Here is a 115,343-nt window from a genome sequence, read left to right as displayed (position 1 = left end):
GCAACAACGAAATCGGTGTTGTTCAGCCCATCAAAGAAATTGCAGCAATTGCACACAAACATGGTGCACTGTTTATGACTGATGCAACCCAGGCTGTTGGAAAAATACCTGTAGATGTAAATGCAGATGGCATTGACCTGATGGCATTTTCTGCACATAAAATGTATGGCCCTAAGGGAGTTGGTGTATTGTATGTACGCCGTAAAAACCCAAGGGTAAAAGTTACTGCACAAATGGACGGTGGTGGCCATGAACGCGGAATGCGTTCGGGAACCCTTAATGTACCGGGCATTGTTGGTTTAGGAAAAGCATGTGAGCTTTGCCGTTTGGAAATGGATGAAGAAGCAAAACGCCTTTCCCGCCTGCGGGATAAACTGGAGTCTGCACTGACAAAAATGGAAGAGAGCTATGTAAACGGTAACACCCAGCACCGTCTGCCACATGTGGCCAACATCTCCTTTAAATATGTAGAAGGTGAAGGCCTGATGATGGCGATGAAAGATCTTGCGGTATCTTCAGGATCTGCCTGTACATCTGCTTCACTGGAGCCTTCTTATGTATTAAAAAACTTAGGTCTTTCTGATGACCTGGCACATTCATCTATCCGTTTTGGATTGGGCCGTTTTACCACTGAAGAAGAAATTGATTACGCCATTGAAAACACCAAAAAGGCAGTTAATCACTTAAGAGACCTTTCTCCATTGTGGGAAATGTTCAAAGAAGGAATTGATTTAAGTAAAATTGAATGGGCAGAACACTAGCCCTTTGTATAAAAATATAACTAGAGGCCTTTTGGCCCGGAGGAAATAAAAATGGCATACTCAGAAAAAGTAATGGAACACTATACCAACCCGCGCAATGTTGGTACTTTAAATAAAGACAGCAAATCTGTAGGTACAGGTCTTGTTGGCGCACCTGAATGTGGTGATGTAATGCGTCTTCAGATTGAAGTAGACGAAAACAACATCATTACTGATGCTAAATTTAAAACATTTGGCTGTGGATCGGCAATTGCTTCTTCTTCATTGGCAACAGAATGGCTAAAGGGAAAAACAGTTGATGAGGCATTAACCATTGACAACATGGATATTGTGGAAGAACTGGCTTTACCGCCTGTAAAAATCCACTGCTCTGTGCTGGCCGAAGATGCCATTAAATCTGCCATCAACGACTACAGGGTAAAAAATGGTATGGAGCCAATCGAACTGGCTAAATCGCACCACTAAGCGCCCCGATATTCAATACATTAATACTTAAAACGATGATCACGATAACCGATAAAGCAAAAAGCAAAATTGAGCACCTGATGCAGGATTCGCAGCTGGGTTCAGATTATTTTCTGCGGGTTTCTGTAAAAGGAGGAGGCTGCTCTGGTTTGTCTTACAATTTAGATTTTGACAACGAAGAGAAGACGGGGGATCAGTTTTTTGAAGACAGGGGAATCAGAATTGCCCTGGACATGAAATCATTCCTTTATCTTGCCGGTACAGAGCTTGATTTTTCAGATGGTTTAAACGGAAAAGGGTTTAATTTCAATAACCCAAATGCAAGCCGTTCTTGTGGCTGTGGCGAGAGTTTTTCTGTTTAAAAGACATTCACTATATTTGTAAAGGGCACCTAGGTGCCCTTTTTGCATTTTTAAATGTAAAAGTTTATCATTGCCCCCGCAAGCAAAACAATATACTATGGTATCATTTAATGAGTTCTCTACGATCCCCAGCCTACTTAGAAATGTAGTAGAGAACATTCACAAACCCGAAGAAACCTTTCTTATCCATAAAGAAAACACAGAATGGGAAGAAATTTCATTCGGAACAACCCTACAGCGTGCAGATGCCGTGGCTGCCTTTTTTCTGGGCAAAGGCATTGTTAAGGGAGACAGAATGGGGCTCATGATAGAGAATTCACCAGAGTATGTGTACTATGACCAGGGCATCCAGCAAATCGGGGCCATTAATGTTTCCATCTATCCGACACTCTCAGAACAGGAAGTAGAATACATTATCAATGATTCAGGCATCAAGGCCATATTGGTGGGCAATCCATTTTTGTTTAAAAAGATTTTAAAAATTGCAGACAACTGCAAACATTTACACTATATCATTCCTGCATTTGCGGAATACACCAAAACGCCTGTTCCGCCAGATCTTCGTGCAGAAATCATCAGCTTTGAACACATTTTAACTTCAAAAAAAGACATCAGTCCGGAAGAAAGAATACAGATCACCACCATCCGTTTATCATTGAGGCCATCGGACCTTTCCTCTCTGATTTATACTTCGGGAACAACAGGAACCCCCAAAGGGGTCATGTTATCGCATGGAAATTTTGTTGAAAATGTAAAAGTATGTCTGCAGCAGATCCCTGTCATTGATGAAACAGAGACTTTTCTTTCTTTTTTACCCTTGTCGCACGTTTTTGAACGAACCGCAACTTACCATGTCTGCTGCGCACAGGGCTGCAAAATAGCCTATGCCCAAAGTCTGGAACTGTTGGCAAAAAACATGGCCGAAATTAGGCCAACCGTAATGAGCTGTGTACCCCGCCTACTGGAAAGGATACATGATAAAGCGATAAAAAGCGGAACAGCTGAAGGCGGTCTGAAAGCTAAAATATTTTTATGGGCCCTGAAAACAGGACAGGATTACAGAAGAAAAAAAGAAGCTGGAAAAACACCAGGTATATTACTTTCTGCTGAAAAAGCCATTGCCGAAAAACTGGTCTTCAGTAAAATCAAGGAGAAAACCGGAGGAAGGCTAAAGTTTATGATTTCCGGTGGAGCCGCTTTGCCAAAAAACGTCGGGGAATTTTTCGGGAACCTGGGTATTAAAATACTGGAAGGTTTTGGCCTTACCGAAACCTCACCCGTTATGGCTGTAACAGAGTACGACAGACAAGTTTATGGAACCGTTGGCCGCATCATTCCGGGCATAGAGGTTGGAATACAGGATGTGGAAACCAAAGAGATGATCAGCATTCAGACACATGATACTTTTGATCCGGATTTTGAATGTGCAGAAGGAGAAATCATTGTGCGCGGACATTGTGTGATGCAGGGTTATTTTAACAAACCTGCTGAAACTGCAGAAGCTATAGATAAAAACAATTGGTTCCATACCGGAGATATAGGTCGTTTCTATAAAGGCAATTTACAGATCACAGACCGCCTTAAAAACATGATTGTAAATGCTTTTGGAAAAAATGTTTATCCAAGTCCTGTTGAAAACATTTACCTGAAAAGCCTTAAAATTGAACAATTGTTTTTAATTGGTGACAAACGGGAATACCTGACAGCCATTGTTATTCCAAACCGTGAAAATTTACAAGAAGCTTTTAAACTGCCCGATTCTTTTTTTGCAGCGCCAGACCTGTTTATTGAAAACCAGGAGATTAAAGACTGGATCGGACAGGACATCCGCAAATACTCCGGGGAACTGGCCAAGTTTGAGCGGATCAAAAACTTTAAGGTGAAACGAAATCCCTTTAGTATGGACGAAGGCGAAATCACCCCGACCATGAAACCCAAAAGGAAGGTAATAGAGAAAAAATATGCAGCCGACATCGATGAGATGTACAAAGAATCCGTTGAAAGTGAATAATTTGAATTTTCGCTTCTATAATTCAAATTAGCTCCATAAATGAGACTTCAAATTCTTAAATTTACCTAATTTTAAAATACAATTCAAAAAAGCTATACGGCAACCAGCCGCATATAAAAGAGATATGAGTACAGGACTATCAGAACTAGAGCTGCTGCGGAGAAATTCCTTAAGTCAGCTCCGTGAATTGGGTATCGAACCCTACCCTGCTGAAGCATTTGAAATCAATGCCAATGCAGCAGATATTTTAGCAAACTACGAAAGAGATAAAACAGCCTATAAGAACATCAGCATTGCCGGAAGGATCATGTCCAGAAGGATTATGGGAAGTGCTTCTTTTGTGGAATTACAGGATTCTACCGGTAGGCTGCAAATCTATTTAAAAAGAGATGATCTTTGTCCGGGAGAAGACAAAACCTTATACAATACGGTGTTCAAAAAACTGCTGGACCTTGGCGACTTTATCGGTGTTAAAGGTTATATGTTTACCACACAGACCGGTGAAATTTCCCTGCACGTTACCGAACTTAAATTACTGTCTAAATCTTTAAAACCGCTACCGGTAGTCAGACGTGATGAAGAAGGAAATACCTTTGATGCTTTCACAGATCCGGAATTGCGTTACAGACAACGTTATGTAGATTTAACGGTCAATCCGGATTTCAAACAGATTTTCATCAACCGTTCCAAAGTGATCAACACCATGCGGAACTACTTTGATGAGCAGGGCTGGATGGAAGTGGAAACCCCTATTTTACAGCCAATTCATGGTGGTGCTGCTGCACGTCCTTTTGCCACGCACCACAATACGCTCGATATGCCTTTATACCTGCGTATTGCCAATGAGCTTTATTTGAAAAGACTTATTGTAGCTGGTTTTGACGGGGTGTATGAGTTCGGAAAAATGTTCAGAAATGAAGGCATGGACCGTACCCATAATCCGGAGTTTACCTCTATGGAAATCTATGTTGCCTATAAAGACTACATCTGGATGATGGGCATGGTGGAAGAATGTCTGGAAAAAATTGCCACGGCCATTCATGGTTCGGCCATTGTAAAGGTAGGTGAACATAACATCAACTTTGAAGGGCCTTATGAAAAACTGACCATGTACGAGTCGATTGAAAAATATACAGGTATTGATGTTTCCCAAATGACCGAAGAACAGTTGAAGGAAACCTGTAAAAAACTGGGCATTGAAATCGATTCTTCTATGGGACGCGGTAAACTGGTGGATGAACTGTTCAGCGAAAAAGTAGAAGCCAATTTGATCCAGCCGACCTATATTACAGATTACCCTTTGGAAATGACCCCGCTTGCCAAAAAACACAGAAGCAAGGCTGGTTTGGTTGAACGTTTTGAGCTTTTTGTGATGGGTAAAGAGATAGGAAATGCTTATTCAGAGCTGAACGATCCGATTGACCAGAAAGAACGTTTCGAAGATCAGCTTAAACTGGCTGCCAGAGGTGATGATGAAGCCATGGTCATGGATGATGACTTTATCCGTGCCCTGGAATATGGTATGCCTCCAACCTCTGGTTTGGGTATCGGAATAGACCGTTTGGTGATGCTGATGACCAATCAAAGCACCATCCAGGAAGTATTGTTTTTCCCTCAGATGCGTCCGGAGAAAAAAGAGAAAGTAACCAGTGATGAAGATTTTGTCAATGCAGGCATTCCTGCAGACTGGGTACAAGCCATCCGTAAAATGGGATTCAATACCGTTGAAGATTTTAAAAGCGCTAATCCCAACAAGGTTTTTAACGACCTTGGCGGCATGCGTAAAAAACTAAAACTGGAGCTTGCTATGCCTTCTAAAGAAGAGGTAACTGCCTGGTTCTCTTAACAAAGAGATAACATAAATTTAAAGGCTTACGATAAGAAATTATAGTAAGCCTTTTTTAATTTTAGGCAAATAAATTTGTTGACTTATGAACAACTCAAGTCTTGAAATAACAGAAAACGAATATTGCATTAAATTAAAGAAAGAGGCTTTTGACTTGTCGTTGATCCGTCAATTGATTAAGCGCATTCAGTCCGAGCAACTCTTTTTTAACCGGTCTAAGGATGATTACGAGGACGACATCATCAGCAGGACTACCGCTTCTATGGAAGAAGAAAATTTTGACCGCTTAAGCGATAAATAAAAAAAGCCACATGATCTGTGGCTTTTTTTTTATCTGTATCTAACCTGCTGCTGCTTATCGAGCATACCCAGCTGATCTTTCATTTGTTTAATCTGATCGGCCAGTAATTTATTTTTATCGGCCTTTTTCGCTTCCGTTAAATACATCTGCGCTTCTCTTTTGTTTCTTTTTCCCATTGCAATACCAGCCAGGCTTAATTTAGCCAAAGCCACATTGTGATCCATATGTAAACCCAAAGAAAGTGCTTTCTTAAAATATTTCTCTGATTGCATTGGTGCTTTTCTGGACTCGATTAAACCAATCAACAGGTTATAATACCCTTGCTGAACACGGATCAGTTGTTTCTCATAATTGGTAATTCTTTTCAGATAACTTTCTGCCTTGGCCATATTGTCCTTACGCAGGAACCATTGGGCAAGCAGCATATTTTCATTAAAAAAGTAAGTAACGATCACTAAAATACTGATAAACACGGCTAAAATACCCCAGCCCCAAAAGCCAAATACCATCAGGGTAACGGCGGCGCCAAGTATTGCAAAACCTAAAATTAAACGAACTATGTTTGGCATATTATTATTGTAATTTTTTCTGCAAATATCGTGTTTAAATACCAGAAATTAGATTTAAAGTTATAATTTCAGCAAAAAAATAATTGTATCCCAAAACCAGGCTGGATCTGCGGCATGTTATGCTAAATACCGCTCATAGCAGCAATAAATTATATTCCAATGAAAAGAATGCTCAGCTTATTTTTGTGCCTGCTTGCCGCATCTGCATTAAAAGCGCAGGACCTGAACAAACAAGTAAAAGACAACTCCAGAAACAAAGAAATTATGATCAATACCTGTGACAGAAAACACCTGGTGTCCTTTCCTGAATTTAAGGAAAGGTATGACCTGGAATATCCTAATTATACGGTGAATGATACTGTGATACACAGTTTAAAGCCTTTATTGTCGGGTAAAAAAATTACCATTGTACTGGGTACCTGGTGCGGGGACAGTAAATTACAGGTCCCTCATTTTTACAAGGTACTGGACGCTGCAGGTTTTGCTGAAAAGAACATTACACTGATTTGTGTTGATGGCAACAAAAAAGCAGAGAACGGTCTTATCGACAATTTAAATATAGAGCGGGTGCCTACTTTTATCGTTTTTAAAGATGGTAAAGAAAGCGGGCGTATCGTTGAAAGCCCAAGACAAAGTCTTGAAAAAGATTTACTGGCCATCGTCTCAAAATAATTTTATGTCGGCAGCATTAGAACCCAGCTGGCTGGCCAGGCTGGAAAAAGAATTTGATCAGGACTACATGAAGTCTCTTAAAGCTTTTTTACTGGAAGAGAAACAAAAAGGCCATACCGTTTACCCAAGGGGTGCCGATATTTTTAACGCTTTTAACCATACCCCCTTTGACAAGGTTAAAGTGGTCATTCTGGGCCAGGATCCTTATCACGGACCAGGACAGGCGCATGGCTTATCCTTCTCTGTACAAAAAGGCATTACGGTTCCGCCTTCCCTAAAAAACATGTACAAGGAACTGGAAAGCGATGTAGAAAATTTTAAAACGCCGGCTCACGGACAACTGACCGAGTGGGCCGATCAGGGTGTACTTTTACTCAATGCCACCTTAACAGTAAGGGCGCATGAACCTGGTTCGCATCAGGGAAAAGGCTGGGAGATTTTTACAGATAAAGTCATTACAGAACTTTCTGCCCACAAAGAAGGACTTGTATTTTTATTATGGGGAAAGTATGCCCAGAACAAATCAGTTTTAATTGACCCTTCCAGGCATACCTTATTTAAAGCAGCACACCCCTCTCCTTTTTCGGCCTATAATGGCTTTTTTGGCTGCAAACATTTTTCAAAGACCAATTCAAAATTAATTGAACAAGGTGCTGCTCCAATAGACTGGAGAATTAGCTCTTAATATTCCAAGGGAACAATCGGTTCCTTTTTGGTTGTGGACATGATCATCATGGTTTGAAAAGTTTTAACCACTGAGATCTTGCTGATTTTGTCCATAATCAAACGTTCATAAGCCTTAATGTCATTGACATATACCTTTAGTAAAAAGTCTGCCTGACCGGTAACGTGATGACATTCTGTAATTTCCTTAATTTGGTTTACCTCGTCGAGAAAAATCTGGATGGTATTGTTTTTATGGAAATCCAGCTGGACCTGAATAAAGGTTTTTATACCCAAACCCAGTTTTTCTTCGTCTACCAGTGCATGGTAGCTTTTAATAAAGCCCGAAGTTTCCAGTTTTCTAACCCTTTCCAATGTTGGTGCAGGAGACAGGCCGATCTCCTGGGATAAAAGTAAATTTGTAATCCTCCCGTTTTCCTGTAAAAGTTTTAAAATTTTAAAATCTATTTTATCGATTTCTGCTGCCATAGTTTCTTTATTTAAGTCAAAGATATAATAAAGACCTACACATCGCCAAATTTTATTTTATGAAAACTGTTAAATAATACAATTAATTCTTTTGTATTTATTTAGATTTGCCTAACTTTATATTTAGATAATTATAAAACATCAGAATAATTATAAATGGAATCTTTCACAGAAGAAAATTATTTAAAAGCCATTTACCATTTATCGCTTTTAAGCAATGGAACGGTACAAACCAACGCCATTGCCGAAAAAATTAAAACAAAACCTGCCTCGGTGACCGATATGATGAAAAAGCTGGCAGATAAAAATTTGGTAGACTATATAAAATACCAGGGGGTTAGCCTCACAGAAAAAGGAAAACTAACGGCCATTGGTATTGTAAGAAAACACCGGCTCTGGGAACTTTTTCTGGTGCAAAGCCTGGGCTTCAAATGGGATGAAGTCCATGAAATTGCAGAAGAACTGGAACATGTAAATTCTGATTTACTGATCCGGCGCCTTGACGAATTTCTGGGTTACCCCAAGCGGGACCCTCACGGGGACCCGATCCCCGACCAGCAGGGCAATTTTGAAGAATCGGCCGTCACCAAGCTTAGCAAACTACAGCCTGGGGAGCAGGGCACCATTATCGGTGTGACAGAACATTCCGCAGAATTTTTAAAGTATCTTGAAAAAACCGGTCTCACCCTGGGCACCCAGATTAGCGTAGAAGACATCAACCCATTTGATGGTTCCATAGAACTTCTGCTTGAACAAAAAAAAATTAGCATTAGCAAAGAAGTCGCCAAAAACCTATTGATGAAATTATAATATGAAGAATTCCGAATCTTTAAGTGAAGTACATCAAAGTATAGATACAGGTAAACGCACCGGCTGGAAAAGAATTCTCTCTTTTATAGGACCCGCCTATCTGGTGAGTGTGGGTTACATGGATCCGGGAAACTGGGCCACAGACCTTGCCGGTGGAAGTAAATTTGGCTATCAGCTGATCTGGATTTTACTGATGTCCAACCTGATTGCCCTTCTTTTACAATCCCTTAGTGCCCGCCTGGGCATTGTCCGTGGATTGGATCTGGCACAGGCTTCCAGGAACACCTATCCCAAATGGGCCAATATTCCTTTGTTTATCCTTGCCCAAACCGCCATTGTGGCCTGTGACCTGGCCGAAATTATTGGAATGGCCATAGGCTTACAACTGCTGTTTAAATTGCCGCTCATCTGGGGCATCAGTTTAACTATTTTTGATACCGTGCTGCTGCTTTTTCTGATGAATAAGGGCATGCGCAAAATGGAGGCTTTTATTGTTTCTATGGTTTTTATTGTGGGCATTTCTTTTCTGGTCGAAATGTTTATCGTAGAACCTTCCTTAAAAGAAATTGCGGCGGGTTTTAAACCCAGCATGCTTTCAGGTGAAGCCTTATACATTGCCATAGGGATTATCGGGGCCACCGTAATGCCGCACAACCTTTACCTGCACTCTTCACTGGTACAGACCCGAAAGTTCAAAAGAGACTTTAAGGGCATTAAGGAAGCGATAAAATTTAATTTTATTGATACCGCTGTAGCGCTCAACCTGGCTTTTTTTGTCAATGCTGCCATTCTGATCCTGGCCGCTGCCGCCTTTTATAAAAACGGTCATCATGAAGTCGCCGAAATACAGGACGCCCATAAACTGCTGGAGCATATATTCGGAGGCATAGCCCCTGCCCTTTTTGCCATTGCTTTGATTGCCGCAGGACAAAGTTCTACAGTAACTGGTACACTGGCCGGACAGATCATTATGGAAGGACATTTAAACCTGAGGATACAACCCTGGTTAAGAAGACTGATCACCCGGCTTCTGGCCATTATACCGGCATTTTTCACAATTCTTTATTTTGGAGGCGATGCTTTGAGCGGCCTGCTGATCCTAAGCCAGGTGGTATTGAGCCTGCAACTGGGTTTTGCTGTTATTCCGCTGATCCATTTTACCTCTGATAAAAAAGAAATGAAAGAATTTGCCATTGGAAAATGGACTAAAATTCTGGCCTGGACCAGTGCGCTGGTCATTGTCGTGTTAAACGTAAAACTGGTCGCGGAGGAAATTTCAGGGTGGAACAAGCCTGGTTTATGGTATGTTTCCTATCTGATTGTCCCACTGGCCATGCTGATTGGTTTACTGCTCATTTATGTATTTATTCACCCCATTCTGTCCCGGAAATTGCAGGCCACCAGTGTGCCACACGGTACGGCCCTGGACATTGGCACCGTCGAAAAAATTGAATATACCCGGATAGGCATTCCGGTAGATTTTTCAAAAAACGACCGCAACACCATTCGTCATGCACTCATTCAGGGTGGTAAAAAAGCAGAATACCACCTGATCCATGTGGTCGAAACCGCTGTTGCCCGTTACCACGGACAGTCGGCTTTAGACCACGAAACACAAAGTGATGCCGATAACCTGGAAAAATACTGCAGCAATCTTGCCGAGCTGGGTTATCATGCCCGGCCCCATATTGGTTTTGGCAGAACAGCCACCGAAATTGCGGCCGTCAGTCATGCGCAAAACCTCGAACTTTTGGTGATGGGTGCGCATGGGCATAAAGGCCTTAAAGATTTGATTTTTGGCACCACCGTCGATGCAGTCAGACATAAAGTAAACATTCCGGTATTGATTGTCAGATAAACCCTGCTTTTTTCACCAATAACACTTTCCCGAAAGATAAATTTCACGATTAATTAATGTTAATCGGCAATTCTTTCGGATATTAGCGGATTCTTATGAAGAACGATATACAAATAAAGAATAAAAGGGCCTATTTCGACTACCATATTGTTGAAAAATTTAATGCCGGACTGGCCTTGCTGGGTACGGAGATCAAAGCGATACGCCAGGGAAAAGCCAACCTATCAGATGCTTTCTGCATGTTTATAGGTAATATTCTTTATGTCAGAAACCTCCATATTTCCGAATACAGCCACAGTTCCTTTTATCACCATGACATAAAAAGGGACAGGGCACTGCTTTTGCAAAAAAGGGAACTTAAAAAACTTAAAATAAAAAGCGAAGAAAAGGGTTATACGATTGTGCCTTTACGAATTTTCACCAACGAACGTGGCTTTGCAAAAATTGAAATTGCACTGGCGCAGGGTAAAAAAGAATTTGACAAAAGGGACAGCATCAAAGAAAGGGAATCCAAAAGAGAGCTGGACCGGGCCATGAAATTTTAATTACCAGGCCTGATCCCCTACCAAAGGCACAAAACGGAAAGTATCCAGTTCTATTTTTTCGAAATCTGTTTCGCTTACCCGGATCACAGTAACCATTTTCTGTGCATGTTCATCCCCGACCGGGATAACCAGAATGCCCCCAATTTTAAGTTGTTTTAACAAAATTTCCGGAACAAAAGGCGCTCCTGCCGTAACAATAATTTTGTTGTAGGGCGCGTGTTCTGCAATGCCCATAGAGCCATCTCCAAAAAAGAAATTGGCATGATAGCCCATTCCCGGCAAAACTTTTATGGTATGTCTGTAAATGCTTTCCTGACGTTCAATGGTAAATACATTTGCACCCAGCTCCATTAAAATGCAGGTCTGGTAACCTGATCCGGTACCTATTTCCAAAACCTTATCTCCTTTTTTAATATGAAGGAGTTCTGTCTGGTAAGCGACCGTATAAGGTTGTGAAATGGTTTGTCCATCGCCAATAGGAAAGGCAATATCTTTATAAGCCTGGTTCCAGAAAGTCTCATCGAAGAAAAAATGCCGCGGAACTTTGGCAATCGCATCCAATACCTTGTTGTCTGCAATCCCTCGTGATCTTAAATGTTCAACCAGCTTTTTTCTTGCGCCTCTTTCCCTGTAATTATCTACAAACTTATATGCCATTGTATCCCAAAAATAGGAGTTTGAAATCTAATCGGGGCCATGAAAATCATTTAATCCTCCACATTAGGGGTAACCTGCACACAATCAACCTTAATAAATTAGGCCTAGTAAGGATCTACATCCAGCTGTATGATCACACCTTTAAAAGTTTTCTCGGCATTAAAAGTAGTGATCTCTGTTTTGAGCAGGGCTTTTACTTTTGGAATGGCCGTGTGCCTGTCGGATTTGATAATGATCTGACGAATGTAATAACTTCTGACCCTGGACACCAGGGGTTGTTCGGGCCCCAGCACCCTTGGTCCAAGCCTGGAACGGAGCACATGGGCAAAATGATGTGAAGCTGCATTTAAAACATTGGCATCCTTATGTTTCAGGGTGATAAAAATTAGTCTTGAAAAAGGCGGGTAATTAAACTGCCTGCGTTCTTCGATTTCATCATTGTACATACCAATGTAATCGTTCTCCACCACCTGTTTAATGATCCTGTGGTCATCGTCATAAGCCTGTATACAAACTTTTCCCTGCTTCTCTCTGCGTCCGGCCCTTCCGGATACCTGGGTGAGCAATTGGAAGCTTCTTTCAAAAGCCCTGAAATCCGGAAAATTCAGCAGGGTATCGGCGTTGATGACCCCAATTAGTGTTACATGATCAAAATCCAATCCTTTGGCCACCATTTGGGTCCCAATGAGAATATCGGTTTTCTTTTCCTGAAAATCGGCTATAATTTTCTGCAAACTGTTTTTGGTCCGGGTGCTGTCTACATCCAGACGGGCAATACGGGCCTCTGGAAAAATGAGGCTCAATTCCTCTTCTACCCGCTCGGTACCAAATCCTTTTTGTTCAATATGTACCGAACCACAGGCCGGACAGATTTTTAAGCTGTTTTCATGATAACCACAATAATGGCAGTGCAGTTTTCCACTGCTTTTGTGATAGGTCAGGCTCACATCACAGTTAACGCATTTTGGGGTATAACCACAGGTGGCGCAAATCATAATGGTCGCGTAACCCCTGCGGTTCTGAAAAAGAATGACCTGCTCTTTTTGCTCCAGGGAAGTGGCAATATCATCGATGAGTACACTTGAAAAATAAGAAATCATTTTCTTTTTCTTTGTCTGTTCAGAAATGCTGACCACTTCGTGCAGGGGCAGCTGCACACCTCCAAAACGCCCCGTTAAAGACACCAGCCCGTACTTTCCGTTCTGTGCGTTGTAATAGCTTTCTATGGATGGCGTTGCCGAGCCCAGCACTATTTTTGACTTATGTTGATGGGCAAGATAAACCGCCGCATCCCTGGCCTGGTACCTTGGTGCGGGGTCTTGCTGTTTATAAGAAGATTCATGCTCTTCATCGACAATGATAAACTTAAGGTCATTAAATGGCAGAAAAATAGCAGACCTTGCTCCAAGAATGATTTTATAGGTTCCGTTTAATACTTTATTCCAGATTTCCACCCGTTCAAAATCATTAAACTTAGAATGGTAAACCCCAATTGCATCTCCAAAATATTGTTTTATCCTTTCCACAATCTGCGTGGTCAGGGCAATTTCAGGCAATAAAAAAAGGGCCTGGCCACCATTGGCCAATGCTTCTTCGATTAAACGGATATAAATTTGTGTTTTCCCCGCAGCGGTAACCCCGTGCAGCAAGACCACTTCTTTTTGTTCCAGTTCTTTTTTAACCTGTTGCAAAGCATTTTCCTGAGTTTCACTCAGCTTAAAATTCAGAATGTCTTCATCGTTCTGATCATTAAGCCTGCTGACCGGTCTTTTTTTCTGCACAAAAATCTCTTTATCAATCATGGCTTTGATCGCCGCAGGTCCGCAATTGCTGTATTCCATCAGTTCCTGTTTGGACAACTGGGCAGTTTGCTTGGATAAAGTCAGGTAAGCCAGTAAAGCATCCATTTGTTTGGGTGCCCTTTCCAGTACAGAAAACAACTCTTTCAGGTTGTCCTGTTCGTTGTAAAAAGGATTTAAAGAAATAAAAGATTTTAGAAGCGGTTTATATTTTTCAACGACCTCTTCGGCAATATAAACCAGTTCCCGGTTAATGAGCAGTTTAATGATGGGAAAAACTGTTTTTTGCCCCAGCAGTTTCGCAATATCGTCAATGGACAAACGCTTTTTCTGCGCCAAGGCGTCCATAAGCACCATTTCTTTTTCTCCAAGATCCGACAGGTCCTGCTGATCGTCTTCCCTTAAAATAATAATGGTTTCGCTGGTGAGTTTAAGTCCTGCGGGTAAAGCGGCAGACATCACATCCCCCTCATTACAAATGTAATATTCGGTCATCCAGTTCCAAAACTCCAGCTGCATTCCATTTACCACCGGAACCTGGTCCACTACATCAATAATGTATTTGGCTTCGTAAAGTTCGGGAGCTTTGGTGCTAATGCTTTTGATCAGTGCGGTGTAAATTTTGTTTTTTCCAAACTGTACGATGACCCTTTTTCCAACCGCAATCTGATCGTTTAAGTCGAAGGGAATTCTATATATATAATTTTTTGCAAGAGAAAGCGGTAAAATCACTTCAATAAAAAGTGTTTCTCTTTCTACAAAATCAGAATCATTGAAATTATGCATTAACGGTGTCTTAGCGCGGCAAACAACAGCAATATCCAGCCCAGAATTAAAAATAAACCTCCTAAAGGTGTGACCGGTCCAATATAATTTACAAATGAGATCTGTGACAATTCTTTAGTTGCAAGCAAATAAAGGGATCCTGAAAACAGGACGATGCCGGCCGTAAAAGAGAAGTAAGCCAGGTCAATCAGTTTATTTCTGAACCTGCCAAAGGTAGAAAGAAACAATAAGGCAAAGACATGATAAAACTGATACTCAACCCCTTTTGACCAAATACTTAAAGATTCGCTGCTTATAGCGCTTTTCAGGCCATGGGCACCAAAAGCACCCAGTATCACTGCAAGAGCACCAAAAAAAGAAGCAGTTAAAATTATTCTTTTGTTCATTTCAAATCAGCTTTTTTATTGAGCGATAAAAATAGCAAAATAAGGGGCATTTTCTTAGTCCTGGCCGGATATAAATTTAATTTAGATTAAGGTGACTTAATTTTATGTTATCTATTATTTATAGCTTATTTTTGAATTGGCCAAACAAATTCTGTGGAGCCGGACATCCCCCTTGTTCAAAAAAAGCGATTGGTCGCCAGTAAAAACCATAACAGGGCCCTGCACAAATTTAAACCGGCTTTTAACATCAAATGAAAAAGATCTATTTTACTATCGTTGTTTTACTGGCAGGGATGATCTGTCTTGCCTATCTTTATTTCTCCAAGCTGAATAAGGATACACAAAGCAATGACAGCAGCCTGTTTGCCGCCACTGCCCAGTCTGGTTTTGTATTTAGTGTAGAAAACAATAAAAGTGTCCTTGACCTTTTACAAAGCCAGGACCTTTTACAGGGGCTGCTTTCTGAGGAAAACCTCAGGGCATTGCAATCCCTGAAAAAAAACATACTAGAAAAGACAGAACTCAACAGGTTCATTCATAAAGAAACGATTTACATCAGTCTGATCCCGGACCAGCACAAGGGCATTACCTATACAATCAGTACCCAGCTAAATGAAAGTGCTAGCCCGGCAGCCCTTTTAAACACCCTGAAAATGAGCGGTTTTTCTGTAGAACAAATGCAAAAAATCGCTAAAATATCTTTCCAAAAGGATTCTTCTTTTTACCTGAGCCAAAAAGGAAACCTGCTGCAGCTTTCCCCTGATCCTAAATTGCTTTCCCAAACGGATGTTGCACAGGAACAAAAAACAAACCGGGACTTTGCAGAATACATTAAAACAACAGAAAAAATTAACAAAAATAGCCTGGCCAGTCTGTATGTTGATTTTAACCGTTTAGAAGATTTGTTCAAAAAACTGAGCCCAACTGCATCCAGTTCCTTGTTTCAGCTGCTTCACCGGCAAAATGCTTTCGCCAGTTTGAATTACAATTACAGTAAAGAAAAGATCCTGTTTACCGGAAGTACGGTGATCAAAGAGGAACAGAATTACCTTAATCTTTTTACCAGTTTAAAGGCCGGCAAAACAACTATTGATGCGATTCTTCCTGAACAAACTGCAAACTATACCATTTACAGCATTTCAGACTACAACCAGTGGAGCAAAGGCCTGGGCAAATGGCTGCAACAGAAAAACATGCCTAAAGAGCAGACCATTGCCGCGCTGAACAGCAAATACCACCTCAACCTGGAGGAGACCTTCCCTAAATATTTTAAAGATCAGCTGCTGAACTTTCAGTTGAAAAATACCGAAAAAATGGGTGCTATTAACCTAAAAAACGGAGATAAGCTTGCGCAACTGCTACTGGACATTAGCGAAAATGTTTCGGAAGATATAAAAGTCCTGAAAGAACCCATGCTGTTGTACTGGTACTTCGGGGCCCCTTTTGAAAAGTTTAAAACACCCTATTATACCATTATCGATAACTATATGGTTTTTTCAAATCGTGCAGAAAATATACAGACCTTTTTAAACAGTTACCGCAGCAATTCACAACTCCTTACAAAAAAGGAATATGCAGACGCCTGTGCGCAGCTTCCTGCGAGTTCAAATATTGTTTTTTACCTGGACCAGAAAAATTCCGAGGATATTGCTTTACACGACCTGTTCAGACCTGCTTTTGAATTCTTTAATTCCAGACAACATATAGGCCAGTTTAGCTCTATGATTTATCAGCTTCAAAGTGAAAATAAAAAGTTCCAGTCTAACCTGCTGATCAGTAAAAAAACAGAAGCTCAAAAAGCCCTCCTTCCTTAAGTGTAAAACCTCTTTCCAAAGCGGATAAATGATCGTCTTTTTTTAGTTGGTTCACAGTTTATTTTTGCTTTGACAATGGCGAATGTGCTGTTTAAAAATAACTATGTGGTAACAGGGTGCTAACAGGGTCTTAACAGGGTGATAACAGGGTCATTTATATAGTTATCATCTAATGATCACCTATTTATTTTCCAATTGCCACCTGGTTTTTTTAGAACAAATTCGCAACTTTAATTAAAGGTTCCAACCGCGGATATTAGCCGAATTATTATATCAGAAAACAAATAAAAAATACCTAGATTTAAAACGATCTATTCCCCTTAAAATGAAGCGCTTTTTTATTTGCTTTTTATTACTGTCTGCAACGAAATCCTACGCACAGCAATATGCACTGTACAACAGCAGAACATTGTTTGATGCCTTTGAAAACCCGGCCCAAAAGGCATTTACACTAGATTCTTCCAGAAAATTTGCCTCCAATTTCCTATTGCCAAACCTTGGGATCAATGGCACCAATAAAGGAGATGCAAATTATACCCTCAGAAGACTGGTTGCCGATCAGGTTTTTAACGCTTCGGGCATTCCTATCGGGGAGGGAAAAAGAAATGAACTTTACCAGAACACCAATATTTACCTGCTTACCTTCCGGATTTTCCAGTCTTATAAATACCATAAAGAACTTGGGTTTTCCTGGCAGGTGCGGACCGATGCCCGGCTCAATTACACCAATGAGAGCCTTGCCCTGGTGGACAGCTACAAAAGATTCACCAACAGCAGCTATAACGACATTTTCAACAACTATGGCAGCGGGCAATCTTATCACCAGTTTAGCGTCAATTACAGGGAAGACTTTAACAAAAAACTGTCTTTTGGGATAAAATTCAGTTTACTCAGCGGGGTTACCTATAATTCCCTGGACATAGACCGTTCCTCTTTTGCAGTGTACAAAGACGGCACGGGCAATGACATCCTTGATGTTCGCCTCAGGGGGCTTTACAAAGCCAATTTCCTGTACTTCAAAGACCTGAACACAAGTTCCTATTTACCAAATTTCAAAAACCCTGGTGCTTCAATTAGCTTTGGGACCAGTTATAAAGCCAAAAGCGGGGTCTTTTTAATGGCAAATGTAAAGGACCTGGGTTTTATTAAATGGAACAACGACTCTCATTACATTAACTTCAACAGCGGAAGCCTTATTGTCAATCCGGGTACAATGACTTCTAAAGAAATCAACCAGCAAATTACAGATATGGTGACTGGTAAGGATAAACGGGATGGTTTTTACAGTGCCACCAATGCCAGTGCCGATGTAACGGTTTCCAAAGGCTATGGAAATTATACGCCCATGGTGGTGGTTTCAAAAAACCTGTTTTATAAAGGCGGTGATTTTGCCTTTGTCAACAGCATGAAATTTAATAACTTTTATGCCAGTGTGACCCCCGCCTATAACTTTAACGGCTTTTTCATGGCCGGAATACAAGGCATGTACCGGACGCCCAATTTCGAAGTTTATCTGGGCACAGACAACCTGCTGAAAACCATTGCCGCCAGACAAGACCAGAATTCCGGAAGTGGTTATTATGGGGCCTCCTTTTACATGGGAATGGCTATTAAATTTGGGGGCACGGTCGAACACCCGCTAAACAGCAGCCATATGCCAGGCGTTGGAGAAGAAGAAGAGAAAAGCTTTTTCCAAAGCATTTTTGGCATCTTCAAGAAAAAGAAAAAATAAGTTAAACCTTTTTCTTTGGCTGGGTCAGCATAAAATCTTTCAGATAATAAGGCTCAAAATAAGCCACATCTTCGAATTTTTGCTGTGCATAAGCTTCCATAGCCAGTGTGCTTAAATAAGCTGCAGAATTAAAATTCGCCTCAGAGAAGAATGCATTTTCATTTTTGAGTACTTCGGCACATTTTAATGCACCATCGCCCATAAAAGTAACCTGCTGGTTTTTCAGTTCGTCAGCGAAAGACTGTGCGTCAATGATTTTCGCCTCTGTATCAGATAAAGGCTCCAGGCGCGCATTAAATATGCGGGTATACACTTCCATTCTCCGGGCATCGATCATGGGGCAGATCAAGCCATTATAGCCTTTATTGTTTGCGACAAATCCGGCAGCCATCATTTTCAAAGTATCAATGGCCAAAAGCGGTTTATCGAGCGCAAAACAAAGGCCTTTGGCTGTAGAGACACCTATACGCAAACCCGTATAGGAACCCGGACCTTTACTGATGGCAATGGCATCCAGCTGAGGATAAGTAAACCCCGCTGTTTTCATCAGTTCATCTATAAATAAAGTCAAACTCCCGGCATGAATATTCTGAGCAGTTTCTTCTTTGACAAGCAGGGTTTCACCATTACGGGATAAAGCAACAGAACACGTTTGTGTAGCCGTTTCAATTTGAAGTATTATAGCCATTGCTGCAAATATAAATGATTTTTAATTATGGAACAGGATCATGTCCATGTTTGCCCCAGGGATGGCAGCGCCCGATTCTTTTCAGGGTAAGCCAGCCCCCTTTAAAAGGACCGTGCTTTTTAATGGCTTCAATTCCATATTGTGAGCATGTGGGTGTAAATCTGCAACTTGCCCCCAATAAAGGCGACAGGAACCATTGATACAATTTGATCAGTCCCAGAAACAACCAGCCAATACCTAATTTAAGAAATTTCATGAAGTTCCAGATTAGCACATAATTTCTTTAGCGCAGCAGCCAGTTTCTTTTCCATGAATGAGAATTCATGCTTTTCTTTACCAATAAATTGTATAGACAGCAGCAATAATTTTCCAGAATCTTTTAAATGATTGTAAAGGTGTTCCTGTTTATGAAAACGGTAAGCTTCCCGGGTGCGGCGTTTGAGCAAGTTTCGGTCAACCGCCCTTTTATAACGTTTTTTTGCCACATTAATCACCACCTCAACGGCAGCTGCATCTGCGGCAGGCACAAATAAAGAGGAAATCCGAAAGGGGTATAATAAAAAAGAAGAACCGTTCTTAAACAACAGGTCTAGTGACTTTCTGCTGCATAACCGTTCTTCTTTAGAGAATGTTTTTTTCATGTTTTGATTGCAATCCTGCAGACATTCTGATCTGCCAGCACTTAAAGTGCTGCAATCAAAATTATGCTTTGTGACGACGTTCGTCAGAAACTGATAATTTTTTTCTTCCTTTTGCGCGGCGGGAAGCTAATACTCTTCTACCGTTTGCTGTAGCCATTCTTTCGCGGAAGCCGTGTTTGTTTCTTCTCTTTCTTTGCGAAGGTTGGAATGTTCTTTTCATAACTGTATTATATCTTAACTATATATTTTTTAAATAAGAGGTGCAAATATAGTGGGATTTTTGTTTAAAAGCAAATGCAATCAGAAACTGTTTAAATTTAATTTCATAAAGTGCCTTTCAAACCCTAAAACCGACTGTGGAAGGCTATAAACCCAATGCGGCCTTTAGCTTCAGGTAACCTGTTTTACTCACCGGAAGCCAAATATCCGATTTTAAAAGCACCACATAACTGTCCTTTTCTTTCAGCTCCATCCTGGTGATCTGGGAAAGGTTTATGATATAAGAACGGTGGATCCGGATAAACTGACTGGGTTCCAGGGTCTGTTCAAAAAAGCCCATGGTTTTGTTTTTATAATATATGCCTTCTGCGGTACTGAGTTTAACCTGGTCATCATCGGCCTCAAAATAATGGATGTCCATCACGTTTAAGATTTTAATAACCCCATTCTTTTTAACCACCACCCTATTGTTGTGCGCGGGGCTTAAAGAAACCGAATCCAGTAATTCTTTTGTAGAGGCTTCTTCCTGACCAAGTTTGGAAGGCAGTTTTTTCATGGCCAGGTCAAAACGTTCTTTTTCGATTGGCTTAAGTAAATAGTCTACAGCATTCACCTCAAAAGCTTTTATGGCGTATTCATCAAATGCCGTAGTAAAAATTACCCCGGGCGCATCATCCACCAGTTCAAGCATTTCAAAACCACTAATTTTTGGCATCTGGACATCTAAAAAAATAAAATCCGGATTAAACTGAGTAATGGCTTTCAGGCCCTCAAAACCGTCATTGCATTCTGCAACCACCTCTATTTCGGGGTAACTTTCCAGGTAAAACTTAATAATGTCCCTGGCCAGCGGCTCATCATCAATTAGTATAGTTCTTATCATTATTTTGTGGTATTTTAAGCTCAGTAACAAATATATTTGGTTCCTCTTTTGAGGTTTTAAGAAGTCCCTGATCGGCAAAGAGCAGGTACAATCTTCTCTTAATGGCATTCAATCCAAATCCGGTCCCTCCGGTTGCCTTCATTTCGGGATCAAAAGGATTTTTCACACTAATATAAAGCATATTATTTTCAAGACTGACATTTATGGAAATTGTAATGGCTTCTGAGGTGTTGTACAATCCGAATTTAATGGCATTTTCAACAATGGGCTGTAACAAAGTTCCCGGAAGCCGCAGTTCCATTGTATTTTCGGCAACGGAAATTTCAATATTCAGGCGGTGACTGAACCTTACCTTTTCGATGTCCAGGTACAGTTGAATATACTCCATTTCTTCAGCAACACTCACCCAAACCTCATCATCCCGCTTCAGGGTCCCCCTTAAAAAAGCAGCCAGTTTTGTGATCATAGGCCCTGCTTCTTTTGGGTTCACTATGGTCAGGGCATACACAGAGTTGAGGCTGTTGAACAGAAAATGGGGCTGCAGCTGGTGGCGGAGTTTATTAAGCTCTGCTTCTTTGGCCAGGTTTTGCACGGCAAACAAACGTCCCTGGGCTTCAGATTGCTCTTCGAGCCTGTACCATAAAATATTGGCCAGTGCCCACCAGGCCAGAAACAAAAAAACAATAACAAACCTGAAAGGCAAGGTATAACCTAAAAACGACTGGTACTTGGTTTCCAGTAAAACCAGTCCCAATGCAAACTTAGCGGAATACGTAACAAACAGGGCCAGTAAAAGCGTCAATACAAAAACAAAAATTAAAGGTTCACTTTTGGGCTGGTAATAGCCCAGTAAGGTACTGAAAATGATGCAGCACATCGCCAGCAGCAAAACCGTTATGGCGCTGTCCCCTATTGATATCAGCCAGTTAAAATCCAGTACATAATTGAACAGCAAAGCAAATATTGCAATGCAGGACAGAAAAACGCCAATGGCAATTTTTTGTATTCTGGGTACTGACAGGGGTCTTGTGGTCACGCTTTAATGAATTGGAACGTTTTCTACTACATCGGCAAGAAAGGTCTTGTGCCGGTTTACATCATCCATAAAAGCCTTATAATCTGCAGGCTCATGGATCACTGAATTGACTTCACAGCCATCTTCCAGCAGATCGATTTCCTTTACATCCGAAATGCAAAGGAAATCCCATCTTACTTCTTCACCTTTTATGTTTTTAAAGGACTGGTGAAATTTTTTTGCCAGTGCCTGCGCCTTACTCCAGGCGTCGGAAATATTTTGTGATATCAGTAACCTGATCTGTTCGTCAATTTGCGGGGCATGGCTGCCCTCCCCGCTTACAATCTGATAAACATATTTCACAGCGAACCATTTCATAATCAAAATCTTAAAAATTTCTAATGTCAACGCCCCCGCACAATGCCACACCCTCAATGATTAATATTTTTCTGGCACCTTCTCCATTAAAAGGAGGCACTGCCCTTTTATCATCCACACCGCCAAAAATTGCGGTTACTTCGGACCTGACCTCCCAGCTTGGCGGAACAATGATTTTAACCCCACCAAAAATAGCCACGATGTCAATGGTCACTGTACCTTCAAAGTCTGCCTGGCTCAGGTTGATCTCACATCCCCCGAAAACCGCCACGGCCTCTCCACCCTTAAAGTTTTTTGAATACACCATATGATTGGCGCCACCGAATATATTTACAGAATTCAGGATGTCTTTTGTATCAGCGCCACCCCGGGAGGAATCTGTAGCGGTCGCTGCATCTGCAGGTCCGGTTTCAGTGGTAACTTCGGGCTGTGGATAAACATAAGGCGTCTCACCGAACCTGGATTTCCAGCGGTCGCCCCTTCTTCTCCAGCGTTCTTCTTTTCTTCTCCATCTTTCTTCCAGGTTCCTTTTGGGACGTAAAATAAGGTACAGTCCAAGGACAATGAAAATTATGGCAAAATAGTATTTACTAAAATCCACATCTGCAATATCCTCTACGGTAAAATACCCGCCAATCAGGACCATAATCAGCCAGCCCCCACCCTGGAAATTTCTTTTGAAACCGACCACAAGACCAATGACAATCAATAAGGTATGCCAGCTCAGCACCCAGTGAGGGATATAAATACCATAACTTCTTAAGAAGAAGACAACACCTACAGTGAGGATAATCAGACCACTCCAGATGCTGTTGGAGTGGTTTTTGTCTTTTATATTATAATTTTCCATTTCTTTTGTTGTTTACCGGATGCGCTACACTTTCATTTCCTGCAATCCGGTGTTTAAATCTGAATCAAATATATTAATGATCCCCCAGCCGCAAAAGGCCTCTAACCTGTAAACCGGTAAAAACCCGGTGAACGGTATTTTTTCATCGGTAAAATATCATCAATAATTATATTGAGTTATATCCACCGATTAACCGGCCCTGATCTTTCCCACAAGATACAATAAAACCGGCTGCTGCCAATACCTCAATTGAATTCCCCGCTGCAGGGGTAGTTTACAAATAGTTCTGATGCTTTCATGACAGAATACTTCACCGGCTCTAAAAAATTATCCTTTAATTTGGGCATGAAAAAAATTCTTCTCTTTGCCCTGGTGCTCCTTGCACCTGCTGCACTTTTTGCACAGGATACCCAAACCGCAAATTACAAGATATATGATTCTAAAAAAGCAAAGCTGGTCACTCTAGACGAACTCGTTGCGAGTTTAAAAAATACGGATGTACTTTTTTTTGGAGAAGAACATAACGATTCTACCGGTCATGCACTGGAAGCAGAAATTTATAAAAAAATGTTTGCTGCCTTCCCTAAAACGGCATTGACCCTGGAAATGTTCCATACGGATGTACAACCGGTTATTGATGAATACCTGTCGGGCTGCATTTCGGAAAAGAATTTCATTAAAGAGGCCAGGGCCTGGAACAATTACAACGATTACAAACCCCTAATTGAATTTGCAAAAGCCAACAAATTACCTGTAATCGGGGGCAATGCCGCGGCCAGGTACAGCAATATGGTCAGCAGATCGGGTCTTACTGCCCTTAAGGCGCTGCCTGAAGCTTCCAGGGCTTTTCTTCCGCCTTTATCTATTGATACCGCCACGGGCAGGTATTATGACAAGTTTAACGAAACCCTTGGCGGGCACAGCATGGGCAGTATGAAAATTTACCAGACCCAGAATTTCTGGGATGCCACCATGGCCTGGTCTATTGCCACTTACCTGAAAAAAAATAAAAATGCAAAAGTCCTGCAGCTCAACGGGCGCTTCCACAGCGATGAACAGCTGGGCACGCTCGCGCAGTTAAAGAAACTTCTTCCCAAGCTGAGTATCTCGAATATTTCCTGTTTTTCGGCCGAAGATTTTAAACAACCGGACTGGGAAAAATACAAATACCTGGGTGACTACATTATTGTAACCGACCCAGGTATCAAAAGAACTTTTTAATCTATTTTGCTTTAAGAACGTCCCTGATCTCTGTAAGCAGGATTTCCTCCTTAGTAGGGGCTGCAGGAGCAGCAGGGGCTGCTTCTTGTTTACGTTTCATTGCATTAATGGCTTTTACCAGCATAAAAACTGCCAGTGCCAACAGGAAGAAGTTCAAGGCTACGGTAATGAAATTACCATAAGCAAAAACAACTGCTCCGGGTACCTTTTTAGCATCTGCAAGCGCCAGTCCCTGGGTGACGGTGCCCTTGAGCACAACATACATATTGCTGAAATCTACAGATCCGATGACTGCAGAAATGAGCGGCATGATCAAATCGTTGACAATACTATCGATGATCTTACCAAATGCCCCTCCGATAATTACCCCGATAGCGAGGTCCATTACGCTGCCCTTAACGGCAAACTCTTTAAATTCTTTTACAAATCCCATAATATTTTGTTATGATTTACTTAAAAATATAAAGATTATTTCAATAATCAAAGCATTCATTGAGAACGATTACACATTTACAAGGGTAAAAATCATCCTTCTGCCTGCTGCTGATTTCGTATAATATTTACATTTGCGAAGTCCCAAGCCAATTTTGTGCCAGTCTTTCAATGAATTCGCATAATATAATTTGTGTTATTATTTTTATCTAAACCAAATGCTTATTTTTGAACGGGTAAAATGACATTCCTAGAACATGCTAAAACAACATCTACAACAAAAATTACTTCAGAAACTATCACCGCAGCAAATACAGTTCATTAAACTGCTGCAGGTCCCTACTGTCTCTTTGGATACCCGAATAAAAGAAGAATTAGAAGAAAATCCGGCTTTGGAAGATCCAAGTCTGATGATTGCAGAAGAACCCAAAGGAGAATACGACGACCTTAATGACGGGCCTGATGATTTTGATCCTTCTTCCAAAGAGGAAAATACAGATGAATTTAATGTAGATGATTATTTACAGGATGACAGTGTAAACGATTACAGTACTTCTTACAATAACGGTGATGACGATGAGGATAAAAAAGAAACGCCCATTGCCATTGAAAGTACCTTTTTTGAAAGCCTTCAGGAACAACTTGACCTGGTGCCCCTTTCTGATCAGGATTTTATTATAGGAAAGCAAATTATAGGTAGCCTGGATGATGATGGTTATTTAAGAAGGCCCATTACCTCTATGATCGACGACCTTGCCTTTTCACAAAATGTAATGGTGGAAGAAGAGGACGTACTGGAAATGCTCAAAGTGATCCAAAGTTTTGACCCTCCGGGAATTGCAGCAAGGGATTTACAGGAATGCCTGACTTTGCAACTCAAACGCAAGGACCTTTCCAATCCGATTATCCAGAAAGCCATTCAGGTTGTGGAGCATCATTTAGATGAATTTACGCGCAAACACTATGACAAGCTGGAAAAATCCTTAAACCTGCAAAGTGAAGAGCTTAAAGAAATCATCAATGAAATTTTAAGGTTAAACCCTAAGCCAGGTGACTCCAATCAGGTGACCACCAAACAGCTTCAGATTATTCCTGATTTTCATATTTCCAATAATGACGGAGTACTGATCCTGACACTCAATTCAAAAAATGCACCGGAGCTCAGGGTAAGCCGCTCCTATCTGGATATGTTTGACCATTACGACAAAGCTTCCCAGAAAGACAAAAAATTAAAGGAAGCGGTACAATTTGTCAAACAAAAACTGGATTCGGCAAAGTGGTTTATAGATGCCATAAAACAAAGACAGCAAACCCTGTTAAAAACCATGAACGCCATTATGCAATACCAGTATGAATATTTACTGACCGGCGATGAGCGTAAAATGCGTCCGATGATCCTTAAAGACATTGCAGATAAAATAGACATGGACATTTCTACGGTATCCAGGGTGGCCAACTCCAAATACGTACAAACTGAATTTGGTACTTTTCTGTTGAAATCCTTTTTCTCGGAAGCCATTCAAACCGAAAGCGGAGAGGAAGTGTCCAATAAAGAGGTTAAAAAGATCCTGGAAGACTGCATCAGTACCGAGGATAAAAGAAAACCGCTTGCAGATGAGAAACTGACCGAAATTTTAAAAGAACAAGGTTACAATATCGCCCGCAGAACGGTGGCCAAATACAGGGAGCAAATGAATATTCCTGTTGCCCGTTTAAGAAAGGAGCTTTAATCTATTACCACATTCTTTGGGTACTCAGCACTTCGTATACGTTGTTCAGCTGGATACCCAAAACAATTTCATGGCTTCCGTTACTGACCTTGTTTAAACCAGAAGTTACAAAATCGTAAGAATAGGTCAGGTTAAAGAGTTTGTTGATGTTAATGCCTGCCATTGCAGAAAAGGAGTCATTTTTTCTGTAGCTACCGCCTAGCCAGAACCGGTCTTTAAATGCAAATTTCAGGTTTGCATCTACAGATAAGGGAACCGGGCTCACCTGTTTTACCATCACTGAAGGTGTCATGGCAATTTCTTCATCTATAAAGATCTTATAACCTGCGGTAACAAAAAAATGAGGTACATCTTTCCCGGTATTGTATACCGGGTCACCTGAAAACCTCAGTTTTTGAGGAATGACCTGCTGTACAGAAGCTCCGGCAAAAAAACGGGCCCCGTAAAGCCATACACCCAGACCAAGATCCGGTTTCACCTGGCTCACAATGGCATTACGTAATGCCGGATCGTCCTGATATTCAAACTGAAGTGCATTCGCATCCAGGCCTATTCTGGATACACCGGCCGCCACACCCACCGATAAATTCAACTGATCGTTCAACTGCAGGTGGTAGGCATAAGTCAGGTTCACGTCCAGTCTTGATATAGGACCGGTTTTATCCAGGACTGCTGTAACCCCTACCCCATGGTGCGAAGGAGATGAGGTATAATTCTGCATATAATTTCTGCTCATCGGATCGTCACCACGATCGGGCAATGAAAGGCTGTTGCGCCATAAATAATCATCCCCCAATTTCCAGTTTGCCGAAAGAAAAGAGGTGACCGGTGCATTTTCAATCCCTGTCCATTGTCTTCTGTAACCAAGCTTAATATCGGTATAATTTTCAATTCCGCTCAACGCCGGGTTCAGCAGGTAATTGTTAAATATATATTGAGTGTACTGTGGCCTTTGCTGGGCAAAACAAGTGGTACTGAATATGAAAAATAAGAAAATGTAAAAAAGTACTCTCAATTCTATCTGATTAGCGTTAATGATCCTGTTATTGTTTTTCTACCGTTTTTTGGGTCAATGATATAATAATAAGTTCCAACTGGTAATGGCTGGTTCTTATAATTTCCATCAAAAGGAACCCCATATCCCCTGCTGAAAAACACCCGCTCTCCATAGCGGTTAAAAATTTCTACTGTTGCACCCGGGTAAGTTTCCAGGTGTTTGATTTCCCATACATCATTAACACCATCTGCATTGGGACTAAATGCATTTGGTGCCTTGAATTCCTGAAGTACTTTGATCAGCACTTCTGTACTGGTCTGACACCCCTGGTAGGTGGTTACAGTTAAGGTATATTTTGTATCTGTCTGGGGCGAGGCAAGCGGATTCAGAACATCGTCATGGTCCAATCCCACAGATGGTGTCCATTTGTAACTGACCTGCAGTTCCTTACTAATGGCTGGCATTAAGCGGATGCTTCCTCCGGCAAGGATATATTGTAAAGGTTCTATGTTTAAATCGGAGGCCCTGAACACGGTAATGGTTTTACTGATGCTTTCTTTACATCCCTTGTCCGAAGTAAAAGTATAAGTCAGTGTAAAATCACCGGCACCGGCACTTTTAGGGTCAAAAACACCATCTTCACTGATGTAAGTACCGCTATATTTTCCGGTTCCCTGCACCCCTCTTTTTTCTGAAGCCTGGGTAATGGACACCGTTCCCCCGTTTTCACAAACGGCCGGAACATCCTCAAACACCAATTCTGGTGAAGGGTTCATGCTAATGGATTTAGAGATCTCCTGGTAACAGGTTTCACCTGAAAAGGCAAGCAATCTGATCCGATAGGTTTTGGCCACCGCCCCGCTAAAATCAGGGTAATCTAAATGGATATCTTCGGCCTTTGGATAAGGAATGGAAATAAACCTTCCCGGATCATTGTCAAAATCGGGATAAACCTGAATTTTGGTAATGTTACCAAAATAAGCACTCGATGTATTGTTAATGACCACACCGGTATTGCTGCAAAGGTCCCCTGAATTCTGAATATTGAACCCAGCTTCTTTGACTGCCCCATTCACTGTAAAGGGTTTGGACACCTGAACCTCACAGCCATTGGTATTTTTTATTTTTAAAGTCACGTTATAAACACCGGTACTCTTGTAGGCATGGCTGCCATTCTTTGAGGTGGAAATGTTGTTGACTGCTGCCGGATCTGTGTCTCCAAAATTCCATTCATAACTCAGGTTATTTTCTGTCCCATCAGTGTTTAAAGACTTATTTGTAAAGGCTGCAGCCCCGTCGTTCAAACAAAAATCAGGAAGGCTAAAGTCAGCCACCGGCAATTCGGCCACAGTGACCTGCTGGGTAAAAGCCTCACTGACACAGCCATTTTTTGAAGTGGTAAGCAGCGTTACGGTGTACTTGCCGGTCGTTGCATAAGCATTTTTAACGTCACTGGCATCTGTTTTGTCTATTTTATGGCCGTCTCCAAAATCCCAGCTCCATTTTACAATCTGCTGGCCCGCATCTATAGTAGATTTATCTTTGAAAACCACATCGGTATTGATACAGGTATTTAAACCGGTAGTAAAACCCGAAACCGGTAGCGGATAAATTTCAATCTCCTTTTCTACCACATTTGAATAACAGCCAGCCCCTGACTTTGCAGTTAGTTTTACGGTATACTTTTTCCCGGCTGCAAAACTATGTTTCGGGTTCTGTTCCCTGGATATGGGCGTATTGTCGCCAAAGTCCCATTGCCATTCTGAAACTGAAAAATCGGTGGTATTGGAAATGCTTTTATCGGTAAAACTGACATCCGTTTTTGCACAGGCCGTTAGTGCCATATCAAAGTCGGCTGTAGGCAAATCGTAAATATTGAAGGTATAATTGGTTATGATGTCACCGGTAAGACAATTGCTGTTGCTGGCCGTAACCCTTGCCTTCAATTCCATCTGGTGCGTTCCGGGTGCCAGGTATTGTTTATTGGCAATTAACCGGTATACATATATGGTTACCCCATTTACATTTTTAACTTCCGGCACCGGTGCATTCTCTACATTCACTTCTCCGTCAAGGGTCCAGGTCAACTTGTCTGCCTGGTAAGGTAAATTGACTTTAAAATCGATAGGGTCTCCCACACATCCGTTTGGATACTCTTCATGATTGGAATTGCTCACCACGGTTAAATAATTATTGGAAGACAAATTCGTTCCGGCAGAATAAGCATAAGACTCCACACTTCCAAAACCATAAGCGATGGCATTAAAACCGTCATCGGCCGTTAAGGTCAAACTGGCCGCACCCACCATAATCTGTGCATAAGAATAACTTGGGTCCTGACTCAGGGGTTGCCAGCTTATAATTGGTTTGTTTCCATTAATTTTAAAAGTGCTGCTTTTACTTGTTTTAATAAGCACATTGATATATCGCTCTGTAATGTTTTGTTTGGTGGAGGAAAAAACGGTAATGTTTTTTATATTAAACTCAATCGGGTTTAAAATCACCATGTCAGGATCCCCGATAATTGAGTTCCCTGTTGCACTGGAACAGGATTGGGTTAATGCATACTGTGCCACACTGATCAGCTTATCTGCCGTGATCAGGGAAGAACTGATCAGGTTGCCTATTTCCACAAATGCGCCTTTATTGATGATGTAATTTTGCCCGTTACAGGTCACCGAAGTATTGTCTTCCTGGGCCATAATCCGCAGAATGTACTTCCGGTCCTTAAAAGGGACCACTCCATAATTTTTACCCCAGCTGTTTACCGGATAGAGTTCCTGGTACAAAGGGTCATAACTTTTCTGTCCTGCACAGTTTCCAATTTCAGTGACAGAACTTCCGGAAAAGGCGGCAAACTTTTTACAGGAGGAAGTTGCCGGATCTGTTTCCACGAAAGTACCCGTTAAATCCAGGCTGCCCGACATATATTCATAAACATCCCCGGCCTTCTGTAAAGAAACTTTTTTGATGTTTCCATTGGTTTCATGGATCAAAAGGTCGGTATTGGCTTCAGCAGCAGCCAGGACCAAAAAATTATTCCCGCCCCTGGGCTGGGTATAGTTCATGGAATAATATTTTTGCCCGAGTGTTTCAAAAGGTAAAATCAGGGAGGCTGCCGATCGCTGACCTGCGTAAATATGTGCATAAGCCGAAACACTGGCCATCCCATCGGTTACTTTAATGTGTATGCCCCGGCCGCTTAAAGTCGTATTGGCTTCGAAATCGTTGATATAGGCCTGGTCCCGGGTGACGTCAAACTGTACCGCCTGGTTGGGCTGTATGGTTTGCTTTTGCGAATAGTTTCCACAACTAACCGTAACTTCAGATAAAGATTTAGAGGTCACAAAAATTGAAATATTCGCATACAGTGGGATGTTATTATCCACATTAGGCACATGTGTTGGAAAAACAGCCCAAAAATCTGTCCCTTCATTGGAGATGTTCTGGGCTTTTAAATTATAAATACATGACATGCACAACAGCACCCATATAATTATACTCCGCTTATTCATTCATTTAGATTATCCCTGTGGAAATCTAAGATAAAAGATTTTGACGTAATAAAAACTCTAATTGTTCGTTGGCAATTAATAATTTTTCAGTAAGCTCTTTATTTTCTTTTCTAAGCGTATAAATTTCGTAGGCTTTTTCAATATTTATGCGCAAGTCTTCCTCCATCCAGGGCTTCTGGATGTAACGGTAAACTTCTCCTTTATTGATTGCATCAATGACCGCATCAATATCGGTGTATCCGGTAAGGATCATTCGGATCGGCTCCGGATGCTTTTCTATAATTGAAGCCAGAAATTCCACTCCTGTCGTTTTAGGCATTCTCTGATCGGTGATGATGATGTGAATTTCTTCAGTTTCCAGGATCTTCCTTCCCTCCTCAGCCGACTCGGCAGTAAAGATCTTGTATAACCTTCTGTATGTAGCAGTAAATGCACTTAGATTGTGCGGTTCGTCATCAACGTATAAGATATGAGCAGTCATGTTTTCTAGAAATAAAAGTTAAAAATACTTTTTTATTATTACTCTTAAAAACCTATTTTTAGTTGATTCAATTTTTCATTGATTTTTTTTATTTCACCCGGGAGTTTATTTCAAAAAAATGCAGCCTACAGCACATTCAATGCAGATTTTAAAAAAGTCTGCAGATCATACAAATAAGTTAAACAATGTTTATAAACCGGTCATTTTTGACCTTAAAAAGCCAGATCATCAAAAAGAGTTAAGTGATCTGCTTGAAAAAAAAACGCATATACAGGTTTTTGACTATATCGAATCGCAAGTCAAAGAATTTATAAAGTGCTCAAACCCCTCGGTAATTTATAGCCCGGAGCAGCTTGATCAAATCACAAAGGCTCAGTTCAACGAACAAAATCCGGACGAATATGGCGTATGGGTTTATTATCCATGGCTGGAAAAACTGGTCCACATTCTGGACGAAAAAGAATATGCTGTAGTGAGGACCAACCGGAACAAACACAAAATTACAGCAGAAGAACAGGAACTGCTTTCCCGGAAAAAAATTGGTGTTATGGGACTTTCTGTAGGACAATCTGTTTCCATGAGCCTGGCCATGGAAAGGGGCTTTGGAGAGTTAAGAATTGCCGATTTTGACGAACTGGACCTGTCCAATCTGAACCGCATCCGGAGTGGCGTACATAATTTAAAAATAAAAAAAACAGTAGTTGTTGCCCGCGAAATTGCAGAAATAGACCCTTTTTTAAACATCGTCTGCTTTCATGAAGGCATCACCGAAGAAAATTTAGACCAGTTTTTAACCGAAGGCGGAACGCTGGATCTTTTGATTGATGAATGTGACAGTTTTGATGTCAAAATCAGTGCAAGAGAAAAAGCAAAACAACTGGGTATACCCGTTTTAATGGAAGGCAGTGACCGTTGCACCATAGATATTGAACGATTTGACCTGGAACCGGAAAGACCATTGCTGCATGGTTTTGTTAAAGGGGTAAACATGACTGAATTCAAGAACCTGAAAACCCTTGATGAACGGCTTCCTTATATTGCCCCGGTAACCGGAATCGAAACCCTTTCTCCAAGAATGAAAGCTTCGGCTGTAGAGATTATGACCTCTATTTCCACCTGGCCGCAACTGGCCAGTGCTGTAAATTATGGAGGCGGTGTCACTTCCGATCTTTCCCGCAGAATTTTACTGGACCAGCTCCATGTATCAGGCCGTTTCTTTTTGGATATGGACGAACTGATCTGTGATACTCCCAAACAGGTACAGGAATCTGTTGTTGTGGAAACGGACAAAATCGATATAGCAGCTTATTTAAAGGCGAATGCCTTGAACCAGGATGGCAGTGGAACAGACATTCCTTTGAACCTTCTTGAAAATTTGATCAACGTCGCCAACCAGGCACCTTCGGGCGGAAACAACCAACCCTGGAAATGGCATTATGAAAATAAAACCCTGCATTTATTTTTAAATAAAGAAGTATCGGGCGCCTATCTGGATCCTGATTACATCTCTTCCTATCTTTCTCTTGGCGCCGCCATTGAAAATTTACTGTTGCAGGCCGCAGTGCTTGAACTGGATGTTCAATGGAAATTTACACCGGAATTCCTTCCGGACCATGTGGCACTGTTCAGATTTGCCGGCCCATACCGTGCTTCGCAGGAAGAAAAGCTACTGGCTGCCCAAATAGAAAACCGGCATACCAACAGAAAAGCAGGCACTCCCGATGTGCCACAAACCCATGACCTGGACCAACTGGGCAAGGCGATAGAAGAAATTCCCGGCGCCGCCATACACTGGATTACCGATCCGGAAAAAATGAAACAGCTGGGCCTTATTGCCGGGGAAGCCGATCTTTTCAGGATGTTTATCCCCCAAGCCCATCAGGATTTCATTACCAAGGAAATGAGATGGACCGTCGAGGAGACTGAAAGTACCGGAGATGGTATAGGTATCCACTCCCTTGACCTGAGCAACAACAACCAGATTGGCCTGCGGCTCATGAAAGATTTCAAGGCCATCCAACTTCTAAAACAAATTGAAGGAGGGTCCATCTTTAAAAGACTTCCACTTAGTCAGTTTCAGCAGTCTTCGGCCATTGGCTTGCTTACCCTGCCGGAAATATCTTCTTTGAATTTCCTGAAAGGTGGAATTGCCTCAGAAAAATTATGGTTAAAAGCCACCGCTTCCGGATATCAGGTACATCCCGTAAATGTTCCGCTGATCTTTTTCTACAAATCAGATTTTGAAAAAGAAAATCAGCTTTCACCACAAGAGAAAATAAAAATTTCAAAAATTCATCAGGATTTCAAAGAAATATTTGGAATAACTGATAATATTGCAGAAATATTCCTATTCAGATTGTTTAAAGCCCAGCCGTCTCCAGTTAGAACTATTAGAAAACCATTTATCAAAACTTTATCCATTGGAACAGCAAAAACTGAATATTAACAAACTTTATTTCAGAGCTTTTAGGGCAATAGATGATCGGGTAGCCTGCATGAAATTTATAGAAGGGCACACCCATGTTCTTGAAATTTTCGGAATCACCCAGGTTACCTCTGCCAAAATTGACTGGGTACTCAACCCCGATGTGTACGTAGTGGTGGTCAGTGCAGAGGAAAATGGACCGGCTTTGGGTGGCGGAAGGATTCACATTGCCAACCGAACCACACCTTTGCCTATTGAAGAAGCGGTTGGACAAATGGACCACAAGATTTATGACCTTGTTGAACAGCGCACTGATGAAGGAACCGGTGAATTTTGCGGATTATGGAATTCCTGGGACATTGCAGGCCTGGGTGTGGGCAGCATTTATCTGGGCAGGATTTTTATAGCACTGGCCTATCGCCTAAAACTCAAAACCCTTTTTGGTCTCTGCGCACCGGCAACTTACAGAAATTCTTTACGGGTCGGCTTCAGGGTGCTGACCGAAATTGGCATCAATGGTAAATTCTATTATCCTAAAGAGCAATTGACGGCTACTTCTTTAATGATTGAAGATGTGCAAAATTTGCCTCTTGCTGTAGAGGAGGAAAGAGATGAGGTTTTTAAACTCAGACACGATAAAACGTATCATACAAACATAATGACCAATAAAGGAACCAGCATCGAACTGTTTACAAGTTTTAACATTTAAATGTTTTGTATAAATATCTAACGATTTTCCTTTTTGTTTTAGCCTTTGTCGGCCCTGCCAGGAGTCAACAAAGTGATGAAATGTCAGACGTGTACCTGTATCAGGATACCGGAGAGCAGACCACTATAGCGCAAATTTTAGCTTCGGCTAAATTCACCAAAAGCAGTTCAAATTTATTAAACCTGGGTTTAGGTTACAAAAATTACTGGATCAAAACCTCCATAGCTGAAAAAGTAAAGGATACCCGCGATTTTTCCGTGTTCATAGACCAGTCCAGGTTGTTCTACGTGGAGGTTTTTTATGTAAAAAATGGTCAGGTTATTTTTTCACAGCACAATCCTTTTTACAACCTGATCCCTAACAAAAAGAGCATTGGTAACATCAATTATTTTAAAATACCCAACAACATCTCGACCCTGCGGCCGGACATTTATATCCATGCGGTATCCAAAGAACTGTTTGTCGGCCCTGTAGAGGTCCAAAAAACCAGCAGTTCGGTATCTCTGCTGGTGAACAGGGATTTAATTTTTGGTTTGTATTCGGGTGCATTACTGATCATGATGCTTTACAACCTGTTCCTCTATTTTAGTGTGCAGGACCGGAGTTATATTTTTTATGTTTTTTACATTTTCTTTACCTGGCTGACCCAAATTTCTGTACAGGGTTTTGCTTCCAAATATTTTTGGCCGGAAAACCAATGGCTCCACCAGCATAGCGTAACCATACTGTCGCTGATTGCCCTTTTGTTTGGGCTCTTTTTTACCATTACATTTTTAAATATTGAAAAGATTGCCAGAAAATTTTATAAACTTTTACTGACCATCTTTTTTTTAACCTGCATTACCCTTGCGGTTTCTTTTACCTCTTATTTGTCTATTGCTTTTGCTTTTATGCAATTGCTTACCTTTTTAAGCTGTATCGTTGCATTGGTCATTGCCTATTACGTGTATTTCAAAAAGGGCTTTAAACCAGCCGGTTATTATCTGCTGGCCTGGACAACCCTCATTATAGGGATTATGATTTTCATTGCAAAAGATTATGGAATTGTCCCTTATAACAAGTGGAGTATTTATGTTTTGCAAATTGCTTCAATAATAGAGGTGACGCTCCTATCCTTTGCCCTTGCTGACAAGATTAATTACTTTAAAAAAGAAAATGAATTGTCACAGCTGCAGGCACTGGAAATTTCCAAAGAAAATGAGCGCCTGATCCGCGAACAAAATGTAGAACTCGAAATAAAAGTACAGGAACGGACAGAAGAACTTCAGGCCACCAACAGCAATTTAAATCAAGCCATTATTGATTTAAAAAATGCGCAGTCACAACTGGTCGATGCCGAAAAAATGGCTTCACTAGGTCAGCTGACTGCTGGAATTGCCCATGAAATTAACAACCCCATTAATTTTGTAACCTCCAATATAAAACCTTTGGAGCTGGATATCAATGACCTCAAAGAAGTCATTACCAAATACGAAAAAATTGATTTAAATTCAGACGTGGTACAACAGCTAAAGGATATAGAATCATTCAAAAAACAAATTGACCTTGCATTTGTTAATAATGAGATCGTATCCCTGCTTTCCGGAATTCAGGAAGGCGCAAAAAGAACCGCAGAGATTATCAGGAGCCTCCGGAATTTCAGCCGTGTTGACGAAACAGATATGAAGCCTGTTGACCTCAATGAAGGACTGGAATCGACGCTGATCCTGATACGGAACAATTTACCGGATTACCTGAAAGTTGTCCGGGATTATGGTAACTTACCGAAAGTAGACTGTTTGCCTGGAAAAATCAACCAGGTATTTATGAATTTGATTTCGAATGGAATACAGGCCATAAAATCGAAACCGCTACATGAGGAAGAAGAGTACCTGACCGTTAAAACCTGGTATGAGGACCAGGAAGTAAAAATAAGTATTAAAGACACTGGTATTGGCATGACTGAAGAGACCAAGCACAAAATTTTCGAACCTTTCTTTACCACAAAAGAAATTGGAGAAGGTACCGGCCTTGGCCTTTCCATTGTTTTTAGCATCGTAGAAAAACACAAAGGGCATATTGAAGTGATTTCAAAAGTAAACCATGGTACAGAGTTTATTGTAACTTTACCTGCAAACACACAATAATACATATGAACGCTTCCAATGTACGGGTTCTATACATCGATGATGAAGATCATAATTTACAAGCCTTTAAAGCAAGCTTCAGACGGCAATATGAAATTTATACGGCCAACTCTGCAAGTGAAGGTTTAAAAATACTGGAAAATGTTCCGGTACATGTGATCATTGCCGATCAGAAAATGCCCGGGACAACAGGTGTAGAGTTTTTTAAAAGCATTATCCATACCTATCCGGACCCCGTCAGGATCCTTTTAACTGGTTACACTGATATTGAGGCACTTGCCGATGCCATTAATCATGGTGACATTTACAGGTATATCACCAAACCCTGGAATGATCTGGAACTGCACAACTCTATAAAAAATGCCTATGATGCTTACAAAGCAAAAATAGACCTCAGGAATAAAATTACAGAACTCGAAAAGACAAACGATGAGCTCAACCGCTTTATTTACAGCATTTCCCATGAATTAAGAGCACCTCTGGTGTCTGTTCTGGGTATTGTAAACCTGGTCAAAATGGAAGATCTTTTCCATTCTTCGGGTGAATACTGGGGACTTATTGAAACCTGTTCCAACAAGTTAGACTACTATATTCAGAAAACCCTGCAATACTATAAAAACAATAAAACAGCCTCTGATCAAAGCCAGGTTGACTTTAAAAAACTGGTCTCTGAACTTATAGAACTTTATGCTTACACAGACAAAAACACTAAATTTCTGGTCAATATAGACCAGCAGGAAGTATTTATAGGAGATTCTTTCAGAATTGAGGTTATTCTGGGCAATTTAATTTCAAATGCCATTAAGTACCAGAAAGCAGATGAACCTGATAAAAAGGTAAACATCAATATCTCGATCAACAGTTATCATGCAGAAATAGCTATAAATGACAATGGAATAGGTATTCTCAATGAACATCTGGAAAAAATATTCACCCAATTCTTTAAAAGTAAAAACCAACACGGAAGTGGCCTGGGCTTGTTTATTGTCAAAGAAGCCCTTACAAAAATTAATGGTAAAATAACCGTTAGTTCTAACCCTACCGATGGCACCACATTTAAAATCACCATTCCCAATGCCCAGTTCAACAAAGAAGCTTAATCGGATAATGCTGGTTGATGATAGCCCCGTTGATTTAAAAATCAATGCTAAAATCATATCCATTAATGATTTGGCCGAACACATCATTTTATGTAAGTCTGCAGAGGCAGGATTGTCCCACCTACGTAAACACCGGGACGAAGTATCGGAACTGCCCGAACTGATTTTGCTGGACATACAAATGCCGGAAATGGATGGGTTTGATTTTCTGGAAGTTTACCAGAACCTTCCAAAAAATATTACAGGTCATAGTGTTGTAGTCATTCTGTCTTCTACCCTCGATTTTGGGGACATTCAAAGGGCAGAGGCCAACCCCAGCGTTTTAAAAATGCTAAAAAAACCACTTCAACCAGCAGAGCTCCGAAAAATTATAGACGCCTTGTAATATGGAACAGCAACCCCAGATCAATAAAAAAGAACGCATTTTCAAATGGGTAAAAAAAATCGGGATATGGGGCTTTCTTTTTTTTCTGGTCAAAGGCCTGATTTGGCTCGCATTGGGTTACTGGGTTTTTAAATAAGCTTACTTATTGATTTCTTTTCTTGCGGGTGCTTTTCCAAGTGAAGGAGAAATAAACTTTTTGGTTTCGATCCTTCTGGACTTTACACCCAGTTCAAATACCAAACCGTCTTTTTCCATTTCGGTTAATTTCAAAACCTGGTTATTATTGACACATTCTACCTGTTCGGGCAAAGCGCCCATAGCCACCGACAAAGTATAACTGCCTAAAGGCAGGTAAAAAAGGAACTGACCAGAGTCGTTGGTTTTGGTTTTGATTACATTGCCCAGCTCATCGGTTGCCTGTATGGTGATGCCCATTTTTTCTTTTCCAACTTCATAACTGAATTCATTAAAAATGTAGGCAATTTTACCTTTTAGTATGCTGGTTTCTTTCAGGGCGATTTCTATCCGCTGATGCTTATGGTTTAATACAACCTGCTGATCCGGAGAATACCATTTTCCGGAAGCCGGAACTGAAACGGCATAACGCCCATCCTTTAAATTGCGATAGCTAATTGCGCCATTTCTATCGGTCATAAATGCAACGCCATCCACATACAACAATTGTCCGGATGCTTTTACATCCTGTTCATCGTACTTTCCATTTTGATTGACATCCTTGTATAAAAATACCTCCAGGGTATTGTATTTTGTCCCCAGCCTGGCTTTTGATAAAGACTGGCTAAGACCAAGCTGTAGGTTATTGTAATTGTACCTATACTCATAAAAATTATACTGGCTTTGGGTCAGTGCCGCAAAAAAACGGGTTCCCGAAGCCAGCTGGTACTCCGTGCGTCCCATCAGCGACCAGCTTGCCCCTGTATTTGAATTGCGGTTGTAGGAAAGTCCAAGTTCCAGGTGGAGCCTGTTTTTTAAAAACATTTTTTGCGCCGTGGCGCCAAAACTCCGATTGCTGTATTTTCCTCCTTTTAAAACATAATTATTTAAAACCTCTCCAATAAAAAAACTCCCTTCCTGCAGAGTCATCATCAAATTAAAGGGGCCATAACGATAATTTCCGTTTAATTTGAACTGCAACTCTTTTTGCTGGTCGAGTGTATTGCTGGCCAGGCCGGTTTCTGCACTAAAAAACAAAGATTGTTTGCCTGCTGTATAATTAAGCTGTGTGTTTACCCTCCATGCATCGAGTTTTGCCGTTACTGCTCGATCAAAAGAAAGAAAATAGTTTCCCATTTCTTCCTGGTGATTTGGAAGAATAGAAAGAGAAAACTGCCGGAAGGTTTTAGAAATTCCAAACTCTGCCCTTCTGGACTGGTAACGGCCCGCCGAGCTAAAGCCCCCGGTGAAATACCTCGGCTGATATTTCAGGTAATTAAAAGCCAACCAAAAGTTATAACTTCCGGCAGCATAATTTAAACGTTCAGTAAAAATTGCAGATCCTTTGCGAATCCCCGGATAATAGGCCGTACTGATCAGGTTTGTGCTGTTGATAGAAAAAGCACCTGTTCTGCCATCTACACCTATACTACCTAATACCCCGGGCTCCCAATTTTCCGGATGTCCGGAAATTGAGCTGCGCCCAATATTCATTTGTCCGGAAAACCGAAAATTCTTGCCTGCCTCCCATAAAAGCTCATTCTCTGCCAGGGTATTGTCTGTTCCGGAAAATGGGTCTTTATTATAGATAAGCCTATTTTTCAAAAGGTAAGCTTTTCCCTGGTGTTCATGAGCAGCCCAGGCAGACCGGCCCGAATCGTAGATCAAATGGCCAGGGCCGATCAGATCTGATGAATTGTCCACATATCCAATTTCATACCTGCTTTTTTTTGCTGTATCGGCTACAAATACGGTAGCTCCACGCCCATTTAAATTGAGGTCAAAATTGCGGGTAACATTACCCGCTGAGACACCCCAAACAGGAGTTTCGAAAGTGATATAGGTATTTCTTAAATATGGCCGGCCGGGTTGGTTACGAAATAAAGTCGCATCAATATTATACCCCAATCTGCCAAAAGGAAGGTCAACTGCGCTGCCCCCTATTAGTTGATAAGAAGCATATTCACTGAGCAGGTTTTGCGCACTTAAGGTAATGCTATTGCTATAGCTGGCCTGATAAGGATTAGACTCCGTTAATTCCTGCTCATAGCGGTTATTTTTAAGGCTTTGCACGCCAATATCGCATTGTCCGAACAAATCCCCGTTTAAATAAAGCCCCATAACCTGCACAGAAAAACGGTCATAACGCAATAAATCCCGGCCAGCGTATTTGCGGATGTAAATTGTTGTATCACTGTAAGCGGGCAGGGAAAGTGTCGTGCTCTGATGAAAACCATCACCCCCAAAAGCAGAGGGAAAGCGGTAAACCAGGTTTACTTTTTGTGAAATATTCCCCTCATTACTTAGCCTTAAAGGAACTACAATTGAATCCCCGAGTCCCTTTAAAATAACAGAAGAAACCATAGAAACCAGGCTCACACTTTTGTATTCTTCGATTCTGATTTTACATTGCTGCTCTAGTACCTGTCCTTTTTCGTTTTCCAGATAAAACACCACATCGTAATCGCTTCCTGCCGGTAACCTGTCGGGAACAAAAAGTTTAAGGGGTATAAACAAACTGTCTCCCTCACTTAACAGCACCGGCACAGTCGTTTTGGATAAAAACTGAAGAGATTTACTGGCCTTGACTTTCAGATTGCCCTGGAAATTTTTTCCAGTCCGGTTATGGACCTTAACCGTTAAATTGACCAGTTCCCTTCCCCTGGTTTTAACTTCTTTTTGGGACACACTGAAAAACACCTCTTGCTGCGCCACGGCCTGCAGCCCCGTAAAAAGCAGCAGGAAACAGAACAGACATTTTGAGGAGCGCGCGATCAAAAACATCACTTGGGCAAAATTACATAAATGACCTGTGTGGTATAAGTTCCTCCTTTTGCCGTATTAATGGTTGTATTGCCTCCCGCAATAGAATAACGTAAATCGTACTCTATGGTTTGATAGGTGTAGTCGTTCATGTTGTTGGTAATGATCACCTGATCAGCTGAAGACAGATTGATGGCCACAGAACTGATTCCGGGTTTACCCGAAGGAGGGGTGTTTTCCAAGCGCACCAGTGAGACCGGTAAATTATCGGCACTTCCTGTCAAGTTGGGCCCGGTAGTTTTAACAATTACCTGATAAGGACTAAAGCCAACAATTTTAAGTCCCTTTGTTTTGGTTACAGAAACACCAGCAGTATAACTTGCCGGTGTATTGTACAGCATTGCAACATCGGGGTTTTGTAAAGCGATGGAATAATTGACGCTGTTGGCATACGAAATCTGAAAACTGGCATTGACGTTTACAGAAGAAACCAACTGTCCACTTTGGTTGTACAGACTAAAGGTGAGTGGACAGCTGTAAGTTCCAGTATTTTTTGCCAGCAGCAAATGGTTCCCGCCCTGAATGACCATATCGAACTTATGTTCGGTAAAATTGTAAGCTTGAAAAGCAGCCATCGATGGCCCTTCCAGTACGACATCTGACATTCCCAATGGCACTGCATTACTGGAAATTCCAATATCGGCCGCAGAAGGGCTGCCCATACTTACCCTGTTGAAACGCAGGGACACGTACTGTGGGCTAACGCTGCTGCTGCCATTGATGAAATTTCCATTGGCCCGCACCTTTAAACTCCATCCAATGCAATTCGCAGCATAAGGGCTATATTGTATGGTTAAAGCATCTGTGGCTGTCCCTCCGCTTTGTAATTTCTGGTAAGTATCGAAATTATAAGGCATACCAGCAGAACCGTTTAGTGCAGCACCTGAACAACTATTGGAGTAATTTATGGTAAAAGAAACAGGAACATTACCGTTTGTGGCCAGCAGGTTGCCATTGCGGTCGTACATAGAAAGGGTCAGTGTTGTACTGTAGGTCCCCGTCGGAACCAGCAAATGATTTCCGCCCTGAATAATCATGTCAAATTTCTGAGCGACGTAATAATCGTTAGGGGCCGTAAGGGCAACACTTGTTGTGATCAGATTGGCATTGGTGCTGGTTAAAGGTACAGCCGATCCCGAGACGCCCGAAGGCCCCACATCCACACTTCTGAATTTTAAGGATACATACTGGGAAGGAATGGAACTGGCGCCATTGCTAAAATTTGCATTTGCGCGGATTTTTAACGTCCAGCCAGCTGGAAGATTTGTTCCATAAGGGATATTGCTAATCTGAAAAGTCATGTAATTTACAACCGTAGTTCCGGCCATCACTTCATTATAGGATGAAAGTGTCGGCCCTCCGGAATTAAAAGACCCCAATGTAATCTGGCCTTCGGATTTTCCGATGGTTAAACAAAACAAAATGATCAGGCCCAGATAAGCTTTTCCCATATTAATATTCAAAATCCAGTTCTACAATTTTCAGTTCATCCTTGTTTCCATAATTGACTATGGCGGTAGCTGAATAACGGCCTTTCTTTAAATTAACAGGAAGGTCCTGTCTTAAAACCCGCTTGTCACCAGGCAAAAGCAAAAAAATCAGGTCTTCCATTTTAAACTTTTCTCCGCTTTGGGTGTGGAGCAACTCCCATTTTATCTTTCCTTCAAGCCATATGTTGCCCACATTTTCCATTCGCAATTCGAGCAGACCTGCGGAAGATTTTGCAGGGTCTTTTTTCCGGTCTATAAAATCTGTTATGTCAATATTCCGGTTATCGGACTGGGAAAAACTGTGGTAAATTTTTACCCCCATACGGACGCTTACTTTTATAGAAGCCCCGTTTACCGCTTTTGTGTCACCAGGGTTAAGCTGGGTGAAATAAAGCATGGCTGTATGTACGGGAATGGTCTTGTCTGCATTTTGAGGAACAGAAAGTTCAACCGTTAGTTCTTTTCGTTCGTTGGGCAATAGCGTAAAATAAGAACCGGGCAATACTTTAACCCAGTTGGCACAGGAAATTTTTAACAAACCCGGATCATGGAGCCTGTTGGTTCCTAAAGAATCATAATCCCAATCGCCCAGGGAAACCCCTACTTCGAGGTCTTTGGTTAAGGGATTAATCACAGTTACTTTTTGTATTCCGGTACTGCCTGCCGGCAAACGATAATATAGCTTTGATGGACTTGCTGTAATCCCGGCTTGTCCAATGCACAAAAAAGGCACAAAAAAGGGCAGGATCAGGCCTAAAGTCCTGAATAAAAAGCGCATGATTCAAAAAATAAGGTAATAGAATACTGCGAACGACCAAAAAAGCTCCTGTTCTAAAAAACAAGAGCTTTTGGTCATTCTGTCCGGCAGCGGCCGGATTAAATCTGTTTACTAAATGGCTTAATTCGGTGCGATCGTGTAGGTGATGGTGGTCGAATAAGTTCCGGCAGGCCGGTTGATCAGGTTGCTTCCTCCCGTACCTGGCGCCAGTGCGTAATTTACGGTGTACTTAGCGCTGCTGGTACCATTTGTTGCTTTGATGAAAGCCTGATCGGTGGTGGTCAGCGTGCCCGCCAGTGTGTTGTAAACCTGTCCGGTCAATGTAGTTGTTGAACTTCCCAATGCCGGAGTAAGCGTTAGGGCAGATAAAGGAATGTCATTGGCTGGCGTACCATTTGTTAAAGCACCGCTGGCTTTAACAGAAACCGTAAACAAACCTGTACTCAATACCTGCAGGTGATCGGTCAGGGCGCCGGAGCTTTTACCGGTCGTGTAATCTGTGGCATTAGCAATGGCCAGGTTCACCACCTTATTGGTCGGATTCACCTGGATGCTTTGAATGGCCTGCAACGTTACATTTAAAGTTGCGTAATCATTTTGAGCGTTAGCATTGTTAAATAAAAAACAGGTAAGGATGATTAATCCCAATTTTGAAAAGAACTTCATATAGATTATTTGGTTTGGGTGCGCGGAGGAAAGACAAAAATCAAGCCACCGGACAAAATACTCAACTTGCCACCCAAAAGCCTTCATAACAAATAATAATGTGTAATTATTTACTCAAATTGAGGAATATTGAGAAAATAATTACACAAAAATTAAAATGCACGTTTATTGCTTAACAATTTTAAATTCAGTCCTTCTGTTTAACTGGTACTCAGCTTCGGTACATTTAACCCCATTGGTACAAGCATTAACAGGCCGGCTTTCTCCATAGCCTTTTGCCGTAATCCGATTTCGGTGAATGCCCCTGGCAACAATATAAGCGACCGCAGCATCGGCTCTTTTTTGAGATAAGGTCAAATTGTACTGGTCTTTTCCCCTGCTGTCCGTATGAGAACCCAGTTCTACCCAAAGGGTTTCATTAGATTTCATTAAAGCCACCAGTTTATCCAGTTCGGTTGCTGCATCCGGACGAATGGCCCATTTATCGAAGTCATAATAGATGTTTTCAATTTTAATGGGTTCATTGATTTTTATTTCCTCCAGAAACAAATCCTGATGCAGTACAGTTGTATTGACCAGATTTTGAGTACTCAATTCTGCCTGATCAGAACGATAAGCTGTTTTTTCAGCAGTTAAAATATAAGAAGAGGCCTTTTCCAGGTTAAATTTAAACTGCCCTCCTGCAGCTGTTTCTACTCTCAGGGAATTACCATCCTGCTTTTTAAGCGTCACCACCGCATTGGCAAGTGGTGCCCGCGTTTTCCGGTCATAAACTGTTCCTTCCAGTTTAAAGAAAACTTCAGCTTGTTTTACAAAACTATAGATGTCATCACTTCCCATGCCTTCGGGACGATTGGAAGCAAAAAAGCCTGTCCCATCTGCCCCAGGACGAAAGAAAAAGTCATCCTGAGGAGAGTTCAGCGGATAACCCAGATTGAGGGGCGTACCGAAGCCCGCAGCGCTTTTTACGGACTTATACACATCCAGCCCTCCCATACCAATCCTGCCATCAGAACTGAAATAAAATGTTCCATCAGAAGAGACAAAAGGGCTTCGTTCATTTCCCGGAGAATTCAAGGCATCCAGGTTGACAGCATCCGACCAGGTCCCATCTGGATTTTTACTGCAACTGTACAAATCTGTTCCTCCTTTTCCGCCAGGCATACTGGAAACAAAATAAAGGGTATTACCATCCGGAGTAATAAAAGGATCGCCTACTGACCATTCATTGATTTTATTATAACGGAACGGAACGGGCAGTCCCCAGCTTCCGTCTGCATTTTTGGTGCTGCTGTAAATTTCGATATTTAATGTAGAAGGCTGCCCTTTAACCTTTTCAATTTTTTTGGGTATCCTGGTCAGGGTGAAATACATCTGCTGGCCATCTGCAGTGAAGCTGGCTGCAGCGATGTGATAAAACGTTTCTGTTTTGAGCGGAAAAATATGAACGCTGTCTGCAGCTGAACTTTGTTCGTACAAACGCAGATACTCATTGCCCGTCCAGCCATAACTTCCTATAGAAGGAAGCTTGGACCCGTCGAACTTGAGGAAGGGCCTGGATTTAGCCTGAATTCCTTTTCCCGAAGAAGGCCGGTCCGAGGTAAACACCAGTCCGTTTTTATAGGGGACCGCTCCCCAGTCTGCACTTGTAGAATTCAGCTTTTTTTCATTCTGCACGCTTAGCGTAACTGGATTTTTCATCCAGTACTGCGCAGAATCACAAGAGAGCAGCCATACTTTTTTCTGATCGGCTGTAACGGCCGGGTTCAGCGCAGCATATTTTTCGTATTGGGCCCGGGCCTCACTGTATTTTGAATTTCCCTGCAATGCTTTTGCATAGTACAACAAGTTTTCTGCTTTACTTCCAGGCATGGCCGAAGCAATAGCATACCAGCTTTCAGCCTGCTTATAATTATCAGATAAGCGGTAACTCTCGGCCAATCGTTCTGCAGCATGCAGACTGGCTTTCTTTTTATAAGCCTGTTCGTAAAGATCTATGGCCTTTGCATAATTATAAACTTCATACTGGGCATCGGCTTCTTTTAAAACATACTGTGCCTGTACTTTAACCGAAGCCAAAAGAACCATTAATATAAATAGACCTGAGCGTAATTGTTTCATAGCTTTAAGCAAAATAACGTTTAAAGAGGATTCATTTTCATTGTTCATGACAAAGGGCCTTTATTAAAAATACCTTGGACTTTTCATTCTCACATTGTTTTTATTAAAGAAGAAGCCAATAGAAATTTCATGGGTGCCACCGCTGTAATTCTGCAAAGGGCCTATAGAAAAATCATAGGCATAACCAATCCGGAAAGAACTGGAAGCGTAAAACTCTACCATAGCGACTGCCGAATTCTGATTGCTCAGGTCTTTTTGCAAGTAGCTTTTATCATACAGTTTCACCCCTGTCCGGTAAGATCCACCTACCCAGAACTTTTCACCCAGCAGAAAAAAGGCATTCAGATCCAGACTTGTTGGTCCGCCCCTATCGTCTTTCAGCAAAAAGGAAGGCTTTAACAAAATACTTTCTGATAAAGGCACCAGCACACCCGCGGTCAAGTAATAGTGTGGCTTAGGCTGCGGGATATAGGCATAACGATCTACATTGATGTACTGACTGATCAGGTTATCGGCAGAAAAGCCCGCATAAAATTTATCGTCGGAATAATACACCCCTACCCGCGCATCGGGCAAAAGGGTGCTTTGCGTACCTGTAGGCTGATCAGGCTCCGGATCGTTCGGATTAAGTAAAGAACCATCAATGCCCAGCTGGACTGCCCCGATCCCAACACCAAAAGCCAGTCTGGAACTGCCATCGGCATTCATTCTGATCCGGTAGGCATAATTGGCATAAGCCGATAAATTACTTTGCGCCCCCAGTTTATCTGCAGAAAGCTGCAGGGCCAGTCCGACATTGCCGTCGTTGGCACTTGCGTCTACAGCTACAGAAAATGTACGTGGTGCCCCTTTAATTCCGGTCCACTGGGAACGGTAAAAGCTGTGCAAATTGAGCTGTTCTTTATAACCCGCATAAGCCGGATTAATGTAAATTCCGTTAAACATGTACTGACTGAACTGTGCATCCTGCTGTGCTTTTAACATTTTATCAGGAAGCAACACAACCAACAGCAGCATCCACACCCATTTTATTTTCAGTGTAATCCTCATCATATTTGCGTTTCGGCTTTTAAAATTTGTTCTATGCTCCATGATTTTATTTTCTAAATGCCCGTATTAATGTAATATAACCTTTAAACACCTGTGTCTCTGTACCGCCTTTGCGTTTGACGGTCAGCAGATAATAATAAGTTCCTTCATTTAATCCTTCACCAGACCAGGTATTCTGGTAATTGCTTTGTCTGAACACCTCATTACCCCAACGGTTGACAATGATCAGTTGATTTTCTCCATACTGATTCAGACCACGGATCTCAAAGACATCATTGATGCCATCCCCATTTGGTGTAATCAGGTTCGGAATGTTGATGTCAAAGAAATTAAGTCCTAAAGTCACCGTAGCCGTATTGGTCTGGTACCCGTACAGGTCTTTCACATTGTAGGTGAAACTGTCTCCCCCTGTATAACCCGGATCTGGAGTATAAGTCACTGTTCCATCACTGTTCACCATTACTTTTCCATGTTGTGGTGGGGTGACAATCTGTACGGAGCCTTTATCAAAACTGGAGTTGCCCGGATCGTCGTTGGCCAATATGTTGATGACAATGGTCTGATTGGCTTTTGCCTCTGCTTTGTCGTCAAAGGCTACCGGAGATTTTGGAACAACGATTTCGGTTGGCGTATTGTTGGTTTCTGCCGTTCCGGAAACATCACTGACCACTTTAAGCCCTGGCGTTACTGCATTTACAGTAGCCGTGTTGGTTACTTTTCCGGCATCTTTATCGGCCTGGGTAAGTGTATACAACTGAGTTGCTGTTACCGAGGCTCCCGGAACAAGACCGCCCGCTACAGGAACCGGAAGGTTGAGCATCCCCAGTTTGGCATCGGTCAGTGTAATGTTGTTCAGGTTCACATTACCACCATTTTTTATGGTAAAGGTATAAGTGACCTTATTGCCACTGAATACCGCCGTTTTAACCAGGGTTACTACCCCAATCTGAGGGACATTTGTCACCGTAGGGGTATCGTTATTTGCATCTGTACCCGAAACATCTGTTGCCTTGTCTCCTGCTGTGGTGGTTACTGCCACTGTAGCCGTATTGGTTACTGAACCGGTATTCCTGTCACCAAGGGTTAAGGTATACACCTCGGTGGTGGTTACAGATGCACCAGGTGCCAAACCGCCAGGTAGTGGAACCTGCCTGTTGATGCCAAGTTTTGCATCGGTGAGTGCCGCTGTATTTAAAGTTACATTTCCGGTATTCAGGATACGGAAAGTATACGTAATGCTATTGCCATCTGTGGCTACCACCGCGGTTTTAATGAGCGCAACGGCTGCTTTGGAAGTGATCATCACTACTGTCGGATCATCTGGTTGTGGCGTACTCGGATCATCAGATTTAGGTTTGGTAATACTACCACCTCCTGGCACTGTACCGGTTACCCCAGCCTGGTTACTGAACATGCCTGCATCGACCTCTGCCTGGGTCAGGGTATGTTTTGCTGTCAGGGTAACAGAGACGCCCGGAGCTATGGTTGCAATACTTGCCGGGCTGATGCTTCCTGCATCGGCACCTTCATCCTGTACAAATACGTTGCTTAAGCTTACATTACCAGTATTGGTGACCACCAGGGTATAGTTAATTACATCCCCTGCTTTGCTGCCGGTGTTGTTGGCTGCTTTGGTCAGGCTCATGGAACCTGCAGGCGTAATCAGTACCACCGTTGGATCATCAGGCGCGTTGGTGGACGGATCATCTGATTTAGGATTGGTAACCGTACCTCCGCCTGGTTTTGTACCGGTCACTGAAGCCTGATTGCTAAACCTTCCGGCATTCACTTCGGCCTGGGTCAAAGTATGTTTGGCACTTAGGGTCACCGAAGCACCCGGAGCCAGACTTGCTACATTTGCAGGTGTAATACTACCCGCATCTGCACCGGCATCTGTTACAGCTACATTGCTTAAGGTAATGTTTCCGGTATTGGTCAATACCAGGGTATAATTGATCACATCACCTGCTTTGGTACCCGTATTATTTGCCGCCTTGGTAAGGCTCATTGCTCCTGCAGGTGCTATTGTAACCACGGTAGGATCATCCACCGCCGGTGTAGACGGATCATCTGATTTAGGATTGGTTACCGTGCCGCCTCCAGGTCTGGCCGCTGTTACCGCAGCCTGGTTGCTGTATGAACCGGCATCTACATCGGCCTGTTTCAGTGTGTATTTTGCAGTTACGGTCGCTGAAGCACCTGGAGCAAGACTAAGCGGAAGCGCACCGAGACTACCTGCATCTACACCCGGATCAGTAATCACCGGATTATTCAGGGTAAGCCCGCCGGTATTGGTCACCACAATGGTGTAGTTGATGACATCGCCGGCTTTGGTCACGGCCGGTCCGGCAGCCACTGCTTTTGTAAGGCTCATTGAGGCAGAAGGCACAATCGGAACAATAGTCGGATCGTTTGGTGCAGGAGTATTAGGGTCGTCTGATTTTGGTACCATTACCGAAATACCACCAGGTGTTACTCCGGAAATACTGGCCTGATTACTAAAGCTGCCTGCATCGACATCGGCCTGAACAAGTGTATGTTTAGCTGTAACTGTTGCCGATGCCCCTGGCGCAAGACTGGCTGGTAAAGCACCAATGCTACCTGCATCTGCACCACCGTCATCGATCAGCAGCTGGGTTAAAGTCACATTGCCGGTATTGGTCACCACCAAAATGTAATTAATTACATCTCCTGCTTTAGAAACCGAAGTTCCAGCTGCCGCCGCTTTGGTTAAGGTCATAGAACCATTAGGCACAATTAATGCCACAGTCGGGTCATCAGGTGCCGGCGTAGATGGATCATCTGATTTCGGTTTGCTTATGGTTGCGCCGCCCAGACTGACTGCAGTTACTGCAGCCTGGTTGCTATAACTTCCGGCATCTACATCTGTTTGTTTAAGGGTATACTTAGCCGTTAAGGTTGCAGAAGCCCCTGGAGCCAGGCTGGATGGAACCGCACTTATGCTGCCCGCATCGACCCCGGTATCGGTCAGTACAAAATTACTCAGCGTAACGTTGCCTGTGTTTTTAATCACAATGGAATAATTGATTACATCCCCCGCTTTAGAAACTGAAGTTCCTGTTGCCAATGCTTTGGTCAGGCTCATCGAACCTGCCGGACTAATGGTCACCACAGTCGGATCATTCGGTGCTGGTGTATTTGGATCATCAGAACCCGGAACACTTACTGAAGTACCACCTGGTGTTACCGCAGTTACTGCAGCCTGGTTGCTATAGCTTCCTGCATCCACATCAGCCTGTTTCAAAGTGTAGGTTGCACTTAAGGTAACTGAAGTTCCCGGTGCCAGGGTCGTTGGCACACCGCTTATGCTACCAGGATCGGCACCCGCATCGGTCAATACAATATTTTTTAAGGTCACATTACCTGTATTGCTCAATACCAGGGTATAATTGACCACATCCCCAGCTTTGGAAACGGCCGTCCCCGGTTTGATTGCTTTCGTTAATGTCATTGAACCTACCGGACTGATTGGCACAATGGTCGGATCATTGGCTGCCGGGGTTGAAGGGTCGTCGGAAGCCGGATTGGTTGTGGTTGCCCCGCCCGGTGTTGTACCGCTCACACTAGCCTGATTGCTGTAACTTCCGGCATCTACATCCACCTGTTTAAGGGTATATTTAGCCGTCAGTGTAGCTGAAGCACCTGGTGCAAGTGAAGTAATGCTTGCCGGCGTCACACTTCCCGGATCGGCACCCAGGTCAGATACTGCAATGCCGCTCAGTGTGACATTCCCCGTATTGGTCACCACCAAACTGTAATTAATCACGTCACCCGCTTTGGTAACTGCTGGTCCGGTTGCAGCCTTGGTTAAGCTCATTGAACTCACAGGGTTAATGAGCACTATTGTAGGATCATCTGTTGCCGGAGTGGTCGGATCATCGGATTTTGGATTGCTTACCGCTGCCCCACCCGGCGCTGTGCCGCTAATGGCTGCCTGGTTGCTATAACTTCCCGCATCTACATCAGCTTGTTTAAGGGTATATTTAGCCGTTAATGTAGCTGAAGCACTTGGTGCTAATGCAGCAGGCAGTGCGCTTACACTTCCGGCATCTACACCCGCATCCGTCAGCACCAGATTGTTTAGGGTCACATTTCCAGTGTTTTTAACTACTATACTATAATTGATCACATCACCTGCTTTGGAAACAACCGCTGCAACTGCTGCTTTGGTTAGGCTAAAGGAAGCCACAGGCGCAATCACAACTTTGGTCGGGTCATTAACAGCCGGTGTATTCGGATCATCTGAAGCCGGGTTGGTGGTGGTTGCACCAGCCGGTGTGGTTCCGGTTGCAGCCGCCTGGTTACTGAAACTACCTGCATCTACTTCCGTTTGTACCAAAGTGTGTTTTGCTTTAAGGGTAACTGAAGCCCCAGGTGCAAGACTTGCTATACTTGCCGGTGTAATGCTTCCCGGATCTGCTCCAGGATCGGTTACCGCTACATTGCTTAAAGTCACATTGCCTGTATTGGTCACCACCAGCGTATAATTAATCACATCACCAGCTTTAGCACCACCATTATCGGCCGCCTTGGTAAGGCTCATGGAACTGATTGGTGCTATTGGCACTTTGGTTGGATCATCCGGAGTTGGTGTAGTAGGATCATCAGATTTTGGCGTAATTGTCCGGACACCCTGAGGGGTATTGCCATCCACTTCTGCCTGGTTACTGAAACTACCTGAATCGACTTCCGCCTGTGTTAGGGTATGTTTAGCGGTTATTGCTGCCGAAGCACCTGGTGCCAAACTGCTTACCAGACCAGGCGTAATGCTGCCCGCATCTGCTGCCGGATCTAAAACAACCACATTATTTAAGGTTACATTACCCGTGTTTTTGACCACAAGATTGTATGTAATCACATCACCCGCTTTGCTTACCAGGGTTCCCGGAGCAGCAGCTTTGGTGAGCGTCATGGAATTCACCGGTGTAATGTACACAATGGTCGGATCGTCTGGCGCAGGGGTATTTGGATCATCGGATTTAGGATCTGTTACATTGTTGTTTCCAGGATCTTTAGCAGTTACACTGGCCTGGTTACTGTACATTCCCGCATCGATATCTGCTTGCTTTAAGGTATACTGAGCCGTCAATGTTGCAGAAGCCCCTTTGGCAAGTGCAGGGATAGAAACCGGAGACAAACTTCCCGCATCAATACCTGTGTCCGTAACCACTACGTTGCTCAAATCTATGTCACCTGTATTGCGGACCACCAGCGTATAATTAATCACATCACCTGCTTTGGTTGGTGCCGGACCTGCGGTTACCGCTTTAGTCAGTACGATTGCCGGATTGGCTGGGTTAATGGTAATGATAAAGGTTTGAGGTGCAGAGGTGTCGTTTCCGCCATTCAAGGTTCCACCATTGTCTTTCAGCACCAATGTAATGGTGGCTGTTCCGGTTTGCCCGAAAGCAGGTGTATAAGTCAATGTTCCGTCTGCAGCTACAGAAGGCTGTACGCTGAACAAGGCGGTATTGGTATTACCAGTTACCTCAAAATGGACTACCTGAGCACTTTCATTTGCAGGTCCCGGGCTAATTCCTGTAGCCCACGCACTTACACTTTGCGCCCCTGCATACTGCTGCAGTACCTGATCCGGACCTTTGGTAAAGACAGGCGGATCGTTGACCGGTGTTACATTGATGGTCAATGTGCTGGTTGCTGTCCCCCCGTTTCCATCGCTTACCGTATAGGTAATCACCGGAACAGGACCCAATGGATCGGTATCGTTGTAATCCGGCGCAGGGACAAAAGTATAACTGCCATCACTGTTGATGGTAATACTGCCTTTTCCAGGAATAGATACCGCAGTACCTACAGAGAAATCACCACTTAGGCCTGCAATGGTATATTTACTAATACTCAATATATCATTGTCTACATCAGAAGCATTGGACAGCAATCCGCTGGTCGCATTTATACTCAAAGTTACATCCTCGAGGGTTGTTTTCGCATTGGCATTGGCCACAGGATTAGAGTTCAGAATGGTAATTCCTGCCGTAGCCGTATTGTTTGCACTTACCGGATCCGTTTCTGTTCCGGATACTGTTGCTGTGCTCAGGTAAGGTCCTCCCTGCTTAACAGTCGCGGTAAGGGTTAAAGTCACTTGTGCACCAACCGCCAGACTACCAATATTCCAGAGCCCTGTACCTGGGGTATAACTTCCCTGACCCGGAGTGGAAGTAACCAAAGTATAACCAGCAGGCAGCGCATCGGAAACATTCACCCCTGTGGCATTACTAGGTCCATTATTTTTAACAGTTACCGTAAACACCACCTGATCGTTGACCCTGGCCGAAGCCGGAGCAACCGTATTGGTCACACTCAGGTCTGTTATTTTATCAATGGTCGTAGTCACCACATTAGAGTTCACATTGGTTCCACCAGCCAGATTTGCCGTTCCCGTATTGGTTAGGGTCGGTCCTGCGCCTGGATCAATGGTTGCAGTGACATCAATGGTAATTACATTCGCAACCCCTGCCGGTATTGCCCCGTTCAGGGCAATAGGTGTAGTCGTATAGACTGTTCCAGGTGTTGCCCCTGTGAGACTTGCCGTTCCGGAAACCGTTGGCGTCCAGGCAACATTGGTTAAACCGGCAGGCAACGGATCACCAATGCGTACATCGGGCGCATCACTGGAACCGCTGTTGCTTACCTTGATCTGGTAATGGATCTGTTCCCCTGCAACGGCAGAAGAAGGGCCACTTTTTGAGATGACCAGGGCCGCATTGCTGACAATAGTTGTTGTTGCTGTAGAAGCATTATTTGTTGCATTGTAATCCGTTACCGGGAATGGAATGGTTGCTGTCGGAGGAAGAATAGTCACCGTAGCTGTGTTAGATACCGTTCCCGCAGAAGTATTGGATGGCACAAGACCATTTACAGTAACCAGAATATAATTGGCACCACCGGCAGCAATATCACCCGTAACCGATACATTGGATCCTGAACCTGTAGTACCTGTAGTAATGCTTGCTGTACCCACTGACTGTGCGGTCCAGGTTACGCCTGTAATACCTGCCGGCACTGCATCACTGATACTTATACCCTGCGCATCAACCGGGCCATTGTTCATGACCTTTAGGGTATAACTGATGTTTTGCCCCGCAGCTACCTGGGCTGGTGCTTGTTTTGTAATGCTCAGGTCGGTAGAATTGTTTACCGAAGTGGTGACCACACTTTCTTTCTGGGTACCGGCTTCGACCGTCACCTTATTCATAAAGCTGGTCTGACTGGTTGGTTTAATGATACCGTTTACAATAATTTCAATGGTACCCGAGCCAGAATTCCCAATATTACCTTCTACATAAATATTGTTGGTTGAGCCACCGGCTGCTCCGGTGGTGATCAATGCATTACCGGTTTTACTAACCGTCCAGCTGGTGACCTGTACAGGATCTGTCGGCACATTATCGGTAATTTTAGCTCCGGTAATGTCACCGGGTGAAAGGTTGCTGACCACAATTTTGTAGGTGATCGGATCACCAATGTTCACCGTTGCCGGACCATATTTGGAAACCACAAATTCGGCCAGGTTGCTCACAGTGGTGTTGACACTTGATGTATTGTCCGATGGGACCGGATCGGGCACTATAGAATTGGCAGTAGCCGTATTGGTAATCACTTTGCCATCGGCAGTACCAGGCACTACCACCCCATTGATCAGGACATCTACCACCCCGCCTACAGGGATATCTGCCATCAGGTTCACATTATTTCCCGTACCTGTCCCCGGGTTGGTAATCAGTGCTCCACCAGAAGGCGTTGCTGTCCAAGTTGTCACCGAAATATCGCCAGGTACAACATCGGCAATGGTTGTATTTACAGCTGTACTTGGTCCGGTATTGGTGACCCTTAGGGTATACTGAACCGACTGCCCTGCTCCAATATTGGCGGGACCGGATTTTACAATGCGTACATTGGCCGCTGTAGAAGTAGTCGTTGTTGCTGTGCTGGTCACCGGGGTCGTACTGGTAAAACCGGCCGGAGGTGTTGCCGAGGCTGTATTGGAAATGGATGTACCTGTAAATCCAGGTCTTAACTGACCACTCAGGTTAATGAGTATCGCATCCGTTCCATTGCCCTTTAAATTTGCTGTTAAATTGACATTGCCTGTTCCACTGGGTACCGAACTGGTTGCTGTACCCACAGTAGTTACTGACCATATCGGATTTAAAATGTCTGCTGGAACAATATCCTGCACCGCTATTCCATTTGCATCGGTTGGACCGTTATTGGTCACTTTTATGGTATAATTAATGGCCTGACCTGCCACTATAGTTGCGGGACCGGTTTTTACAATTTGCAGGTTAGCTGTTTTGGTAATGGTGGTGCTTACTGTATTCGAATTGACGGCCACACCTGTTTCAACAGGGGTAACAACTGCGGTATTGTTCACAGAAGCTCCTGTAAATGCAGGATCGAGTTCTGCTGTAACGACCACATTGATGTGGTTATTTGCACCAGCCGGGATACTGCCCACAATGTTCACTGAAGACCCTGTACCGGTGGCACCACTTGAAATACTTGCTGCTCCCAAAGGCGTGGCCGTCCAGCTGACATTAATTAAACCTGCCGGCAAGACATCCGTAATACTCGCATTAGAAGCATTACTTAAACCATTATTGGATATGGTTAAATTGTAAACCACTTCCTCCCCCGCATTTTTTGTTGCCGGACCACTTTTGGTGATGACCAGTACAGGGTTTTGTGTAATGGTTGTGGTAACCGTTGAAGTACCTCCTGTTCCAAGCGGCTCTGCAGGACTAACCGTAGCCGTATTGCTTAAACTTCCAGCTGCTGCAGCCGGGTTCACCGTTCCATTAATGGTCACGGTAACCGTATTACCAGCGCCAGGTGGAACAAAGGCTTTAAGACTGACATTGTTTCCACTTCCCGAAGGAGTAGCCGTTACAGAAGCTGTACCTGAGGTTGAACTGGTCCAGCTGACATTGGTCAGGGCTGCAGGGACAACGTCGGCAATTGTTGCGTCTATTGCAGCACTACTTCCGGTATTGGTTACCTGTAAAGTATAACTGATGGCCGCTCCTGCGACCACCGTAGCAGGACCAGTTTTGGTGATGTTCAGTACCGGTTTATTCTGTACCAAAGTATTGTCTGTTGCTGTATTGTTGCCCGCAACAGGGTCTGTTACCCCAGACGGGGCCGTTACAGAAGCCACATTGGTTAAAGAGCCAATAAGGGTCGGATCTGTTTTACCAGATATGGTCAGTGTTGTACTTTGGCCAGTCGCCAGGGTTAATCCTGTCCAGTTGCCATTGGAACTGGTATATGTTCCAGCAGCAGCGGAATAAACTGGCGCCGAGAAACCAAGCGGTAAATTATCTGAAACATTCAGTATATCTGTGCTTTGGAGTTGAGCAGGACCATTATTGGTTATGGTCAACGTATACACCAGGTTTTCACCTGCAACTACGGGTTTTGGATTGGCCGTTTTGGTGATGCCAAAGTCCATTTCCCGATTAATCGCTGTATTGTCTGTTGCAGTATTGTTTCCGCTTACCGGATCAGTTGTGCCAGCTGGCGGGGTTAAGGTCACTGTATTGACCAGGTTACCGCTCGCATTTGCAGCAACCGTACCCTGTATGCTCAAGGTGGTGTTTTGACCGTTGCTAAGCGTTAAACCTGTCCAATTTCCAGTGGTGCTGTTGTAGGTTCCTGCCCCTGCAGTATAAACTGCACCGCTAAAGCCCGCAGGAAGAGCATCGGCCACATTGACCACGTCAGTGGCCAATAAAGCACCTGGTCCTTTATTGCTTAGGGTTATGGTATAAGTTAAGCTCTGGCCTGCCTTTGCAGGTTTAGGGGCTGCTGTTTTGGCAACCTCCAGGTCTATTACCCTGCTTACTGTTGTATTGTCTGTTGCAGAATTATTGGTATTGTCGGGATCTGTTGTTCCGGCAGGAGGCGTTAAAGTTGCCGTGTTGCTTAAAGTACCGCTGGCATTGGCCGCAACAGAACCAGTTATTGTTAAAGTGGTGCTTTGTCCCACGCCCAGTGCTACGCCTGTCCAGTCGCCGGTAGCGGGGTTATAACCTCCTACACCCGGTACATATACCGGATTAATAAAGCCGGCAGGGAGTGCATCGGCGACATTGACCACATCTGTATTCAGTAAGGCACCTGGTCCTTTATTGGTCAGTGTAATGGTGTACATAAAAGGCTGACCGGCAACTGCTGGTTTAGGACTGCCCGTTTTGGTTAAGGCCAGATCCAGCACCCTGTTAATGGTCGTTACATCTGTGGACACATTATTTCCTGGTACAGGGTCTGTTGTTCCATCGGGCACCAAAATGGTTACCGTATTGGTCAGACTACCCGTTGCCGTTGGGGCCACTACGCCGTTTACTGTTAGGGTTGCACTTTCATTTACCGCCAGGTTTGAACCGGTCCAGCTGCTGGAAGCCACATCAAAAGTTCCCTTGCTGGCCGTTGTTGTACCACTGGAAGTATAACCCGGAGGCAATACATCTACCCCTTTCACTACATCAGACGGATTGAGGCTTCCCGGACCGTAATTGGTTAAGGTAATGGTATAGGTAAGGGCCTGACCGGCTACTGCTGGTTTTGGACTGGCTGTTTTTACCACACCCAGATCAATGATCCGGTTCACTGTGGTGTTGTCGGTAGCCGTATTGTTTCCAGTTACCGGATCGGTTGTCCCTGCCGGCGGGGTTAAGGTAGCGGTATTGGTTAACGTTCCTGTTGCCCCGGTAGCCACTGTACCTGCAATGGTCAGTGTAGTACTCTGGCCTGTCGCCAGGGTCAAGCCTGTCCAGTTTCCGGTCGCACTGGCATAAGTTCCTGCCCCGGCAGTATATACCGGACTGGTAAAGCCAGCTGGTAAAGCATCGGCTACTTTCACGACATCAGTAGCCAGTAAGCTTCCCGGTCCATTGTTTGTTAAGGTAATGGTGTAAGTTAAAGCTTGTCCTGCTACCGCTGGTTTTGGTGTAGCAGTTTTGGAAAGGCCCAGATCAATTACCCTGCTAATGGTGGTATTGTCTGTTGCGGTGTTGTTTCCGGCAACCGGATCTGTTGTGCCTGCCGGGCTTGTTAAGCTCACCGTATTGGTTAGGGTGCCACTGGCAGCAGGACTTACCGTACCTGTTACCGTTAATGTGGTACTTTGCCCTGTGGACAAGGCCAGGCCAGTCCAATTACCGGTTGAAGCATCAAATGTTCCGTTTAAAGCTGTGTAGACTGGTGTGTTAAAGCCCGCAGGAAGGTTATCTGTTAATTTAACCACATCGGTAGCCAGTAATGCACCAGGCCCTTTATTGGTTAAGGTAATGGTATAAGTTAAAGCCTGACCGGCTACCGCTGGTTTTGGACTGGCTGTTTTGGCCAGATCCAGATCCAGGACACGACTTACTGTTGTATTGTCTGTTGCTGTATTGTTGCCTGTAACCGGATCGGTTGTGCCGTTTGGAGGTGTTAAAGTAACGGTATTGGTTAAGGTGCCCGTTGCGGTCTGTGCCACCGTACCTGCAATGGTAAGTGTAGTACTTTGTCCAGTTGCTAGCGTTAAACCTGTCCAGTTTCCGTTTGAGCTGGTATAGGTTCCCGTAGCAGCCGTATAAACCGGACTGGTAAAACCTGCAGGTAAAGCATCCACCACTTTAACCACATCAGAACTCAATAAGCTACCGGGGCCATTATTGGTTAAAGTAATGGTATAGGTTAAGGCCTGTCCGGCCACTGCTGGTTTTGGACTGGCGGTTTTAGCTATCCCCAAATCAATTACCCTGCTGATGGTGGTGTTATCAGTTGCCGTATTGTTTCCCGTTACCGGATCGGTAGTTCCCGCCGGAGGCGTTAAAGTTACCGTATTGGTCAATGTACCCGCTGCAGAAGGGGCAACAGTACCGGCAATGGTTAGTGTTGTACTTTGCCCGCTGCCCAGGGTTAAACCTGTCCAGTTTCCATTGCTGCTGGTAAACGTTCCTGCGGCGGCGGTATAAACCGGACCAGTAAAACCCGCCGGCAACACGTCAACCACCTGTACCACATCCGAAGCCAGTAAAGCACCGGAACCATAATTGGTTAAGGTAATGGTATAGGTTAAGGCTTGCCCGGCCACTGCTGGTTTTGGAGACGCTGTTTTGGTTACGCCAAGGTCTATTACCCGGCTAATGCTGGTGTTATCGGTTGCCGTATTGTTTCCTGTTACCGGATCGGTTGTTCCGGAAGGGGGCGTTAAAGTCACCGTATTGGTCAATGTCCCTGTGGCTGAAGCATTAATCGTACCTGAGATGGTGAGCGTTGTGCTCTGGCCATTTTGCAGGGCTACCCCTGTCCAGTTGCCTGTTGCAGGATCAAATGTACCTGTTAAAGGTGTATAGGTTGGTGTGGTAAAACCAGCCGGAAGGTTATCTGTAAATTTAACCACATCTGAAGCCAATAGAGCTCCCGGACCATTATTGGTTAGGGTAATGGTATAGGTTAACGTTTGCCCTGTAACCGCCGGTTTTGGACTGGCCGTTTTGGTTACACCCAAATCGAGCACCCGGCTAACGGTCGTATTGTCGGTTGCCGTATTGTTTGCTGTTACCGGATCGCTTGTTCCCGGAGGTGGCGTTAAATTAACCGTATTGACCAGTGTACCAGTTGCACCCTGGTCGACAGTACCTGAAATGGTTAGTGTGGTGCTTTGTCCGGTGCTCAGGTTTAGCCCTGTCCAATTGCCTGTTGCACTGGTATAAGTACCGCTTGCTGCCGTATAGGCCGGATTGTTAAATCCAGCCGGCAGATTGTCAATAACCTTCACCACATCTGTGGGTTGAATGGTACCCGGCCCGTTATTGGTTAAAGTAATGGTGTAAGTTAAAGCCTGCCCGGCTACTGCCGGTTTCGGACTGGCGGCTTTGGTTACGCCGAGGTCAATGACGCGGTTTATGGTCGTATTATCGGTCGCTACATTATTTCCGCCTACCGGATCTGTTGTACCAATCGGAGCCACTACAGTAGCCGTATTTACTAAATTACCACTGGCGGTCGGAGCAACATTACCTACTATGGTTAAGGTGGTGCTTTGTCCGCTGGCTAAAGAAAATCCGGTCCAGTTGGCCGTCGCGCTACTATAAGTACCCACAGCTGGTGTAAAACTTGTAGCGGTAAAACCCGCAGGAACCACATCTACCACGCTGACCACATCTGTTGGGATGATGGAACTTGGCCCGTTGTTGATGAGTGTAACGGTATAGGTTAAAACTTGCCCGGCCACAGCTGGTTTTGGAGAAGCTGTTTTGGTTAAAGCCAGGTCCATGGTGCGTACAACAGGAGTAACAACGGTAGCCGTGTTGTTTGTATTTACCGGATCAATAGAACCGGCAGGTGGTGTTACTGTTACCGTGTTGCTTAAGCTGGTGGTCGTAGCTCCGTTCACGGTTCCCGCAATAACCAGTGTAGCACTCTGACCAGAAGCTAAGGTTAAGCCAGTCCAATTGCCCGATGAACTGGTGTAGGTCCCGTTGGAAGGCGTAAAGCTCGAAGCGGTAAAACCAGCAGGCAAATTATCTACTACTTTAACAATAGCAGAAGCTGGTAAAGTGGTTGGTCCGTTGTTGGTTAAGGTAATGGTATAGCTTAATGGCGATCCTGCAGTTGCAGTCGCCAGTGAAGCAGTTTTGGTTATACCAAGTTCGTACACGGGTACAATAGGCAGGGTATAGTCTTCTACCTCTCCATTACTCACCACGGAACCCATATCTGCGGTGGTGATGGAGTTGGTCGAAATCCTAAACCTGGCATAAGACTGCCCCGGAACCAGGCCTGTTAAACCTGTCCAGGTTAAGGTCGCTGTGGTGGCCCCCGGAGGAACAACTACGGCAACACCTTCTGAGGCTTCAAAGGTTCCGTTGCGGTTAAAATCTATCCAGCCCACCAGATTGGCATTTACCCCACTGGTGTTACCCACCGTTGCTGTTACAGTATAGGTTGTGTTTTGTACGGTCAGCTGAGGAAAAGAAGCAATCCCATCTTCGTCATTTTCTCCGTTTAAGTTATCGGCATCGGCATTGGTGCCCAGATTTGTAAAAACAGCCGGGTCAAAATCGCCGGATATTGCGCCTAATTTTGGCGTGGCCGGTTTGGTCACTGTAGCGGGCGTAATGAGCTGCCCTCCACTTGGCGGATTGGCAATGTATACCGTATTGGTAGTGGTTGCATTGGTTGGAGAAGGATTGGCACCACCAACCAATAATGGGCTTAGGGTATGAGAAGGTGCTCCATAGCTATCAGGCGCATCTCCGCGTTCGGAATAAGCAATAACCCCTAAAGCCATCGCCGTAAGTCCCCCAGATTCAATATGGGCATCGATGGTTAAAGGATTACCCAAACTTGTAGCCGCTTTTTGGGTATACAGCAGCGCGGCATTCTGATTACATTGTAACTGGACCGTTTTATCACTGTTCGAAAAGGTCATTCTTCTTCCAAAACCTACCCCACCCTGATCACTTGTATTGTCCACATACGTTTCCAGTAACCTCCAGGAGTCACCATTGGTGGTACCCTTGGTATACTCATTAGAAGCATCAGCTTCTGCATTACCAAACACCATACCCACGTCGGCAGGTTGACCGTTTATGCTTGCATAAATACGGACCCTAAAATCTGCGTCGGCCCCATTTATACTGGTCCGGATGGCATTCACCAGGGTATTGTTTGTTCCTGTACCCCCTATGTTATATAAATAATTTAATCTGTCTTCATACCAGCTTCCTGAAACATAAGGAATTAAAGCCGGGCTACCACTGGCACCGGTAATAGAAACCTGGTCAATAATGGCTGTAATGGTAATGCCATTGACGACAAAGGTAAAGTTCTTGGGTGCTGCCCCGGTGGTCATGTTCAAACCGGTAAAATTAAGCCAGTAAATGTTGTTTCTATAAATTCCTGTTCCACCGGTGGCCTGAACCTGGGCCAGCGATTTAAAAGCAAACATGGTCAGCAGCAGAGACATCAGTCCTATTCTGCACAGCCCTTTTAAAAAAGCAGGTTTTGATGTAGAATAAACAGGAAATTTTAAAAAGTCCCGGATAGAGCGTTTTAAAAATGTGGCAAAATATGCGACAATTCGAACGTAAATTTTTCCCATAGGTGGAAGAGCTTAGACGTTTAAGTTAATTTAGACAGATAAAGAAGAGCGACGTACTATATTGAACCCTAAAGGGGCTAGATGTCCAAAATTATAAAATTATTGTTACAAAAATAATATTCTAAAATAATCGTATAAAACAATCGTTTATATGTTCAAACATCAATTAAACAAAATATAAATATTACATCTTAACTAAAACCGGATTAACAGCAGAATTGTTTTTTCTTTTAAAAATTAATCCCAGGGCGCTTCTTACAAAAAAAGATAATTGGAGTATATATAAATTTAATAAAAAAAATATTGATTCATCCAAATCATCACTAAAATTTTCGCAAGTCCCCCCATTTTTTTATTGTCTCCATCAGGTGATCATTTAAAGCCCGTTTAACCTGTAAAACATATTTACCCTAAGGAACAAAAAAATAAAGTCGGCCATTCTACTTTACTGAAATCCCTCATTTTTTTTATTTTTTTCTCTGGTTTAGCCTCCATTTTATCTTAAAAACCACCAATTGAAGGTAAAAAAAATCCCCAGACGAACTGCCTGGGGACTCAAAACTGAACAAAATGAATACCTGCTAATACTTTCTTCCTAATGCGTCATTGGCCGTTTTCAATAAAGAATTACTACCATTTGCATCCTGATAAAGTTCCCACATCATCATTCCATTAGCCCTTGCTTTTGCCAGCAAAGCTTTGTTTTTAACCATTTCTGTGCCATTGTAATAATATAACAATCCTGAAACGGTAAAGACATCACTTTTAGGGTCTGCCCCTCTTCTGAGCAAGTCCCTATAGGCAATAGCGGCATTGCCACTCTCCTTTCCATAGGCAGGAAAACCCAGAATAGCCTTTTCCTTTGGCATGCCTTTAGTTTGCAGCCACACATCCAGACTGGCCTCGGCCATTTTATAAGAAGCATGCTGTCCGGGACTGGTGCTGTCCCAGCCGATACCGTCATACACCATAATGTTAAAAAAGTCTGTTACCGCAATGGTTTTTGCGCTGATGCCATCCCGTACCGTTCCGGCATATACCGCTGGTGTAATGGCGGCACTGAGGTATTTGTGCCATTTATGAAGAGAATCGGCCATTTCTACCATTAAGGCTTCATAAGTAACCAGGTTTCCGTTGTTTGCTCTTGGGTACTCCCAATCCATATCCACCCCGTCGAGCTCATTGTCCAATACAAACTGCAGCACATTTTTTACCAAACGTGTTCTGGAGCCCGGACTGGCCGCCAGAATGGTATAAGTAGCTTCCGGACCTGCAAGGGCAATTGCTGTTTTTACGCCATTTTCCTTAGCCCTTTTGATTACGGTTTTAAAACGGGCAGGCTGGGTAAGTGCCTGCAAACTGCCGTCGGCATTGGGATACAAAAAGGCATAGTTTAAATGCGTCATCATTTTATACTTTTCTGTTGCTACAGAATCCGGTTCGCGGGAAGCGGAAAAGTAAGTGACAATTTTAAAACTGTTATCGGGTACATAAGCTCCTGCAGGCGCTTGTCTTTGTACTTTAGGGGGATCATCAGGAACCCAGTTTACCTTTTTATTACAGGCCTGAAGGATCAGCAATGCAAACATTGCCATATATAGAATACGTTTCATAATTTTAAATTAATTTGTTCCCCTTTTCACATGGTCTATCGCTATTCCGTATGGAATAAAGCCTTTGATAAAGAATTCTGCTGGTTTGGTCCCATTAAGGGCATACCTTTTCACGCCGGAATTGCTTCCTGAACCGACCACCACACCCGAGGCATTTACATCCGAAGCATCGCGGTATCCGTAATACACATAACCGGCAGAGCCATCGTCTGGTGCATTGTCAATAGCAATTCCGGTTACAGAAGTCATTTCATTGGCCCCTCCCTCGGTAGAGAAATTCGCCATCGCGTCAATTAAACGAATGTCCGTACCATCTAAATTGGCCGAATAGAAACCTTTATCGTAACCACCGCCTAAAAAGTTGATGACAAAATAGATTTTACTGTTTTTTGTATCTACCGCAAAAGTCCTGATTTTTAAATCTTTAAACCCAGGAACAGTTTGAATAAAAGTGCCGGTGGTGGATATGCGGTACAAGCCCTTACCTGCAGAGCCGTGTTTGGTATACCAGATTTCGTTGTTCACGATCTGGATCCCACCATCAATCCAGCCAAATACGCTGGTTGTGCCCGCCTGGGCCGCAGTCAAAGCAAATTTAGGCGCAGGATAGGGACCATCGGCAGACTCCAGGGCAATCGAACGCATACCTGGCACGCTGGTATTCCTGGATAACCACCATACATTTCCGTTGTTGTCTACCGTACTCGCAAAAGGGTCATCGGCATACGTTCCGGTTGCAGTAGTAATGGTTTTATCCGAACCACCATTCAGGTCTACCGAAAAAATACGTCCGTCGGCATTTGCAGCAGCGGTAAACAAAACATTTGCCCCCGTATTGGAAATGACCACCTTTTCTCCGGTTACGGTTAGCGACCAGGGATGCAAACCTACCGCGGCAGGTAACTGGATGGGTTGAGGGGCTTGTTTTTGTGTGAAAAACTGTTTATATAGTTTACCCGTTTTCACATCAGAAAAGAATAAAGCCTTCACCAGTTCACCCTGTACCCCAATGACCCGGGTGGCCGTTAGCGTTTCCTGACCATCATTAACTGTTAACTTCACCGTATAGGTTCCAGCTTTTGCATAGGTTATTTTTGGTTTTTCAAGTGTAGAAACCTGTCCGTCCCCAAAATCCCAGTTGTACGTTACCGTTTTACCCGGATATTTAAACACAGATGCTTTAAACTCTACTTCCTGTAAAAACAGAATATTATCAGGAACAATAATTTGTGGCTGCTGTTTTTTAACCAGCAGTTGTTTGTTTACAAATTTACTGCTTCCATCTGCATATTTAACCGTGAGCTTAATGTCATAAGTACCGGGAAGTTCATAAAAAATGGTGTCAGGTGTTAAACCCGTTGAAGTGCTCAGGTCTTTAAGTCCCGATTTGGTCAATTGTTTACCACCTGTAAAATCCCATTGGTATTCAGTAGCATGCTTGGACCGGTTTACCAGCAATACCTTTGCCGGGGCAAAAACATCGCCTGCAGGAACATCAAAATTGACAGCCACATCACTGTCCTGACTGCCTCTGCCAATGGTATCTTTTTTGCAGCCTGCCAGAATACATAGCAGAACCATCAAAAAGGAAATTTTAAATATCTTGATCATGGCTTCTATTAATAAGTTGCTTCAAATTCGTTAGTTACTTGTGCCACCGCACCTGATGTCGAAGTCACTTTTGAGGTGACGCTTGCATGTAGCAAACCTTGTTTTTTAAAGGTTTTAAAACCCTTCTGAACAAATAAGGCCCTGCTCAGGTTGTCCCTCAGGTAAGCTTTACCTATATCAGAGATGCCGGTCCTTGTGGCCCCGGTTTTGGTAAAACACTCTTCTGGTGCAGCCGGAAAAAATGTACTGAACTCCGCTACCGTTATTACATAAGCCAGCTGGCTCAGTAAGTTATTGTAAGCCTCATTGGGCAATGCATTTAGCAAATCGGCCCCCTCCATTTTATATTTGCCCCCGGTAGCGATAAATTGTTTATACACTGCAGCCAATACATAAGCATTACTGGCCGTTACATAATAACTATTGAGGCTTTTGCCATTTTCCGGGAAAGTTTTCCATGCGCCATTGGCTATGGTATCGGTAACCACCATTTTTGGGGCGGTTGCGCTCCAGGTTTCCAGTTTCGTGGTTTGCAGTTCCAGGTAAATCCCAAAGTTTTCATACAATTTGTGCAGGTATTCTACTTTAGCAATCTGGTCGCTACGCTCCCAGGTTGTGCTGGTTACATTCACCGTATCCCCCACCTTTAAAGTCCGGGTACTCAAACTCACCCGCAATTCCGGTCTGTACTGACCGTTGCTTTTTCCCAGCTCTTCAACAGGGCTATTTTTTTTACAGGCCGTGGTCAATACCATCAGGGCCAGTGCCATCCATACTATATTTTTCATATCCGCAGCATTTAAAGTTTAGAATTAGCAGACCACCACAGGTCTGTGAAAACCCAGTTTCTGGCCATAGCGCCCAGTCTGGCAATTTCCTTAGGATTATAGATATATTCTGTCTGCGGATCATAAGGAAAACGCTGTATCCATTTTCCGCCAAATTCAGCCAGGATGTTTTTTGGATAGTAAAGGCCCGGGTAGGCATCTGTTTTATATTTATGCCTTCTCATGTCTACCCAGGTTTCGCCCTGCAGGTACAAAGCCACATACTTTTGCATCATAATATCTCCTATGGTCAAATCATCCGCAGTTTTTTTCACTTTGGCAGAGGCCATATAGCGGCTCACACTATCGGCAACAATACCCAAACGACCCATATTTTCGCTAATGCCACTTTTATAAGCCTCAAAAGCAGTTTGTTTATCGTTTTTATACCACGCAGCTTCAGACTTCATAAAATACAGCTCCTCTTTAAGCATATAAGGCATTGGCGAATTGTCTGCTGTCCAGAAACCTTTATATAAGGAAGCAAAATCATCAAATGGTATATCGGCAATACCTTCGGACATTTTAGCCCCCTGGTACCTGCCGTTTTTACCAGGTGTAGTGAGTTTATATAACCGTGGGTCGTATTTGATCCCCGGTTCTGCTACAGTCAGGTAGTTCATAAAAAAATCGGTCGAAACACTATTGCCCAGGTAATTGGTAATGTCAGCAAAGTTCCAGACCGGGTTGGGTACACTTGGTCCCCACATGTTTTTTTCATAATCCCGTTGAGGATCTGCTGCGTATTTAAAAACAGGGTCTTTCCATGCCGCAAGCGCAGTATTCGCTTCAGAAATTACCTCATCGTATTTGTTGTCAAAATTAGCGGTATGAATACGCATTCTGGCTTTTAAAGCATGCGCAAAGGCGGTCCACTTGCTCAGGTCGCCCTGAAAAATCAGGTCTGAAGCTGCATTCATTACTTTTGCCTGGGAGCCGCTTTTCTGAATATCGGCCATTCCCTCGTTCAACAGACGCTCCACCTCTGCATACACCACGTCCTGGGTATCATAGGCCGGACTGAAATCACCGGTGTAGGCTTCTTTGACTGGCATATCGCCAAAAGAATCTGTAGCGGTCAGGTAAGAATAGGCCATAATGATTTTACCGACTCCTGAATAATTAAAGGACTGTTCCTGTTCTGCTGTTTTGATCAGGCTGATGCAATTGCTGCCCACATCAAAATAATGCCACCTCCAGGCCCCCATCCGCGTGATCCGGTTGTAGTCCCATTGTGATTCAATGGCATTGGTGGTATACCTGCTGGTGATGTAAAAGGAATGATAGACCGAAAAACGGGCATGAGAATAGGCATGATAGGCCATATTCCCTAAAACCCCGGGCAACATCAGGTTAGATGTTGTGGTGACCGGCTGTACCGGGTTTACATTGATATCCAGGTTTTTCTTACATGCCGAAAAAAGCATTAGTAAAACCGGAATTAAATATATCTTCTTGTTCATCTTTTCAATTTTTTATAATTAAAAGCTTACCGTTAAACCAAAGGAATACGTTCTGGAAAGCGGTATTGCCCCAAAATCTACGCCCATGGTACTTCCACCTTCTGCGCCTCCTGCATTTGGTCCTGCACTGTTCACCTCGGGATCACCCCCTGAGTAATTGGTAAAAAGAAACGGGTTTTGTGCAGAAAATTCCAGCTGGATCCTGTTGACCTTTAACCTATTGGTAAAGGATTTAGGTAAGGTATAGCCCAAGGTCATGTAACGCATTCTTGCCCAGTTTACCTTTTCAATAAAATTAGTTCCTACTGAAGCATAGTTTGTGGTAAAGTAATTGTAATCCAGGACCACCGTTTTGGTGTTCTTTATATAGCTTCCGTCGGCTTGTTTGACCACCCCATTAAATACAAATTCCTTATCCCTCCAGTCTCCTGCTTCTTTGGCAATACCTGCCGACATCATTCCCAGGCGCGTTGCATTGTATACATCGCCGCCAATACGGATGTCCCACAGAAATGAAAGGGAGAAATCTTTGTACTGAAACTTATTTAACCAGCCAAAATTGAATTTAGGCTCGCGGTTACCAATGTACTGCTGCTTTTCTGTTGAATTGATTAAGGGATACCCATCGGCACCAATGACCATATAGCCGTCGCTGTTGCGCTGATAATCTGTACCTACAATACCTAAAACGGGCATATCCAATACCGAAGCTGCAATAGCCGCTGTATAAGGCTGACCAAAAGTATAAGGGAATACACGCACCTGATCGGGCAGCTCCATCATTTTTGAGGTATTTTTCCAGGCGTTAATGGTCATGTCCCATTGAAAGTTCTTTTGTTTCATCAGGGTCCCGTTAATGGAAAGCTCCAGTCCTTTGTTTTTAATGGTTCCTGCATTAAAAGTCTGGATCACGTAACCTGTTGTTAAAGGAACCCGTGCACTGATGATCTGGTCCTTACTCTGAGAAATGTAATAGGTCGCGTCTATATTTAAACGGTTTTTAAAGAAATGAAGCTCCATTCCATACTCATTGTTGGTGGTTACTTCCGGTTTAAGGTTTGGGTTCCCCCCGGTAGGATCGTTTACAAAACCGCCTCCGATCCCCAGGTACTGGGTCAGGTTGTTGTTTGTTCTGTAAATGGGTGCATCTTTACCAATTTTTGCATAAATGGTGCGGACCTTTCCACTCCAGTCTTTCGCATCCATCAGCTCGGAAAACACAAAACTTGCCCCTACGGAAGGAAAAAAGAACGACCTGGCATTGGTTGGCAAGGTAGAAGTCCAGTCCTGACGTCCAGTAAAACTCAAGTTGAGCATTCTTTTATATTCCAGTCTGAAATCGCCATACAAAGCATAGCGTTGTCTGCGGGGATTACTTTCTGTTGTTTTAAGATTGGCCGCCTCAATTACATTGACACTATGGATGGCCGGATTTTGAAATTTCTCACCGGTTATGGAATTGGTTTTAGCTTCATAATATTCAGAGGTTGCCCCAACCAGCGCATACACATTCAGGTCTTTGATCACTTCTTTATTAAAAGTGGTATTCAGGTAAGAAGTGGTATTGACATAATTGCCCCTGGTCTGGTACAGCCTTCCATCCCAGCTTCCGGGTGTACGCGGCACAGTGATGTTGTCATAGGTCTGGTTGTAATAATCCTGGCCCATTCGATAAGAAACGCTTAACCATGGGTAAGGTTTATAATCCAACACCCCATTTAATACTGTACGCCTGGTCCTTGTAGTCCTTGGGTTTTTATTGACGTTCCATAAAGGAGAAAGAATACCTGTTTCAGTTCCGCCATTGTCCTGATAATACACATAGTTTGGATCGCCATTGTCAAACTGGTAATTGCGTATGTCATACTGGCTCGGGTAACGGTATACACTATTGGCCCAGCCACCCGAATTAGAACCGACCAGTCCCTCTTTAATTTTATTGTCTATGTAATTTACAGATGCGCTCAGTTCCAGTTTCGGAGCAAGTTTAGCTGTACCTTTTAGTAATATGCCTAGTTTATCGGCATTGGTATTTGGAATAATGGATGAGCCATCCCTGTAATTTCCAGACATATAATAATTATATGTCTCTGTACCCCCGTTGATGTTAAAATTAAAATCATTGGTTAGTCCCGTATCGAAAAAGCGCTTTGGATTGTCATAGACCTGCTCATCGACCCTGAACTTTCTTCCCCATGAAGTGGTGGTACTGTTGTCGTAAGTACCTCCCAAACCTGTTGTATACATCGTTTGACGTTTTGGTAAACGGCCAACTGTTTCCAGAAAACTCTTTGCCGAGGCCACAACGTTCATTTTTCCGGAAGCCCCTTTTTTAGTGGTGATGATAATGGCACCAGAGGCTGCATCGATACCATAAATTGCGGCAGCTGCCCCACCCTTTAACACAGAAATGTTCTCTATGTCTTCTGGATTAAAATCGGCCAGACGGTTAACTGTCCCATCTGTAGAAGCATTACTGACACGGATACCATCTACAATCATCAATGGCTGATTGTCTCCGGTTAAGGAAGACACCCCCCTTAAAATGATCTCGGAAGGCAAACCGGGCGAACCACCTGAAGAAGTGATTTGCGCACCTGCAATTTGCCCTTGCAGGCCATTGATGATGTTCGACTGGTTGGCCTGCCTCAAATCGTCACCTTTAACACTTTGGATCGCATAGGTTAAAGTCCTTTTGTCTTTTTTGACCCCAAAAGCAGTGACCACCACTTCATCCAGTGACCTGGAATCTGTTTTTAAGGAAACATTGACTGTGGATGCTGCAGTGGGTGTTCTTTCCTGGCTTTCAAAACCAATGTAAGAAAACACAAGCACATCGCCTTTTTGAATGTTGATGGAATACATACCGTCGGAATTGGTTTGCACGACTGTAGAAGCCCCTTTAACCTTGACAGATGCACCCGGAATGCCCAGCCGGTCTTCAGCGGAGCTTACTTTTCCTGTAATGGTCATTTGCTGTGCCATGGCAGTGGCATAAAGCAAAAATGTGCTCAGGAAAAGCATGAGCAATTTTCTTTTCATAAAAGTTTATTTTGGTTAGTTTGTTAAGCTCTTTTTGCAGGTATTTGACGTTTTAAAAACGCATATAACCGCAAAAAGAGTTATTTTTTTCTAAATATGTACATTTTAAGCGGTTTTGAAAAGCAATAAACAGAAGTATTTTAAATTTTTATACAAAAGCCGCAAAAAGACGCATAAAATCAAAGGGGCATCCTACTTAAAGAATACCCCTTTGATCAGGCTGTAAAACCTGCTTTGAGAAAGTCGATTTAGAACTTATAAGAAATGCTACCCACAAAACTGCGTAGTTTTTGGGCATTCATCGTCGTGTAACCAATCCAGTATTCTTTGTTGGTCAGGTTATCCACCTTGGCGCCAATGCGAAATTTCGGATGATCATAAAAAATACTGGCATTTAAAACTGTATAGCTTGGCAGGGTAAATACACTTGTGGTTGTGTTTACAATTTTATTGTCGCTGGCATAATTTCCACCAAAACCTATTCCCAGTCCCTTTAAATTACCTTGTGGTAATTTATAACTCAACCATACATTGGCCGAGTAAGGAGACATAGAAGCACCATCCCTACGGCCTTCAACAGAAGCATCGGCATTTACAAAATAATTTTCATTGTATCCAAATCCTGTCAGGATGTTAAACCCTTCAAAAGGATTGGCCGTAAGTTCAAACTCTATACCCTTACTGATTTTACCACCGTCCTGAATTTGGAAATTAGGGTTAACCGGGTTTGTTCTTAGTACATCTTTTACTTTAATGTAGTAATAGGACACCGTACCACTTAGTTTTCCTTTAAAAGCATCGAGTTTAACACCACCCTCCAACTGATTGGCTTGTTCTGGTTTAAATGTATTTCCGTTGATGTCTGTACCACGCTGATTGGTAAAGCTGTTCTGATAATTTCCAAAAACAGATACCTGATCTTTTACCGGCTGATAAACCAATCCAAATTTTGGAGAGAAAGCAGTCTGTTTATACGGAGGGTTGCCACTGGCCGCTGCACCGGGAATGTTGTTTATATTTTCAAAACGATCTACCCTTAATGCAGCCAGGGCTGTTAAACGGTCTGTAACATTGAGCACATCCGATACATAAGCACTATATGTATTGCTGATGGCATTTGAAAGGTAATTTGAAACACTGTCCTTATTTCCCCTGTTTAACTTATAGTAGGCAGACAGGTTCGCTTCATTAAAATTATAATAATTAGGCATCGCTGTTCTGAATTTAACCACATCAAACTTATCGGTAGAATAAAACAACACATTAGAATTGCTGCGTAAATAATCCAATCCAACCACAATTCTGTTTTTCAACCGACCGATATTAAATTCGCCGTTAAAATTCTGTTGAACTTCAGTTACTGTGGCCTTACCATTGTCCGTAGACTGATCGCCCCTGGATAAGTAATTGGCCTTAGCAGACGCAGGAAGTCCCAATACCGCATCAGGAACAAGGAAAAAATATGGATTGCGACCATTAGAATAACTGTAGGTACGGGTAAAGCTCGTTTGGGAAGTCCATTTGCTACTGATTTTATAATTGGCCTGTGCAAAAATATTCGAATTGGTATAGGTTTGCTGCAAGTCGTTATTGGCGTAAGATTTCTTATAATCAAGCCCTGTCTGGTCCGCCCGGTCAAATCCCAGTTGTGAGGCCGGAAAATAAAAGAAAACAACTTGTCTGGCGGCATTTCTACCATTGGATATTTCGGCGTCAAAACTCAGGTCCAAACGGTCATTCACTTTATAGGAAAGACTGGGTGCAATAAAAAAGTTTTTATCGAAACCGCTGTCCTGAAAGCTTCCCTCGTAGTTGTAGGCTGCATTAACGCGCATATAAATCTGGTTTTCCTTTGCAATTGGTGCATTAAAGTCTATGGCCACCCGTTCAAAGTCATAACTTCCCCTGCTGTAAGAAACCTCGCCCCCGGTACCCTCATAAGGTTTTTTGGTTACCCTGTTGATTAAACCACCGTAAGAGGTTAAACTGTTACCAAATAAAGTTGCCGAAGGTCCTTTAATCACTTCCAGGCGTTCCAGGTTGGCTGCATCAATCCGGGATGTTACATTACCTGCAATGCCATTTCTGAGTTTGCTCTGGACAATAAATCCACGTGAGCTGTAATAAGCACCCCCATCTCCGCCACGGGAAGTTGCTTCCCACATTTTTTGGAGTCCCGGTACGTTCCGGGTTGCATCATCTACCGAAAAGACCAGCTGGTCTGAAATCAGTTCTTTAGAAACCGTGGTGTATACCTGTGGATTTTCCAGATTGTTCAAGGGCATTTTTGATACATATTCACTTTTTTTAGTTGCAAATTTGTTCCGGACATTACTTCTGATGTTGATTTCTTTTAGCTCGCTTGAACTTTGAACAATAATAAAATCGACATTAAGTTCTTCTGCTGCCTGAACTTTAATCTCCTTTTCGACCGATTTGGCACCCACTGCCGATACTTTTAAAGTATACTGCCCTGGCTTCACAGACTTAATGGTATAAAAACCAGCCTCATTACTGGTGTTTCCTTGATTTTTATTTTTTAAGCCAACCGACACATAAGCTGCTGGCTGGCCATCGGATGTAGAAATTCTACCTTTAATGGTGCCTGTGGATTGTCCAAAAACATTTAAAACAAAGAGCAGTAATAAAGGTGTAAGTATAAATTTTGTCATGTATTTATTTAGATTTATTATAAATAATAAGCAAAGAAACATACTGTACGCTGCTAATCCAAATTATTTTAATATTAAATCTGCAAGAACTTATTGGGAGCATTCTTTTCTATTGCGTCTTTTTTAAGGATTTTGTCACAAAAATTTACATCAACGTACAGAAAATAGAAAAGCGTTATACTAAGGAACACCCAGAGCTTAAAATAAAGTTTATTTTTTCTCGTTCATATATTACGCGAATCATACCCAAGCCTATTTTTACGATGCCCTAGCTATATTTAAATAAAAAATCATCTGAAAATCAATATTTTATGATATTTCTAAAAAAAATAACTATTATCTTTGATATCATATTTATTGAACGTTTCGTGAAAACTTGTTCAGATGACGTGCGTGGCTTTCCTGAATGTTATAAATGGATATTAATTAACGCTCAAAACAAATGGCTGTAACTGATGAACTCTATCAACAACTGCTCCGTGCATTAGAAAAACGCATGCCCCTGTCTCTCAATTTTAAAATGAAACTCAAAGACTTGCTTTTTGACGAACATTTTAAAAGGGGTACCTGCATTCTTCATCCCAGAGAAATCCAAAAAAGGGTTTGGTTTATCCTTAAAGGATCTGCAAGGGAATTTATTACCGATCCAAACGTGGGTGCTACCGATTTAACTTTATGGTTCTGGTTTGAAGATGACTTTCTGTACACCACACCTGGCTTTTTTAGTCAGGAACCAACTCAAAGTTCTATTGAAGTGCTGGAGGATTCACACATGATTTACCTGGAAGTTGAAAGCTTTATGCTTTTAAGGAACCAGGCAGAAGAAGTTGGTCCTTTAAGTGAAAAGATCCGGGACCACTACACCAAAATGAGTGTCCAGCATCAGCTTTTTCTGCGCATAGGTACAGCTGAGGAGAAATACGACCGGATCTTTAAACAACATCCGGCCTTGTTTAACCACGCCAAACAAAAGGACATTGCCACTTTTTTAGATATGTCTCCGGATACCCTGGGGAGAATGAGAAAAGTAAAGTAGCCAAGCTACATCTTTAAATTTTAGCTATGCATTATAAGATATGTAATGCGTATTATTTCCTTTTGTCCCATATTTTGGGATGAAGACTTGTGTGAAAAACAGCGAAAACTATAACTTCTGTTTCACTCCGATCTAATGTGTAATGCACCATAAAAGGAAATTTCTTTATTAATAGGCATCTTACCTCATTATAGCGTACAGCGTATAATTGTGCAGAATTTTTAAGTTTATTAATTTGCTTTACAACCTGGTTTTGAAAACGCAAGCCTAAACCTGAAGATTGTTCGTTATACCAATCTGTAGCACTTTGAATATCGTCCAATGCTTCAGCGTGTATTTTTATTTTATAATCTGCCACTTAGGCTTTCAGCTTTTTAGAAGCCGCTTCCCAATCCAAAAGAAGATCGGAATTGACCGTGGAACTTTTTATCCTGTCATGAACTAAATTTTGATGTTCAAGAGGAATAGAAACATCATCGCTCCAAATCACTTCGTTAAGTTCCAGCTTTTCCGCAGGTGATAACTGCCTTACGGCATCCATCAATTGTCTAAATGATAATTCAACAGCAATCATAACTCAAATTTAAGGAAAAAATACCTTATTGTGATTCAATACATTGTTAAATTTCTAGTTTATTTCACGAAATAAAAAAAGAGGAAATCATTTAAGCAGCTGTTTAACCGGCTGCCGGTAGTTTTTGCCCAGGGGAAGCTTTGTGCCGTTTTTTAGAAGAATTTCGTTGCCCTCCAGGTGCTGTAGAAAGCTTTTATTGATGATATAGGATTTATGGATCCGGATAAAAACATCTGAAGACAGTTGCTGCTCAAAACTGCCCAGTGTGCGGGCCGTAAGTAAGTAGCTGTCCCCTTTCCATACCTTTACGTAATTCCCAAAACTTTCTAAGTAGCTAATTTCGGCCGGCAGGATCAGGATGAATTTTTTATCAACTTTAATACTGATCTGCTGCTGATGGCCCGTATCGGCTGGTATGGGGTCTGCCGGATGGTTTAAAGCCTGTTTTTTTAAAGTATAAATTTCCAGTGCCCTGTTTGCTGCTTTGAGCATCCTGTCAAAACGAAAAGGCTTGAGCAGGTAGTCGCAAACTTCCAGTTCAAAACTCTCCAGGGCATGCTCTTCAAAAGCAGAAGTTACGATGACAATGGGTTTACGCTGCAAAGTCCTTAAAAAGTCAAGGCCATTTAATTTGGGCATCCGGATGTCCAAAAAAATAACATCGACCGAATTATTGCTCAAAAACTCCAACGCCTGGGTGGCCCGGTAACATTGTCCTGCATTTTCCAGAAAAGGTATGTCCTCCATGTAATTGAGGATCACCTCATGAGCCAGGGGCTCATCATCGATAATCAAACAGCGTAGGCTCATTTTAACATCAATTGCAATTCAGCTTTAAACATAGCATTTTTTAAACCGGTCTTTAGTGTATATCTGCCCGGATACAATAAATCCAGGCGCCTGGTTAAATTAATTAAACCTATGCCCCCTCTGTTACTTTCGTCTGTACCCTCTACCGAGTTTTCACAACTAAAATAAAGTTCGTCAGAAGTGCAGCTCAGCTGTAAACTTAAGGTCGCTGTCTGTTCGGCCGGTTCTATTCCATGTTTAAAAGCATTTTCTATCAAAACAATTAACAATAAGGGTGCAATAAGCAGATCATTTTGAGTAAGTTCCTGCTTAAAAGTCAAATTTAGTGGTTTCAGCAATCGCATTTGCTGCAACTCTATATAATCCTTAAGGTAGGCAAGCTCTTCACTTAACTGCACTTGTTCCTGCTGTGCTTTATAAATCACATAACGCATCAGTTCAGACAACTGCAAAATGCTTCCGGGTGTCTGATCGGATTTCCGTAAACTCAGGGCGTAAAGGTTATTTAAAGTATTAAAAAAGAAGTGCGGGTTGAGTTGTTGCTTGAGCAAATGGAGTTCTGTTTCTGTTTTTTCCTTTTCCAAAGATACAATCCTGTTGTTTTGCGTTGCCCATTGTAAGGCCAGTACCACAGGTAAGCTGATGAGCATAATCCCTATTGCTCCTCCTGCGTTTTCCAGTGTAAAAGGATTATTTAAAAATATACTCCGGCCAAAGGTATCGTTAATGGGCAAAAGGATTAGTAACTGCCCAACAAAGGGATATAAAAGTGCAACTGTAAACAATACGCTCAGCAGATACAACAGCAAACCCTTTTGTTTTAAAATTTTGGAGACCAGCAGGCGGCTGTTGATCATAAAAAACAAATAACCAGCCAGGTACATGAGCAGAAATTGCATGGTAAAGCTCAAAAAGGTCAGCCAATGCCTGAACAATTGTAGCAAACTGAATTCAAAACCGATCAACAGCTGTTTGGGAGAGTCGTAGGCCGGATTTCCCATACTGGATACCGCCATAGCTGAGAGTATCACTGCAAGCAATACCAGGCTCATCAGTACCGCATTTTCGAACCTGATTTTTTTTATCCATTTAATTTGCCCGGCCCTTTTCCGGTAAAACCGGTCTGCGCACAACAGCAGCTCGAAGGCAAAACTGCTCAGGGCAGCAGTGAAAATTAACGAGGGGCCGACACTTTCAGAAAGGACATTTATCCAGCCCCAGCTAAGCAGCGGCAACAGCAGTACAAAACAAAAAAACCATAGGTACAGATATTGTTTCAGGCACAGCTTTTTTCTGAGGACCGGTTTGTACCAGGCAAAAGCCATAGCCGGTAGCTGAACCACAACAAGCACCAGAAGTGTGCTCAAATAGGTTTTCCAAAAATCCTGTTTCAGCTGGGCCACCTGGAAAATAGCCAGCCAAAGCCATAATCCTACAAAAAGGAAAAAATCTAGCTTCCTGTATAAAAAACCAGTGTTATCCGCTCTGTTTTTTGTTTTAATCACCAGTCAAAAGAACAATAAATATACAACATGCAGAAAAAAAAATGATGAAGGTCAACTTAATGCTGATGAAGGGCTAAAAATCCCTGCATCGGCATCTTTTGAACCTTTATCACGAATTGGACCTCCCTGATCATTTATATTTCGACACCTATGCTGCCCTGGGTAATTTGCGTTCATTAATTCATTACGCATGGAACGACTTAAAATATGTGGCCTGACAAAAAGTTATGGCAATGGTGTTAAAGCATTAGACAATGTATCCCTTTGTATTTCCAATGGCCTGTTTGGTTTACTTGGACCAAATGGCGCCGGAAAATCATCCCTAATGAGAACACTGGCCACCTTACAGCTGGCCGATAGCGGTGAAATCTATTTCGATGGTTGCGACATCGGGCAGCATCCCCAAACCCTGCGCGAACAACTGGGCTATTTGCCTCAGGACTTTGGTGTCTATCCAAAAATATCGGCTTTATCGCTCCTGGACCACCTGGCAGTTTTAAAAGGATTAACCCATAAAAGTGAGCGCCGGGAACAAGTACATGCTCTGCTGCAGCAAACCAATTTGTACCAGGTCCGCAAGCAAGCGGTTAGTACTTTTTCAGGTGGAATGAGACAACGTTTTGGCATTGCACAAGCCCTTTTAGGGAACCCTCAGTTGTTGATCGCCGATGAACCCACTGCCGGACTGGATCCTGAGGAGCGGAACCGCTTTCATGATTTGTTAAATGAAATTGCAGCACATAAAGTGGTGCTGCTTTCTACCCATATTGTTGAGGATGTGCTGGACCTCTGTGAAGAAATGGCTGTACTGGCAGGCGGTAAAATCATTTTACAAGGCAAACCAACCGAACTGACCAGACAACTCAAAGGGCAGGTATGGCTTAAAGCTATTGCAAAAGAAGAGTTTGAGGCTTACACGGCTTCATTTAGGGTTATTGCCACAAGAAGCAAAGCAGGGAAAATTTTACTCCATGTCTTATCGGAGCATTGTCCGGGCCCGGGTTTTGAAGCCCTTGAACCGAGCCTGGAGCATGTTTATTTTTCTGCCTTAGCGGCCGGTACTTTTAAGGAGGGCCAGCTATGTTAATGTGTATGCTCCGCTTTGAACTCTGCTACCATTTTAAACAGCTCACCTTTTTGCTCGCTGCCTTTCTTTTTTGTTTTATGGGTGGTTTTTCGGCAGTTCAGGGCGGTTTTAGTGGGGCTGAAGTTCATAAAAACGCCCCTTACGTGATTACTTCTATTATGGCCCTTTTTTCACTGATGGGCATTTTTACAGCCACTTTGTTTGGTGCAAATGTGGTTTTGCGGGATTCTGTTTATAAAATGGAGCCTGTTATATTGACCAGCCCGGTACAGCGCAAGGTGTATTTTACGGTTCGGTTTTTAGGCTTGGTCATTAGCGTTTTCTCCTTAATGGTGTTTACCCTACTGGGCATTTACATTGGATCTTTTTTGGCAGGCGGTGCCGAAACAGGTCCTTTTCATATCATTTACTTTCTGCAGCCCCTATTTGTTTTTGGACTGGCAAATGTATTGTTTGCCAGCAGCCTGGTTTTCTGTACGGCCCTGCTGACAAAAAATGTACGTGCAGTTTATGCGACCGGGGTACTGTTGTACATTCTGTATATGGTAGCTTCTATTTTGGGAAATTCCCCTTTACTGGCCACTTCGGCTTTGGTGGTAAAAGAACAAAGTATACTTCCCTTTTTAGCCGATCCTTTTGGTTTGGCTTCCTTTTTCTCTGAAACACGTTATTGGTCGGGTGCACAAAAAAACAACCAGCTTTTGCCTATTCAGGGAACATTTTTAATAAACCGATTATTGTGGTTGGGGGTAAGTACTTTGATTGTCGGATTAAGTTACCATTTTTTTGATTTTAGGCTTCAAGCTGCCAAACGCTCATCAAAACCCAAAAAAGAACAGCCCTATACCCCTATTCCATTTAAAGCGTTTAAAGTATTCCCCCGGGGATTTAAATACCACCTGGCCGTTTTGCGTGTTCAGTTCAAATCGGAAGTTAGCGCCCTATTCGGTCATGTTCCCTTTATGGTTATGCTGCTGCTGTGGGTATTTCTTTTTGGTGTAGAGCTTAAAGACGCCATTTTGCATGGTCCTTATGGTATAAAATATTACCCTACAACGGCGGCTATTCTGGAAGAAATACGTTCCATGAAATTTGGACTGGTGCTCGTTGTTTTTTATGCAGCAGAAGTTGTGGGTAGAGAACGGAGCGCAAATATCCAGTCGTTAATTTATAGTACTCCGGTAAAAAGCTCGGTTTTATGGGCATCCAAATGCCTCACTTTGGCTTTAATGGTGCTGATACTGGTGAGCTTAAATATTTGTATAGGCATTGCTTTACAGATAAGCCAGGGTTATTTTGTTTTTGATTTGCCTGCTTATTTTTCCCTGTACTATTACAGTGCCTTTCCATTTTTTCTGTACATTATTTTACTGGTTTTTGTACAAAACCTTTCTGTTCATAAATACCTGGGCATGTTGTTCAGTTTAATGGTTACGTTTGCTGTTCTTTTTGCAAACCGGTTGGGTATAGAACATTATCTGCTCAGGTATGCGGCTGTACCCGAGCTTCAGTTTTCTGCCTTTAATCAATTTGGGCACTACGCAACCGCATTTAACTGGTACATGCTTTACTGGAGTGGTTTTGCAGGTATGCTCGCTGTTTTAACCATTGGCATGTGGCAAAACAATACACTTTCCAAATACCTATACAAAAGCAGGTTTTTGTTTTTTGCTGCAGCAATCCTTTGGGCTGGTAGCGGTGTATATATTTACCGGCAAAGCAATATCATTGGCAGTTACAAAAACAAAAAAGAGCAATTGGACTCGAGAATTGATTACGAGAAAAAATACAAAGCTTTATCGGCACTCCCCCAGCCCATTATCAAATCCATCAAAATGGCTGTAGACCTTTTCCCTGAACAAAGAAAGTACCATGTAAATGGAAGTTACTGCTTAAAAAATGAATCCGGCCAGCCCATTTCCAGGTTATGGGTTAGTATGCACCCGCAGGTGAATGATTTTGAAGTTTCCCTTCAGGGTGTACAAAAGCAATTGGTAGAGCCCATCTATAAGCAGCTGTTTATCGATTTAAAAAGCCCGCTCCTACCAGGACAGGAACTGCCCATGAGCTTTTCATTTGAAGTTATCCGATCTGGTTTTGTGCCTTTTGATACTGAAAACTCTGTTGTGCGTAATGGTTCCTATATCGAAATGGAAAAATTTGTGCCCCAGTTTGGTTACCGGGAGGGACTGGAAATTCAAGACGAAAGGGAAAGAAAATCTGCCAGATTGACCCCTCGTATTATTGTCTCTCCTACAGACCGGCACCATCATTTAATTGACCTGGAGACCACCATTTCTACCAGTGCCGAACAACAGGTTGTTACGGTAGGAACATTGCAGCAATCGTGGCTTTCGGGTAAACGCCGGTATTTTAAATACAAAACCGAAGCCCCCATAAATTTTATGTTTGCTTTAAGCGCTGCACAGTATGTTCTTAAAACAGAAAATTACAAAGGGACAGATTTGCGCTTTTATTACCTGAAGGGACAAGAATACAATATACAAACCATGTTAAAGGCCATAAAAGATGCCCTTGATTATGGCAGTGCAAATTTTTCAACGTATCCCTTAAAGCATTTTACATTAGCCGAGATTCCGCATTACCGTGGGGCCGCCACTGCTTACCCAGGCGTTGTTTTTAGTGCGGAGCGCATCAATTTTTTAACCGATTACCGCAACAGCAAGCTTCCTGTAAACCAAAGCTATGCCATTACTGCCCATGAAGTTGCCCACCAATGGTGGGCCAATGTACTAAGCCCTGTTGAAGGCCCCGGGGCCAACCTATTGACAGAATCACTAGCCAAATACACCGAGGCGGTACTAATTGAAAAAATGTTAGGAAAAATGGCACTGAGCAGTTATTTAAAGCAAGACAATCAATTGTATTTTGCTTTGCAGAACCCCAATGAAAAAGAACTGCCATTAGCCGAAGCCTATGCTCAAAATCATGTCCATTATCAAAAAGGTGGCCTAGTTTTTTATGCCGTTAAAGAGGTTTTAGGTGAAAAAGTATTTACTAGCCTGCTGAATAAATTCATTAAACAACATGCTAGCCCAAATTTAAAAGCAACAGCCGGGGAATTCGTGAAATTCCTTTTAACACATACACCATTGAAACAAAAAAGGTTTATAGAGGAAAGTTTTAATCAGGTGGTTACTTATCAATTGGCTGTAAAAGTGTTGTCCTGTGAAGCCCTTGCGGACGGAAAATTTAAACTGAACCTTGAGGTTAATACCGGTCTGACCAGCACAAGTGATCCGCAGACCCACCCGGTAGACATGGATATCGATCTGGCCGTTTTTGATGTTTCAAAAACCAATTGGACTAAAAACACCAAACCTTTTTATTTGCAAAAACACCGGTTTAACCAGCTTAAAACAAAGTTGTGCCTGGTATTGGAGCAAAAACCGGCATCGGTAGCTATAGATCCTTATGGTTATTTATTGGATGCCAATTTGAGCGATCATATTCAAGAGGTTATCCTATCCAAGAGGTTGAGTAGGGATGAATTTATTTTCCAATTGCTGAAACATTAAACCAGGCCAGGTATCTAAAGGGCTCAAAAACCATTTAAATTCCATTGCATGAAGTACATTTATCTATTGCTTTTTCTTTTTGTGACCTCTTTGACCAGCCAGGCGCAAATTACCCTTGCAGGTTCCGATATTCCGGAGGTTAAAAAGACACCTGTTGCCCCTTATGACAGTCTGCTTAATTTTATTATGCTTAAAGACCGTATTCAGTATAGAAGACTCATGGGTCAAAGGGTATTTTTTGCCCCTTTTTCTGAATTCAAAAAAGAACGAGGAGATACCAGAATTGATGGTCTTTACCCAGCCAAACCCGATGGTAAACCAGGTACTTATACCTTTGCTTCTACCCGGGAATATAATGTAGATCCAAAAACTGTTTTAGGCAAGTATTTTACCATTTTAAATGTGCAGACCTCCTACTCCTTTGGAGCTTCCGGTAAATTTGTAGAACTCGAACAGGCCGTGTCGGCTGATCAAACTTTTATCATCGTTTTGACTTTAAAAAAAGAGGAAAACGGTGATGTATTTATCTTCAAGCTAGAGGATACCAATTTTATGCGGAAAAATCCATTTATCCTGGTACCTTATTTTGAAAAACAGAAATCCCTCTATACATCCAGAGCACTGGTCGCTACGGGTCATTTTTTTCTGTATAGTACCAATCGTCAAAAGCTCGAGATAAATAAAGGTGACCAATGGACCTGCAAAGAAGTTGGTTTAGTGGATGGCACCAGTTTCAGGGCTTTTTATTCACCATGTTATATTTTAGCCGATAAATCGGGTAATACCGTGAATTATATGTTTGAGAATTTTGACCCCTATTTTGATGACATAGAATATCAGTTTGTTGACGAAGCCTATTACCATGCCAAGCAACTGAAAAACAAACAGGAAGCAGAACTGGCTATCAAAGAGCAGCAAAAGAAATTTGATGATGAACGGACTGCCAATCTAAAAAAATATGGCCCTAAATTCGGGAAACTGGTTAATGAAAGAAACCCAACGCTTGGTATGACCAAAGACATGTGTTATTCGGCCTGGGGAGCCCCAGATAAAAAAGGCAACCTGGTGATTAAAGGTCTTGCCCAGGAAAGCTGGATGTACAATCATGGAGACAACAGACGGACCTTTTTATATTTTCAAAATGATAAACTAGTTGCCAAACAAACCTATTAAAATTTATTGCTGTAAAACAGTATCCAACAAGGACAGTTACGACGTATAGTAACTGCCCCTGTTTTTTGGGTATTGCGAAAAACCCGACCTGCGTCGGGTTTTGTTGTCAAAAAGATTACCGATCTTTATGAATTAACGTACTCAAAACCATGGAAATAACCTTTAACAAACGACGTCTTTTGACATTCGCTGATCAAAGCAAGGAATTTTTTTCCGATGCGGTTAGCTATTTATTTATTGCCCTGTTTATTTATACGGCGGCAAGTAAACTGGCAAGCTTTGAAACCTTTGAACAGGTATTGAGCCGCTCGCCCTTAATTGGTGATTATAGCACACCTATTGCATGGGCCATTCCGCTGGCTGAAATTGCCATTAGTACCCTGCTTATTATTCCTATCACCAAAAGAAAAGGACTGTACCTGTCTCTTTTACTGATGCTGTTGTTTACAGTTTATTTAATCTATATGCTTTATTCGGGCAGCCAATTGCCTTGCCACTGCGGCGGGGTAATCAGCTCTATGTCCTGGAAAGGACATGTACTTTTTAATGCAGGCTTTATTGTATTGGGACTAGGTGGTTTGGCCGTATATAGGGAACGGTAAAATGAAATATGCTCTCGAGTTGAGTCTATATTAGTGTCTATGCAAAACCGCAAGCGTTGTGACCTCCTCATAATGCTTGCGGGCATAGGTAAAAGAAAACAAATTATTGCTGCAGCCACCTTGTAAAGGTGGTTTTTCTTTTTTAAGTCGGTTTAGTTTTTAACTTGATTTTTGAATGTTTTGAGCATGATATAGAGCGTATCTATTTATTCTGTAAATATTTATCATTCAATCATATATCACATATCATTGGGATTTTCTTTTTGTCTGCAAATGGTTAATGGCTTTACATATTATGCTGTTTAGTTGATTAAAATTAGCCTGTGGCTTTGTTTGCAAAGAAAAGCCAGGTATCCGTAATAAATAAGTGTGCAAGATTAACCAAAATTCTGATTAAAACCCGACGCAGGTCGGGTTCGAATACGACACAGAACGGATTGATTTAGTTATAGTTATGCTGAAATTTGGGCATAACAAAACACCAACTCTATGGAAACTACTTTACAAAAACGGTCAAGGTTCGCCCTTTCCGACAAGACAAAAGAAACTATTTGTGATGGGATTAGTTATTTGTTTATTGCTTTGTTTTTGTATACAGCTGTGAGTAAGCTGATGACTTTTGAATCTTTTGAGAGAGTATTAGGAAGATCCCCACTTATTGGCCATTATAATACCTTAATAGCTTGGACAATCCCGATTATTGAAATTGTTATTAGTGGATTACTATTAATCCCTTTAACAAAAAAACACGGGATGTATCTTTCTTTTTTCCTTATGCTATTATTTACAGTTTATTTGATTTATATGATTTTATCTGGCAGTCAGCTTCCTTGCCATTGTGGTGGTGTCATAAGTTCTATGTCATGGAAACAACATATAGTATTTAACACGGGCTTTATCGCTCTTGCAGTTACAGGTTTAATATTTTATCGCAATAAATAATCCTATTATTCAAATTTATAAATATTATCATGAAGAAAATATTATTTGGATTATTGACCATTATTCTGTCAATAAGTGGGAGTGCATTTGTCAACACACAGAAAAAAAACACAAATGCTACTTACTACTATGTAATGAAACAAGATCAATCTACATACAAAAGGTTTGGAACAACAGCTCCCGACGAAGATATGTGTTACACAGTCGGGTTCAAAAATTGCGTAATTGGTTTTAGCAACGACAAAGGTCCTACAGTGGATCCTACTTTTTTACCTCCGACCGTATACACTTCACAAATGAATGGTTATTACGTTGAAGATTGATTAGGTGATAAGGACTAAGATGTAAATTCTAATAAGTAAAGAATTTTAAAAATTTACGCGCGTGAAACAGGTAAACGCCATACCCTGTTAAAAGAAATGTGGCAAAATCTTAAACTATAAAAATAATACGATTATGAAAAAAGTATTTTTTGGTCTGCTAGTGGCTGCTATTGCAGTCGGCGGAAGTGCATTTACCAGTGCTCAAAAAAAAGTAACTACTGACACCTATTACTATGTTTTGAACCAGGCTGGTACAAGCTATAGAAGTGTAGGAATAGTTGCACCGGATGAAGATCTTTGTTCTACAGCCCCTATTAGCAAATGTGTAGTTGGTTTCAACGCGGATCATGGAACTACAGTAAATCCAACATCTTTGCCAAGTGGAAAAACTTACGAATCATCTACAAGTGGTTATATTACTTTGCCATAAGTAAATATTAGAAATGTATGAAAGAACTTAGGTTATTCTAAGTTCTTTCATTTTATAAGTTTTCATTTATGAGTTTAATCAATTGTTCAGTTCTTTCTTTGTTTATAGGACGAGGAGGATTCGCTGAAATTATAACTCCTTCTTTATTTATTAGAAGTAAATTTGGGTACCCATCATATTGATAATATTCTAGCATAGGATGTCTCTCTCCCAAACCGTTTGTATAAACACTAATAGTCTGATCTGATGTATACTGTCCACTATTAACCCCTTCGATAAATTTTTCCTTTTTTCTATCTACATTTACCCCTAAAAAAACTACTTTTTGATTGTTTTTAAAATAATCTATTACTGGAGCGAGTTGCTTACTTAATACGGTACAATTGATACATCCTTCAAACCAACTATCCATCAGAACTACCTTTCCTTTAAAATCCTCAAGCTTAACATATTTACCATCGATTCCCTCTAAACTGAAATTATATGCTTTTGCCCCAGGTATTCTTGATTTGGCAATTAGTTCAATACCTTCTTTACTACTATCATCTTTTACAGTATTAAGTGCAGGAAAAATATAATCACTAACTCCTTTTTCACGCATCATATAAACAAAACAGTTTAGCATTAACCTATCTCTTAGCATACCGCTGAAGTGTTCATTAATAAAATTATAAACAGAACCAAATGAGGGTTTAATAGAGTTTGCTGTTAATGCAACGTAGTATTTATTAAGATTAAACAGATATTTAGAATAAATAAAGGAGTTTTTCACAATAAATGTATCTGCTGTAACAAAAGTACTTTGTTCATGATAAAGTTCATTAATACGTTTTTTCAACGCCTTTCTGTAAACACTATCATTCGTTTTTATAAATGACAGCGAGTTTGTTAAACACTCATTCTTTATTGCACTTAGTGTGTTATATTTTAACAAACGATAAACGTCATCCCCTACTTTTTTTCTCAAAAAGTCTAAAGAATCTAAAGAAGTTGACATCATTTTAAGCATTCTCTGCTTATCATAATATATTCTTGCAGTGTCATTAATTGAATTAAAACTCTTAAAATTTTGGAACCATTGCTTTCCTATCCATAGCTGATAATTCATTTTTTCGGATCCCTTACCAGTAAAACACATATCCTTCATGGTCAAAATGTTAAGGGACAAACTATCTCCAGATTCAATTAAAAAAAAGTTTTGATAAATTCCCAAAATAGGCAGATCCTTTATCCTAAAATAGCCTACGCGTCCTTCATTTTTTATAGTCGCAACGAATCTGTTATTTTTGATAGAAATTGGGATTACTAACGAGCGATTATAAGGAGTCTCGTTATACTGATCATAAAAATATATTTCTGGGCTATCACTAAAGTTTTTCAAACACGAATCAGCGATGTAGCCAGATATAATGATTTTCTGGTCTTCTTTTCTACTCCCATTTTGTCCATTTGCAAATTGACAAATAATACAAAATAATATTAGTAACTTTATTTTCTTTGACATGAGCTATGATTTTTTTGCGTACTATCTTTGATTCTGTTTTATACCGCTGAGTGCAATTTCATCATCTGGAATTGGAAATGTATAACGAGGTGAATTTGCTTCCAATGTATATTCAACACCATCCAAAACTCTCTTCAAAATAATGTTTTGCCCCTCCTTATTCAATCTTTTAAGATCCGACCACCGAAGAGCCCTCCATACCAATTCTTTTCTTCTCTCCTTAAGGATTAGGGCTAAGACCTCTTGTGTTGTAATTGAAGTTGGTTTAACAAAAGTTCCTTTTTTATATCGCTTGATCAATAACTGGCTCAAAGTGCTCATAGCAACTTCCGGATTATTTCCCCTGGCCTGACACTCTGCTTTGATCAAGATTACTTCATCGGTTGCTAAACCTGTAAAAGCATAAAATCCGCCACCAACATAACCTCTTTTTATGTTATAATTGTTTAACATATTCTTAGAGTAGAATACGGCTAGGCGCAGATCATTTAGATCATAAAGTTGAATTAAGTTTGGGTCAATGCCTATTGCAGTATTTATTCCGTAACCAGTGGTGTTGGTATAATTTTGTGCTTGCAGTGTGGAAAATATTACCTCATCACTATTGTAAGTAAAAGGGGTCATATTGGATGTACTGACATTATTAAAATCAATCAACAAATTATATTTATCTAAACAGGCTTCCGCTGCTTTTCTTGCTTCTTCATAATTTCCCATTGACAAATAAATTCTTGCCATTAATGCATAAACTGCCGTTTTAGATGGCCTATTACGATTAATAGTAGAAAAATCATCTTTTAATAAAGTAAGAGATTCTTTAGCGTCTGCTAGAATTCGATCATAAGTTTCTTTTAAAGTTGATCTTTGAACAATGACGTCTATTCCTGCTGACAGCCGTAAAGGAATCCCTAAATCTGTGGTCGAGGTTGTTTCATTATAAACTGAACAAAAATTTCTAGCTAAATCATAAAACAAATATGAACGAAAAAACAAAGCTTCTCCTCTTATATTGTTCCATTCTAATTGGTTAGCTGGGATAACATCAATTTTTTCTATTCCATCCAAAACACTATTTGATATAAACACTGCTTTATAAATTTGATTCCAATCTAGTATATTAATTTCCCCACCATAAATATCTTTCTGCCATAAATATGTATTTTTCTGAGTCTGATAACTTAAAGCATCAAAACTGCTCTTACCCGCTATAAAATACTCATCACTTGACAGTTGAGGCAACAAACCTGTTCTATTTAAGACATCCCCATTATCTAAGAGACTTTGATACTCTGACAACGTAGTTGGATTTACAATAGAAGAATTTGGTTTTGCGTCTAGAAATCCTTTCTTACATCCAAAAAAAGTAATACTTAGAAGAAATAAAGTATTGATATATTTCATGATCTTATATGTTAAAGGCTCGCACTAAGTCCTATTGAATAACTTCTTGGGTCCACAAAGGAACTTGACACGTAGTCCGGATCTAAATTTAATTTAGTTGCCTTCCAGATAACTCCGATATTATTTAAATAGACATACACCTGTAAATTCTTAAATACCTTACCTAGTTTTCGGTTATTAAGGTTGCAACCAAGTCTAATATCTTGCAATCGAATATTATCAGCTTTTTCAACAAGTACATCTGAATATTGGAAGAAAGAATCCTGAGATGAATTTATTGGGTAGTTCAAAGCAGGTATGTTTGTCTTTAATTCATCACCAGCTAAAACCCATCGTTTATCAAATTCGCTGACCTGCGGACTAAAGTTACTACCCGAAAACACATTATTCCGTCGAAAATAGTAGTTTAGTTTATAGGAAATATTAAAAGAAAGTTCAAATCTAGAATAATAAAAGGTATTTCGGTAAGAACCGTAAACTAGTGGTGTAGCTGATCCACTGTAAATAAGTTCGGAAGGATTAGTTGAATTAATAATGGATGTATAATCTGTAGTTTCTTTATCATTTAAGATCCCAACGGGTTTACCAGAATTATCTAGTCTTAAAAATTTAAAACTAAAAATGGCATAATAAGGATACCCTTCTAATGGATTTACGTAATTGGAAGTTACTATATTGAAATTACTACTTTGTTTTACTTTATAATTGGTTATTGTTTCCCTATTATAGCTAAACAGAAAGTTGCTTTGCCATTTTATTGTTCCAGTTCCGACAACATTTTTATTTAAAGAAAGATCAATCCCAGAAGTCCTTGTATCTGCTGAATTTCCTTTAAATTGTACTATCCCAACTTGAGGTGCAATGGGGCTATTACCAATCAAATCTATGCCTTGTTTGACATAATAATCTAAGCTACCAGAAATTAAATTCTTAGTAGTACTAAAGTCAATTCCTAAATTGATATTCTTAACTTTCTCCCAACGCAACGAAGGATTAGGGGGATTTACAATTTCGGTATACGGTAAATTCCATCGATTAATTATACCAGGATTACGGGCTGTTAGATAAGCAGATGTAGACTTATCTAAGTTGCCGTTGTAACCATATGTAGCTCTGATTCTTAATTTAGGGAGTTGATTTACATGATAAAATTGTTCATCACTTATATTCCACATTAAACCTAAAGACCATAAAGGGACCCCCTTCTGGTTAGTTTTTACACCAAACAAATTAGATTCATCTCTTCTTGCGCTAGCAGATAAAGTATATTTGTTATTATAAGTGTAAGCAGCATTAAAAAAATATGATCTAAATCGATCAGTTGAGAAGCTCGCTGATGATCCTTCTCCAATTCGACTTGTACCTCCTCCGTAATATATTGGAAAATTTGTAAGATAATCAACAGGGAGATGAGTTGCGTCAGAAGTGTTATAGCCATATTGTGTATTCGACTTAGATTGTGATCTATAGTCTTTTATTTCTACACCACCTATTGCATTAAGATTATGTTTGTTCCCAAGCTGTTTATTAAATGTTACCTGAATTCTTCCATAATTTGAATAGTAATCACTATTTAGATTATAATCTATCCCACCAAGCGGTATTGGCCGTTTTACAGTTAAAGTAGTTTGATTAAGTTGAGTAAAAGAGTTAATTATATTACGAGTGAAAAAAGAATCACTTCCATACATCATATCATAATTTGTTATTCCTTTTTGATATTGATAATTAAAATTGATACTAAATCCTGAAAAAAAAGTATACTTCAAGCCGGTATTAAACTTATAATCAGTCAATTTCGAATCCTGATTACTATAATTTTCATCTAAAGGTCTATAGTTCCAGTCTAGCAATTTTCCCTTACCAGCTGTGTCTGTATACTGTTTCCTTAACCCTCCATCTCTCACTACAGCTAAATGATTTCCATTATCATCAGCTAATTGATCATAAGGTGTATAGGGAGAAGTAAAAGTAGCTGAGTTACTTTTAGTATTACTTGCACTTAGTACCAGGGAAGTAGAAAGCTGTAACTTATCATTTAGAAAAAAAAATGTATTACTCGCATTGAATGTAAATCGGCTGTAAGAATTACTCCTAATACTTTGTAAATCACGATTATAACCTACCGAAATAAAATAAATATTATTTTTAGTTCCTCCATCCAGACTAAGTGCATATTGCAGATTTAAAGCAGGTCGATAAATGTATTTTTCTTGATCGTTCCTCACATCTAGCTTTTTCAAAGAATTTATTTGTGATGCAGAATCCAAATTGGATATCGATCCGTTTCTCTTTTTTAGCATAATTGCCAAAGCAGGAGAAATTACACTATAGCCATTATTGATATTATCATCATAGAACCCTTTTTTAAATAGATATTGTTCTAAATCAATATACTCAGAAGATGACATCTGTGGCTGATAATGTAAATTAGGTCTTTCGGAAATATTGGTACTGGTATTAAAAGCAATATGTAATTTATTGTCCCTTGTTCCCTTCTTTGTGGTAATTACAATAACCCCGTTTCCTGCTCTCACTCCCCAGATACTTGCCGCTGCTGCATCTTTAAGCACTGTAATATTTTCGACATCATTTGGATTGATGTTATTAATATCACCCTCATAAGGAAAATTATCAACTACAATTAATGGACTCGCATTGGCAAAAAGTGTACTTCTCCCCCGAATTGAGATGTCTGTATAATTTGATGATTTATTTAAACTTTTATTAAATATCAACCCACTGGTCACCCCATCCAACCTATCCAAAATATTTGTGCTCACTCTCCTGTTCAACAAGGCACTATCCACCAGCACAAAACTCCCCGTTGCCCTTTCTTTTGGAATGTTCTGATATCCTGTACTTACAATCTGTACCTCTTCAAGTCTCCCGGTGCTTAATGACAATTTCACTGCACCTATATTCTCTACCGCTGGGATTTCTTTAATTTCAAAACCTACATAAGAAATCAGCAGGGTTGATTTTTCTTCTACATTATGCAACACAAAATATCCGTAATCGTCTGTAACGGTAGATTTGTTTGTTCCTTTAACAATTACACTGGCTCCTTTTAACCATTTGCCATTATCGTCTGATACCCTGCCCACACAACTAATGCTCTTATCAAAAGCTGCCTGGATTTTTTCCAGCATGGTTTTTTCTTTTTCCTTAATCACAATGGTTTTTTTATTGATGATATAGGTTAACCTATAGGTATTTAACGTTTTAGTAAGTACTTCAGAAAGGGGGGTATTTATAAAGTCTGCATCGAGCAAACTTCTGACATTTAATTTCTTTTCGTTCCATACCACATTAAAATCCGTTTGCTTTTTAATTTCCTTAAAAAGCTGCAGCATGGTCACCTCTTTTTGGACCAAAGTCAATTTCTGCGCATAGGAAGCTGCGCTTACCTGCACCATAGAGGCGATAAGTATAACAGTGATTAAGCGCATTATAAACAGGATTTTACGGATATACCGTATAGGTATACCACTTCTGGTATAGTTTTTATACATTTGTTCGGTCTGGGTTTAGTGATTAGGGATTGTCTTTTTTAATTGCAACTCAGGCTTTGGCCAGTCGTGCTCCAACACTTCTGGCCTTTTTCCATTATAATTTAGGTGTAGAGGTTCACTTCATCACAATGATCCTCCTTCCCTCAACTTTAAATTTCACATCACCGGTTAGCTCCAGCATGCACAGTACTTCCGATACTTTACCAAAGCGGCTTATGGTTCCTCCAAAAACCTGTTGGCCGGCTTGTTTATTCTGATAAACGACATCGACATCGTACCACCTGGACACCTTTTTCATAATGCTTTCCAGGCTTTCATTGCGGAACATAAATTCACCGTTTTTCCAGGCAACCGCATTTTCGATGTCTACCTGATCGACACTGATCATAGATCCGTCATTTACAGACTGCTGACCTGGTTTAAGAATTACACTGGAATTGATTTTAACGCTTCCTTCCAATAGGGTTGTTTTAATAGTGGCATCGTCGGCATAACTGCTTACGTTAAAATGGGTACCAAGAACTTTAATTTCCTGACCCTTGCTTTCTACCAGGAAAGGATGTAACTTGTCTTTAACTACTTCAAAGTAGGCTTCGCCGCTCAATTCAACTTTGCGTTCACCTAAATCTAGGAAAGTTGAGGGAAATTTGAGAGATGATGCGGCGTTAAGCCATACTTTGGTACCATCCGGTAAGAAGATTTGATATTGTCCGCCTTTGGGTGTTTCGATAGCGTTGTAGGCTGTACGCCCGGCTTCCACACGCTTACTGCCTGCCTTATAGACAAGCTGCCCATCTGCGGTTTTTAGGATTTCAAATCCGGACTGAGTAGCGAGAGCTCCGTCTTTTGCGTCAGTAAGACTGATTTTTCTGCCATCTGACAGCGTTAAGATGGCCTTATTGCTGCCTGGATTAATGTCATTTATATAAGTTGAAGGGGTATCTTTTTTAAAAAAGTAAGTGCCGACGCTAAACACCACCACAATGGCTGCAGCAACACTAATGGCCGGCCATAACCAGCGCTTAAAGAAACCAGGCTCCGGTATTTCCTCTACATCAAAAATGCCGTGCAAAATTTTGTCTTCTGCTTGAAAAAATTCTTCCTCGGTAATGACTTCGGTACTGGTTTTAAAATACTCCAGCAACCAGCTTTCCACAATAGCCAACTCCTGCGGACTGCAGGTCCCTTCCCTGTATTTGTTCAACAACTCTTCTGCGTATTGCTTGCTCATTTGTTTCCGGGTATTTAATGAAAAGGAAAGCTTGGGCAATATTGGTAGTATAAGAATTGTTATTTATTTAACATTTTTTTAATCTTTATTGATTATCCTATATTGATGTAATCTTTGGCGGCTGTAAAAACCTGTCCTTTCTGTTGTTTTATACAGGTTTTATGTAAAAAAACCACTTTAAAAATTTAATGCAATCGTTTGTGCAAAGTTGCCCTGTTTTAATGAATGGTATTATTTGTAAAATTATACCGGCTATGGTGAGAAATCCCTGCTGCCTTTATCAAAAAACCAAAATATGGACCCTAAACTTTCTACAAACCCTTTTAAGCGAATTGCATTTTTCTGTTTGTGTTGTTTTATATTTTCCAATGCTGCTGCACAAAAAATTAGCCGCGCTGGCCTGATCAATAAAACTACGGCCGAAATTGTTTTTGAGGACAAACAAAGGCTAACCATCGATTTTTATGGCGAAAACATTTTCCGCCTGTTTCAGGACAATAATGGTGGCATCATCCGCCCTCCTGAAGCCAAACCTGAGGCCAGCATACTGGTCGAAAACCCCAGAAAGCCGGTTTCGAGGCTAACGCTGAAAGACGAAAATGGGCAAATTACCATTTCAACTGCACAGATTAAGGTGTTGATGGATAAAAATTCTGCTTTGATTAAAGTGGTCAATTTGCAAAACCAGGCCCAGGTGCTTGAAGAAACCACACCGGTACAATTTGATAAAAACAGGGTTACCCTGACCTTAAAAGAAAACCCCGAAGAATACTTTTACGGGGGCGGCGTTCAAAACGGACGTTTTTCGCATAAAGGCAAGTCCATTGCCATTGAAAACCAAAACAGCTGGACCGATGGTGGTGTGGCCTCTCCTACACCATTTTACTGGTCTACAAATGGCTATGGCATTTTGTGGCATAGCTTTAAAAGAGGCAGGTACGATTTTGGTGCCAGGGAAAAAGGGCTGGTTAAACTGTCCCATGAAACCAATTACCTGGATCTATTTATTATGGTAAACAACGGTGCTGCCGCTTTACTGAACGATTTTTATCAGCTGACCGGAAATCCTGTGTTACTGCCAAAATTTGGATTTTATGAAGGCCATTTAAATGCTTACAACCGCGACTTCTGGAAAGAAGACGCAAACGGGATTTTATTTGAAGATGGCAAAAGGTATAAAGAAAGCCAAAAAGACAATGGTGGAATTAAAGAATCGCTAAACGGGGAAAAGAACAATTACCAGTTTTCGGCCAGAGCGGTAATTGATCGTTATAAAAAGCACGATATGCCTTTGGGCTGGCTGCTGCCAAATGATGGTTATGGAGCAGGTTACGGACAAACTGAAAGCCTGGATGGCAATATCCAAAACCTGAAAAATTTTGGTGACTATGCCCGCAAAAACGGAGTAGAGATCGGATTATGGACCCAATCGGATTTACACCCTAAAGCAGAAGTAAGCGCCTTACTGCAAAGGGATATTTTAAAGGAGGTCCGGGATGCAGGTGTCCGGGTGCTTAAAACCGATGTCGCCTGGGTTGGTGCCGGCTATTCTTTTGGTTTAAATGGTGTGGCCGATGTTGGTCAGACGATTCCTTATTATGGAAATGATGCCAGACCATTTATCATTTCTTTAGATGGCTGGGCGGGTACACAACGTTATGCTAGTGTATGGTCGGGTGACCAGACCGGTGGTCAGTGGGAATACATTCGTTTTCACATTCCAACTTATATAGGTTCGGGCCTTTCGGGACAACCTAATATTACCTCGGATATGGATGGTATTTTTGGCGGAAAAAATGCAGCCGTTAACATCCGTGATTTTCAATGGAAAACCTTTAGCCCTATGCAGCTGAACATGGACGGCTGGGGAAGCAATGAAAAATACCCGCATGCCTTGGGCGAGCCTGCGACTTCCATTAACCGGATGTATTTAAAATTAAAATCGCAATTACTTCCATACAGCTACAGCATTGCCAAAGAGGCGGTAACAGGCCTGCCTATGATCAGGGCGATGTTTTTAGCCTATCCGAATGCCTATACTTATGGAACTTCCACGCAGTACCAGTTTCTGTACGGGCCCGATTTTTTAGTGGCACCTATATACAAAGCGACCAATGCCGATGAAAAAGGGAACGATATCCGCAATGGCATTTATTTACCTGAAGGTACCTGGATAGATTATTTTTCGGGCGAAAAATACGAAGGTAACCGCATTATCAACAGCTTTAGCGCTCCGGTCTGGAAACTGCCTGTATTTGTAAAAAGCGGTGCTATTGTTCCAATGACAAAGCCCAACAATAACGTTTCACAAATTGACAACGGTGTGCGTTGCTATGAATTTTATCCGTCGGGGCAAAGTTCCTTTACCGCCTACGATGACGATGGGGTAACCGAAAGCTATAAACTGGGCAATGGTGCTACAACAAAAATTACTTCTGCCCTGGGCCAAAAAAACAATTTGTCTATTGTTATTTATACCAGCCTAGGCAGTTTTGAAGGGATGCTCAAAGAAAAAACAACCTTGCTACAGGTGAATGTAAGTCAAAAGCCTAAAAATGCCCTGGCTAAAATTGGCGGTAAAAAGATAAAATTGACTGAAGTAAATTCAATTGAAGAATTTAAAAAACAGGACAATGTTTATTTCTATGATGCCAAACCAAACCTGAATAAGTTTGCCACCAGCGGAAGTGATTTTGAGAAAACCGTGATCACAAAAAACCCGCAGCTGTTGGTTCAGCTGGAAAAAACAGACATTACCCAGCAGACTATTGAAGTAGAAATTAATGGTGTTGTTTTTGACATCCCCAGCCAGCAGGGCATTAAAACCGGTGCTTTAGCCCTGCCGGGACAGGCACAGATCAGTGATAAAAATACGGCAGCTTTTACCCTAAAACCAAGCTGGAAAGTGGTACCCAATGCCGATTTTTATGAAATTGACTTTAAAAACATGCTGTATACCACCATTAGGGACACTGCTTTTTTACTGGACGGTTTAACTGCAGAAACAGATTATGAACTTAAATTGCGTGCAGTAAACAAGGATGGCCACAGCGATTGGACAACACTTAAAGCCCATACAAAGGCAAACCCGCTGCAGTTTGCCCTAAAAGGGATCCGTGCCACCACAACTGCCGAAAACCAGGGTGGTTATGGTATTGGTAAACTGGTTGACTTTGATGAGGACAATACCTGGCATACCAAGTGGGGCAAAAACGCTTTGCCTTTTGAAGTTATACTGGACCTTAGGGGCAATAACCAGTTGGATAAAATCAATTATTTGCCAAGAACAGGTGGTGGTAACGGTGTCTGGTTAAAAGGAACTATTTATTACAGCAGCAATAAAGAGAACTGGACAAATGCCGGCAGCTTCGAATGGGCCCGCAACGGGGAAACCAAAGTATTTGATTTTGCAAACCATCCAACTGCCCGGTATATTAAAATTGCGGTAACAGATGGTGTTGGTGGTTTTGGTTCGGGCCGCGAATTGTATGTATTTAAAGTCCCTGGTACAGAAAGTTATTTGCCGGGCGACATCAACAACGATCAGAAAATTGACGAGAACGATTTGGTTTCTTATACAAATTATACAGGTTTACGTAAAGGCGACGGTGATTTTGAAGGTTACATTAGCAAAGGCGACCTGAACAACAATGACCTGATCGATGCTTATGACATTTCTACTGTTGCGACCCAGCTTGATGGTGGGGTAAATGACGAAAAGATTGCGCCACTGGCTGGAAAAATTAGCATCAGCGCAGCGAAAACAGCCTACAACAAAGATGAAACTATAGAATTAACGGTAAAGGGAACAGACCTGAGCAGTGTAAATGCTTTTAGTTTTGCTTTGCCTTATAACCAACAGGATTATGAATTTGTAGGTATAGAGCCTTTGGCCGTGAAAGAAATGGACAACCTGAGCAACGACAGGTTACACACCAATGGTAAAAAAGCGCTGTACCCGACTTTTGTAAATGTGGGCGATAAAGACGCTTTAAACGGAAACCAAGATTTGTTTATTTTAAAATTGAAAGCCAAACGTAAAGTGACTTTTAACCTAAAACCTATAGATGGTTTACTGGTAGATAAAAACCTGAACTCTATTAAATTTTAAAACAGCATAAACAGGGTGGCCAGATGGTAAAGGCCACCCTGTTTATTATTTTATAGGGATGATTTAAAAAGGAAATATGGTGGTTAAAATATGAATTTTAAGCTTTAGAATTTTAATCGCATTGCTCACCTGTTTTTTTACCGTTTTGTCAGAAATGTTTAGCTTTTCTGCAATGGCTTTTTGACTTAAATGCTCCTTTCTGCTCAGCTCGAAAATTTGCTTCATTTTTGGCGGTAAGGTGGCAATTGCATTTTCAATGCGAAGCAGCAGTTCCTTTTCCCTTACATATTCTTCGGTAATGTATTCGCCCCTATCGGTGAAATCGCCCAGGGAAACCAGGTATTTATCGTACACTTTTCGGCGCTGCACCATATTCATTACCGCATTACGGACAGATCCATACAAATAAGAAATCACTGTACCATTAATTTGCAGTGTGGCCCTTTTGGTCCATAAATAGGTCAATACTTCCTGGGTAATGTCTTCGGCTTCTGTGTTGTCGTGAATCAGTTTACGGGCATATAAATACAACACCTGCCAGTGCCTTTTATAAAGTTCACTGAAAGCGGGCCGGTCATCGTCTTTAAACAAAGCGACAAGCTCGGCATCAGAAAGGCTGCGATAGTCGGTCATGCAGGCTTAGTTGTTTTTTCGTTCAGGGAGCTGAACTAGGTTGATTTATTCCAAACACACAATTACCTGGTCAACTCATACTTACGAGATCCTTTTGGACGTGGTTTTCAAAATTTTGATTTTTTTTCCAAAAAAGCGGAATTGATAATACAATGTTCCCCTCCTGTTTAGTCTTATTTTTGCCATAAATTCATTTTGCCTTAGTTTTTTCCCTTCTCAAAGCCATCTTTGCCAAAGTTTTAAAGGGCTGCAGCAATTCTCCCTGCCGGAAAAGGTATGCTGAAAACGAATTAGAAAAAAAGAATGATTAAAAGTTTAGGAAAAATTCTCTTCTCCACCCGCACCATGGGTGTTATGTTATTGTTATATGCTTTTTCCATGGCCATGGCCACCTTTGTGGAAAATGACTATGGCACTGCGGTTGCCAAAGCGCTCATTTACAATTGCTGGTGGTTCGAACTGGTGATGTTTATCCTGGTACTGAACTTTATTGGAAACATCAAAAGGTACCAGCTGGTGTCTTTCAAAAAGCTTCCGCTGCTGGTGTTCCACCTGGCCTTTATTGTTATTTTTATCGGTGGCTATGTCACCAGGTACATTAGTTTTGAAGGCTCTATGCACATCAGAGAAGGTGAATCCAGTAATGAGGTGGTCTCTGACGCTACTTTTTTTAAAGTACAAATTGGCAAAGGCGATCAGGCCCTGGCCTATGACGATGTCCCGGCCATTCTGATTTCCAACCGCATTCCTACTTATCTGAAGCCTTTTAAAAAGACTTTTGTCCAGCAGTACGATTACAACGGAGCGCGCGTAAAAATGAAAGTGATTGACTTTTATGCCCGCGCCCAGGATTCACTGATCCGGGAAGCCTCTGGCAAAGCGACTTTGCACCTTGTGGTACTGGAAAACGGAAAAAGAACCAATAAATATATTCCAAGCGGAACCGTTCAACTGATGCAGAACATTCTGGTCAGTTATAACAAACCCACCCCTGGGGTGATCAATATTGAAGATGCTGCCGGCGGCCTGCAAATTTCTTCACCTTATGAAGGAAATTATATGATTATGGCCACTCAGGAACGAAAAACGGTGACTGGTGAAAGCCAGCCACAAGCTTTTAACCTGAGAAGTTTATATACCATTGCCGGACTGGCTTTTGTAGTTCCTGAAGGCCCGGTTAATGGTCATATTACTTATTTTGAAGGAGATAAGAAAACACATGAACATGATCCCGACCTGGTGCGCCTGGAAGTCACGACACCAACAGTTAAAGACACCGTTTCCTTTTATGGCGGAAGGGGTTTAACCAACTTTCAGCACCAAAGTGAAATTGGAGGCCTGAGAATTTCCCTTGCTTACGGTTCAAAAATATACAACACACCTTTTTCTTTAAAACTGGTTCATTTTAAAATGGAAAAATATCCGGGAAGCAACAGTCCTGCAGCCTATTCGTCTGATGTGATGGTGCAGGATTCGGGTTCAGATACACCTTATAAAATTTTCATGAACCATGTACTGGACCATAAAGGCTATCGTTTTTTCCAGTCCAGTTTTGATACAGATGAAAAAGGAACGGTCCTTTCTGTAAACCACGATTACTGGGGAACAAACATCACCTATATCGGCTATACTTTACTTTTTCTGGGCATGTTTGTAACCTTATTCTGGAAAGGAACACATTTTTCGAAATTAAATGAACAGCTAAAAGCCATTTCCAAATCCAAAACCCTGGTACTGCTCTTTTTGTTTTTACCATTTGGTGCTGCTTTTAGTCAGGAAATTGACATGCATGGTAAAAACGGACCTGCTGAGCACGACCATAACCATGCAGAACCTGGGCACAGTCATAGCCAGCCTTCGCAGGCAGAACTACAAATGCTCTTGTCGGCAAAAACAGCCGACCCGGCACAATTTGCAGCATCTGTTCGTATAGACCTTAAACATGCCGAGAATTTTGGTCATCTGCCGGTTCAGAATATAGATGGCCGTATTGAACCGGTAAATACCATGGCACTTGAAATTTTAAGAAAATTACACCGGAAAGACCGTTTTTACACTTTAACTGCCAACCAGTTTTTTCTTTCGGCTTCTACTTCCCCATTTAGCTGGGTAAACGTTCCTTTTATTAAAGTGGGCACCAAGGGTGGTCCGGAGCTGCTGAAGGCCGTTAAAGCCAATGCCGAGGGTTACACCTCCATGATCAATATGATGACGGTTATGCCCGACGGATCGCTGCAGTTTATTTTAGGAGATGAATATTTAAAAGCCTTTGCCAAAAAACCTGCTGAACAAAGCAGTTACGATAAAGATGTGATTGACCTGAACGATAAATTACAGGCCATGCTGCAGCTGGTTAACGGACAGTACCTGAGAATTTTACCGGTTGCCGGCGATGCCAACAATACCTGGGTGGCCCAGCCTTTGGACCAAATGAACAGTAACGCTGCACAGCCAACTCCTGTAGAGCGTTATTTTAAAAGTGTGTTGTCGGGTAACTGGTCTGCAGCTGATACAGATCTTGAAGCCATTAAAGCCCTGCAACTGAAACACAGTGGCAATGTGGTTCCATCCAAAGCCAAAATTGACTGGGAAGTGAGTTACAATTCCTGGAACATTTTTCTGAACCTGATGATCAGCTATTCTATTTTGGGCACATTGATTCTTGCACTGGCTTTTATCAAACTGTTTAAAAATTCCAAAAGCCTCGACAAGCTGGTTAATTTTACATTGATATTTATCGGTATAGCGGTTTTGCTTCAGGCCATTGGGCTTGGTGTCAGGTGGTATATTTCGGGACATGAGCCCTGGAGCAATGGCTATGAGGCCGTATTGTTCATTAGCTGGATCGGTGTATTATCGGGCCTTTTAATGTACCGCAACAGCAATGCTTTCATTCCTGCAGCAGGCTGTCTGATTGCTGTAATTTTAATGGGTTTTGCACATGGAGGTTCTCAGATGAACCCTCAGATTACCCCGCTGGTCCCTGTACTAAAATCTTACTGGCTGATGATCCATGTGGCTATTATTACTTCCAGTTACGGTTTTTTTGGCCTGAGTGCCTTACTGGGAACGGTGGTACTGGTGCTTTACATTATTGACAATAAAAAAATCAGTGCTAAAGTCAAAGCTTCTGTAACCGAACTGAGCATTGTAAATGAAATGTCTTTAACGGTAGGACTGTTTTTATTAACTGTTGGTACGTTTTTAGGCGGGATTTGGGCCAACGAAAGCTGGGGACGCTACTGGAGCTGGGACCCTAAAGAAACCTGGGCCTTTATTTCGGTAATTGTGTACGCTTTTATCCTGCATGTCAGGCTGATCCCGAAAATGAAAAGCAAGTATCTTTTTAACCTCTTATCGCTGCTGGGTTTTTCGACTATTATTATGACTTATTTTGGGGTAAATTATTACCTGACAGGGCTGCATTCTTATGCGCAGGGCGATCCGGTACCTGTACCATCATGGGTGTATGTGACCATTACGATTGTTTTTATTTTGGCAGTGGTTTCTTATAAAAGGTATAAAATCAGAAATAAATAAACAGATCCGTTTTCTGTTCATAAAAAAAGGACCTGCAATGCAGGTCCTTTTCCGTTTAACGGGCTCAGGTTATTTTGCCGCGTTTTTCTTTTCGGTAACTTCTGTTCTGATCTCTTGCGCCAGGGTTTTGATTTCTTGTAAAGCTTTTCTTAAGCGTGTTCCGGCAGCACCGTTACCTGCTTTATAAAATTTTTCCGCATCAGTTTCTGCTGTCGCTACGACTTCTTTTAATTTCGCGAATTTGCTCATAATCTGTTTTTGTTTAAGTTGCGGAGCAGTTTTCAGGCCACTCCTGTTTTCATAAATAGATAATTATCACAGATAGCACAATTTATTTTGTGCCTATCTGAAGGTAAACATAAAAGTTTTCTTAAATAAATGCAAATTAATACTACTGTTTTAGTAGATATTATATATATTTGTGATAACTAACCTTTTGAATAATCCATGTTTTGTTTATAGCGCCTGGTCACTTGGCCTGGCGCTGTTTTTTTACTGCATAAAACTTCCATCCCCTCTTCTAATGATCCCTCTGCCGCCTTTTCCTCTGGCCCCGCTCCATTTTTGAAGCCGCATGCTCAGGCGCAGCATAAAATACCGGCTCAGCGCATTTGAGCGCGTATCTACAATAGAATTATCATTAATGACCCGGTTTACAAAATTGTTCTGGTTAAAAAGGTCAAATGCCTGAAAGCTCACCCTTCCCCTGCGGTTAAACAATTCCTTTTCAATATACATGTTCACCACAAATGGATTACTTGTAATATTTGAACTGATACCACTCACATAATTTTTACTGGCACTATAGCCAAAAAGCCAGGTGTCCCAGAAATATACTTTTCCATCGATGTTCAACGCAACAGTATTGGTGCGGCTGTCGATAGAGGTGGGCAACGTATTGTCGGAAGAAGTGACATTATAGGAAACATTTGGGTTGACCTCCAGCCATTCTTTGGGATTGATCCTTGGGCCAAAACGCTCTATAAATGTCCAGGTGCGGGTAATATTTCTGATGTCGTTGCTCATGGAAATGCCATGATTATAATTTACCGAACCACTAAAAGCCAGGTTGTATTTACGGTCATTGAGCTGTTTATTTACTGAATAATTGGCATTAAACCGGTACACCCCATCCATATTCACAAAACGGGTTTCCGTTTTTAAACTGTTATAGGCATCCCTGATCTGTACGTTATTGCGCACTACGGCATTTTGGGTAAAGGTGGTGTTAAAATTCAGGGAATAATTGAGTTTTGAGTTTGCAATGTAATTGTTGTAGTTTCCATTAATGGAATGTGAAAAAGTGGCTTTCAAATCGGGATTACCCACAACCGGGTTCTGCGGATTGGAAACATCCCTTACCGGCTGGATCTGATCAAATGTGGGTTCCACCGCATTACCAGAATAATTCACCGACAACCTGTGCTGTCTGGAAAACAGATACTCGAAACGGGCAATTGGAATAATGTTAAAACTACTCCTGCTGGTGCTGGTCCCTAAACTTACTTTGGTACCCGAAAGCAAAGCCGGGACAGCTGTTAAACCCAGGGAAAAACGCACTTTGGATGTATTGTTTAGTCCATAACGGTAATTTAAGGCAATTCTGGCCTGGGTAAAGGAATAATCGTAAATGTTACTCAGGGAATCAATAATTTTCGCATTGCCCAAAGCGTCTATATTGCTGGTGGTAGCGGTATTATCATATCCATTGTAATTGATTTGTCCATTAAATTCCAACTGGGTATTGGTGCTCAAAGGCTCTACATAGGTGAGGCTCCCCCGATAGTTCCGCTGCAGGTTTTTACGGGAAACGATCCTGTTGATCAGGGAATCTTTGGCAACGGTTTCACTCGCATCCAGGTAATACAATATCCTGGAGTCCTGCTCCTGCTCGGCATGCTGTCTATTGCTGTTGAGATCGGCCTGAATGGAAAAATTTCGTCGTGGTTTTTTAAACAAATGCTGATAAAAGACCGATGCACCAAATTTGGGTGAGGTATTTTTATTTTTATTCGCACTGATCTGGTCCTGATGAATAATACCAGTCTGAAACAAGGAATCGGCCCTTTTACCCGAAGAAGAGGTATACGTAAGGGTTGGAATAATGCGTAAAAAATTGTTACTGTCCAGGTTGGCTTCAATTTCGGCCCTGAAATTATGGTTCCTCGAATTGGTATTGTTTACGCTTCCCCTGGTCGAAAAAATGGTCCCAAGAGAAGTAAAGTTCTGGGCATCGGAACTGTTAATGGAATGTACATCTGTACCGCCGTATCCATAATTCAGGTTAAGCTGTACTTTTTTACCCAATTTATCACGATAGCTGAAGGAAGCATTTCCGGTCCGGGTTGTTCCTCCACTGCCTGTACTGCTGCCATTGTTTGCTCCCCTTCCACCAGCCCCTTGTCCACCTCTGCCACCACCAGCTTGTGCACCTGCCCCGCTATCGGCATTGTTTTGGGCTACTCCATTGACGGTATTGTTTAACCTGGCATTTAAACCCAGTACCTGGTTCTGGTTAATCCGCGTCCCAAAAAGCCCCGCCTCGTAGCGTTTGTCATTTCCGGCTCCGGCATTGACATTGGCCATATTACCCACCGATTTGTCTGTTCTGGTGGTAATGTTCAGTACTTTTTCAGGATCCCCATCTTTAATTCCAGTCCGGGCAGCCTGGTCACCATAGTCGTCTACTACCTGAATTTTATCTACAATTTCGGCAGGCAGATTTTTGATGGCATTGGCCAGGTCACCACCCAGGTACTCTTTGCCATTGAGTTTGGCCTTAGTTACGGTTTGTCCCTGATGGGTCAATGTTCCATCATTGGCCACTTCCATGCCTTCCATTTTTTTAAGCAACTCATCCACAGTGGCATTTTTACGGACAATATAATCGCTTGCTTTATATTCTACGGTGTCCGTTTTATAGGTAATCGATGGTGTTCCGTTAATCACCACCTCATTGAGGGTGTTTTTTTTCTCTTTAAGTACAATGGGGTCCATTATAATTCTGGGAACCGCGTCGTTCTGCTTAAAACGCATCGGTGCGGTTGAAGTATAACCGATGCTTTGTACGACCAGGGTATAGGTGGCCGATTTGACATTTTTAAATACAAAAACACCGTCCGTATTGGTACTGACCTTTAAGGTGTCTTTATGTGAAGTAAGGCTTACAGTTGCGCCGATGACGCCCAGGTCTGTAGAATCTTTGACAATTCCACTTACCTCACGCATGGGAAGCGGCGGCGGAACATTATGCTTTGCCGGCTGTTGGGCAAGTACCTGGGTACTGTACATCAGCAGGCCTATAATCAGGCTGTAAAAATATTTCATCTGGGGTTTGGTTGGTTAGGTTGTGTTTGGCCTGGAATTTTTATTTTCTGGCCAAGGTATATTTCCCCCAGAAATCTGTTGGACTCATTAATTCTTCAAAATTCATTCCCGCCCCGCCAAAACCTCCGGCGCCCCTTTCAGATAATCCGTTAATTTTAAGCTGATAGGCAAACTCTTTACTGTTTTGATTTAAGCCCAGGGCTTCCAGGGGTATGGCCATTTCATAAAAGAAAACATGGTCTTCTCCCATTGAAGCAACAGCCTTTACCCCCAATTCGTTATACATAGAAATCAGGGAATCGGTACTTGTTTTTAAGCCTTTAATTTGAATTTCCTTGGCCTGGGCCAGCAGGCTTTTTATGTTTGCAGCCTGAATAGAATCTTTTTCTTTGGACGAAGGTTGGCTTTTAGTTCCCATGCGGTTTCCCCCTTGTCCCCTGCCCCCTCTGGCCTGACCGCCCCTGCCCGGATTGCTGTTTGTACTGGAGCTAAGGGCCGGATAAGTCAGGCTAATGCTCTCTTTTTCGTCCTTTTTCCCATTGATATTCACAGAGAAACTAAGGCCGGCCCCTGCAATTTTTCTGCTGCTGAGCAGGTCATTGCATTTTACGGCCAGGTATAAATTTTTATCGTCATTGCAAAGGGTATACTGCAGGTTTGTTCTTTTGTTATTTGCCTGAAAGGTATTGTTCCATTCTTTGTTTTTTCCATCAATTCTTATCCCTTGGGGGGCATACATACTGTTTTCCTGTACAGAGGGTTGTTTCTGCGCATTGGCGGAAAGCTGGGTCCCGGCTATTAGAAAACATAAAAAAAGGCTTTGGTAAAACTTTCTCGTCATAGTTTGAAGTTAAGGTATAGTTTGCAGATTTCTATGACTAAGACAGTAAAGAATGCTTTTGGTTTAAAAATTAAAGGCATAAAAAAACCGGGCCGACATCCGTCGTACCCGGTGAGAGACACTAATTAGGCACACCCAAACGGATTACTTTCCGAGAGAGATTCTTAAATTCAGTTCAAAACTTCCATTGGTGTATCCCGAAAGCTTGGAAGTTTGGGTGGTATAATAACCGGAAATGAGGTATTTCTTTTTAAAATCCATCCCTAAACCAAAAGTTGCGTTTTCAGAACTATGATACAATGCGGTAAGCATAATCTGACGGTCAATCATGGTCAGCTGGGCACCGGCATCAAGGATGTTGTCATAGCCTTTAATGCCCCTGAAGGCCACTTTAGGTTCCAGTCCAACAGCATTAATACCTTCACTAAAATTAAACTGATAACCAATGGCGGTATAAAAAGTAGCCAGGTCGGCCACATTTACAGATTCTTTTTTAAAAAAACTTTTCAGGTTCGGAATGGAAGCCTGAATGCTCAGGTGGTTACTGGTATAAGCCGCACCAAAATCTCCGTCCAGATAGTTTTTTCTGGAATTATACTGTCCTACCAATACATCAGACGGATCGCCATTGATGTCTGTAATGTCCAGACGCTGGTTGGTAAAACCCAGGGACACCCCAAAATTCAGTTTCTGATCTTCATCGTTGAGGGGTAAATGATAGGCATAGGAAGCCAGCACCCTGGTTTGTCTTTGCAAACCTGCTGTTTCATTACTGATGTTAAGCCCCAGTCCAATTTTTCCTACACCGTAGGTTGCCGTAAGACTTTGAGAAAGTGGTGCACCAGGTACATTGTTCCATAATTTTCTGTAAGCTCCATTGATGCTGACACCTTGCTCTGTTCCCGCAAAAGCAGGATTTGCCAGGTATTGATTGGTAAAGTACTGAGCTGCCAGCGGATCCAGCTGTGCCTTCGCTGAGAAAGCAAAGCTTGCTGTAAGTATTCCACTGATTAAAAAACGTTTATATATGTTCATTTTATTTTTCTAAAAATTTTGTCTGTTTAGTTTTCTCTTACAATCGTAATGAACCCTTTTTGCTTCAATTGCCCCGGTCCAAAATCAATTACATAATAATAGGTCCCCTCTTTTAGCGGCGCACCGTTTAAAGTACCGTTCCAGCTGTTGTCATAGCCTTTTTTATTGTAAAGGATGCGTCCGGCACGGTCAAAGATCTTTACTTCATTGTTTGGATACAGGTCTATATTTTTAACCACCCATACATCATTTTTACCATCGCCATTAGGGCTCAGGATATTTGTTGCACTAAGGGCCTGGTAATCGGAAGCCACTTCCAGTGTAAAGCTTTGCATACTGGTGCAACCACTCGCATTGCTCACCGTAACGGTATAAGTAGTGGTTACCGAAGGACGCACGGTAAGGTTTGCGGTAGTTTGTCCGCCTACTATGCCATTTGCTGTGGACCAGATGTAACTGGTGCCCCCACTGGCCATCAGTACTGCTGTTACCCCCTTTGAGATGCTACTGCCCTGGTTACTGACAATGCCTGCAACTGGCAAAGGATTTACCGTAATGGTAAAAGTCCGGCTAAAAGTATCGGTTCCACCATTTGCGGTTCCACCGTTATCTTTTACAACAACGGTTACGGTTGCTGTACCAAAGGCACCATTTTTTATTTTATAATTCAGTGTACCTGTATTGTTCCCTGTTTTGGCTACCGTAAGGCTTTCAAATAATGCTGCGTTATTGCTGCTTACACTTAAAGTAGTGGTTTGGTTTACTTCCGGTCCAGGTGTAATACCCGTTAAACTGATGTTCTGTGTGCTGTTTGTATAGCAAATATTTTTGCTTGCAATGGCATCCAGAGTAGGTGCTTCGTTTACATCCAGAATGTTTACCGTAAATACCTTTTCCAGGCTAAAGCCATATTGAGTGGTGCTTCTTACCCGGATGCTATAGCTGGCTTTGTTTTCGTAATCCAACACCGCACTGGTTTTCAGTACATTTCCTGAAATGGCAAATAAACTGTTGTCTGTATCGCCTTGTCCGCCTACCAAAGCATAAGTAAAGGATGCCGCGGCATCCTGTGAGCTGCTGCTTAATGTACCGGCAATAGTACCGGCAGGTTGGTTTTCATATAAAGCTGTAGCAGCCAGGCTGATGTCAGTTGGGGCGGCTGCTTTTACGGTTAATATCGCATCGGTATAATTAATGTTATAATTTAATGCAGCCCCCCCAGAAGCTTTAATAGGATAAGTGCCAACCGGGCTGGATAACTGAGCTGTTGTATTGATTACGGGTAAAACACTAAGTGCACTAACGTTTTCATTGTTTACAAAACCATTGTAAGTGAAGGTCAAAGCCGGGTTAGCTGTTCCAGCAAATCGTTCTTTGTTATCGGCAATAACGTTTAATACTGCCTTAGAAATACTGAAATTTCCATTTACATTGATGGTGTTGTTACCCAATGTATAATAATTACTTTGTGCACCGGACAAGCTTAATCCCGACAGCACAACCGCTTTATTTATTCCTGCATCTTTAGTATCGTAAACAGCCGTTCCGCTTACGGTGACCGCATCGTTATTGACCAATCCATTCAGGATCAGATTTTCTGCCCCCAGACTGAGGTTTGTTGTTCCGTCATATACTTTGTTGAGGGTCAATCCTGCTGTTAAACCTGCGTTAATTGTTTTAGGAACAATAGTATAAGTTGCCTCTATACTTGCTGCATCATAGTCTTCAAAAGCACTCTGGCCCGCTCTGACACTGAACTGACCCGGCTTAAGAATAGTCAGCATGTTTCCGTTAATTGTTGCTATTGAAGGGTCACTGATGCTATAACTAAACGCACCCTGGCTAGGGCTAAGTGGAGGTGGCAATTGGAAAGCCGCATCACCATAAGTTAAAGTTTGGTTTGCGAAATTCGAAAGCGCCGGTTTATCTAAAATGGTCACCCCTATTTGTGCTGTACAGCCACTATTATCGGTAACCACACAGCTGTAATAACCGCCTTTTAAATTTTCGGCCTTTGCATTTGTGCCGGCAGCGCCTGTCCATAAATACGTGTAAGGTGCCGTACCTCCTGTAACTGATACTGTAGCTGAGCCATCCGATCCTTTAGGAGTGCTTACGTTTACCCGGTCAATAGTTAGGTTTATTTTTTCTGCCTTTTTGATTTCAATGGTTTTAATGATGGTTACATCTAAAGCATCAGTTATTGTACAGGTATAGTTCGCGGCGATTAAACCTGTTGCTCTGGCTCCTGAACCTCCTGTGGGTGACCAAGTATAATAGTAAGGTGCGGTTCCGCCAGTGACCACCACAGTAGCTTCGCCACCTGAGCTATTGCAACTGTTGATGTTTTTACCGCTGATGGTCGCGCTAAGAGGTAATGCTTCTGTTTTAAATTTCCAGGTATTGTTTGTAGAAATCCCTGCAAAAGCATTGTTACTTAAATCAGTAACCACACCTGCATCCAACTGAACATAAATATCTGATGAAGAAGGCATTGACACAGAAGGCACAATGGTTAATACATTTTGATTGCTTATGCTTACACTGGTACCTGTTACATCTATTTTCTCGATAACAGAATTATCCGAACTCTTTTTCAGGTAAATATAACCTGTTCCTTTTTTAATTTCTTCGTTAAAAGTAAGCACCAGACTGGTGTTGGTTGTAATTCCGGTCGTATTGTTTGCCGGACTGTAAGTAGCAACCAATGGCGGGTTCGGATCTGTTACGGTAATGTTAAAAGACTGGTCCGTATAGTTTACCCCATCTGTAACCCTGATGCTGACAGGATGGACGCCGACCTCCGCATGACCCGGAGTACCTGTAATCGTCGCCCCTGTTTCCAGCTTCATTAATTTATTCTGGTTGTTGGCCCCAAAAATCAAAGTCCCCAATGGAGTTATGGTCATGCCCCATACGTTTACGTTAGTTGCCGAATTCAAAACCTTTACATAAGAAGATAAATCAGCTACATATTTACGCACCCCGTCTGCGCTATTGTATAGACTTACATATAAATTGTCATTTTTATCAATTTTGATATCAGTGGCAAAACCAGGCAAACCAGTTAACACTGGGGTCAGGCGTGTTCCATCAAATTTTGAAACGGTACCAGAACCATACTGGGCAACATACAACACACCGTTTTTATCAAAACCCAGTCCAAAGCAACTTGATGCGCTGACCAGGTCCATTGATGGCTTGTAGGCCACCGGAACAGTTGAAACATCAACTTTGATCAATTTATTGGCACCATACATGGAAATATATAATTTTTCATTATAAAACGCAAGGGAAAGTGGTCCTGTCAATCCCGTAACCACATCAGATTCTCCCCCAGCAGGGTTGGACATGCTTACCCTGGTGATTTTACCATTACTGAAGTTGGACATGTATAAATAATCTTCATGCACGACCATGGCATAGCAATATCCCATTGTCCTGTTATACCACACAGAGGAGGTACCATCAGGCAGTATTTTATAAACTTTACTCGTGGTTAATTCTGTCACATAAGTATTCCCCTCCGCATCCCCTGCAATTCCTCCCGGGTTATTTATTGTACCACTAAAATCAACCGTTGAATTCTCACCTTGTGTCAGCTTCAGCCAGGAAGGAAGTGTCAGAGCGGAGAAACTCAATGGATTATATAGCGGAGAGTTTGCATTTAGTGCATAAGAATAGAGTTTATTTTCCGGTACCGATGTTACGGGATTACTTGTAAACACCGGTTTGGTCTGTGCTTTCACAGTACCGGTTATCCAGCTACTGCAACAAAACACCAGGAGTAAAAGACAATAAGCTTTTAGCGCGTAGAGTTTTCTCATATAATTTAAATGGTTTTTTGAAAAAAGGTTAGTCACATCCGGAAGAAAAAACAATAGAGACCTTGCAGAAGAATTTCTGTACATGACTGAGAGTTTAATAAGTATTACAGAGACGAAATTAAGTCACGCTTCTAGAAATAATAGACAAAAATCCTTGTAAACCACTCCAGAATTATAACTTTGGATTAAATTACCGAACCACGCTTACCATAATGCCCGTTTATGCCCAGCCGATACGCTCCTTTTAAGAAACCCGAAAGTTTTATTATTAATCCGGTATTGGATGTTTTATCCAGTTTTGGGCCTATGAGTACCGATCTTAGAAATGCTTTTCTGGAACGTGCATTTGAGGTTAAGTTAAAAAAAGGCAGCTTTTTAATTAAATCGGGTGAAACGAGCAAATACCTTTATTTTTTGGTCAGTGGTATTATTGCCGGCTACCGGACAAAGGGTAATGAAAGCCTCACTACCTTTATTTGTGTAGATGGGGAGTTTGTTTCTGCCATTGTCGGTATGTATGGCACCGCTCCCTCCGAAGACAGTATGGTGGCTGAAGAAGATTCTTACCTGATCGGATTGCGCTCTACAGATCTGCTTTACTTTTTTGATACCTATCCGGAAATGAACATCATTATGCGCAGGATCCTGGAGTTGTATTATAAAGTAGCCCATGAACGTGCTGTAAATATCCGTATGGGCAGTGCCAAAGAAAAATATGAATATTACCTGCGCAGTCTTCCCGGACAGTTTGATAAGGTCCCGGTAGAGCTTGTCGCCTCCTACCTGGACATGAAAGGCAGCACGCTGGAAAAGATCAAAAAGGAAATGGAAAGCACCAGAAGTACAAATTTACTTTTACTGCTTCCAAAACTTCAGGAGGTGATGCAAAGTGAACAACTGTTCCGCAAAAAGCGGATTACCCTTGGAGAGCTTTCGGCACATCTTCAAATTGGTACGCATCATCTTTCCCACTTGTTAAACCAGCATTATGGAAAAAACTTTCAGGACTTTATCAACCAGTGGCGGGTTGACTTTGTCGTCGACCTGCTTTCACAAAATGACGCTTTACAATACCTGACCATTGAAGCCATTGGTTTACAAGCCGGTTTTTCTTCCAAGAGTACTTTTTTTGCGGCCTTTAAAAAGGAAAAAGGCTGCAGCCCTTTAAAGTACATCAAAACCTTGTCACCTGCAGAAATGTAAACCAAAAAAACGGGCCAGCTTTCGCCGACCCGTCCAGAGGTTTAAAAAAAAATAAACAGTTTACCTCAAAAAGATCTTTCTGATGGCATTGTTCTCCAGATCAAGAATATAAATATTACCATCCTTATCAACGGCCATATCGGCAATATTATTGACTTGTGCCTGAGCCAGGCTGCCATCTTTATAGCCCCTTGCTGACTTGAGCACCGTAGTCACTTCCAGGGTCGAAATATTCACCTTACGGAGCGCATTGTTTCCGTTATCTGATACATACATGTTGCCATTTCCATCTGAAAGGATTCCTTTAATACCAGAGAACATGGCCCGTGTTCCAATTCCATCCTGATAGCCATAGTTTCCACCTACCCAATACCGGGTATTCGTTCCGGTAACCAGATTTTGTTTGCTCAGCAATGTACCTTCTGCATCAACCCAGTAAAAGTCGTTTCCAACAACAGCCGGCTGTGCATCTTCTCTTACACTAGTCCCCTGGGCAAGGCTTGTTTTCACCCCGTCTTTATCAATTTTCCATACGCCCAGATAAAATTTCTGTACATAAACAAATCCGTCCTGGTCCATAGTGATTTTACCTGTAAAATTGGTCAAGTTCACTGCAAAGGTGCTCACCACACCCTGAGGTGTAATTTTACGCACACTCTGGTTGCCATAATCACTCACAAAAAGGTTACCCTGAGGGTCTATGACCATACCTGAACTTGGCCCGAAATTGAATAAGGCGTCTGTTCCCTGTCCGTTCCGGTTGCCGGATTGCGAAGAAGGACTTCCAGCAAATAGAGAAACCACACCCGCAGGGCTGATTTTCTTGATCCTGTTCTTTTCATTTTCCTGCAGGTACACATTTCCCTGTTTGTCGACCACAATACCACCACCAAATCTGGAAACGGATATTTCGGTGGTACCTGGTCCACCGGCAAAGGTCAACACACCTGCACGGTTAAAACTGGTTGGGGATACCGCCGTTTGGCCATTACTGGTAATTTTAACCTGTCCTGTACTCAGTTGTTCAGGGGCAACCACCACTAATGTGTTTTCAGCAGCGCTTTTAACCACCGCTGCAACACCGTTAAAGGTCACCGTATTTGCAGATGGGCTCGCATTAAAGCCTGATCCGGTAATGGTTACCTCCGTTCCGGCCAAGCCGTTGTCAGGACTTAGTTTTACAATACCCAGGTTTTGGTCCTTAAAGTCTGGTCCCTGTACCACCTGATCGTTTACACTTAAAACGACTTTTCCGCTGCCTGTTCCTCCCGGAAGGGTCAATGTAATGACCGTTGCCGTCGCAGAAGTTATAGAAAGGTCTTTTCCATTGATACTAACTCTATTTTCGTCTTTTATGGCGCTGAAAGTTGTACCGGTAATGGTCATCACTGCACCTGCAGGTCCGCTTAAAGGACTTACCGTTTGTATAACCGGAACGGGTACTACAGTAAATACAGGACCTGTTGTTTTTTGATTGTTAATGGTTAGCGACAAGGGCCCTGTAGCAACCTCATCAGGTGCAATGACAATCAAATGATCGGCCGCCGCTTCCTGTACCAGGGCTTGCTTGCCATTAAAATCTACATAATTTCCGGCTGCAACTTCATCAAATCCAGAACCATTTATTCGTACTTTGGTTCCCTTTCCACCCGTTAAAGGTTTGATGTCGGTGATGGACTGAAATTTAAAAGTCTGGCCGGAGGCTTCCTTACCATTTACTTTAACGGTTACTGGTCCGGTTCCGGCCGCTTCCGGTACTTCAGCAACCAGCAAATTGTCGCTTGCACTTACGACCAATGCTTGTTTTCCGTTAATAAAAACCTGTGCAGGACCGCTTGTACTACCAAAACCTGCGCCAGTAATTTGAATATGTGCCCCAGCTGATCCGTTTGCCGGGCTGATGCTTTGCACACTCAGTTCCTGATAGGTATACTTTCCGACAAGGACCTGTTCACCTGATATTTTTAAGGAAATATCACCTGTGCTTCCGCCTTTAGGAGACCTGAGTACAATTTCCTTCGGGGTAACGCTCACCACATCAGCAGAGGTGCCTGAAAAGCTTGCCGTTACTTCCGATATACGATTTCCAAAGCCGGTGCCCTGAATGGTCACCAGGGTACCCTGGTTTCCACTATTTGGAAAATAGTCTGTCACTTTTAACGGTTCCTTAATAGTTTCTGTTTTATCTTTTTTACAGGCCGTAACCAGTACCAGAAAAAAAAGCAATATGCCCAGTATATTCCTAAATCCGGATGTATTTGATAAATTCATGTCTTTCTTTTTATATAAGTTCATATCCATCGCTTAAAAAGTATACCTTGCCCCCAGTTGCAGCTGGGTCCTGGAACCATAGTAATCTATACTGTAAGGCTTGCCCGGGGAAGTAAATTCATACACCGGGTAACCGCCCGCATTTTGCTGCGGTGGGAACAAGGTCGGGGTTAAGCCCACACTGGAAGTCGAGTTGAAGGTGTTGGGTGAAAAATACTGAATCCCCCAATTCTTGTTGAGTAAATTCGTCAGGTTCATCACATCGGCCGTGATGGTAAAAAACTGCTTGCCTCCTGCATTAACAAAAATGTCGTGTGATACGTGCAAATCGGCCTGCACATTCCATGGGGTACGTCCTTTGTTCCTTTCGGTGAAGTCCCCTCTTCGGCTGCTTAAATATTTGTTCCCGTCAATCAGTTCATTGAAGGCCTGGGCCTGCTGGGCGGCAGTAATCGTTTGTCCCCCGCTTACCCGGTCTTTAAAGAAACGGACTGCTTCTTCTCTTTTGGGGATATAGGCCAGGCTCACCTGCTGGGGCAGGCCCTGTACACTGTTGTTCACGATGCCATAGGTAAACGGACTGCCCGACTGGGCACTGAAAAACAGCGAAACATTCGTCCGACCGGCCTTTTGCCACAGCTTATTGTAACTGATGCTGCTCACGATGCGGTTGCGGATGTCAAAATTACTGTTAGCCAGGGCTGGATTATTGGGTACGAGCGACTGGTTCAGTTGCCAGTTGCTTTCCATCGAGTTCCTTACCCCGTTAGACAGGTCTTTGGAGGCTCCATAGGTATAGGAAACCGAAGCCTGCAACACATCGGCTATGCTTTTGCTGATGCTTCCGGTCAGACTGTAGCGGTAACCTTTGCTCGTATTGCTCAACAGATAGGTATTGGAAAAACGAGGGTCTACCGTTCCGCTGTACACCGGTTGCTGATGCTTGGTGTCATAAGCATAATAGGTTGGGTTGTCCTGCACGTTCAGCTGCTGGAAAAGTACATCTTTGATGTTTTTGGTGTAGATCCCTTCCAGGGTGAATTTCCACTGACTGGCAGTGGTATAGTCAACCCCTAAACTGGTCCGAAGCACCTGC

Annotated in this window: 76 protein-coding genes and 1 pseudogene (1 of these 77 running past the window's edge); 31 read left to right on the top strand and 46 right to left on the bottom strand. The window is 42.1% G+C overall.

Going from position 1 to position 115,343, the window contains the following annotated elements; genetic code table 11:
- From B0O44_RS00390 to B0O44_RS00365, 6 genes are all read left to right on the top strand, one after another.
- A protein-coding gene (locus B0O44_RS00390) for an IscS subfamily cysteine desulfurase (RefSeq protein WP_110826724.1) crosses the window boundary here: on the top strand, nt 1-761 show its 3' portion. Its footprint begins 451 nt before the window's first position; only the last 761 of its 1,212 coding nucleotides appear in the window; its start codon lies beyond the left edge, outside the window; it ends in the stop codon at nt 759-761.
- Nucleotides 762-812: 51 nt separating this feature from the next.
- Nucleotides 813-1,226, top strand: coding sequence for a Fe-S cluster assembly scaffold IscU (gene iscU / locus B0O44_RS00385; protein ID WP_110826723.1), 414 nt, complete (start codon nt 813-815; stop codon nt 1,224-1,226).
- A 35-nt stretch (nt 1,227-1,261) separates the two neighbouring features.
- The gene (locus B0O44_RS00380; protein ID WP_110826722.1) at nt 1,262-1,588 is read left to right on the top strand and encodes a HesB/IscA family protein; all 327 of its coding nucleotides are present in this window, start codon (nt 1,262-1,264) and stop codon (nt 1,586-1,588) included.
- A gap of 97 nt (nt 1,589-1,685) precedes the next feature.
- A complete protein-coding gene (locus B0O44_RS00375) occupies nt 1,686-3,599 on the top strand; it encodes an AMP-dependent synthetase/ligase (RefSeq protein WP_110826721.1) in 1,914 nt (637 codons plus the stop codon).
- Nucleotides 3,600-3,723: 124 nt separating this feature from the next.
- Nucleotides 3,724-5,445 carry a lysine--tRNA ligase gene (gene lysS, locus B0O44_RS00370; protein ID WP_110826720.1) on the top strand — a complete coding sequence of 574 codons (1,722 nt, stop codon included), beginning with the start codon at nt 3,724-3,726 and terminating at the stop codon, nt 5,443-5,445.
- A gap of 85 nt (nt 5,446-5,530) precedes the next feature.
- Entirely contained in the window at nt 5,531-5,746 is a 216-nt protein-coding gene (locus tag B0O44_RS00365) for a hypothetical protein (RefSeq protein WP_110826719.1), read from the top strand.
- Between the two features lie 29 nt (nt 5,747-5,775).
- Here B0O44_RS00365 and B0O44_RS00360 read toward each other — a convergent pair whose 3' ends face one another.
- A complete protein-coding gene (locus tag B0O44_RS00360) occupies nt 5,776-6,315 on the bottom strand; it encodes a DUF2892 domain-containing protein (RefSeq protein ID WP_110826718.1) in 540 nt (179 codons plus the stop codon).
- A 159-nt stretch (nt 6,316-6,474) separates the two neighbouring features.
- Between B0O44_RS00360 and B0O44_RS00355 the strand changes: the two genes are divergently transcribed.
- Both B0O44_RS00355 and ung read left to right on the top strand, forming a co-directional pair.
- Nucleotides 6,475-6,987: a thioredoxin family protein gene (locus tag B0O44_RS00355; RefSeq protein ID WP_110826717.1), complete on the top strand. Its 513-nt coding sequence runs from the start codon at nt 6,475-6,477 to the stop codon at nt 6,985-6,987.
- 4 nt (nt 6,988-6,991) lie between these two features.
- The gene (gene ung / locus B0O44_RS00350) at nt 6,992-7,672 is read left to right on the top strand and encodes a uracil-DNA glycosylase (protein ID WP_110826716.1); all 681 of its coding nucleotides are present in this window, start codon (nt 6,992-6,994) and stop codon (nt 7,670-7,672) included.
- On the opposite strand, the gene B0O44_RS00345 is transcribed toward ung, so the two are convergent.
- Nucleotides 7,669-8,139 carry an Lrp/AsnC family transcriptional regulator gene (locus tag B0O44_RS00345; protein WP_110826715.1) on the bottom strand — a complete coding sequence of 157 codons (471 nt, stop codon included), beginning with the start codon at nt 8,137-8,139 and terminating at the stop codon, nt 7,669-7,671. The genes ung and B0O44_RS00345 overlap by 4 nt on opposite strands.
- Before the next feature lie 156 nt (nt 8,140-8,295).
- Between B0O44_RS00345 and B0O44_RS00340 the strand changes: the two genes are divergently transcribed.
- The 3 genes from B0O44_RS00340 to smpB all read left to right on the top strand — a co-directional run bounded on the left by B0O44_RS00340 (nt 8,296) and on the right by smpB (nt 11,352).
- Nucleotides 8,296-8,949, top strand: coding sequence for a metal-dependent transcriptional regulator (locus B0O44_RS00340; RefSeq protein WP_110826714.1), 654 nt, complete (start codon nt 8,296-8,298; stop codon nt 8,947-8,949).
- Nucleotide 8,950: 1 nt separating this feature from the next.
- Nucleotides 8,951-10,807, top strand: a complete 1,857-nt coding sequence (locus tag B0O44_RS00335) for an Nramp family divalent metal transporter (RefSeq protein WP_110826713.1) — start codon at nt 8,951-8,953, stop codon at nt 10,805-10,807.
- Between the two features lie 95 nt (nt 10,808-10,902).
- Nucleotides 10,903-11,352: an SsrA-binding protein SmpB gene (smpB, locus tag B0O44_RS00330; RefSeq protein ID WP_211321282.1), complete on the top strand. Its 450-nt coding sequence runs from the start codon at nt 10,903-10,905 to the stop codon at nt 11,350-11,352.
- On the opposite strand, the gene B0O44_RS00325 is transcribed toward smpB, so the two are convergent.
- From B0O44_RS00325 to B0O44_RS00315, 3 genes are all read right to left on the bottom strand, one after another.
- Nucleotides 11,353-12,009, bottom strand: coding sequence for a protein-L-isoaspartate(D-aspartate) O-methyltransferase (locus B0O44_RS00325; protein WP_110826711.1), 657 nt, complete (start codon nt 12,007-12,009; stop codon nt 11,353-11,355). It abuts the gene before it with no gap.
- A gap of 104 nt (nt 12,010-12,113) precedes the next feature.
- Nucleotides 12,114-14,594 carry a replication restart helicase PriA gene (gene priA, locus B0O44_RS00320; RefSeq protein ID WP_110826710.1) on the bottom strand — a complete coding sequence of 827 codons (2,481 nt, stop codon included), beginning with the start codon at nt 14,592-14,594 and terminating at the stop codon, nt 12,114-12,116.
- Nucleotides 14,594-14,980: a DUF423 domain-containing protein gene (locus B0O44_RS00315; RefSeq protein ID WP_110826709.1), complete on the bottom strand. Its 387-nt coding sequence runs from the start codon at nt 14,978-14,980 to the stop codon at nt 14,594-14,596. The genes priA and B0O44_RS00315 overlap by 1 nt, the downstream gene beginning before the upstream one ends.
- A gap of 251 nt (nt 14,981-15,231) precedes the next feature.
- Between B0O44_RS00315 and B0O44_RS00310 the strand changes: the two genes are divergently transcribed.
- On the top strand, nt 15,232-16,794 hold the full coding sequence (locus tag B0O44_RS00310) for a hypothetical protein (RefSeq protein ID WP_110826708.1): 1,563 nt from the start codon (nt 15,232-15,234) through the stop codon (nt 16,792-16,794).
- 325 nt (nt 16,795-17,119) lie between these two features.
- Entirely contained in the window at nt 17,120-18,526 is a 1,407-nt protein-coding gene (locus B0O44_RS00305) for a DUF5723 family protein (protein WP_110826707.1), read from the top strand.
- Between the two features lies 1 nt (nt 18,527).
- Here the strand turns inward: B0O44_RS00305 and tsaB are convergent, their stop codons facing one another.
- From tsaB to B0O44_RS00265, 8 genes are all read right to left on the bottom strand, one after another.
- Nucleotides 18,528-19,214, bottom strand: coding sequence for a tRNA (adenosine(37)-N6)-threonylcarbamoyltransferase complex dimerization subunit type 1 TsaB (gene tsaB / locus B0O44_RS00300; RefSeq protein WP_110826706.1), 687 nt, complete (start codon nt 19,212-19,214; stop codon nt 18,528-18,530).
- 25 nt (nt 19,215-19,239) lie between these two features.
- Nucleotides 19,240-19,470, bottom strand: coding sequence for a membrane protein insertion efficiency factor YidD (yidD, locus tag B0O44_RS00295; RefSeq protein ID WP_110826705.1), 231 nt, complete (start codon nt 19,468-19,470; stop codon nt 19,240-19,242).
- Nucleotides 19,457-19,855 (bottom strand): ribonuclease P protein component, encoded by a 399-nt coding sequence (locus B0O44_RS00290; RefSeq protein WP_110826704.1) that lies wholly within the window; start codon nt 19,853-19,855, stop codon nt 19,457-19,459. Before B0O44_RS00290 ends, yidD begins: the two co-directional genes overlap by 14 nt.
- Before the next feature lie 61 nt (nt 19,856-19,916).
- The gene (gene rpmH, locus B0O44_RS00285) at nt 19,917-20,075 is read right to left on the bottom strand and encodes a 50S ribosomal protein L34 (RefSeq protein WP_008241331.1); all 159 of its coding nucleotides are present in this window, start codon (nt 20,073-20,075) and stop codon (nt 19,917-19,919) included.
- Between the two features lie 144 nt (nt 20,076-20,219).
- Nucleotides 20,220-20,957, bottom strand: coding sequence for a LytR/AlgR family response regulator transcription factor (locus B0O44_RS00280; protein ID WP_110826703.1), 738 nt, complete (start codon nt 20,955-20,957; stop codon nt 20,220-20,222).
- A complete protein-coding gene (locus B0O44_RS00275; protein WP_245943501.1) occupies nt 20,935-21,993 on the bottom strand; it encodes a sensor histidine kinase in 1,059 nt (352 codons plus the stop codon). Before B0O44_RS00275 ends, B0O44_RS00280 begins: the two co-directional genes overlap by 23 nt.
- A gap of 3 nt (nt 21,994-21,996) precedes the next feature.
- Nucleotides 21,997-22,350 (bottom strand): DUF4288 domain-containing protein, encoded by a 354-nt coding sequence (locus tag B0O44_RS00270; protein ID WP_110826702.1) that lies wholly within the window; start codon nt 22,348-22,350, stop codon nt 21,997-21,999.
- A gap of 10 nt (nt 22,351-22,360) precedes the next feature.
- Complete coding sequence (locus B0O44_RS00265; RefSeq protein ID WP_110826701.1) at nt 22,361-23,200, bottom strand: LiaF transmembrane domain-containing protein; 840 nt, start codon at nt 23,198-23,200, stop codon at nt 22,361-22,363.
- Between the two features lie 345 nt (nt 23,201-23,545).
- On the opposite strand from B0O44_RS00265, the gene B0O44_RS00260 reads away from it, so the two are divergent.
- Nucleotides 23,546-24,421: a ChaN family lipoprotein gene (locus B0O44_RS00260; protein WP_110827493.1), complete on the top strand. Its 876-nt coding sequence runs from the start codon at nt 23,546-23,548 to the stop codon at nt 24,419-24,421.
- Nucleotide 24,422: 1 nt separating this feature from the next.
- Here the strand turns inward: B0O44_RS00260 and mscL are convergent, their stop codons facing one another.
- On the bottom strand, nt 24,423-24,854 hold the full coding sequence (mscL, locus tag B0O44_RS00255; protein WP_110826700.1) for a large conductance mechanosensitive channel protein MscL: 432 nt from the start codon (nt 24,852-24,854) through the stop codon (nt 24,423-24,425).
- 256 nt (nt 24,855-25,110) lie between these two features.
- Between mscL and rpoN the strand changes: the two genes are divergently transcribed.
- A complete protein-coding gene (gene rpoN, locus B0O44_RS00250) occupies nt 25,111-26,583 on the top strand; it encodes an RNA polymerase factor sigma-54 (RefSeq protein ID WP_110826699.1) in 1,473 nt (490 codons plus the stop codon).
- Nucleotides 26,584-26,587: 4 nt separating this feature from the next.
- Here rpoN and B0O44_RS00245 read toward each other — a convergent pair whose 3' ends face one another.
- From B0O44_RS00245 to B0O44_RS00235, 3 genes are all read right to left on the bottom strand, one after another.
- Nucleotides 26,588-27,598: a PorP/SprF family type IX secretion system membrane protein gene (locus B0O44_RS00245; protein WP_110826698.1), complete on the bottom strand. Its 1,011-nt coding sequence runs from the start codon at nt 27,596-27,598 to the stop codon at nt 26,588-26,590.
- Between the two features lie 2 nt (nt 27,599-27,600).
- Nucleotides 27,601-31,056, bottom strand: a complete 3,456-nt coding sequence (locus B0O44_RS00240; RefSeq protein WP_170123241.1) for a PKD domain-containing protein — start codon at nt 31,054-31,056, stop codon at nt 27,601-27,603.
- 64 nt (nt 31,057-31,120) lie between these two features.
- On the bottom strand, nt 31,121-31,576 hold the full coding sequence (locus tag B0O44_RS00235) for a response regulator (RefSeq protein WP_110826696.1): 456 nt from the start codon (nt 31,574-31,576) through the stop codon (nt 31,121-31,123).
- Between the two features lie 139 nt (nt 31,577-31,715).
- Between B0O44_RS00235 and B0O44_RS00230 the strand changes: the two genes are divergently transcribed.
- The 6 genes from B0O44_RS00230 (at nt 31,716) to B0O44_RS00205 (ending at nt 38,457) form a co-directional block, all read left to right on the top strand.
- Nucleotides 31,716-34,022, top strand: coding sequence for an Rv1355c family protein (locus B0O44_RS00230; protein WP_110827492.1), 2,307 nt, complete (start codon nt 31,716-31,718; stop codon nt 34,020-34,022).
- Nucleotides 34,023-34,071: 49 nt separating this feature from the next.
- Nucleotides 34,072-34,710, top strand: coding sequence for a hypothetical protein (locus B0O44_RS00225; RefSeq protein ID WP_146229742.1), 639 nt, complete (start codon nt 34,072-34,074; stop codon nt 34,708-34,710).
- A gap of 80 nt (nt 34,711-34,790) precedes the next feature.
- Nucleotides 34,791-36,836, top strand: a complete 2,046-nt coding sequence (locus B0O44_RS00220; protein ID WP_110826694.1) for a sensor histidine kinase — start codon at nt 34,791-34,793, stop codon at nt 36,834-36,836.
- A gap of 5 nt (nt 36,837-36,841) precedes the next feature.
- A complete protein-coding gene (locus B0O44_RS00215) occupies nt 36,842-37,936 on the top strand; it encodes a hybrid sensor histidine kinase/response regulator (protein WP_110826693.1) in 1,095 nt (364 codons plus the stop codon).
- Between the two features lie 7 nt (nt 37,937-37,943).
- Nucleotides 37,944-38,321, top strand: coding sequence for a response regulator (locus B0O44_RS00210; protein WP_245943498.1), 378 nt, complete (start codon nt 37,944-37,946; stop codon nt 38,319-38,321).
- Between the two features lies 1 nt (nt 38,322).
- Nucleotides 38,323-38,457 (top strand): alanyl-tRNA synthetase, encoded by a 135-nt coding sequence (locus B0O44_RS00205; RefSeq protein WP_110826691.1) that lies wholly within the window; start codon nt 38,323-38,325, stop codon nt 38,455-38,457.
- 2 nt (nt 38,458-38,459) lie between these two features.
- Here B0O44_RS00205 and B0O44_RS00200 read toward each other — a convergent pair whose 3' ends face one another.
- From B0O44_RS00200 to B0O44_RS00140, 13 genes are all read right to left on the bottom strand, one after another.
- On the bottom strand, nt 38,460-41,279 hold the full coding sequence (locus B0O44_RS00200; RefSeq protein ID WP_110826690.1) for a hypothetical protein: 2,820 nt from the start codon (nt 41,277-41,279) through the stop codon (nt 38,460-38,462).
- A complete protein-coding gene (locus tag B0O44_RS00195) occupies nt 41,279-42,769 on the bottom strand; it encodes a hypothetical protein (protein WP_110826689.1) in 1,491 nt (496 codons plus the stop codon). The genes B0O44_RS00200 and B0O44_RS00195 overlap by 1 nt, the downstream gene beginning before the upstream one ends.
- A 1-nt stretch (nt 42,770) precedes the next feature.
- Complete coding sequence (locus B0O44_RS00190) at nt 42,771-43,586, bottom strand: fimbrial biogenesis chaperone (RefSeq protein WP_110826688.1); 816 nt, start codon at nt 43,584-43,586, stop codon at nt 42,771-42,773.
- Between the two features lie 120 nt (nt 43,587-43,706).
- Entirely contained in the window at nt 43,707-44,252 is a 546-nt protein-coding gene (locus B0O44_RS00185; RefSeq protein ID WP_110826687.1) for a hypothetical protein, read from the bottom strand.
- Nucleotides 44,253-44,417: 165 nt separating this feature from the next.
- Nucleotides 44,418-46,373: an OmpA family protein gene (locus B0O44_RS00180; RefSeq protein WP_110827491.1), complete on the bottom strand. Its 1,956-nt coding sequence runs from the start codon at nt 46,371-46,373 to the stop codon at nt 44,418-44,420.
- Between the two features lie 63 nt (nt 46,374-46,436).
- Nucleotides 46,437-47,465, bottom strand: a complete 1,029-nt coding sequence (locus tag B0O44_RS00175) for a PorP/SprF family type IX secretion system membrane protein (RefSeq protein WP_245943496.1) — start codon at nt 47,463-47,465, stop codon at nt 46,437-46,439.
- 4 nt (nt 47,466-47,469) lie between these two features.
- Nucleotides 47,470-62,559 carry a DUF7507 domain-containing protein gene (locus B0O44_RS00170; protein WP_110826686.1) on the bottom strand — a complete coding sequence of 5,030 codons (15,090 nt, stop codon included), beginning with the start codon at nt 62,557-62,559 and terminating at the stop codon, nt 47,470-47,472.
- A gap of 581 nt (nt 62,560-63,140) precedes the next feature.
- Nucleotides 63,141-64,172, bottom strand: a complete 1,032-nt coding sequence (locus B0O44_RS00165; protein ID WP_110826685.1) for a glycosyl hydrolase family 18 protein — start codon at nt 64,170-64,172, stop codon at nt 63,141-63,143.
- Between the two features lie 9 nt (nt 64,173-64,181).
- On the bottom strand, nt 64,182-65,783 hold the full coding sequence (locus tag B0O44_RS00160) for a PKD domain-containing protein (RefSeq protein ID WP_110826684.1): 1,602 nt from the start codon (nt 65,781-65,783) through the stop codon (nt 64,182-64,184).
- An 8-nt stretch (nt 65,784-65,791) separates the two neighbouring features.
- The gene (locus tag B0O44_RS00155; RefSeq protein ID WP_110826683.1) at nt 65,792-66,571 is read right to left on the bottom strand and encodes a hypothetical protein; all 780 of its coding nucleotides are present in this window, start codon (nt 66,569-66,571) and stop codon (nt 65,792-65,794) included.
- An 11-nt stretch (nt 66,572-66,582) separates the two neighbouring features.
- Nucleotides 66,583-68,073, bottom strand: coding sequence for a SusD/RagB family nutrient-binding outer membrane lipoprotein (locus tag B0O44_RS00150; protein ID WP_245943494.1), 1,491 nt, complete (start codon nt 68,071-68,073; stop codon nt 66,583-66,585).
- Between the two features lie 18 nt (nt 68,074-68,091).
- Complete coding sequence (locus B0O44_RS00145; RefSeq protein ID WP_110826681.1) at nt 68,092-71,115, bottom strand: SusC/RagA family TonB-linked outer membrane protein; 3,024 nt, start codon at nt 71,113-71,115, stop codon at nt 68,092-68,094.
- A gap of 248 nt (nt 71,116-71,363) precedes the next feature.
- Nucleotides 71,364-73,787, bottom strand: a complete 2,424-nt coding sequence (locus B0O44_RS00140) for a TonB-dependent receptor (RefSeq protein ID WP_110826680.1) — start codon at nt 73,785-73,787, stop codon at nt 71,364-71,366.
- Between the two features lie 442 nt (nt 73,788-74,229).
- Here B0O44_RS00140 and B0O44_RS00135 point away from each other — a divergent pair, with 442 nt between their 5' ends.
- Nucleotides 74,230-74,823 (top strand): Crp/Fnr family transcriptional regulator, encoded by a 594-nt coding sequence (locus B0O44_RS00135; RefSeq protein ID WP_110826679.1) that lies wholly within the window; start codon nt 74,230-74,232, stop codon nt 74,821-74,823.
- A gap of 52 nt (nt 74,824-74,875) precedes the next feature.
- Here the strand turns inward: B0O44_RS00135 and B0O44_RS00130 are convergent, their stop codons facing one another.
- The 4 genes from B0O44_RS00130 to B0O44_RS00115 form a co-directional block, all read right to left on the bottom strand.
- Nucleotides 74,876-75,181: a type II toxin-antitoxin system RelE/ParE family toxin gene (locus B0O44_RS00130; RefSeq protein ID WP_110826678.1), complete on the bottom strand. Its 306-nt coding sequence runs from the start codon at nt 75,179-75,181 to the stop codon at nt 74,876-74,878.
- The gene (locus tag B0O44_RS00125; protein ID WP_110826677.1) at nt 75,182-75,397 is read right to left on the bottom strand and encodes a hypothetical protein; all 216 of its coding nucleotides are present in this window, start codon (nt 75,395-75,397) and stop codon (nt 75,182-75,184) included.
- Between the two features lie 87 nt (nt 75,398-75,484).
- Nucleotides 75,485-76,207: a LytR/AlgR family response regulator transcription factor gene (locus B0O44_RS00120; RefSeq protein WP_110826676.1), complete on the bottom strand. Its 723-nt coding sequence runs from the start codon at nt 76,205-76,207 to the stop codon at nt 75,485-75,487.
- A complete protein-coding gene (locus tag B0O44_RS00115; RefSeq protein WP_110826675.1) occupies nt 76,204-77,712 on the bottom strand; it encodes a sensor histidine kinase in 1,509 nt (502 codons plus the stop codon). The genes B0O44_RS00120 and B0O44_RS00115 overlap by 4 nt, the downstream gene beginning before the upstream one ends.
- Before the next feature lie 190 nt (nt 77,713-77,902).
- On the opposite strand from B0O44_RS00115, the gene B0O44_RS00110 reads away from it, so the two are divergent.
- From B0O44_RS00110 to B0O44_RS00080, 6 genes are all read left to right on the top strand, one after another.
- Nucleotides 77,903-78,799 (top strand): ABC transporter ATP-binding protein, encoded by an 897-nt coding sequence (locus B0O44_RS00110; RefSeq protein WP_110826674.1) that lies wholly within the window; start codon nt 77,903-77,905, stop codon nt 78,797-78,799.
- A 5-nt stretch (nt 78,800-78,804) separates the two neighbouring features.
- Entirely contained in the window at nt 78,805-82,338 is a 3,534-nt protein-coding gene (locus tag B0O44_RS00105) for a M1 family aminopeptidase (protein WP_170123240.1), read from the top strand.
- 48 nt (nt 82,339-82,386) lie between these two features.
- On the top strand, nt 82,387-83,511 hold the full coding sequence (locus B0O44_RS00100) for a hypothetical protein (protein ID WP_110826672.1): 1,125 nt from the start codon (nt 82,387-82,389) through the stop codon (nt 83,509-83,511).
- A 149-nt stretch (nt 83,512-83,660) separates the two neighbouring features.
- Entirely contained in the window at nt 83,661-84,113 is a 453-nt protein-coding gene (locus B0O44_RS00095; protein ID WP_110826671.1) for a MauE/DoxX family redox-associated membrane protein, read from the top strand.
- 489 nt (nt 84,114-84,602) lie between these two features.
- Nucleotides 84,603-85,055 (top strand): MauE/DoxX family redox-associated membrane protein, encoded by a 453-nt coding sequence (locus tag B0O44_RS00090; RefSeq protein WP_110826670.1) that lies wholly within the window; start codon nt 84,603-84,605, stop codon nt 85,053-85,055.
- Between the two features lie 456 nt (nt 85,056-85,511).
- Entirely contained in the window at nt 85,512-85,808 is a 297-nt protein-coding gene (locus B0O44_RS00080) for a hypothetical protein (protein ID WP_110826668.1), read from the top strand.
- A 52-nt stretch (nt 85,809-85,860) separates the two neighbouring features.
- Here the strand turns inward: B0O44_RS00080 and B0O44_RS00075 are convergent, their stop codons facing one another.
- From B0O44_RS00075 to B0O44_RS00060, 4 genes are all read right to left on the bottom strand, one after another.
- Nucleotides 85,861-87,312 carry a TlpA family protein disulfide reductase gene (locus tag B0O44_RS00075; protein ID WP_110826667.1) on the bottom strand — a complete coding sequence of 484 codons (1,452 nt, stop codon included), beginning with the start codon at nt 87,310-87,312 and terminating at the stop codon, nt 85,861-85,863.
- A gap of 21 nt (nt 87,313-87,333) precedes the next feature.
- Nucleotides 87,334-88,713: a RagB/SusD family nutrient uptake outer membrane protein gene (locus B0O44_RS00070; protein ID WP_110826666.1), complete on the bottom strand. Its 1,380-nt coding sequence runs from the start codon at nt 88,711-88,713 to the stop codon at nt 87,334-87,336.
- Between the two features lie 11 nt (nt 88,714-88,724).
- A complete protein-coding gene (locus tag B0O44_RS00065) occupies nt 88,725-92,165 on the bottom strand; it encodes a SusC/RagA family TonB-linked outer membrane protein (RefSeq protein WP_170123239.1) in 3,441 nt (1,146 codons plus the stop codon).
- A gap of 178 nt (nt 92,166-92,343) precedes the next feature.
- On the bottom strand, nt 92,344-93,459 hold the full coding sequence (locus B0O44_RS00060; RefSeq protein ID WP_110826664.1) for a FecR family protein: 1,116 nt from the start codon (nt 93,457-93,459) through the stop codon (nt 92,344-92,346).
- Nucleotides 93,460-93,754: 295 nt separating this feature from the next.
- On the opposite strand from B0O44_RS00060, the gene B0O44_RS00055 reads away from it, so the two are divergent.
- Entirely contained in the window at nt 93,755-97,570 is a 3,816-nt protein-coding gene (locus B0O44_RS00055) for a TIM-barrel domain-containing protein (RefSeq protein WP_110826663.1), read from the top strand.
- A gap of 63 nt (nt 97,571-97,633) precedes the next feature.
- Here B0O44_RS00055 and B0O44_RS00050 read toward each other — a convergent pair whose 3' ends face one another.
- Nucleotides 97,634-98,203 (bottom strand): RNA polymerase sigma-70 factor, encoded by a 570-nt coding sequence (locus tag B0O44_RS00050; protein WP_110826662.1) that lies wholly within the window; start codon nt 98,201-98,203, stop codon nt 97,634-97,636.
- Nucleotides 98,204-98,506: 303 nt separating this feature from the next.
- Between B0O44_RS00050 and ccsB the strand changes: the two genes are divergently transcribed.
- Nucleotides 98,507-101,743 carry a c-type cytochrome biogenesis protein CcsB gene (gene ccsB, locus B0O44_RS00045; RefSeq protein WP_245943492.1) on the top strand — a complete coding sequence of 1,079 codons (3,237 nt, stop codon included), beginning with the start codon at nt 98,507-98,509 and terminating at the stop codon, nt 101,741-101,743.
- 69 nt (nt 101,744-101,812) lie between these two features.
- On the opposite strand, the gene B0O44_RS00040 is transcribed toward ccsB, so the two are convergent.
- From B0O44_RS00040 to B0O44_RS00020, 5 genes are all read right to left on the bottom strand, one after another.
- Nucleotides 101,813-101,992, bottom strand: coding sequence for a histone H1 (locus tag B0O44_RS00040; RefSeq protein ID WP_110826661.1), 180 nt, complete (start codon nt 101,990-101,992; stop codon nt 101,813-101,815).
- Nucleotides 101,993-102,235: 243 nt separating this feature from the next.
- The gene (locus B0O44_RS00035) at nt 102,236-105,070 is read right to left on the bottom strand and encodes an outer membrane beta-barrel protein (RefSeq protein WP_110826660.1); all 2,835 of its coding nucleotides are present in this window, start codon (nt 105,068-105,070) and stop codon (nt 102,236-102,238) included.
- Between the two features lie 40 nt (nt 105,071-105,110).
- Nucleotides 105,111-105,911, bottom strand: a complete 801-nt coding sequence (locus tag B0O44_RS00030) for a hypothetical protein (RefSeq protein ID WP_110826659.1) — start codon at nt 105,909-105,911, stop codon at nt 105,111-105,113.
- A gap of 144 nt (nt 105,912-106,055) precedes the next feature.
- On the bottom strand, nt 106,056-106,946 hold the full coding sequence (locus tag B0O44_RS00025; protein ID WP_110826658.1) for a PorP/SprF family type IX secretion system membrane protein: 891 nt from the start codon (nt 106,944-106,946) through the stop codon (nt 106,056-106,058).
- 26 nt (nt 106,947-106,972) lie between these two features.
- Nucleotides 106,973-110,773 (bottom strand): T9SS type B sorting domain-containing protein, encoded by a 3,801-nt coding sequence (locus tag B0O44_RS00020; protein WP_170123238.1) that lies wholly within the window; start codon nt 110,771-110,773, stop codon nt 106,973-106,975.
- Between the two features lie 222 nt (nt 110,774-110,995).
- Between B0O44_RS00020 and B0O44_RS00015 the strand changes: the two genes are divergently transcribed.
- Nucleotides 110,996-111,976, top strand: a complete 981-nt coding sequence (locus B0O44_RS00015; protein ID WP_110826656.1) for a helix-turn-helix domain-containing protein — start codon at nt 110,996-110,998, stop codon at nt 111,974-111,976.
- A gap of 60 nt (nt 111,977-112,036) precedes the next feature.
- Here the strand turns inward: B0O44_RS00015 and B0O44_RS00010 are convergent, their stop codons facing one another.
- On the bottom strand, nt 112,037-114,271 hold the full coding sequence (locus tag B0O44_RS00010) for an IPT/TIG domain-containing protein (protein WP_170123237.1): 2,235 nt from the start codon (nt 114,269-114,271) through the stop codon (nt 112,037-112,039).
- Nucleotides 114,272-114,280: 9 nt separating this feature from the next.
- A pseudogene (locus B0O44_RS00005) lies at nt 114,281-115,343 on the bottom strand (TonB-dependent receptor); the annotation flags it as partial.

The sequence above is a fragment of the Pedobacter nutrimenti genome (assembly GCF_003208655.1).
GTDB classification, from domain to species: Bacteria; Bacteroidota; Bacteroidia; order Sphingobacteriales; family Sphingobacteriaceae; genus Pedobacter; species Pedobacter nutrimenti.
This window is presented reverse-complemented; position numbering and strand designations above follow the sequence as displayed.

Bases quoted from the DNA above. Each gene is read 5' to 3' on its own strand.
- B0O44_RS00040 (WP_110826661.1), bottom strand. From the start codon at position 101,992: ATGAGCAAATTCGCGAAATTAAAAGAAGTCGTAGCGACAGCAGAAACT.
- lysS (WP_110826720.1), top strand. From the start codon at position 3,724: ATGAGTACAGGACTATCAGAACTAGAGCTGCTGCGGAGAAATTCCTTA.
- B0O44_RS00100 (WP_110826672.1), top strand. From the start codon at position 82,387: ATGAAGTACATTTATCTATTGCTTTTTCTTTTTGTGACCTCTTTGACC.
- B0O44_RS00110 (WP_110826674.1), top strand. From the start codon at position 77,903: ATGGAACGACTTAAAATATGTGGCCTGACAAAAAGTTATGGCAATGGT.
- B0O44_RS00375 (WP_110826721.1), top strand. From the start codon at position 1,686: ATGGTATCATTTAATGAGTTCTCTACGATCCCCAGCCTACTTAGAAAT.
- B0O44_RS00160 (WP_110826684.1), bottom strand. From the start codon at position 65,783: ATGATCAAGATATTTAAAATTTCCTTTTTGATGGTTCTGCTATGTATT.
- B0O44_RS00210 (WP_245943498.1), top strand. From the start codon at position 37,944: ATGCTGGTTGATGATAGCCCCGTTGATTTAAAAATCAATGCTAAAATC.
- B0O44_RS00230 (WP_110827492.1), top strand. From the start codon at position 31,716: ATGCAGATTTTAAAAAAGTCTGCAGATCATACAAATAAGTTAAACAAT.
- B0O44_RS00290 (WP_110826704.1), bottom strand. From the start codon at position 19,855: ATGAAAAAAACATTCTCTAAAGAAGAACGGTTATGCAGCAGAAAGTCA.
- B0O44_RS00305 (WP_110826707.1), top strand. From the start codon at position 17,120: ATGAAGCGCTTTTTTATTTGCTTTTTATTACTGTCTGCAACGAAATCC.
- mscL (WP_110826700.1), bottom strand. From the start codon at position 24,854: ATGGGATTTGTAAAAGAATTTAAAGAGTTTGCCGTTAAGGGCAGCGTA.
- yidD (WP_110826705.1), bottom strand. From the start codon at position 19,470: ATGAAATTTCTTAAATTAGGTATTGGCTGGTTGTTTCTGGGACTGATC.
- B0O44_RS00365 (WP_110826719.1), top strand. From the start codon at position 5,531: ATGAACAACTCAAGTCTTGAAATAACAGAAAACGAATATTGCATTAAA.
- B0O44_RS00185 (WP_110826687.1), bottom strand. From the start codon at position 44,252: ATGAAGTTCTTTTCAAAATTGGGATTAATCATCCTTACCTGTTTTTTA.
- B0O44_RS00220 (WP_110826694.1), top strand. From the start codon at position 34,791: ATGTCAGACGTGTACCTGTATCAGGATACCGGAGAGCAGACCACTATA.
- B0O44_RS00175 (WP_245943496.1), bottom strand. From the start codon at position 47,465: ATGGAGCATAGAACAAATTTTAAAAGCCGAAACGCAAATATGATGAGG.
- B0O44_RS00190 (WP_110826688.1), bottom strand. From the start codon at position 43,586: ATGCGCTTTTTATTCAGGACTTTAGGCCTGATCCTGCCCTTTTTTGTG.
- B0O44_RS00025 (WP_110826658.1), bottom strand. From the start codon at position 106,946: ATGAACATATATAAACGTTTTTTAATCAGTGGAATACTTACAGCAAGC.
- B0O44_RS00200 (WP_110826690.1), bottom strand. From the start codon at position 41,279: ATGTTTTTGATCGCGCGCTCCTCAAAATGTCTGTTCTGTTTCCTGCTG.
- B0O44_RS00140 (WP_110826680.1), bottom strand. From the start codon at position 73,787: ATGACAAAATTTATACTTACACCTTTATTACTGCTCTTTGTTTTAAAT.
- B0O44_RS00340 (WP_110826714.1), top strand. From the start codon at position 8,296: ATGGAATCTTTCACAGAAGAAAATTATTTAAAAGCCATTTACCATTTA.
- B0O44_RS00270 (WP_110826702.1), bottom strand. From the start codon at position 22,350: ATGAAATGGTTCGCTGTGAAATATGTTTATCAGATTGTAAGCGGGGAG.
- B0O44_RS00095 (WP_110826671.1), top strand. From the start codon at position 83,661: ATGGAAATAACCTTTAACAAACGACGTCTTTTGACATTCGCTGATCAA.
- B0O44_RS00335 (WP_110826713.1), top strand. From the start codon at position 8,951: ATGAAGAATTCCGAATCTTTAAGTGAAGTACATCAAAGTATAGATACA.
- B0O44_RS00015 (WP_110826656.1), top strand. From the start codon at position 110,996: ATGCCCAGCCGATACGCTCCTTTTAAGAAACCCGAAAGTTTTATTATT.
- B0O44_RS00060 (WP_110826664.1), bottom strand. From the start codon at position 93,459: ATGAGCAAGCAATACGCAGAAGAGTTGTTGAACAAATACAGGGAAGGG.
- B0O44_RS00075 (WP_110826667.1), bottom strand. From the start codon at position 87,312: ATGTCAAAGAAAATAAAGTTACTAATATTATTTTGTATTATTTGTCAA.
- smpB (WP_211321282.1), top strand. From the start codon at position 10,903: ATGAAGAACGATATACAAATAAAGAATAAAAGGGCCTATTTCGACTAC.
- rpmH (WP_008241331.1), bottom strand. From the start codon at position 20,075: ATGAAAAGAACATTCCAACCTTCGCAAAGAAAGAGAAGAAACAAACAC.
- B0O44_RS00195 (WP_110826689.1), bottom strand. From the start codon at position 42,769: ATGGGAAAAGCTTATCTGGGCCTGATCATTTTGTTTTGTTTAACCATC.
- B0O44_RS00315 (WP_110826709.1), bottom strand. From the start codon at position 14,980: ATGAACAAAAGAATAATTTTAACTGCTTCTTTTTTTGGTGCTCTTGCA.
- B0O44_RS00050 (WP_110826662.1), bottom strand. From the start codon at position 98,203: ATGACCGACTATCGCAGCCTTTCTGATGCCGAGCTTGTCGCTTTGTTT.
- B0O44_RS00240 (WP_170123241.1), bottom strand. From the start codon at position 31,056: ATGTCATGTATTTATAATTTAAAAGCCCAGAACATCTCCAATGAAGGG.
- B0O44_RS00280 (WP_110826703.1), bottom strand. From the start codon at position 20,957: ATGATAAGAACTATACTAATTGATGATGAGCCGCTGGCCAGGGACATT.
- B0O44_RS00135 (WP_110826679.1), top strand. From the start codon at position 74,230: ATGGCTGTAACTGATGAACTCTATCAACAACTGCTCCGTGCATTAGAA.
- B0O44_RS00145 (WP_110826681.1), bottom strand. From the start codon at position 71,115: ATGAAAAGAAAATTGCTCATGCTTTTCCTGAGCACATTTTTGCTTTAT.
- B0O44_RS00125 (WP_110826677.1), bottom strand. From the start codon at position 75,397: ATGATTGCTGTTGAATTATCATTTAGACAATTGATGGATGCCGTAAGG.
- B0O44_RS00205 (WP_110826691.1), top strand. From the start codon at position 38,323: ATGGAACAGCAACCCCAGATCAATAAAAAAGAACGCATTTTCAAATGG.
- B0O44_RS00070 (WP_110826666.1), bottom strand. From the start codon at position 88,713: ATGAAATATATCAATACTTTATTTCTTCTAAGTATTACTTTTTTTGGA.
- B0O44_RS00310 (WP_110826708.1), top strand. From the start codon at position 15,232: ATGAAAAAGATCTATTTTACTATCGTTGTTTTACTGGCAGGGATGATC.
- B0O44_RS00380 (WP_110826722.1), top strand. From the start codon at position 1,262: ATGATCACGATAACCGATAAAGCAAAAAGCAAAATTGAGCACCTGATG.
- priA (WP_110826710.1), bottom strand. From the start codon at position 14,594: ATGCATAATTTCAATGATTCTGATTTTGTAGAAAGAGAAACACTTTTT.
- B0O44_RS00080 (WP_110826668.1), top strand. From the start codon at position 85,512: ATGAAAAAAGTATTTTTTGGTCTGCTAGTGGCTGCTATTGCAGTCGGC.
- B0O44_RS00165 (WP_110826685.1), bottom strand. From the start codon at position 64,172: ATGAAACGTATTCTATATATGGCAATGTTTGCATTGCTGATCCTTCAG.
- B0O44_RS00260 (WP_110827493.1), top strand. From the start codon at position 23,546: ATGAAAAAAATTCTTCTCTTTGCCCTGGTGCTCCTTGCACCTGCTGCA.
- B0O44_RS00010 (WP_170123237.1), bottom strand. From the start codon at position 114,271: ATGAACTTATATAAAAAGAAAGACATGAATTTATCAAATACATCCGGA.
- B0O44_RS00225 (WP_146229742.1), top strand. From the start codon at position 34,072: ATGAAATTTATAGAAGGGCACACCCATGTTCTTGAAATTTTCGGAATC.
- B0O44_RS00105 (WP_170123240.1), top strand. From the start codon at position 78,805: ATGCTCCGCTTTGAACTCTGCTACCATTTTAAACAGCTCACCTTTTTG.
- B0O44_RS00020 (WP_170123238.1), bottom strand. From the start codon at position 110,773: ATGAGAAAACTCTACGCGCTAAAAGCTTATTGTCTTTTACTCCTGGTG.
- ung (WP_110826716.1), top strand. From the start codon at position 6,992: ATGTCGGCAGCATTAGAACCCAGCTGGCTGGCCAGGCTGGAAAAAGAA.
- B0O44_RS00170 (WP_110826686.1), bottom strand. From the start codon at position 62,559: ATGGGAAAAATTTACGTTCGAATTGTCGCATATTTTGCCACATTTTTA.
- ccsB (WP_245943492.1), top strand. From the start codon at position 98,507: ATGATTAAAAGTTTAGGAAAAATTCTCTTCTCCACCCGCACCATGGGT.
- B0O44_RS00265 (WP_110826701.1), bottom strand. From the start codon at position 23,200: ATGGAAAATTATAATATAAAAGACAAAAACCACTCCAACAGCATCTGG.
- B0O44_RS00325 (WP_110826711.1), bottom strand. From the start codon at position 12,009: ATGGCATATAAGTTTGTAGATAATTACAGGGAAAGAGGCGCAAGAAAA.
- B0O44_RS00065 (WP_170123239.1), bottom strand. From the start codon at position 92,165: ATGCGCTTAATCACTGTTATACTTATCGCCTCTATGGTGCAGGTAAGC.
- B0O44_RS00235 (WP_110826696.1), bottom strand. From the start codon at position 31,576: ATGACTGCTCATATCTTATACGTTGATGACGAACCGCACAATCTAAGT.
- tsaB (WP_110826706.1), bottom strand. From the start codon at position 19,214: ATGGCTATAATACTTCAAATTGAAACGGCTACACAAACGTGTTCTGTT.
- B0O44_RS00360 (WP_110826718.1), bottom strand. From the start codon at position 6,315: ATGCCAAACATAGTTCGTTTAATTTTAGGTTTTGCAATACTTGGCGCC.
- B0O44_RS00180 (WP_110827491.1), bottom strand. From the start codon at position 46,373: ATGAAACAATTACGCTCAGGTCTATTTATATTAATGGTTCTTTTGGCT.
- B0O44_RS00120 (WP_110826676.1), bottom strand. From the start codon at position 76,207: ATGAGCCTACGCTGTTTGATTATCGATGATGAGCCCCTGGCTCATGAG.
- B0O44_RS00215 (WP_110826693.1), top strand. From the start codon at position 36,842: ATGAACGCTTCCAATGTACGGGTTCTATACATCGATGATGAAGATCAT.
- B0O44_RS00155 (WP_110826683.1), bottom strand. From the start codon at position 66,571: ATGAAAAATATAGTATGGATGGCACTGGCCCTGATGGTATTGACCACG.
- rpoN (WP_110826699.1), top strand. From the start codon at position 25,111: ATGCTAAAACAACATCTACAACAAAAATTACTTCAGAAACTATCACCG.
- B0O44_RS00345 (WP_110826715.1), bottom strand. From the start codon at position 8,139: ATGGCAGCAGAAATCGATAAAATAGATTTTAAAATTTTAAAACTTTTA.
- B0O44_RS00035 (WP_110826660.1), bottom strand. From the start codon at position 105,070: ATGAAATATTTTTACAGCCTGATTATAGGCCTGCTGATGTACAGTACC.
- B0O44_RS00030 (WP_110826659.1), bottom strand. From the start codon at position 105,911: ATGACGAGAAAGTTTTACCAAAGCCTTTTTTTATGTTTTCTAATAGCC.
- B0O44_RS00090 (WP_110826670.1), top strand. From the start codon at position 84,603: ATGGAAACTACTTTACAAAAACGGTCAAGGTTCGCCCTTTCCGACAAG.
- B0O44_RS00055 (WP_110826663.1), top strand. From the start codon at position 93,755: ATGGACCCTAAACTTTCTACAAACCCTTTTAAGCGAATTGCATTTTTC.
- B0O44_RS00150 (WP_245943494.1), bottom strand. From the start codon at position 68,073: ATGAACAAGAAGATATATTTAATTCCGGTTTTACTAATGCTTTTTTCG.
- iscU (WP_110826723.1), top strand. From the start codon at position 813: ATGGCATACTCAGAAAAAGTAATGGAACACTATACCAACCCGCGCAAT.
- B0O44_RS00355 (WP_110826717.1), top strand. From the start codon at position 6,475: ATGAAAAGAATGCTCAGCTTATTTTTGTGCCTGCTTGCCGCATCTGCA.